109 protein-coding genes, 5 tRNA genes and 2 pseudogenes (2 of these 116 only partly in view) are annotated in these 115,343 nt (G+C 53.4%); 51 read left to right on the plus strand and 65 right to left on the minus strand.

What is annotated here, in order from left to right; genetic code table 11:
• The 4 genes from surE to rpoS form a co-directional block, all read left to right on the plus strand.
• Positions 1-590 carry the 3' portion of a 5'/3'-nucleotidase SurE gene (gene surE, locus GBC03_09810; protein QFS70485.1) on the plus strand. The gene continues 172 nt to the left of window position 1, outside the view, so the window shows 590 of its 762 coding nt (coding positions 173-762); the start codon falls outside the window, past its left edge; it ends in the stop codon at positions 588-590.
• Positions 584-1,210, plus strand: coding sequence for a protein-L-isoaspartate O-methyltransferase (gene pcm, locus GBC03_09815; GenBank protein ID QFS70486.1), 627 nt, complete (start codon positions 584-586; stop codon positions 1,208-1,210). Before surE ends, pcm begins: the two co-directional genes overlap by 7 nt.
• A gap of 138 nt (positions 1,211-1,348) precedes the next feature.
• Positions 1,349-2,476 carry a murein hydrolase activator NlpD gene (gene nlpD / locus GBC03_09820; protein QFS70487.1) on the plus strand — a complete coding sequence of 376 codons (1,128 nt, stop codon included), beginning with the start codon at positions 1,349-1,351 and terminating at the stop codon, positions 2,474-2,476.
• Positions 2,477-2,538: 62 nt separating this feature from the next.
• On the plus strand, positions 2,539-3,531 hold the full coding sequence (gene rpoS, locus GBC03_09825; protein QFS70488.1) for an RNA polymerase sigma factor RpoS: 993 nt from the start codon (positions 2,539-2,541) through the stop codon (positions 3,529-3,531).
• A gap of 118 nt (positions 3,532-3,649) precedes the next feature.
• On the opposite strand, the gene GBC03_09830 is transcribed toward rpoS, so the two are convergent.
• A complete protein-coding gene (locus GBC03_09830) occupies positions 3,650-4,057 on the minus strand; it encodes a MarR family transcriptional regulator (GenBank protein ID QFS70489.1) in 408 nt (135 codons plus the stop codon).
• A 171-nt stretch (positions 4,058-4,228) separates the two neighbouring features.
• Here GBC03_09830 and GBC03_09835 point away from each other — a divergent pair, with 171 nt between their 5' ends.
• From GBC03_09835 to GBC03_09845, 3 genes are read left to right on the plus strand one after another with little or no spacing between them, the layout of a single operon-like run.
• The gene (locus tag GBC03_09835; GenBank protein ID QFS70490.1) at positions 4,229-4,822 is read left to right on the plus strand and encodes a UbiX family flavin prenyltransferase; all 594 of its coding nucleotides are present in this window, start codon (positions 4,229-4,231) and stop codon (positions 4,820-4,822) included.
• Positions 4,822-6,249, plus strand: a complete 1,428-nt coding sequence (locus GBC03_09840; protein ID QFS70491.1) for a UbiD family decarboxylase — start codon at positions 4,822-4,824, stop codon at positions 6,247-6,249. The genes GBC03_09835 and GBC03_09840 overlap by 1 nt, the downstream gene beginning before the upstream one ends.
• A 10-nt stretch (positions 6,250-6,259) precedes the next feature.
• Complete coding sequence (locus GBC03_09845; protein ID QFS70492.1) at positions 6,260-6,496, plus strand: hypothetical protein; 237 nt, start codon at positions 6,260-6,262, stop codon at positions 6,494-6,496.
• 98 nt (positions 6,497-6,594) lie between these two features.
• Here GBC03_09845 and mutS read toward each other — a convergent pair whose 3' ends face one another.
• The gene (gene mutS / locus GBC03_09850) at positions 6,595-9,162 is read right to left on the minus strand and encodes a DNA mismatch repair protein MutS (GenBank protein QFS70493.1); all 2,568 of its coding nucleotides are present in this window, start codon (positions 9,160-9,162) and stop codon (positions 6,595-6,597) included.
• Between the two features lie 1,061 nt (positions 9,163-10,223).
• Here mutS and sinH point away from each other — a divergent pair.
• The 3 genes from sinH to GBC03_09865 all read left to right on the plus strand — a co-directional run bounded on the left by sinH (position 10,224) and on the right by GBC03_09865 (position 19,165).
• Entirely contained in the window at positions 10,224-12,422 is a 2,199-nt protein-coding gene (sinH, locus tag GBC03_09855; protein ID QFS70494.1) for an intimin-like inverse autotransporter SinH, read from the plus strand.
• A 63-nt stretch (positions 12,423-12,485) separates the two neighbouring features.
• On the plus strand, positions 12,486-13,463 hold the full coding sequence (locus tag GBC03_09860) for a hypothetical protein (GenBank protein QFS70495.1): 978 nt from the start codon (positions 12,486-12,488) through the stop codon (positions 13,461-13,463).
• Between the two features lie 107 nt (positions 13,464-13,570).
• On the plus strand, positions 13,571-19,165 hold the full coding sequence (locus GBC03_09865; protein ID QFS70496.1) for a hypothetical protein: 5,595 nt from the start codon (positions 13,571-13,573) through the stop codon (positions 19,163-19,165).
• A gap of 57 nt (positions 19,166-19,222) precedes the next feature.
• On the opposite strand, the gene sitD is transcribed toward GBC03_09865, so the two are convergent.
• The 4 genes from sitD to GBC03_09885 are packed head-to-tail and all read right to left on the minus strand — an operon-like array spanning position 19,223 to position 22,651.
• Positions 19,223-20,071, minus strand: a complete 849-nt coding sequence (gene sitD / locus GBC03_09870) for an iron/manganese ABC transporter permease subunit SitD (protein ID QFS70497.1) — start codon at positions 20,069-20,071, stop codon at positions 19,223-19,225.
• Complete coding sequence (gene sitC, locus GBC03_09875) at positions 20,062-20,919, minus strand: iron/manganese ABC transporter permease subunit SitC (protein ID QFS70498.1); 858 nt, start codon at positions 20,917-20,919, stop codon at positions 20,062-20,064. Before sitC ends, sitD begins: the two co-directional genes overlap by 10 nt.
• Positions 20,916-21,737, minus strand: coding sequence for an iron/manganese ABC transporter ATP-binding protein SitB (sitB, locus tag GBC03_09880; protein QFS70499.1), 822 nt, complete (start codon positions 21,735-21,737; stop codon positions 20,916-20,918). Before sitB ends, sitC begins: the two co-directional genes overlap by 4 nt.
• A complete protein-coding gene (locus GBC03_09885) occupies positions 21,734-22,651 on the minus strand; it encodes a metal ABC transporter substrate-binding protein (protein QFS70500.1) in 918 nt (305 codons plus the stop codon). Before GBC03_09885 ends, sitB begins: the two co-directional genes overlap by 4 nt.
• Before the next feature lie 199 nt (positions 22,652-22,850).
• On the opposite strand from GBC03_09885, the gene GBC03_09890 reads away from it, so the two are divergent.
• Positions 22,851-23,195: a nitrous oxide-stimulated promoter family protein gene (locus GBC03_09890; protein ID QFS70501.1), complete on the plus strand. Its 345-nt coding sequence runs from the start codon at positions 22,851-22,853 to the stop codon at positions 23,193-23,195.
• A gap of 43 nt (positions 23,196-23,238) precedes the next feature.
• On the opposite strand, the gene GBC03_09895 is transcribed toward GBC03_09890, so the two are convergent.
• From GBC03_09895 to hypA, 7 genes are all read right to left on the minus strand, one after another.
• Positions 23,239-23,667: a transporter gene (locus GBC03_09895; GenBank protein QFS70502.1), complete on the minus strand. Its 429-nt coding sequence runs from the start codon at positions 23,665-23,667 to the stop codon at positions 23,239-23,241.
• Positions 23,668-23,712: 45 nt separating this feature from the next.
• Positions 23,713-25,791 carry a formate hydrogenlyase transcriptional activator FlhA gene (gene flhA / locus GBC03_09900; protein ID QFS70503.1) on the minus strand — a complete coding sequence of 693 codons (2,079 nt, stop codon included), beginning with the start codon at positions 25,789-25,791 and terminating at the stop codon, positions 23,713-23,715.
• Positions 25,792-25,959: 168 nt separating this feature from the next.
• A complete protein-coding gene (gene hypE / locus GBC03_09905; protein ID QFS70504.1) occupies positions 25,960-26,970 on the minus strand; it encodes a hydrogenase maturation carbamoyl dehydratase HypE in 1,011 nt (336 codons plus the stop codon).
• A complete protein-coding gene (gene hypD, locus GBC03_09910; protein ID QFS70505.1) occupies positions 26,967-28,088 on the minus strand; it encodes a hydrogenase formation protein HypD in 1,122 nt (373 codons plus the stop codon). Before hypD ends, hypE begins: the two co-directional genes overlap by 4 nt.
• Positions 28,088-28,360: a HypC/HybG/HupF family hydrogenase formation chaperone gene (locus GBC03_09915; protein ID QFS73963.1), complete on the minus strand. Its 273-nt coding sequence runs from the start codon at positions 28,358-28,360 to the stop codon at positions 28,088-28,090. The genes hypD and GBC03_09915 overlap by 1 nt, the downstream gene beginning before the upstream one ends.
• Positions 28,351-29,223: a hydrogenase nickel incorporation protein HypB gene (hypB, locus tag GBC03_09920; GenBank protein QFS70506.1), complete on the minus strand. Its 873-nt coding sequence runs from the start codon at positions 29,221-29,223 to the stop codon at positions 28,351-28,353. Before hypB ends, GBC03_09915 begins: the two co-directional genes overlap by 10 nt.
• 3 nt (positions 29,224-29,226) lie before the next feature.
• Positions 29,227-29,577, minus strand: coding sequence for a hydrogenase maturation nickel metallochaperone HypA (gene hypA, locus GBC03_09925; GenBank protein QFS70507.1), 351 nt, complete (start codon positions 29,575-29,577; stop codon positions 29,227-29,229).
• Between the two features lie 210 nt (positions 29,578-29,787).
• Between hypA and hycA the strand changes: the two genes are divergently transcribed.
• The 9 genes from hycA to hycI all read left to right on the plus strand — a co-directional run bounded on the left by hycA (position 29,788) and on the right by hycI (position 37,656).
• Positions 29,788-30,249, plus strand: coding sequence for a formate hydrogenlyase regulator HycA (hycA, locus tag GBC03_09930; GenBank protein ID QFS70508.1), 462 nt, complete (start codon positions 29,788-29,790; stop codon positions 30,247-30,249).
• A 136-nt stretch (positions 30,250-30,385) separates the two neighbouring features.
• Complete coding sequence (locus GBC03_09935; protein QFS70509.1) at positions 30,386-30,997, plus strand: 4Fe-4S dicluster domain-containing protein; 612 nt, start codon at positions 30,386-30,388, stop codon at positions 30,995-30,997.
• Positions 30,994-32,820, plus strand: coding sequence for a formate hydrogenlyase subunit 3 (gene hycC, locus GBC03_09940; GenBank protein QFS70510.1), 1,827 nt, complete (start codon positions 30,994-30,996; stop codon positions 32,818-32,820). The genes GBC03_09935 and hycC overlap by 4 nt, the downstream gene beginning before the upstream one ends.
• 2 nt (positions 32,821-32,822) lie before the next feature.
• Positions 32,823-33,746, plus strand: a complete 924-nt coding sequence (locus tag GBC03_09945; protein QFS70511.1) for a hydrogenase 3 membrane subunit — start codon at positions 32,823-32,825, stop codon at positions 33,744-33,746.
• Between the two features lie 17 nt (positions 33,747-33,763).
• On the plus strand, positions 33,764-35,473 hold the full coding sequence (gene hycE / locus GBC03_09950; GenBank protein ID QFS70512.1) for a hydrogenase large subunit: 1,710 nt from the start codon (positions 33,764-33,766) through the stop codon (positions 35,471-35,473).
• Between the two features lie 9 nt (positions 35,474-35,482).
• Positions 35,483-36,025, plus strand: coding sequence for a 4Fe-4S dicluster domain-containing protein (locus GBC03_09955; protein ID QFS70513.1), 543 nt, complete (start codon positions 35,483-35,485; stop codon positions 36,023-36,025).
• Entirely contained in the window at positions 36,025-36,792 is a 768-nt protein-coding gene (hycG, locus tag GBC03_09960) for a formate hydrogenlyase subunit HycG (GenBank protein QFS70514.1), read from the plus strand. The genes GBC03_09955 and hycG overlap by 1 nt, the downstream gene beginning before the upstream one ends.
• Positions 36,789-37,199, plus strand: coding sequence for a formate hydrogenlyase maturation protein HycH (gene hycH, locus GBC03_09965; protein QFS70515.1), 411 nt, complete (start codon positions 36,789-36,791; stop codon positions 37,197-37,199). Before hycG ends, hycH begins: the two co-directional genes overlap by 4 nt.
• Positions 37,192-37,656: a hydrogenase maturation peptidase HycI gene (gene hycI, locus GBC03_09970; protein ID QFS70516.1), complete on the plus strand. Its 465-nt coding sequence runs from the start codon at positions 37,192-37,194 to the stop codon at positions 37,654-37,656. The genes hycH and hycI overlap by 8 nt, the downstream gene beginning before the upstream one ends.
• A gap of 26 nt (positions 37,657-37,682) precedes the next feature.
• Here hycI and GBC03_09975 read toward each other — a convergent pair whose 3' ends face one another.
• The 3 genes from GBC03_09975 to ascF all read right to left on the minus strand — a co-directional run bounded on the left by GBC03_09975 (position 37,683) and on the right by ascF (position 41,016).
• Positions 37,683-37,934: a type I addiction module toxin, SymE family gene (locus GBC03_09975; GenBank protein QFS70517.1), complete on the minus strand. Its 252-nt coding sequence runs from the start codon at positions 37,932-37,934 to the stop codon at positions 37,683-37,685.
• A gap of 180 nt (positions 37,935-38,114) precedes the next feature.
• Entirely contained in the window at positions 38,115-39,539 is a 1,425-nt protein-coding gene (gene ascB, locus GBC03_09980) for a 6-phospho-beta-glucosidase (protein ID QFS70518.1), read from the minus strand.
• A 22-nt stretch (positions 39,540-39,561) separates the two neighbouring features.
• Complete coding sequence (gene ascF, locus GBC03_09985; GenBank protein QFS70519.1) at positions 39,562-41,016, minus strand: PTS cellobiose/arbutin/salicin transporter subunit IIBC; 1,455 nt, start codon at positions 41,014-41,016, stop codon at positions 39,562-39,564.
• A gap of 264 nt (positions 41,017-41,280) precedes the next feature.
• Here ascF and GBC03_09990 point away from each other — a divergent pair, with 264 nt between their 5' ends.
• From GBC03_09990 to hypF, 3 genes are all read left to right on the plus strand, one after another.
• Positions 41,281-42,294 carry a LacI family DNA-binding transcriptional regulator gene (locus tag GBC03_09990; protein QFS70520.1) on the plus strand — a complete coding sequence of 338 codons (1,014 nt, stop codon included), beginning with the start codon at positions 41,281-41,283 and terminating at the stop codon, positions 42,292-42,294.
• 145 nt (positions 42,295-42,439) lie between these two features.
• A complete protein-coding gene (gene hydN, locus GBC03_09995) occupies positions 42,440-42,985 on the plus strand; it encodes an electron transport protein HydN (GenBank protein ID QFS70521.1) in 546 nt (181 codons plus the stop codon).
• A gap of 148 nt (positions 42,986-43,133) precedes the next feature.
• Positions 43,134-45,395: a carbamoyltransferase HypF gene (gene hypF, locus GBC03_10000; protein QFS70522.1), complete on the plus strand. Its 2,262-nt coding sequence runs from the start codon at positions 43,134-43,136 to the stop codon at positions 45,393-45,395.
• Positions 45,396-45,550: 155 nt separating this feature from the next.
• On the opposite strand, the gene norW is transcribed toward hypF, so the two are convergent.
• Entirely contained in the window at positions 45,551-46,684 is a 1,134-nt protein-coding gene (gene norW / locus GBC03_10005) for an NADH:flavorubredoxin reductase NorW (protein QFS70523.1), read from the minus strand.
• Entirely contained in the window at positions 46,681-48,129 is a 1,449-nt protein-coding gene (norV, locus tag GBC03_10010) for an anaerobic nitric oxide reductase flavorubredoxin (GenBank protein QFS70524.1), read from the minus strand. The genes norW and norV overlap by 4 nt, the downstream gene beginning before the upstream one ends.
• A 189-nt stretch (positions 48,130-48,318) precedes the next feature.
• On the opposite strand from norV, the gene norR reads away from it, so the two are divergent.
• Positions 48,319-49,836, plus strand: a complete 1,518-nt coding sequence (gene norR / locus GBC03_10015) for a nitric oxide reductase transcriptional regulator NorR (protein ID QFS70525.1) — start codon at positions 48,319-48,321, stop codon at positions 49,834-49,836.
• On the opposite strand, the gene gutQ is transcribed toward norR, so the two are convergent.
• The 7 genes from gutQ to srlA form a co-directional block, all read right to left on the minus strand.
• On the minus strand, positions 49,833-50,798 hold the full coding sequence (gene gutQ / locus GBC03_10020) for an arabinose-5-phosphate isomerase GutQ (GenBank protein ID QFS70526.1): 966 nt from the start codon (positions 50,796-50,798) through the stop codon (positions 49,833-49,835). The two genes, norR and gutQ, sit on opposite strands and share 4 nt — an antisense overlap.
• A complete protein-coding gene (locus GBC03_10025; GenBank protein QFS70527.1) occupies positions 50,791-51,564 on the minus strand; it encodes a DNA-binding transcriptional repressor in 774 nt (257 codons plus the stop codon). The genes gutQ and GBC03_10025 overlap by 8 nt, the downstream gene beginning before the upstream one ends.
• 68 nt (positions 51,565-51,632) lie before the next feature.
• Positions 51,633-51,992, minus strand: coding sequence for a transcriptional regulator GutM (gene gutM / locus GBC03_10030; protein QFS70528.1), 360 nt, complete (start codon positions 51,990-51,992; stop codon positions 51,633-51,635).
• A gap of 91 nt (positions 51,993-52,083) precedes the next feature.
• Entirely contained in the window at positions 52,084-52,863 is a 780-nt protein-coding gene (gene srlD, locus GBC03_10035) for a sorbitol-6-phosphate dehydrogenase (GenBank protein ID QFS70529.1), read from the minus strand.
• Positions 52,864-52,873: 10 nt separating this feature from the next.
• Positions 52,874-53,236 (minus strand): PTS glucitol/sorbitol transporter subunit IIA, encoded by a 363-nt coding sequence (gene srlB / locus GBC03_10040; GenBank protein QFS70530.1) that lies wholly within the window; start codon positions 53,234-53,236, stop codon positions 52,874-52,876.
• Between the two features lie 11 nt (positions 53,237-53,247).
• Positions 53,248-54,231 carry a PTS glucitol/sorbitol transporter subunit IIB gene (srlE, locus tag GBC03_10045; protein QFS70531.1) on the minus strand — a complete coding sequence of 328 codons (984 nt, stop codon included), beginning with the start codon at positions 54,229-54,231 and terminating at the stop codon, positions 53,248-53,250.
• Positions 54,228-54,791, minus strand: a complete 564-nt coding sequence (gene srlA / locus GBC03_10050; protein ID QFS70532.1) for a PTS glucitol/sorbitol transporter subunit IIC — start codon at positions 54,789-54,791, stop codon at positions 54,228-54,230. Before srlA ends, srlE begins: the two co-directional genes overlap by 4 nt.
• 270 nt (positions 54,792-55,061) lie before the next feature.
• Between srlA and mltB the strand changes: the two genes are divergently transcribed.
• On the plus strand, positions 55,062-56,141 hold the full coding sequence (gene mltB, locus GBC03_10055) for a lytic murein transglycosylase B (GenBank protein QFS70533.1): 1,080 nt from the start codon (positions 55,062-55,064) through the stop codon (positions 56,139-56,141).
• A gap of 45 nt (positions 56,142-56,186) precedes the next feature.
• Here mltB and GBC03_10060 read toward each other — a convergent pair whose 3' ends face one another.
• Positions 56,187-56,435 (minus strand): hypothetical protein, encoded by a 249-nt coding sequence (locus GBC03_10060; GenBank protein QFS73964.1) that lies wholly within the window; start codon positions 56,433-56,435, stop codon positions 56,187-56,189.
• Between the two features lie 184 nt (positions 56,436-56,619).
• Between GBC03_10060 and pncC the strand changes: the two genes are divergently transcribed.
• The 15 genes and pseudogenes from pncC (at position 56,620) to luxS (ending at position 66,637) form a co-directional block, all read left to right on the plus strand.
• Positions 56,620-57,117 carry a nicotinamide-nucleotide amidase gene (gene pncC, locus GBC03_10065; GenBank protein QFS70534.1) on the plus strand — a complete coding sequence of 166 codons (498 nt, stop codon included), beginning with the start codon at positions 56,620-56,622 and terminating at the stop codon, positions 57,115-57,117.
• 80 nt (positions 57,118-57,197) lie between these two features.
• Positions 57,198-58,259, plus strand: coding sequence for a recombinase RecA (recA, locus tag GBC03_10070; GenBank protein QFS70535.1), 1,062 nt, complete (start codon positions 57,198-57,200; stop codon positions 58,257-58,259).
• Positions 58,260-58,374: 115 nt separating this feature from the next.
• Positions 58,375-58,875, plus strand: coding sequence for a recombination regulator RecX (gene recX, locus GBC03_10075; GenBank protein ID QFS70536.1), 501 nt, complete (start codon positions 58,375-58,377; stop codon positions 58,873-58,875).
• A pseudogene (locus GBC03_10080) lies at positions 58,872-59,095 on the plus strand (hypothetical protein). The gene recX and the pseudogene GBC03_10080 overlap by 4 nt, the downstream one beginning before the upstream one ends.
• A gap of 32 nt (positions 59,096-59,127) precedes the next feature.
• On the plus strand, positions 59,128-61,755 hold the full coding sequence (alaS, locus tag GBC03_10085; protein ID QFS70537.1) for an alanine--tRNA ligase: 2,628 nt from the start codon (positions 59,128-59,130) through the stop codon (positions 61,753-61,755).
• Positions 61,756-62,118: 363 nt separating this feature from the next.
• Complete coding sequence (gene csrA, locus GBC03_10090; protein QFS70538.1) at positions 62,119-62,304, plus strand: carbon storage regulator CsrA; 186 nt, start codon at positions 62,119-62,121, stop codon at positions 62,302-62,304.
• Between the two features lie 334 nt (positions 62,305-62,638).
• Positions 62,639-62,731 (plus strand) — tRNA-Ser (locus tag GBC03_10095).
• Positions 62,732-62,734: 3 nt separating this feature from the next.
• A tRNA-Arg gene (locus tag GBC03_10100) sits at positions 62,735-62,811 on the plus strand.
• 62 nt (positions 62,812-62,873) lie between these two features.
• Positions 62,874-62,950: transfer RNA gene (locus GBC03_10105), tRNA-Arg, on the plus strand.
• Between the two features lie 61 nt (positions 62,951-63,011).
• A tRNA-Arg gene (locus GBC03_10110) sits at positions 63,012-63,088 on the plus strand.
• A gap of 63 nt (positions 63,089-63,151) precedes the next feature.
• Positions 63,152-63,228: transfer RNA gene (locus GBC03_10115), tRNA-Arg, on the plus strand.
• A 118-nt stretch (positions 63,229-63,346) separates the two neighbouring features.
• Entirely contained in the window at positions 63,347-63,913 is a 567-nt protein-coding gene (yqaB, locus tag GBC03_10120) for a fructose-1-phosphate/6-phosphogluconate phosphatase (GenBank protein QFS70539.1), read from the plus strand.
• On the plus strand, positions 63,910-64,338 hold the full coding sequence (locus GBC03_10125) for a DedA family protein (protein QFS70540.1): 429 nt from the start codon (positions 63,910-63,912) through the stop codon (positions 64,336-64,338). The genes yqaB and GBC03_10125 overlap by 4 nt, the downstream gene beginning before the upstream one ends.
• 78 nt (positions 64,339-64,416) lie before the next feature.
• Entirely contained in the window at positions 64,417-65,973 is a 1,557-nt protein-coding gene (gene gshA / locus GBC03_10130; GenBank protein ID QFS70541.1) for a glutamate--cysteine ligase, read from the plus strand.
• Positions 65,974-66,121: 148 nt separating this feature from the next.
• Entirely contained in the window at positions 66,122-66,637 is a 516-nt protein-coding gene (luxS, locus tag GBC03_10135) for an S-ribosylhomocysteine lyase (protein QFS70542.1), read from the plus strand.
• A gap of 60 nt (positions 66,638-66,697) precedes the next feature.
• Here luxS and emrB read toward each other — a convergent pair whose 3' ends face one another.
• The 14 genes from emrB to GBC03_10205 form a co-directional block, all read right to left on the minus strand.
• Positions 66,698-68,236 (minus strand): multidrug efflux MFS transporter permease subunit EmrB, encoded by a 1,539-nt coding sequence (gene emrB, locus GBC03_10140; protein QFS70543.1) that lies wholly within the window; start codon positions 68,234-68,236, stop codon positions 66,698-66,700.
• Positions 68,237-68,251: 15 nt separating this feature from the next.
• On the minus strand, positions 68,252-69,424 hold the full coding sequence (emrA, locus tag GBC03_10145) for a multidrug efflux MFS transporter periplasmic adaptor subunit EmrA (protein ID QFS70544.1): 1,173 nt from the start codon (positions 69,422-69,424) through the stop codon (positions 68,252-68,254).
• A gap of 124 nt (positions 69,425-69,548) precedes the next feature.
• The gene (gene mprA, locus GBC03_10150; protein ID QFS70545.1) at positions 69,549-70,079 is read right to left on the minus strand and encodes a transcriptional repressor MprA; all 531 of its coding nucleotides are present in this window, start codon (positions 70,077-70,079) and stop codon (positions 69,549-69,551) included.
• Positions 70,080-70,169: 90 nt separating this feature from the next.
• Entirely contained in the window at positions 70,170-70,505 is a 336-nt protein-coding gene (gene ygaH, locus GBC03_10155; GenBank protein ID QFS70546.1) for an L-valine transporter subunit YgaH, read from the minus strand.
• A complete protein-coding gene (locus tag GBC03_10160) occupies positions 70,495-71,232 on the minus strand; it encodes a branched-chain amino acid ABC transporter permease (protein ID QFS70547.1) in 738 nt (245 codons plus the stop codon). Before GBC03_10160 ends, ygaH begins: the two co-directional genes overlap by 11 nt.
• A 124-nt stretch (positions 71,233-71,356) precedes the next feature.
• Complete coding sequence (locus tag GBC03_10165; protein QFS70548.1) at positions 71,357-72,541, minus strand: MFS transporter; 1,185 nt, start codon at positions 72,539-72,541, stop codon at positions 71,357-71,359.
• Between the two features lie 197 nt (positions 72,542-72,738).
• Positions 72,739-73,734 (minus strand): glycine betaine/L-proline ABC transporter substrate-binding protein ProX, encoded by a 996-nt coding sequence (gene proX, locus GBC03_10170; GenBank protein ID QFS70549.1) that lies wholly within the window; start codon positions 73,732-73,734, stop codon positions 72,739-72,741.
• 188 nt (positions 73,735-73,922) lie between these two features.
• On the minus strand, positions 73,923-74,987 hold the full coding sequence (gene proW, locus GBC03_10175; GenBank protein ID QFS70550.1) for a glycine betaine/L-proline ABC transporter permease ProW: 1,065 nt from the start codon (positions 74,985-74,987) through the stop codon (positions 73,923-73,925).
• Positions 74,980-76,182, minus strand: a complete 1,203-nt coding sequence (proV, locus tag GBC03_10180) for a glycine betaine/L-proline ABC transporter ATP-binding protein ProV (GenBank protein ID QFS70551.1) — start codon at positions 76,180-76,182, stop codon at positions 74,980-74,982. Before proV ends, proW begins: the two co-directional genes overlap by 8 nt.
• 355 nt (positions 76,183-76,537) lie before the next feature.
• The gene (nrdF, locus tag GBC03_10185; GenBank protein QFS70552.1) at positions 76,538-77,497 is read right to left on the minus strand and encodes a class 1b ribonucleoside-diphosphate reductase subunit beta; all 960 of its coding nucleotides are present in this window, start codon (positions 77,495-77,497) and stop codon (positions 76,538-76,540) included.
• A gap of 10 nt (positions 77,498-77,507) precedes the next feature.
• Positions 77,508-79,652, minus strand: coding sequence for a class 1b ribonucleoside-diphosphate reductase subunit alpha (gene nrdE / locus GBC03_10190; protein ID QFS70553.1), 2,145 nt, complete (start codon positions 79,650-79,652; stop codon positions 77,508-77,510).
• Positions 79,625-80,035 carry a class Ib ribonucleoside-diphosphate reductase assembly flavoprotein NrdI gene (gene nrdI / locus GBC03_10195; GenBank protein QFS70554.1) on the minus strand — a complete coding sequence of 137 codons (411 nt, stop codon included), beginning with the start codon at positions 80,033-80,035 and terminating at the stop codon, positions 79,625-79,627. Before nrdI ends, nrdE begins: the two co-directional genes overlap by 28 nt.
• A complete protein-coding gene (gene nrdH / locus GBC03_10200) occupies positions 80,032-80,277 on the minus strand; it encodes a glutaredoxin-like protein NrdH (GenBank protein QFS70555.1) in 246 nt (81 codons plus the stop codon). The genes nrdI and nrdH overlap by 4 nt, the downstream gene beginning before the upstream one ends.
• 190 nt (positions 80,278-80,467) lie before the next feature.
• Positions 80,468-80,899, minus strand: coding sequence for a carboxymuconolactone decarboxylase family protein (locus GBC03_10205; GenBank protein QFS70556.1), 432 nt, complete (start codon positions 80,897-80,899; stop codon positions 80,468-80,470).
• A gap of 88 nt (positions 80,900-80,987) precedes the next feature.
• Here GBC03_10205 and GBC03_10210 point away from each other — a divergent pair, with 88 nt between their 5' ends.
• Positions 80,988-82,331, plus strand: coding sequence for an aminotransferase class I/II-fold pyridoxal phosphate-dependent enzyme (locus GBC03_10210; GenBank protein ID QFS73965.1), 1,344 nt, complete (start codon positions 80,988-80,990; stop codon positions 82,329-82,331).
• Between the two features lie 54 nt (positions 82,332-82,385).
• Here the strand turns inward: GBC03_10210 and GBC03_10215 are convergent, their stop codons facing one another.
• Positions 82,386-82,712: a DUF883 family protein gene (locus GBC03_10215; GenBank protein QFS70557.1), complete on the minus strand. Its 327-nt coding sequence runs from the start codon at positions 82,710-82,712 to the stop codon at positions 82,386-82,388.
• Between the two features lie 161 nt (positions 82,713-82,873).
• Here GBC03_10215 and GBC03_10220 point away from each other — a divergent pair, with 161 nt between their 5' ends.
• Positions 82,874-83,218, plus strand: a complete 345-nt coding sequence (locus GBC03_10220) for a DUF2002 family protein (GenBank protein QFS70558.1) — start codon at positions 82,874-82,876, stop codon at positions 83,216-83,218.
• A gap of 34 nt (positions 83,219-83,252) precedes the next feature.
• On the opposite strand, the gene alaE is transcribed toward GBC03_10220, so the two are convergent.
• A complete protein-coding gene (alaE, locus tag GBC03_10225; GenBank protein ID QFS70559.1) occupies positions 83,253-83,702 on the minus strand; it encodes an L-alanine exporter AlaE in 450 nt (149 codons plus the stop codon).
• Between the two features lie 488 nt (positions 83,703-84,190).
• On the opposite strand from alaE, the gene stpA reads away from it, so the two are divergent.
• On the plus strand, positions 84,191-84,592 hold the full coding sequence (stpA, locus tag GBC03_10230; protein ID QFS70560.1) for a DNA-binding protein StpA: 402 nt from the start codon (positions 84,191-84,193) through the stop codon (positions 84,590-84,592).
• Positions 84,593-84,646: 54 nt separating this feature from the next.
• On the opposite strand, the gene GBC03_10235 is transcribed toward stpA, so the two are convergent.
• Together GBC03_10235 and GBC03_10240 are read right to left on the minus strand one after the other, a co-directional pair.
• Positions 84,647-85,174: a DUF2892 domain-containing protein gene (locus tag GBC03_10235; protein QFS70561.1), complete on the minus strand. Its 528-nt coding sequence runs from the start codon at positions 85,172-85,174 to the stop codon at positions 84,647-84,649.
• A gap of 9 nt (positions 85,175-85,183) precedes the next feature.
• On the minus strand, positions 85,184-85,483 hold the full coding sequence (locus tag GBC03_10240; GenBank protein ID QFS70562.1) for a metalloregulator ArsR/SmtB family transcription factor: 300 nt from the start codon (positions 85,481-85,483) through the stop codon (positions 85,184-85,186).
• Between the two features lie 181 nt (positions 85,484-85,664).
• Between GBC03_10240 and GBC03_10245 the strand changes: the two genes are divergently transcribed.
• Entirely contained in the window at positions 85,665-85,835 is a 171-nt protein-coding gene (locus GBC03_10245; GenBank protein QFS70563.1) for a YqaE/Pmp3 family membrane protein, read from the plus strand.
• 123 nt (positions 85,836-85,958) lie between these two features.
• Complete coding sequence (lysM, locus tag GBC03_10250; GenBank protein ID QFS70564.1) at positions 85,959-86,408, plus strand: peptidoglycan-binding protein LysM; 450 nt, start codon at positions 85,959-85,961, stop codon at positions 86,406-86,408.
• 6 nt (positions 86,409-86,414) lie between these two features.
• Here the strand turns inward: lysM and csiR are convergent, their stop codons facing one another.
• The 6 genes from csiR to csiD all read right to left on the minus strand — a co-directional run bounded on the left by csiR (position 86,415) and on the right by csiD (position 94,192).
• Complete coding sequence (gene csiR / locus GBC03_10255; protein ID QFS70565.1) at positions 86,415-87,107, minus strand: DNA-binding transcriptional regulator CsiR; 693 nt, start codon at positions 87,105-87,107, stop codon at positions 86,415-86,417.
• A 45-nt stretch (positions 87,108-87,152) separates the two neighbouring features.
• Positions 87,153-88,553, minus strand: a complete 1,401-nt coding sequence (gene gabP, locus GBC03_10260) for a GABA permease (GenBank protein ID QFS70566.1) — start codon at positions 88,551-88,553, stop codon at positions 87,153-87,155.
• 593 nt (positions 88,554-89,146) lie between these two features.
• A complete protein-coding gene (gene gabT / locus GBC03_10265; GenBank protein ID QFS70567.1) occupies positions 89,147-90,430 on the minus strand; it encodes a 4-aminobutyrate--2-oxoglutarate transaminase in 1,284 nt (427 codons plus the stop codon).
• Between the two features lie 25 nt (positions 90,431-90,455).
• Positions 90,456-91,904, minus strand: coding sequence for an NADP-dependent succinate-semialdehyde dehydrogenase (gene gabD / locus GBC03_10270; GenBank protein ID QFS70568.1), 1,449 nt, complete (start codon positions 91,902-91,904; stop codon positions 90,456-90,458).
• Positions 91,905-91,918: 14 nt separating this feature from the next.
• Positions 91,919-93,196 (minus strand): L-2-hydroxyglutarate oxidase, encoded by a 1,278-nt coding sequence (gene lhgO / locus GBC03_10275; GenBank protein ID QFS70569.1) that lies wholly within the window; start codon positions 93,194-93,196, stop codon positions 91,919-91,921.
• A gap of 18 nt (positions 93,197-93,214) precedes the next feature.
• Positions 93,215-94,192: a carbon starvation induced protein CsiD gene (csiD, locus tag GBC03_10280; protein ID QFS70570.1), complete on the minus strand. Its 978-nt coding sequence runs from the start codon at positions 94,190-94,192 to the stop codon at positions 93,215-93,217.
• A 273-nt stretch (positions 94,193-94,465) separates the two neighbouring features.
• Between csiD and GBC03_10285 the strand changes: the two genes are divergently transcribed.
• Positions 94,466-95,959: an alpha/beta fold hydrolase gene (locus GBC03_10285; protein QFS70571.1), complete on the plus strand. Its 1,494-nt coding sequence runs from the start codon at positions 94,466-94,468 to the stop codon at positions 95,957-95,959.
• 110 nt (positions 95,960-96,069) lie between these two features.
• On the opposite strand, the gene GBC03_10290 is transcribed toward GBC03_10285, so the two are convergent.
• On the minus strand, positions 96,070-96,426 hold the full coding sequence (locus tag GBC03_10290) for a hypothetical protein (protein QFS70572.1): 357 nt from the start codon (positions 96,424-96,426) through the stop codon (positions 96,070-96,072).
• 271 nt (positions 96,427-96,697) lie between these two features.
• On the opposite strand from GBC03_10290, the gene GBC03_10295 reads away from it, so the two are divergent.
• The gene (locus GBC03_10295) at positions 96,698-98,221 is read left to right on the plus strand and encodes an EAL domain-containing protein (protein QFS70573.1); all 1,524 of its coding nucleotides are present in this window, start codon (positions 96,698-96,700) and stop codon (positions 98,219-98,221) included.
• A 10-nt stretch (positions 98,222-98,231) separates the two neighbouring features.
• On the opposite strand, the gene GBC03_10300 is transcribed toward GBC03_10295, so the two are convergent.
• The 8 genes from GBC03_10300 to GBC03_10335 form a co-directional block, all read right to left on the minus strand.
• Positions 98,232-98,423: a hypothetical protein gene (locus GBC03_10300; protein QFS70574.1), complete on the minus strand. Its 192-nt coding sequence runs from the start codon at positions 98,421-98,423 to the stop codon at positions 98,232-98,234.
• A gap of 181 nt (positions 98,424-98,604) precedes the next feature.
• On the minus strand, positions 98,605-98,784 hold the full coding sequence (locus GBC03_10305; GenBank protein ID QFS70575.1) for an AlpA family phage regulatory protein: 180 nt from the start codon (positions 98,782-98,784) through the stop codon (positions 98,605-98,607).
• Complete coding sequence (locus tag GBC03_10310; protein ID QFS70576.1) at positions 98,784-100,121, minus strand: hypothetical protein; 1,338 nt, start codon at positions 100,119-100,121, stop codon at positions 98,784-98,786. Before GBC03_10310 ends, GBC03_10305 begins: the two co-directional genes overlap by 1 nt.
• Positions 100,118-100,855 (minus strand): fimbria/pilus periplasmic chaperone, encoded by a 738-nt coding sequence (locus GBC03_10315; GenBank protein ID QFS70577.1) that lies wholly within the window; start codon positions 100,853-100,855, stop codon positions 100,118-100,120. Before GBC03_10315 ends, GBC03_10310 begins: the two co-directional genes overlap by 4 nt.
• A 53-nt stretch (positions 100,856-100,908) precedes the next feature.
• The gene (locus GBC03_10320) at positions 100,909-103,497 is read right to left on the minus strand and encodes a fimbria/pilus outer membrane usher protein (GenBank protein ID QFS70578.1); all 2,589 of its coding nucleotides are present in this window, start codon (positions 103,495-103,497) and stop codon (positions 100,909-100,911) included.
• Positions 103,498-103,590: 93 nt separating this feature from the next.
• On the minus strand, positions 103,591-104,157 hold the full coding sequence (locus GBC03_10325; protein ID QFS70579.1) for a fimbrial protein: 567 nt from the start codon (positions 104,155-104,157) through the stop codon (positions 103,591-103,593).
• Between the two features lie 573 nt (positions 104,158-104,730).
• Positions 104,731-105,204, minus strand: coding sequence for a hypothetical protein (locus tag GBC03_10330; GenBank protein QFS70580.1), 474 nt, complete (start codon positions 105,202-105,204; stop codon positions 104,731-104,733).
• The gene (locus GBC03_10335; protein ID QFS70581.1) at positions 105,201-105,998 is read right to left on the minus strand and encodes a hypothetical protein; all 798 of its coding nucleotides are present in this window, start codon (positions 105,996-105,998) and stop codon (positions 105,201-105,203) included. The genes GBC03_10330 and GBC03_10335 overlap by 4 nt, the downstream gene beginning before the upstream one ends.
• Before the next feature lie 668 nt (positions 105,999-106,666).
• Here GBC03_10335 and GBC03_10340 point away from each other — a divergent pair.
• Together GBC03_10340 and GBC03_10345 are read left to right on the plus strand one after the other, a co-directional pair.
• A complete protein-coding gene (locus GBC03_10340) occupies positions 106,667-107,101 on the plus strand; it encodes a hypothetical protein (GenBank protein ID QFS73966.1) in 435 nt (144 codons plus the stop codon).
• 36 nt (positions 107,102-107,137) lie between these two features.
• Positions 107,138-107,914, plus strand: a complete 777-nt coding sequence (locus tag GBC03_10345; GenBank protein QFS70582.1) for a hypothetical protein — start codon at positions 107,138-107,140, stop codon at positions 107,912-107,914.
• Positions 107,915-108,056: 142 nt separating this feature from the next.
• Here GBC03_10345 and nhaC read toward each other — a convergent pair whose 3' ends face one another.
• Both nhaC and GBC03_10355 read right to left on the minus strand, forming a co-directional pair.
• Positions 108,057-109,496, minus strand: coding sequence for a Na+/H+ antiporter NhaC (gene nhaC, locus GBC03_10350; protein QFS70583.1), 1,440 nt, complete (start codon positions 109,494-109,496; stop codon positions 108,057-108,059).
• Entirely contained in the window at positions 109,493-110,719 is a 1,227-nt protein-coding gene (locus GBC03_10355) for a PLP-dependent transferase (GenBank protein QFS70584.1), read from the minus strand. The genes nhaC and GBC03_10355 overlap by 4 nt, the downstream gene beginning before the upstream one ends.
• A 499-nt stretch (positions 110,720-111,218) precedes the next feature.
• On the opposite strand from GBC03_10355, the gene GBC03_10360 reads away from it, so the two are divergent.
• Positions 111,219-111,485, plus strand: coding sequence for a helix-turn-helix domain-containing protein (locus tag GBC03_10360; GenBank protein ID QFS70585.1), 267 nt, complete (start codon positions 111,219-111,221; stop codon positions 111,483-111,485).
• 341 nt (positions 111,486-111,826) lie between these two features.
• The gene (locus tag GBC03_10365; GenBank protein QFS70586.1) at positions 111,827-112,180 is read left to right on the plus strand and encodes a steroid delta-isomerase; all 354 of its coding nucleotides are present in this window, start codon (positions 111,827-111,829) and stop codon (positions 112,178-112,180) included.
• 91 nt (positions 112,181-112,271) lie between these two features.
• Here GBC03_10365 and GBC03_10370 read toward each other — a convergent pair whose 3' ends face one another.
• The 4 genes and pseudogenes from GBC03_10370 to GBC03_10385 form a co-directional block, all read right to left on the minus strand.
• A complete protein-coding gene (locus tag GBC03_10370) occupies positions 112,272-112,502 on the minus strand; it encodes a hypothetical protein (GenBank protein QFS70587.1) in 231 nt (76 codons plus the stop codon).
• Positions 112,503-112,934: 432 nt separating this feature from the next.
• Positions 112,935-113,090, minus strand: a pseudogene (locus GBC03_10375) (DUF4102 domain-containing protein).
• 350 nt (positions 113,091-113,440) lie between these two features.
• Complete coding sequence (locus tag GBC03_10380; GenBank protein QFS70588.1) at positions 113,441-114,424, minus strand: hypothetical protein; 984 nt, start codon at positions 114,422-114,424, stop codon at positions 113,441-113,443.
• A protein-coding gene (locus tag GBC03_10385) for a tyrosine-type recombinase/integrase (GenBank protein QFS70589.1) crosses the window boundary here: on the minus strand, positions 114,421-115,343 show its 3' portion. Its footprint extends 106 nt past the window's final position; only the last 923 of its 1,029 coding nucleotides appear in the window; its start codon lies off the right edge, out of view — the gene reads right to left on this strand; its stop codon occupies positions 114,421-114,423. The genes GBC03_10380 and GBC03_10385 overlap by 4 nt, the downstream gene beginning before the upstream one ends.

Raw genomic sequence — 115,343 nt, forward strand, 5'->3', positions numbered from 1 at the left:
ACGGCGACATCGCCGTGCAGATGGGGACGCCCACCGACTGTGTTTATCTGGGCGTCAATGCGCTCATGCGTCCGCGTCCAGATATTGTGGTGTCAGGAATTAACGCCGGCCCTAACCTGGGGGATGACGTTATTTATTCCGGCACCGTCGCGGCGGCGATGGAAGGGCGTCATCTTGGTTTTCCTGCGCTTGCCGTATCGTTAGACGGACATCAGCATTACGAGACTGCTGCGGCCATCACCTGTCGGATCTTACGCGCACTGCGTCGGGAACCGCTGCGTACCGGGCGGATCCTCAACATCAACGTGCCCGACTTACCGCTGGAGCAGATCAAAGGCATCCGCGTGACGCGCTGCGGTAGCCGTCATCCGGCAGACAAAGTGATCCCGCAGGAAGATCCGCGCGGTAACACGTTGTACTGGATTGGCCCACCGGGCGATAAATGCGACGCCGGGCCTGATACCGATTTTGCGGCCGTAGATGAAGGTTACGTGTCCATTACGCCGTTGCATGTGGATTTAACCGCGCACAGCGCGCATGATGTGGTTTCCGACTGGTTAGATAGCGTGGGAGTTGGCACGCAATGGTAAGCAGACGCGTACAGACGCTTCTTGAACAATTGCGCGCGCAGGGGATTCGCGATGAGCAGGTGCTTAATGCCCTGGCCGCGGTGCCGCGTGAGAAATTTATTGATGAAGCGTTTGAACATAAGGCCTGGGACAATATCGCGTTGCCGATAGGTCAGGGACAGACGATTTCGCAACCGTACATGGTGGCGCGAATGACCGAACTGCTCGAACTGACCCCGCAGTCGCGGGTGCTGGAAATTGGCACCGGTTCCGGGTATCAGACGGCGATACTGGCGCATCTGGTACAGCAGGTTTGTTCCGTCGAACGCATTAAAGGTCTGCAATGGCAGGCGCGTCGCCGTCTGAAGCAGCTCGATTTACACAATGTTTCAACTCGTCACGGTGATGGATGGCAAGGCTGGCAGGCACGCGCGCCATTTGACGCTATTATTGTGACGGCAGCTCCGCCGGAAATTCCGACCGCGTTGATGACGCAACTGGATGAAGGCGGCATTCTCGTCTTGCCCGTGGGGGATGAGCATCAGTTTCTGAAACGGGTGCGTCGTCGGGGCGGCGAATTTATTATCGACACCGTGGAGGCGGTACGTTTTGTTCCCTTAGTAAAAGGGGAACTCGCGTAAGACGCGGTTCCGAATACCTGGAGTTTTCCTGGAGTTTTTGGAACGGGTCAGCGTATCGTGGTCACATTTTCCAGTGCCCATTTGCTGTCTGCACGATTATACGTCACTGGTTGTTAACCAATTTTTCCTGGGGGATAAATGAGCGCGGGAAGCCCAAAATTCACCGTTAGCCGCATTGCGGCACTGTCACTGGTTTCGCTATGGCTGGCGGGTTGTTCAAATTCATCGAATCCGCCTGCGCCGGTAAGCTCAGTCAATGGTAATGCCCCGGCGAATACCAGTTCCGGTATGCTGATCACGCCGCCACCGAAGATGGGGACGTCGTCATCCGCCTCGCAGACACCACAAATTCAACCGGTGCAGCGCCCGACGACGCAACCGACGCACGTTCAGCCGGTAGCCGAGCAACCCGTGCAGATGGAAAACGGACGAATTGTCTACAACCGCCAGTATGGGAACATTCCGAAAGGTAGCTACAGCGGCGGCAGCACCTACACCGTTAAAAAAGGCGACACGCTTTTTTACATCGCCTGGATAACCGGGAACGATTTCCGTGACCTGGCGCAGCGCAACAATGTCCAGGCACCGTATGGCCTGAACGTCGGACAAACGCTACAGGTAGGTAACGCATCAGGTGCGCCAATTACCGGTGGTAATGCGATTACCCGGGCCGATGCAGCAGAGCAAGGAGTTGTGACCAGGCCTGCACAAAATTCCGCCGTTGCTGTTGCGTCTAAACCGACAATTACGTATTCTGAGGATTCAGGTGAACAAAGTGCTAACAAAATGTTGCCGAACAACAAGCCTGCTGGGACAGTCGTCACAGCGCCTGTAACGGCTCCAGCAGTTAGTGCAACCGAATCGACAGCAAGCAGTTCGTCTACCAGTTCGCCAATCTCCACATGGCGCTGGCCGACTGACGGCAAAGTGATCGAGAACTTTGGGGCTTCCGAGGGAGGCAATAAAGGGATCGACATTGCGGGCAGTAAGGGACAGGCTATTATCGCGACCGCCGATGGGCGCGTGGTCTATGCCGGTAACGCTCTGCGCGGTTACGGTAATCTTATTATCATCAAACACAACGATGATTACCTGAGTGCCTACGCTCATAACGATACAATGCTGGTCCGGGAACAACAAGAAGTGAAGGCAGGACAAAAAATAGCGACGATGGGTAGCACCGGAACCAGTTCTACACGTTTGCATTTTGAAATTCGTTACAAGGGGAAATCCGTAAACCCGCTGCGTTATTTACCGCAGCGATAAAGCGGCGGAACCAGGCTGACACTTGCTAGTTCCGTCAAGGGATCACGGGTAGGAGCCACCTTATGAGTCAGAATACGCTGAAAGTTCATGATTTAAATGAAGATGCGGAGTTTGATGAGAACGGAGTTGAGGTTTTTGACGAAAAAGCCTTAGTTGAAGAGGAACCCAGTGATAACGATTTGGCTGAAGAAGAGCTGTTATCGCAGGGGGCCACACAGCGTGTGTTGGACGCGACTCAGCTTTACCTTGGTGAGATTGGTTATTCGCCACTGTTAACGGCCGAAGAAGAAGTGTATTTTGCGCGTCGCGCACTGCGTGGAGATGTCGCCTCTCGCCGTCGGATGATTGAAAGTAACCTGCGTCTGGTGGTGAAAATTGCCCGCCGTTATGGCAATCGTGGTCTGGCGCTGCTGGATCTGATTGAAGAGGGCAATCTGGGGCTTATCCGTGCCGTCGAGAAGTTTGACCCGGAACGCGGGTTCCGCTTCTCAACATACGCAACCTGGTGGATTCGCCAGACGATTGAACGGGCTATTATGAACCAAACCCGTACTATTCGACTGCCGATTCATATTGTTAAAGAGCTGAACGTCTATCTGCGTACCGCGCGTGAGTTGTCCCATAAACTGGACCACGAACCCAGCGCGGAAGAAATTGCAGAGCAACTGGATAAGCCGGTTGATGACGTTAGCCGTATGCTTCGTCTTAACGAGCGCATTACCTCGGTAGACACCCCGTTGGGTGGCGATTCCGAAAAAGCGTTGCTGGATATCCTGGCCGATGAGAAAGAGAACGGTCCGGAAGACACCACGCAAGATGACGATATGAAACAGAGCATCGTCAAATGGCTGTTCGAACTGAACGCCAAACAGCGTGAAGTGCTGGCACGTCGTTTCGGTCTGCTGGGTTATGAAGCGGCGACACTGGAAGATGTAGGCCGTGAAATCGGTCTGACTCGTGAACGTGTTCGTCAGATTCAGGTTGAAGGCCTACGCCGTCTGCGTGAAATCCTGCAGACTCAGGGGCTGAATATCGAAGCGCTGTTCCGCGAGTAAGTACTGTTCTAACAAGAAAGGCCAGCCTCTTTGAGGCTGGCCTTTTTCTTTCTGGCTTTTTTGCTGTGGTTTCGCAGGTGAAAGCAGACGGGTGCATTTTCATGCATACTCAGGTTCGTCAATCGGGCATCATTTTCTTGATTAACAGGGCGAATTGCGCACGTTCCTTGTCATTCAACCGTCCCAGAAATTCCTCATCCACCTGGTTTCCCAGCGGCATGCATACTTTCAGCAAGGCTTCTCCCTCCGTGGTCAGATAAACGAAGCGGCGACGTTTATCCAGCGGATCGTTCTCACGCCTCACCAGCCCGCGTTTTTCCATCCGGCTCAGCATTTCAGCCAGCGTCGCTTTGGTACTGACGGCGGCCTCCATCAGATTAACCTGTTCAATGCCGGGACGTTCCGCAATGGCACGCATCACTGCGTATTGCGGTTTAGTGAGATCCGGCAACTCGTGCTGCCAACGCGCCGTATGTTGCTGAAAAAGCTGGCGTAACAGGTGAAACGCTTTATTCCGTAACTCCATGAAAACTCCAGGCTAAAAATCGTGTCTCCTATCATAACGGGTAACGTCGCGTTTTTTAACGAGGAAAGCTTAAGCTATACGTGCGAAAAAGAGTGGGCGATCTTGTCGCTGCGGTTGTATAGGGGTAATTTAGATAAAACGTTCGTATACGAACAATTTGTGGAGTGATGGATGAGATTGATTGTGGGGATGACGGGGGCAACGGGTGCGCCGCTGGGCGTGGCGCTGTTGCAGACATTGCAAAAAATGCCGGATGTGGAAACGCATCTGATGATGTCGAAGTGGGCCAAAACGACCATTGAACTGGAAACGCCATACTGCGCGCGCGATGTCGCTGGACTGGCGGATTATTGCCACAGCCCGGCGGATCAGGCGGCGACGATTTCGTCAGGTTCGTTTCGCACCGACGGCATGATCGTTATCCCCTGCAGTATGAAAACGTTGGCCGGAATTCGCGCCGGCTACGCCGAAGGTCTGGTGGGACGCGCCGCCGACGTAGTGCTGAAAGAAGGGCGCAAACTGGTGCTGGTGCCGCGTGAAATGCCGCTCAGCACGATTCATCTCGAAAACATGCTCGCGCTTTCTCGCATGGGTGTGGCAATGGTGCCGCCGATGCCCGCTTTCTACAACCATCCACAAACCGTTGATGATATTACACAACACATTGTGGCCCGCATCCTGGACCAGTTTGCGCTGGAGCATCCGCACGCACGTCGCTGGCAGGGGTTGTCACAGGCACAAAATTTTTCACAGGAGAATGAATAATGGCATTTGATGATTTGCGCAGCTTTTTGCAGGCGCTCGACGACCAGGGGCAACTGCTGAAAATCAGTGAAGAGGTGAATGCAGAACCGGATCTGGCGGCAGCCGCCAACGCCACTGGCCGTATTGGCGACGGTGCGCCGGCACTATGGTTCGACAATATTCGCGGCTTCACCGATGCGCGCGTGGCGATGAACACCATCGGATCCTGGCAAAATCATGCCATTTCGTTGGGCTTGCCACCGAATACGCCGGTGAAAAAGCAGATTGATGAGTTTATCCGTCGCTGGGATAAGTTCCCGGTAGCCCCGGAGCGTCGCGAGAATCCGCCTTGGGCGGAAAACAGCGTCGATGGCGAAGAGATTAATCTGTTCGACCTTCTGCCACTGTTTCGCCTGAACGATGGGGATGGTGGGTTTTACCTGGATAAAGCCTGTGTGGTCTCCCGCGATCCGCTTGACCCGGACAACTTCGGTAAACAGAACGTGGGTATCTATCGGATGGAAGTGAAGGGCAAGCGTAAGCTGGGCCTGCAGCCGGTACCGATGCACGATATCGCGCTGCATCTGCATAAGGCGGAAGAGCGCGGCGAGGACCTGCCGATCGCCATCACGCTGGGCAACGATCCTATCATCACACTGATGGGCGCAACGCCGCTGAAATACGATCAGTCCGAATATGAGATGGCGGGTGCGCTGCGTGAAAGCCCGTATCCCATCGCCACCGCGCCGTTGACCGGGTTTGATGTGCCGTGGGGATCGGAGGTGATCTTGGAAGGGGTGATTGAAAGCCGCAAACGCGAAATCGAAGGGCCGTTTGGCGAGTTCACCGGTCACTATTCCGGTGGTCGCAATATGACGGTGGTGCGTATCGATAAGGTTTCGTATCGCAGCAAACCGATTTTTGAATCGCTTTATCTGGGTATGCCGTGGACGGAAATCGACTATCTGATGGGGCCGGCTACCTGCGTGCCACTGTATCAGCAACTGAAAGCGGAATTTCCGGAAGTGCAGGCGGTTAACGCGATGTACACCCACGGCCTGCTGGCGATTATCTCCACCAAAAAACGTTACGGTGGCTTTGCCCGCGCAGTGGGCCTGCGTGCGATGACCACGCCGCATGGCCTGGGTTACGTGAAGATGGTCATCATGGTTGATGAAGATGTTGACCCGTTCAACCTGCCGCAGGTGATGTGGGCGCTCTCTTCGAAAGTGAACCCGGCGGGTGACCTGGTTCAGCTACCGAATATGTCGGTACTGGAACTGGATCCAGGTTCAAGTCCTGCGGGGATCACCGACAAACTGATTATCGATGCCACCACGCCAGTCGCACCAGACAACCGTGGTCACTATAGCCAGCCGGTGGTGGATTTACCGGAAACCAAAGCCTGGGCTGAAAAACTGACCTCGATGCTGGCCGCACGCAAATAAGGAGAAGAAGATGATTTGCCCACGTTGTGCTGATGAACATATTGAAGTGATGGCGACATCGCCGGTGAAAGATGTCTGGACGGTGTATCAGTGCCAGCACTGCCTTTATACCTGGCGTAATACGGAACCGCTGCGCCACACCAGCCGCGAACATTATCCGCAGGCGTTTCGCATGACGCAAAAAGATATTGATGACGCGCCGATGGTGCCGAATATTCCGCCGCTGCTGGCGGAAGATAAACGTTAACGGAGTGCCGGATGGCGACTGGCGCCTTATCCGGCCTACGAAAGTACAGTACCGTGAGTGTGTAGGCCCGATACGCAAAGCGTCATCGGGCATTTCTCTTACACCAGACTTTTCAGACGATAGATCCACTCCAGCGCCTGACGGGGCGACAGGGAATCCGGATCGAGATTTTCCAGGGCTTCAACAGCGGGAGAGGTCTCTTCAGGGACGGACAGCAGCGACATCTGCGTGCCATCCACCTGCGTTGCCGCCGCGTTTGGCGAAATGCTTTCCAGCTCGCGTAGTTTCTGCCGCGCTCGTTTGATCACCTCTTTCGGAACGCCCGCCAGCGCCGCGACCGCCAGGCCGTAACTCTTACTGGCCGCACCATCCTGAACGCTGTGCATAAAGGCGATGGTATCGCCGTGCTCCAGGGCATCCAGATGCACGTTGGCAACGCCTTCCATTTTCTCCGGCAGTTGTGTCAACTCGAAATAGTGCGTCGCGAACAGCGTCAGCGCTTTGATCTTATTCGCCAGATTTTCCGCGCACGCCCACGCCAGCGACAGGCCGTCGTAAGTCGACGTCCCGCGGCCAATCTCATCCATCAACACCAGACTGTTCTCGGTAGCGTTGTGCAGAATGTTGGCCGTTTCGGTCATCTCTACCATGAAGGTGGAGCGCCCGGAGGCCAGATCGTCCGCTGCGCCCACGCGGGTAAAGATGCGATCGATAGGACCAATCTCTACCTTCTGCGCCGGCACGTAGCTGCCGATATAGGCCAGCAGTGCAATCAGCGCGGTCTGGCGCATGTAGGTACTTTTACCGCCCATATTTGGCCCGGTAATGATCAGCATTCTGCGCTGCGGTGAGAGGTCCAGCGGATTGGCAATAAACGGCTCATTTAGCACCTGTTCCACTACCGGATGGCGACCTTCGGTAATCCGAATACCCGGTTTATCGCTAAAGGTCGGACAGGTGTAGTTCAGCGTATATGCGCGCTCGGCCAGGTTCACCAGTACGTCGAGTTCCGCCAGCGCACTGGCGCTCTGTTGCAGATCCGCCAGATGGGGCAGCAGCAGGTCGAACAGTTCATCATAGAGCTGTTTTTCCAGCGCCAGCGCTTTGCCCTTGGAGGTCAGGACTTTGTCTTCGTACTCTTTGAGTTCCGGGATAATGTAGCGCTCGGCGTTTTTCAGCGTCTGGCGACGAACGTAGTTGATTGGCGCGAGGTGGCTCTGCCCACGGCTGATCTGGATGTAATAACCGTGTACTGCGTTAAAGCCGACTTTCAGCGTGTCCAGTCCGGTACGCTCACGTTCGCGAATTTCCAGCCTGTCGAGATAGTCGGTCGCACCGTCTGCCAGCGCGCGCCACTCATCGAGTTCTTCGTTGTAGCCTGGTGCGATAACGCCGCCGTCACGGACCAGTACCGGTGGCGCGTCAACGACCGCACGTTCAAGCAGTTCCCGCAGTTCGGTGAATTCGCCCATTTTCTCGCGCAGCATCTGTACGGGGGCGCTGTCCACCGATTCCAGTTGCGCACGCAGTTCCGGCAACTGCTGGAAGGCGTGGCGCATGCGGGCGAGATCGCGAGGACGGGCGGTGCGCAGTGCCAGACGCGCAAGAATACGTTCCAGATCGCCTACCTGACGCAGCACCGGCTGTAGTTCGCTGGTCGCATCCTGTAGCGAGCCGATAGTCTGCTGGCGTTCAGTCAGGATTTTCGTGTCACGTACCGGCATGTGCAGCCAGCGTTTGAGCATACGGCTGCCCATCGGCGTTACGGTACAGTCGAGCACGGAGGCCAGCGTGTTCTCTACGCCGCCTGCCAGATTCTGGGTAATCTCCAGATTGCGGCGCGTCGCGGCATCCATGATGATGCTGTCCTGCTGGCGCTCCATGGTGATAGAACGAATATGTGGCAGGGAAGTGCGTTGCGTGTCCTTGACGTATTGCAACAGGCAGCCGGCAGCGCAAAGCCCGCGCGGCGCGTTTTCAACGCCAAAGCCAATGAGATCGCGGGTACCAAACTGCAAATTCAACTGCTGACGGGCAGTATCAATTTCAAATTCCCACAGCGGGCGACGTCGTAATCCACGACGGCCTTCAATCAGCGCCATCTCAGCGAAGTCTTCGGCATACAGCAGTTCCGCCGGATTGGTACGCTGCAGTTCGGCTGCCATCGTTTCCCGATCGGCCGGTTCGCTCACGCGAAAACGTCCGGAGCTGATATCCAGCGTGGCATAACCGTAGCCTTTGCTGTCCTGCCAGATGGCAGCCAGCAGGTTGTCCTGGCGCTCCTGTAACAGGGCTTCATCGCTGATGGTACCTGGAGTGACAATACGAACGACTTTACGCTCAACAGGCCCTTTGCTGGTGGCGGGATCGCCTATCTGCTCACAAATGGCGACGGATTCACCCTGATTCACCAGTTTGGCGAGGTAGTTTTCAACCGCGTGATGGGGAATGCCCGCCATCGGGATAGGTTCGCCTGCGGATGCGCCGCGCTTGGTCAGCGAAATGTCGAGCAGTTGCGACGCCCGTTTTGCATCGTCGTAAAAGAGTTCGTAAAAGTCGCCCATGCGATAGAAAAGCAGGATCTCCGGGTGCTGGGCTTTCAGCTTGAGATACTGCTGCATCATGGGCGTATGGGCGGTAAGGTCCTTGTTGATAGACTCTTGCATATTGATTTTACTCGTTTTTTAAGTCTTGTGAGTACTCGGGGGTGACATGTAGCACCGTTTAAACCCCTATAAATCGATAAATTTATATATCAAATGTTGTCGATACCATCGGACATACCTTTTGATTCGCAGGTATACATCAATGAAAATACCTGCCAATGAGTAGATTGTAATCAATCGGCTCTCAATTACGTGAAAACCGATTTTAACCCGCAAAGGAGAGTTGACTACTTAACCAATCCTGAACGAAAGTCTTATCTTATCACTGACAACCCTTGGGATTCACCCGTCGGTTTTGGCGCTAAATCTGAGCGAGTAATGTCATTATCAGAAACACGATCGGTCGCTCGTGGTAAAACATCGAAAGAGGTTATCAGATCTACGATTGGTAATGTCTCTGACTTTGTCAGTATTGATCAGGCTCGCGAGGCTGTTCGCAACTCAGTGATGCACAAATCGGAGTTTGGGGAGGGAAAGAGATTTTAATCAGAAATCTCCAACTGATTAGTTGGTTAGTTTGTATTTGTCATGTCAATGTGATGGGAAACGTAACTGCGGGGAAAAGTCAGAAAATCCTTTGCGAACAGTGTACGTATATCTCAGCTTTATTGCCTTAATGGTAAGCATTTCGTCTGTAAATCATGCTGGTTTAACGTCGCGCGAGTGGTGCCATTTTTCGCTGTGTTCAGAACTCAACCCGGTGGCTCATGACCACAAGTTCAGCCAGAACTTATCGATTTACCTGCATCATTGAAAATGGAAAAGATCTGATATCATACTTGCACTTTCGTCAGAATCTCTTTTCTCTTTTCCTCTTCGCGACGATGAACTGATTGATTACTGCAATCAAATTTATCTCTTGCAATAGCTCCAGTAATAAAAAACTAAATTATCCAATAATGGACAAATTAGTGCTGAAGAGCTGTGCTAGTACTAGATATAATCTTCTAAATGATGTTTGGATGAGTTGTTTATTTGTGTAAGTATTTTGTTTAATGATTGTATCTCTTTGAATAAATAGGTCCCATTTATATAGAATATTTCTATAGTGGTAGGTTTGAATGACTCGTGTTGTTATCTTTGTATTGATCATGGTTATAATACCTAGAGCGTTGTTAGCTGCAAATCAATATACTGAAAGTCAGACGCTTACCAAAGAACCCTCCCCACCCCTGGCAGCAATTGAGTTACCTGATTTAGGTAGTGAGGCTGCGAAGAAAATAGAAAAAGAAGATTTTAAAGAGCAATCAGAAAGTTATATAACGAATTCTGCTGCTCAGGGGTTTGAAAACCTGACACCAGAGGCGCTGGAATCACAGGCCAAAAGCTATTTACAAAATAAAATTACCTCTACAGCACAATCCTACATCGAAGGTCTGATGTCACCTTATGGCGTTGTGCGCACGAATTTATCGGTTGATCAGGAAGGGTCTCTGGAAGGCAGTTCTCTGAATTATTTCGTCCCCTTATATGAAGACCCGGATAATGTCCTGTTCAGCCAGCTTTCTACTCAACGTAAAGAAGATCGTACTATCAGTAATATAGGGGTAGGGCTGCGTCATAATATCGGGCGCTGGATGCTCGGTGGTAATACTTTTTATGATTACGATTTTTCTCGTGGGCATCGTCGGTTGGGGCTGGGAGCCGAGACCTGGACTGACTTTCTGCGATTCTCCGGAAACTATTATCACCCGCTCTCCAACTGGAAGAATTCTCCTGATTTAGACTTTTATGAAGAGCGTCCGGCACGTGGGTGGGATGTGCGCGTAGAGACATGGCTGCCATTTTATCCACAGGTAGGTGGTAAGTTGGTTTATGAACAATATTATGGTGATGAAGTGGCGCTATTTGGTGAGGATAACCTGGAGCGCAACCCGCAGGCCGTCACGTTTGAGTTGAATTATACCCCTGTACCGTTGCTCACGTTCAGTACGGATTATAAGTATGGTACAGGAGATAACACGGATGTAAACGTGACAGCCACGCTAAATTATCAGTTTGGCACACCGCTTAAAGCACTGCTCGATCCGGAAAATGTCAAAATCCAGCATTCATTGGAAGGCAGTCGCCATGATTTTGTCGACCGTAATAATTTTATCGTTCTCGAATATCGCGAAAAAGATCCGCTGGACGTTTCGCTGTTTCTGAAAGCCGATACAACCAATGAACATCCGGAATGTGTGATCAGCGATACGCCGGAAGCGGGCGTGGGCCTGGAAAAATGTAAGTGGACAATCAATGCACTGGTGAGTCATCACTACAAAATAGCGACGGCCTCATGGCAGGCAAAGAACAATGCTAACCGTACTCTGGTCATGCCCGTGGTTAAGGCGAACACGCTGACGGAGGGCAATAACAACAGCTGGAATCTGGTATTGCCTACATGGGAAGACGCTGCAACGGATGCTGAACGTCTTGCGTTGAATACATGGAAAGTCAGGATCTCGCTGGTGGATGAAGAAGGTAATCATCAGAACTCCAGCATCGTGGAGTTGACGGTACAGCAGCACCGCAAAATTGAATTGGTTGTCGATAACCTCGCGGGGGCAGATCTCAGCCAGCATCAACATGAGACCAGCGCACAGGCGGACGGCGTCGACGGCGTCGTGATGGCACTGCTGCTGACAGATGCTTATGGCGATGATAGCGACAGCAAAGGCGAGAAACTGGTGGATGACGCCATGATGCCTGAGTTGTACGACAGCAATGACAAAATGGTCACGCTCTCCACCAAACCCTGCACGAACGTAACACCCTGTGTGTTTATTGCCAACCGCGATAAACAGGCCGGAACCCTCACACTTTCCAGTACGCAGCCAGGCACTTTTCGCTGGAAGGCTAAAACGGATGCCTATGGTGACAGTAATTATGTGGATATCACTTTTCTGGGCCAAAACGTCAACGATGTTAATGCCGCTATTTACCAGACTCATGTCGGTAATCCGGTGAATTTAATTGGAAATAAGAATGGGCACCTGCCATTGAACAGCGCATACCGATTTATGTTATGGCGCGATAAAAACAAGGACGGAGTGTTCCAGATGTCGGAGCAGCTCAGCGCTGAGGAAATGGCGCAGTACGACTACAAATGGGAGTTTACTGGTGAAAGCATCAGCGGGGATTCGGGGGCGCAAACCAATACCGAGAACCAGGATTTGGTGCTTCCGGTGACGAACCGTGAAGCGAAGCAAAAATTTGGCGCCAGCGAAAAAAGCGGCGTTCAGGGGTATGGGATACGAGTCACGTATCACAAAAAGTAAAAGACTATTGGCGTGATGGTTAACAAGGGCCAGTCGCTGATATTCGAAACAAGAGGAATATTAATGAAACAAGTAACAATACAGCGTCTGACCAAAATTGCTATAGCGTTAGCCATTGCCGGATATTGCTCCGTACCTGTCGCACTTGCCGCGAATAAAGTGAGTAAAGTGGGCAATCTAAAAGAGGGGGCTGGCTGGTTGACGAGTGGTAACACGGGCAGCATTGTCGGTACGGTTCCTAAAATTAAAATCCCGAACGCGCCAGTGACCGATGACGGCCTGCACGTCAAGGTGGAAATTGATCGCTCGGGTCGTACGGGTGGTTCTACGGCGTCGACGGATGGCGAGAAGCAACTTCATGTCGGCGATAAGCTCACCGTCTCTTGGGATATCAACGATACCGAAGGTGATACTGACGCCACGGGGTTAACGAAAAAGAGCATCAAGTGGATGTGTTACAAAGATCAGAGCAAAAAGGATGGTCGGACCCTTCAGGGCAACGGCACGAATGGCTCAGACTCTTATACCATCGTAACCGCAGACGAGAACTGTTATATCGGGATGCAAATTACCCCGACGACGGAGACCGGCGATCCCCGCACGGGCGTGCTGGTTGATATGGCTGATTTGTCCACCGCGGCTGGCGGCGGTAGCGACAGTGATGATATTCCGGAAGGGCCGGTGGTGGATGACGATCTGCAGGTGACTATTTATGACACCACCGATACCTCGGTTAACCTGCTCAAGAACACCACGGTTCCACTGCATACCGGTCATACCTATAAGGTCAAACTGTGGCGAGATACCAACGGTAACGGCACCTACGATTCCGGTACAGATACCGATGTCACCAGCTACTATGACTATATGTGGGTGTTTACTGGAACGAGCGCAACGGCAAATACGTCCGGCGATTCCAGCGTACAGAACGAGGATCTGGTGCTCCCGGCAACCAATACTGCCGCAACCGGTGTTCTCTCCGGTGCAGGCGTGGATGGTGTTCAGGGAAATACGTTGGCCATCAAATACAAACGTAAATAGTTTTTTATCTCTGATGCCATTCCCCGCAGGGAATGGCATTTTTGCAGATGTAATTTTTGTTGAGTACACCACTGGGTAAAAAAAACGAAGCCAGTCAGGACTGATTAATGTGCGGATATCGGAAAATGAAGAAGATATTGAGTATCTTATTGCTGCTGGCGATGTCGTTCGGAATACCCCCATTTTCAGCCCAGGCAGCGTTCAAAGGAGGAACCTGGCAGACAACGCCTACTTCTACGGGTGAAATTAAGGGGACCAGTCCGCAGGCCGACAGTGCGGCGATCGCGGTTTATCAGGGCAGCATACAGCTAGATCCCACTAAAACGTACGCCGTACCGTTCAGCGCAACGCCCGGCGATTTCAGCGCTGATACTGCCGCCAGCCATCTTATCCTGACGAATCCCCATGATACTGAAGGCGACCTGTTCGCCGCGCCACCGGCCTTACAGTGGGAGAACCAACAGCCGCCCGGTGCGGACCTGGTTTGGGCCGATGCAGCCACACCGGAGACGCTGCTTGACCCACAGCCGGTAGACGACAAAAGTTTTTGTGCACAAAATCTGGCCGGGCGTCATCTGGTGACGTGGCCGCAGGTGAATTCAACCACGCCGCTGCCGCTGCTGTATCTCTCCACGCTCACCGGTTCTCCCGCCACTGGCACCGTGGCGCTGCAGGATAAGCGGGTGGCGATTGATATCGCACCCTCACCGAATGCGCCGTTGACGGTCAGCGCCAGTCACTATGACGATACGCTGAAAGCTGCGAAGGTGAAGGCCGGTGAGAGTATCACTCTGACCATTACCACCCACGACTGTACGGGAAATGTGCTAAATAACGTACCCTTTGTCATTACCCGCAGTGATGCGCGTGGTCGACAGGGCGATGTCAACAACAGCCTACCGGTACATATCGGCAATACTGAACTGATCTCCTCTGGCACCGAATATCAGGGTGTCACGGATGCTAACGGTACAGCGACCGTGACAGTGACGCAGGATGGTGGACCGGGGGTAAAAACCACGCTGAAGGTGAAACCATCAAAAAGCAGCGTGTTGGAAACCGATGTGGATGTGATATTTACCACGTTGACAAGCCCTAACAGCGATAAAGCCGCGATGTGGGGTCATATGGTGGAGAGTACCACGGTAGGTGATTTTACGTTTAGCCGCCCTAAGCTGTCGGGGGAGACCAGTGGAGCGAATGGCTCTGCGACCGACCATAACGAAGTCTGGGCACTGTTTGACTGGAACAACGCTAACAGCCACTGCAACTCCCTACTGCCGGATCTTCGGCGGTTAGTTGCGCTGGATGTTGCTCAGGGCACGCAAACTATTCAGGAGACGCTGGGGTGGCCGATACAGGGTAATAATTACTGGTCGGCTTCGCCCGGTGACTCTGGGCGGCACTTCGCGGTGGATATGAATGGTCAGGAAAGCGAATCCCGCAATGACAGTGAGCACTACCTTGTCAGTTGCGTGGATCATGCTATGCCGGTGGTTATACCCAAAATAACGCTGACGCCTGATCATTACGACACCACGCTGACTGCGGCGAAAGCAATGACCGGTGAATCCATCACCATGACGGTCACGATCACCGACAGCGTGACCGGGGAGCCGCTTCCTCACACCTATTACTCCCTGGCGCTGGACCCGGCGCATAACCGCGCCAATGAAACCAGTTCTGAGTGGGAAACGTCTCCCGTGGTGATCGCTGGCGAGCAGATTCAGGCCAGCGATCCACACCTTTATGAGGGGGTTACTGATGCCAGCGGTGCCGCAACCGTGGTATTGACCCAGCCTCATGGTGCCGGCGTGCGCACCACCATTACGGCCGAAATGCGCGAAGGGTATACCGCCACCGACAGTAAAGACGTGATTTTTACCGTCATCACCAGTCCGGACAGCGACAAGGCTCGCATGTGGGGCCATATGAAAGATGCGGCAACGGCAGACGGCAGTCTGTTCGTACGCCCGCTGCTGGCGGCGGAGTCCAGTTACGAAGCGGGTAATAATCGGGAGAATAATGAAGACTGGGCTACATTTACTCAGCTCAGCAAGGCGGAAAGCCAGTGCGGCGACGGACAGGTGCCGTCAGCCAATTCACTGGAAAAACTGTATGCCGGGCACAGCGCAAACCAGATAGTGACAGATCTGGGCTGGCCGACAGAAGGCTACAGCTATCTGTCGGCAGACACGGATGGCACTACTTACCACAATGTCAGCCTGAAAAACGGCGACCAGGGCAGCTTTACCGGTAGCACGTCGAACTATCTTTCCTGCGCTGCCACGGGGTTGGTATCGCAGCTTCAGGTCATTACCAACGGTGACGCCAGCCAGCGGCAGGCGAAAGCGAAAGCGGGTGAACCTATCACGCTGACAGTGCAGACAACCAACGCGGTAAACGACTTGCCTGCGCCGAATGTGGCGTTCACGGTGACGTCCGGGGAGTCCACTAACCGGCAGGGGAGTGCCACCGGGTTTACATCCGGCGGCCCGCTGATGGTGAACGGACAGTCATTTGGCACTAACAGCGGCATGACAGGCACTTACCAGGGGATTACGGATGCGCAGGGGCAGGCGCAATTGGTCATTGAGCAACCGAAAGGGCCTGGTGTAAAAACACCGCTGACCATCAAACTGGATGACTCGCGGGTCGCCGATGCGATTAACTATGAGGTGATTTTTACTGCCGTCACCAGCCCGGATACGGACAAAGCGCAGATGTGGGGGCACATGGATGACAGCGTGACGGTGGGTGATGATACATTTTATCGCCCCAAACTGACGAGTGAGTTTACTACCACCCCAAGTGGTTCAACGCGTGCACTGGATAACGAGGTGTGGGGAATACTGACCAGCGCTAGTGCACAGAGTAGCGCGGCAGGAGGATGTGAAACCAGCCACCTCCCCAGTACTAACCAGATGAAGGCGCTGTATAACGCGAACAAAGACAATAAACTTAATACTGAACACGGCTGGCAGACTGTCTATAGCTACTGGACGTCGACGCTGTCTTCAGGAGGACCCACCGTCGGTTGGGATGTTATCAGTATGACGTCCGGCGCCACGGGCTCCAGCGGCGCTGGCATGTTCGTGGTCTCCTGCCTGAAAGATGCCAACCCAGTAGCGACACAGATAACTCTGGAGACGACGGATAAAACTCAGTGGTCAGAGACGCTGAACGCCGCCAGAGTGAAAAAAGGCGATACACTGCGATTAAAACTGATGACAAAGGATAGTGCGGGTAATCCGGTACCCGATACGTCGGTTGTTATCTCGCGCGGTGACGATTATTCTCGCCAGGACGTCAAAGAGAGCTCCCCCGCATCAATGGTGATTAACGGGCTGTCATTGGCCAATCAATCCTCTTTGCTGTATGCCTCAACCGGCGCTGACGGAAGCCTGATTCTGGAGATCACGCGGGCAAACACCAAAGGTACAAAAGCGGTGATTACCGCAAAGCTATTTGATAACGACAGCGTCACGGCTGACATGGGTTCGATTTTTACCGTTGCCACCAGTCCGGACTCGGCGAAGGCGACTTACTGGGGGCATATGCCCGAAACGCTGACGGCAACCGATGGTACCGTCTTTAAACGCCCGATACTCTTTAATGAACTGGCTCAGACCAGCGGGTATAAATCTTCTTCAGAAAATTATGAGACGTGGGCTGTCTTAACGTATCCGCAGGCGCAGGATAACGCTTCCTCAGGATGCGATGAGGCGCATATTCCGACCCGGGATTCCTTAGATTCGCTCTACAACGCCTATCCAGGCGGCAAAATAGAATCAGAACAAGGGTGGCCTACATACACATATTACTGGAGCAATACGGCCGATAGTTCTGTTACCGCCAGCCGCAATTATTATACCGTTAGCCTGTATTCGGACAGCAGTTCAGGGATGGCGCAAAGTCAAACAAAGTATCTGACCTGCCTTGATAAGGCGAAAGCAAAGGGGAATGTCGCTCAAATTGAACTGACGTCTGCGCAATATGTACCCGAACTGAAAGCCGCCAAAGTGAAAAAAGGTGAGATAATTACGTGGCAGATAGAATTCAAAGACGCACAAGGGAATATATTGCCAAATGTCGCTTTTTCTATCCTCGGTGCCCAGAGTACAAAACGTAATGGCGAGCCGTACTCCGCTTACCTGTACGCAGGATATCCCGGAGGGTCTGCGACATATTTATCAGGGAGTACCCGTTTCTACGGTGTCACGGACAGTAATGGGCAGGCGCTGGTGGAGGTTTCCGGCGGCGCAGGGTTTGAGGGATTACTCTCTGTTTCACCAGATGAGAACAGTGCATTAGTTGAAAATATGGCATCCATTTTTACGATAGTAACCAGTCCGGACAGTGATAAAGCCGCGATGTGGGGACATATGCCAGATACCATCACCGTAGATGATATCGTTTTTGAGCGGCCAAAACTGGCGGCGGAGGCCCCATCAGCGAGTGGTCATACGACGATAAGCAACGAATCCTGGGCAACCGTGAGGGATCATAACGTGGCCTTCAACAACCCAGAAGCCGGAGGATGTGCGGCAAACCATTTACCGCAAATTGCTCAAATGAGTGCGTTATATGCTGCACACAGCGGCAACAAGATCAGTACCGAATTCGGCTGGCCGGTCACTTCAGGCTATAACTACTGGACTTCCACCTATTATTATCCAGACAGAGTCTCGGCCTGGTATTCAATCGAATTAAAAAGCGGGTATACATATTCTGCGAGTGGCTCATCGTGGATGATGATTACGTGCCTGAAAGACGCCAACCCTGTGCCATCGAAGATCGTTATTAAACCTGCCGATAGCACGCAATGGGATGCGTCACTGAATGTTGCGAAGGCAAAAAGCGGCGATACGCTTCATCTCAATGTAACCGTCGAAGATGCCAGCGGTAAACCAATACCCGCAACAATGCTGACCATTTCCCGCGGCAATGATTATAACCGTCAGGCAGTCCAGGAATCAGCACAAGCGATGACGGTTAACGGCTCCACATTGACTTCACCAGGATCAACAAGCAATTTGTCTACGGATGATGCCGGTAACCTGCTTCTGGACGTGACGCGTCCCTCCACAGTCAAAGGAACAAAAGCACCGATTACTCTCTCGATTACCGACATTCCCGGCGTAACGTCCAGTCTGGACACGGTGTTTACCGTACTGACGAGCCCTGACTCCAGTAAAGCTCAGTACTGGGGCCATATGCCGGAGACAGTTACCAGCAGTGCGGGGGTTGTTTTTCGTCGGCCAATGCTTCAGGCCGAGATCGGTGTGGGTTCCTACAGTTCGACTAATAACGAAAAATGGTCTGCGATAACTTACCCACAGGCTTCTTCGTTGAATATCGAGGGATGTTCCATCGACAAAATACCGCTGCTCAAGGAGTGGCAAACACTCTACGGCGATCATCCTGGTGGTGCGGTGGCAACGCTTTATGGATGGCCGACCAATTATGTCTATTGGGGTGCCGATCTGACGGCAGACAATAAGGCGCAATCTATCAACCTGGCTTCAGGAAGCACACAAGCGACAGCGTCTACGTCAACGGTAGATTATGCCATGCTGGTCTGCCTGGCTCAGACTCATAATACGTCTAAATCGACTGGCTTTATGCTGAATTCTGGATCTCAAATTCAGTCTTTCGTAGCGGAAAAAAAAAGTGACTCTACTGGCGGTATCCACAATTGAGTACGAGAGAGGATCTCTTTTATGACGCATTCTCGATCCTTCTTCCGTTTCAGAATTTTACACCGATTGTTGTTGTCGCAATTCCGAGCGCCGGTCGCGTAATGTGGCAAAAACAAACGCAGCGATAAAGATAAGGGTAAACAGCACCACGATCGTGGGAGCGGGGGCGCTGTCGAGGAAAAACGACAGATAAACGCCCAAAAATGAGGTGACTACCGACAGCCCGGTTGCCAACAGCAGTGCGTGGGCAAAGCGTCGGGTGAGGAGAACGGCAATCGCGCCAGGGGCTATCAGCAGGGAAATCGACAAAATGATCCCCACCGATTTCAGCGTCGCCACGATGGTCAGCGCAATCATGCAGAGTAATCCGTAGTGCAACAGCGTCGTGTTAAGACCGCAGGCCTTTGCCTGATGTGGATCGAAGGCGTGAAGCAGCAGATCTTTCCATTTGAAGAGGATGACTAGCGCAATTCCGAGCGCGATGAGCGCCGTTTGCCCAATATCGCTGAGCGAAATCCCCAGCATGTCGCCAAATAAAATATGGTCGAGATGGACCTCTGACTGGATAGAGATATACAGCACCAGTCCGGCCCCAAACATTCCGGAGAAGACGATCCCCATGATGGTGTCGCGTTTGATCCGGCTATTGTCGTCGAGATACCCGGTTGCCACGGCGCAGAACAGCCCGGCAATAAACGCGCCAATCGCCAGCGGAATGCCGACGATATACGCCAGTACAATTCCCGGAAAGACGGCATGGCTCATGGCATCGCCCATGAGTGCCCAGCCTTTCAGTACCAGAAATACCGACAGCAGCGCACAGGGAACGGCTACCAGGGCGGAAACGGAAAGCGCATTCACCATAAAGTCGAACTGAAAAGGTTCCAGCAGGATGCTCAGGAACATGACGGCTCCTTACGACGTGCACGACGACGGTTCGCCAGCAGGCCGTGTTTGGGGGCGAAAACGAACGCTAACAGGAACAGCAGCGTTTGCAGCACCACGATGATCCCGCCGGTAGCGCCGTCCAGCCAGTAACTGAGCCAGGCACCGAAGAAACTGGTCACACTGCCGATCGCAACGGCAATGATAAGAAGGCGCGGGAAGCGATCGGTCAGCAGCCAGGCCGTTGCGCCGGGCGTCACCACCAGGCAGATCACCAGAAAGGCGCCCACCGTTTGTAGCGCAGCCACGGTGGACACCGACAGCAGGGTGAAAAACAGCAGCTTCAGGCGATCCGGATTCAGGCCAATCGAGCGGGCGTGGTTTTCATCAAAAAAGGTGACCATCAGATCCTTCCACTTCAGCAGCAGGATAAGCAGGGAAACCGCGCCAATAATGGCCAGTTGCACAATATCTTCCGGCGCGATCGCCAACACGTTGCCGAGAATGATGGTCTGAATATTTACCGACATCGGGTTGAGCGACACCATAAACAGCCCAATGCCAAAGAATGACGAGAAGATCAGGCCAATAATGGCGTCCTCTTTCAGCCGCGAGCGCTGGTTCAGAAACAACATACTGCCTGCCGCCAGACCACCGGAGAGGAAGGCGCCGAGCGAAAAAGGTAAGCCGAGCATGTACGCCCCGGCAACGCCTGGCACGATGGAGTGCGAAAGCGCATCGCCAATCAGCGACCAGCCTTTGAGCATTAAATAGCAGGAGAGAAAGGCGCACAGGCCGCCAACCATCGCTGAAACCCACATCGCATTGAGCATGTACTGATAGCCAAAGGGTTCCGTCAGCCAGTTCATGATGATTCTCCGCTGCCTGCCGTACGCCGGGAAATAAACGGACGTTCGTCATCGGTAATGATGTGTTCTTCGCCGCCGCTGAGCGCGACGTGGCGTAAAACGCCGCTGAATGCCAGCTCAAGGTTTTCGGCGGTAAAGGTCGTATCGGTTGGGCCGCTTGCCAGTACGGTGCCTTTGATCATCACCGTATAATCGCAGAACTCGGTGACTGAACCGAGATTATGGGTGGAGACCAGCATGGTGCGCCCCTCATCGCGCAACTCGCGTAACAGCGCAATAATGCGGGCTTCGGTTTTGACGTCGACACCGGTAAAGGGCTCATCCAGCAGAATCACCTGGCCGTCCTGGGCAATGGCTCTGGCGAGAAAGACGCGTTTTTTCTGCCCGCCGGAAAGCTCACCAATCTGCCGGTGGCGGTATTCCAGCATGTCCACCCGCGCCAGCGCAGCGTCGACGCTGGCTCGATCCGCTGCCTTTGGGCGACGCAACCAGCCCATATGCCCGTAGCGACCCATCATTACCACGTCCTCCACCAGCACCGGAAATGACCAGTCGACCTCTTCTGACTGCGGCACGTAAGCAATAAGATTCTGTTTCAGCGCGTTATTCACCGGCAGTCGCAGGATAGATATCTCGCCGTCCGCCAGACGGACAAAGCCCATTAACGCCTTGAACAGCGTCGATTTTCCCGATCCGTTAACCCCTACCAGCGCGGCAATAGAGCCGCCGGGCACCTGAAAGGTGGCATCGCGTAGTGCGGTATGACCATTGCGATACGTCACCGTCACCTGATTCACGGTAATCGCCGATTGACTCATTTCTGGTTCCTCAGACCGTCGTTAATGCCGCTGACGATGGTCTCGGTAGTGACCCGCAACAGGTCGAGATAGGTGGGCACGGGGCCATCGGCGGCGCTCAGCGAATCGACATACAGCACGCCGCCGTAATGTGCACCGGACTCCCGGGCGACCTGGCGAGCCGGTTTATCCGAGACGGTGCTTTCGCTGAACACGGTGGGGATCTGATGTTGTCTTATCGCATCGATTACTTTACGCACCTGTCTTGGCGTTCCCTGCTGATCGGCGTTGATCGGCCAGAGGTACAGCTCTTTCAGATCGTTATCGCGGGCAAGATAAGAGAACGCCCCCTCACTGGTCACCAGCCAGCGTTTATCGGCAGGGATCTTTGCCAGCGCGGCATGGAGAGGGGCCAGCGTCTGGTGAATTTGCGCTTTATAACGTTCGGCATTTTTCTGGTAAACCGCGGCGTTATCCGGATCGTATTTCGCCAGCGCGTCGCGAATATTGTCGACGTAGATAATCGCATTTTCTGCAGACATCCAGGCGTGGGGGTTAGGTTTTCCGTTATACGGACCTTCGCTGATACCCATCGGTTTCACCCCGTCAGACACCGTCACGTCCGGTACGCCCGACAAATTCTGATAGAAGCGGGCAAACCACAGTTCCAGATTCAGGCCGTTAGAGAGGATCAGTTGCGCACCCTGTGCCCGCTTAATGTCACCCGGAGTGGGCTGATACTCATGAATTTCTGCGCCAGGTTTGGTGATCGAACTGACATTTGCCGCCTCGCCCGCCACGTTTTTCGCCATGTCGGCAATGATAGTGAAGGTGGTAACGACGTTGAGTTTCTCTCTGGCGTAAGCCGGTGACAGCGCAAAGATGACCAGTACGCCAGCCAGCAGAGACGACGTCAGACGGGAAATATGTGACATAGTATCCTCCTAAAAAAGTGGTTAATTATCCATCAAATATAGCCTTTGCTATGTTATATAGCACAAGGCATATATAAAGATAGTGTTAAATGAAAATAATTCTTATTTGAGTGGTGAAGGAGATGTCACCTTCGGGTGATAGTGTCGCGAGAATTTAAGTTGTAGAATAAATGCACCTTAATGTTGTGGAGGGCGCATCATGTCCGGCAAGCGTATCGCTCGCGAAAAACTGACGATTAAAAAGATGATCGCGCTGTACGAGAGCCAGTGTCCGCAGGCTTCCGACGAGTCGGGGCACTACGACGCGCTGTTCGCCTATGCGCAAAAGCGTCTGGATAAGTGCGTCTTTGGTGAGGAGAAACCCGCCTGTAAACAGTGTCCGGTACACTGCTATCAGCCTGCAAAACGTGAAGAGATGAAGCAGATCATGCGCTGGGCGGGGCCAAGAATGCTCTGGCGTCACCCGATTTTAACCGTTCGTCATCTTATCGACGATAAACGCCCCGTGCCGGCATTACCGGAAAAATATCAGCGCAAGAAGTAGGGCGTTGGTAAGCCCGACAGCATGACGTTATCGGGCACCAGAATTACGCTTTGGTGGCAATCAGAATCGCTGAGGCTTTAATCAGCGCGATCACGCGGCTGCCCTGGCTCAGTTTCATCTCTTGCTGACTTTCATTGGTGACGACTGCCACAATCTCAAATCCGGCGTCGGTTTTGATGTGGACAGTGGCATTGACCGCGCCTTCAGTGACCTGAGAAACGCTACCGACGAACTGGTTGCGGGCTGAAAATTTCAGACCACAATCTTCTGTTGCCAGAGTGACCCACGGCGCTTTGATCAACGCAATGGCGTCTTTGCCTTTCACCAGACCCAGCGCCTGCTGGCTGCTGTGGGTGACGATGGCGACCAGTTTTGCACCGCCAGCCAGGGTCAACTCAACTTCGTCATTCACTGCCCCTGTTGCGACTGCGCTAACCGTACCGGTCAATTGATTACGTGCTGATACCGCCATGTTGCCTCCTTTTGTTTATGTTTCACAGAGTATAGCCTGAACGACTTACACTAATGCATCCTTATCAATACCTAAGCGCTTCATGCGCGACAGCAGCGTTGTACGCTTGAGTCCGAGGCGCTGAGCCGCCCCTTTCGGACCCGCGACCACACCATTGGTCTCTTTCAGCACCCGCATGATGAGCTGATACTCGTCCTCGCCTTCCTGCGCGACTTCCGTTGCGACAGGGGGGACGTCCGGTGAGAGCATGCCAACATCCGGAAGTGAGAGTTGTAGTACGCTTCCCCGCGTCAGTAGAACGGCGCGCTCAACCACGTTTTCCAGTTCACGCACGTTGCCAGGCCACTCCATATTACTGAGGATGCGCAGCGTTTCCGCCGGGATACTGTCAATGTTACGTCCCAGGCGGCGAGCGATTTTAAAGGTGAACGCTTTCACCAACAGAGGAATATCCTCCGGGCGTTCGCGCAGCGGCGGAAGCTGGATCGGAAAAACGTTGAGGCGGTAGTAGAGATCGCTGCGAAACTCGCGATCGTCGACCATTTTTTTGAGATCGCGATTAGTGGCGGCGATCAGACGCACGTCGGTCTGGATCAGCTTATTGCTGCCCAGACGCTCAAATTCCTGTTCCTGTAAGACGCGCAGAAGCTTCGGCTGTAATTCCAGCGGCATGTCGCCGACTTCATCCAGGAATAGTGAACTTTTATCTGCCAGCTCAAAGCGGCCAATGCGCTGCGCGCTGGCACCGGTGAAAGCGCCGCGCTCGTGGCCGAACAGATCGCTTTCCAGCAGTCCGGCGGGCATGGCGGCACAGTTCATCTTCACCATCCGGCGCGCGTTACGCCCGCTCAGATTATGGATAGCACGGGCAATAAGCTCTTTCCCCGTGCCGGTTTCCCCAAGGATCAGCACGGTGCTGTCGCTCTGGGCCACCATCTCGACCTGCTTGAGCACGCTGTACATTGCTTCGCTGCGCCCGATGATTTCGCCAAATTCGCTGTCGACATTATTAAGCTGTTCGGTGAGCGCCAGGTTTTCATCCACCAGTCGCTCTTTCAGTCGATGAATTTCCTGATAGGCGAGGGCGTTATCCACGGCGATGGCCACGCGCTCGGCAATCTGGCGCAGCAGGTTCAGGTTGGCGGTGGTGAACACTTTTTCTTCACACTGCGCCAGCTTGAGCACGCCGAGCATGGTATTGCCCGACTTCAGCGGCAGCAGGCACAGCGTCTGGATCTGGTTGCCCCACGTATTGAATAGCATGCGTTCATAGGGGGCCAGCGCATCCCGTTCGTTCAGGTTAATCAGCAGCATCTCTTTGCTTTTAAACACCCGCTCCGTCAGGGTGCCCGCTTCATCCACTTCGCTCTGTTCGTGCGCCGGATGATTTTCATCGAGGTAGTGGGTGGAGTAAATGCTGAGCTTATTTTTGCGGTGGCTGCGAAGGACAATGCTGATGTCGTCGATATTGAAATAGTGGTGGATCTCTTTGGCGACTTCACTGACCAGTTCATCCATGTCGAGCCGGGAGAGCACGGCGTTGGTGATGGCGACCAGAATGCGAAAGTTGTCGCGTTCGCGGCACAAGAGATCGTAATCGACGTTGTTCGTGACCCGGCACTGAATTTGCTCCGCCACCACGCCAACTATCTGCGTGAAGGTTTGCAGCCGCTCGTACTCTTTTTCGCTCCAGGGGCGGTCTTCATTGCGGATGAATTCACAGCCGCCGAAAATGCGCCCATCCGCCGCCAGCGGCAGCAGGCAGTAGTGACCAAATGGTGTATAAAGTCCGCCGCAGGCCAGCTGCGGCCAGGTTTCCGTAAATTCGTGATAATTGCAGTGCAAGGCATCAGGTCGGGAAAGAATACGGCGGACCGGGCCGTGGGCCAATACGGTTTCGTCTTCGTAGACGACAGGATTGCCGTTATCGCGCGTGACGTAATACGACGCGCGCTGCGTTTGCGCTTGCCACAGTACAATTGCCGCGCTGTCGGCAAGCGCCGAGCGCTTTACCAGTTGCGAAAGCGCCTCACTTAGCGATTGAAGATCGGGCTGCTGTAACAATGTGCGAGTGATGTCGAACAATCCTTGCTGCCCGAGATCGCTCATCGGTGTATACGACATATTGCTTTTCCAGGAAAGTACCGCTGCGCGGTGCGAAAAAGAAACTAAATTATAGATAGATATACTCGACTTCCGCCGGATGGCGGCAAAATAGCCTTATCCGGCCTACGGTTCAAAAGCGTGTGTAGGCCGGATAAGGCGAAGCCGCCATCCGGCATAATTACAGAATTAACAAATACGCGGCAGAGGTTCGGCATGCGGTAAATCCAGTGTGCGCTTCACGCCGTAAAGACCGGCCAGACGCACACCTTTACGTTCGACGACGTCGCCAATCAGTGCCGCATCGCGCCCCAGCGGATGGGCATGCAAGGCAGCCAACACCTGCTCTGCCGCCTGACGTTTAACCGCAATCACCAGCTTGCCTTCGTTAGCGAAATTAAGCGCATCCAGACCCAACAGTTCACAGACTCCACGAACGGCGGGCTTCACGGGAATTGCGGATTCGGACAGCTCAATCCCGCAACCACTGGCAGCAGCAAACTCGTGGGCGACCGCGTTCACGCCGCCACGCGTCGCGTCGCGCAGAGCTTTCACGCCGGGAATATCGCGCAGCGACTGAATCAGCGGTGTCAATACCGCGCAATCGCTGACCAGTTCACCATCCAGCCCCAGTTGTTCACGCAGATTAAGAATGGTTGCCCCGTGATCGCCCAGCGTCCCGCTGACCAGCAGTACATCACCTGCACTCAGGGTTTGTGCGCCCCAGTGAATATTGGCCGGGATCGCCCCCATGCCCGCGGTGTTAATAAACAGTTTGTCCGCCGCGCCGCGCTGAACGACTTTGGTATCGCCGGTGACGATTGCAATGTTAGCCTCGCGCGCGGTGGCGGCCATGCTGCTCACCACGCTTTTCAGCGTCTCCATCGGCAGTCCTTCTTCGAGGATAAAACCGCAGGAGAGATAGCGAGGGATCGCGCCGCTGACGGCGACGTCGTTGGCGGTACCGCAGATCGCCAGCTTGCCGATATTACCGCCGGGGAAGAACAGCGGATCAATGACATAGCTGTCAGTGGAGAAGGCTAACCGATCGCCTTCAGCGACCAGTTGCGCCAGTTCAAGCCGCGCCTGATCTTCTTGTTCCGCCAGCCACGGGTTGGCAAAGGCTTCCATAAACAGGCTGTTAATCAGCTGCTGCATGGCCTGACCGCCACTGCCGTGGGCGAGTTGTACGCTGTTCATGCTTCACACTCCTGCTGACGATACTGATACCAGGCGGCGCATGCGCCTTCTGAAGAGACCATCAGCGCGCCGAAGGCGGTCTCTGGATTACAGGTCTTGCCAAACAGCGGGCACTGATGCGGTTTACATTTCCCGGTCAGCACTTCGCCGCAGCGGGCACGCGGATCGTCGTAAACCTGTTGGGGGGCCGGGCGGAAATGCGCTTCGGCATCAAAACGCTGGTAATCGGGCGTCAAATGCACACCGGACGATTCAATCACCCCCAGGCCGCGCCACTCACTGTCGCCAGTAACGCAAAATACCTCGGCAATAGCCTGTTGCGCCAACAGGTTACCGGCATCGGGCACCACGCGGCGGTACTGATTTTCGACCTGACTGTGGGCCGCTATTTTCTGCTCAACCAGCATCAGGACGCCTTGCAGTAGATCAAGGGGTTCGAATCCTGCGACCACCAGCGGACGATGAAATTCACTGGCAATAAAATGATAGGCTTCAGTGCCGATAACCATGCTGACATGGCCTGGCGCGAGGAACGCGTCGATGCCGTTGTCGGGCTGTTCCAGCAGACTGCGCAGGGTCGGAATGAGCGTGATGTGCTGGCAGAAGAAGTAAAAGTTCTGCACGTCGCGCAGTTTCGCCTGTTGCAGGGTAATGGCGGTCGTCGGCATGGTGGTTTCAAAGCCGAGACCGAAGAAAACGACTTTGCGCGTCGGGTTTTCCTGCGCCAGTTTGAGCGCATCCATCGGCGAGTAGACGATGCGAATGTCCGCGCCGCGTGCTTTCGCCTGCAACAGCGAACCCTGTTTCCCCGGCACGCGCATGGCGTCGCCAAAGGTACAGAAAATCACCTCCGGATGGCTGGCAATTTCCACGCAACTGTCGATACGCCCCATCGGCAGCACGCAGACCGGACAGCCCGGGCCGTGGATAAATTCCACGTTTTCAGGGAGCAACTGGTCAAGACCAAATTTAAAGATCGCGTGCGTGTGACCGCCGCAGACTTCCATGATGCGCAGCGGACGTTCGGCGGTGTATGGCAGATGCGCGGCGCGTTCACGCAGGTGCTCAATCAGTTGCATCACCTGTTCCGGCGCGCGGTATTCGTCAACAAAACGCATTATTTTTCCTCGCCATACAGCAGAGCGCCGACATCCGGCTCAACATCAAACATGTTCTGGAGCGCATCAAGCGTGTCGCGCGCTTCGGCTTCGTTAATCACGCTCATAGCAAAACCGACGTGGACCAGTACCCACTGGTTCAGACGGGGTTCACCGTGCTCATCGCAACTGCCGACCAGCGTCAGATCGACGTCGCGCTGAATACCGCAAACGTCGACTTTCGCCAGGTTACCTTCAATGGTGCGGATTTGGCCGGGAACGCCTATGCACATCGCTGTGCCTCCAGCCAGTTCAGCCACAGATCCATCCCTTCGCCGCTGGTGGCGGAAATCAGGATGATCTCGATGTCCGGGTTGACTTCCCGGGCGCTGGCAATGCACTTCTCAACGTCGAAATTCAGGTACGGCAGCAGGTCGACTTTGTTGAGCAGCATCAGCGAGGCGGCAGCGAACATATGCGGGTATTTCAGCGGCTTGTCTTCGCCTTCAGTGACAGAAAGCACTGCCACTTTATGGCGTTCGCCGAGATCAAAGCTCGCCGGGCAGACGAGATTGCCGACGTTTTCGATAAACAGAATACCGTGGTCTGCCAGCGGCAGACGCGGCGCGGCATCGGCAATCATCTGCGCGTCAAGGTGACAGCCTTTGCCGGTGTTGACCTGAATGGCCGGCGTGCCGGTGGCACGAATGCGCGCCGCATCGTTGACCGTCTGCTGGTCGCCTTCAATAACGGCACACGGCACGCTGTCTTTCAGCTTCATCAACGTTTCGGTGAGCAGGGTCGTTTTACCGGAGCCTGGACTGGAGACGAGGTTGAGCACCAACTGCTGTCGCGCGGCGAAGCGGGCGCGGTTGCGCTCAGCCAGCCGGTTGTTCTTATCCAGCACGTCGATTTCCACTTCCAGCATACGACGCTGGCTCATACCTGGCGCGTGGGTTCCGGCTTCACCGTGACCGTAGTGCAGATCGCCTTCTTCAGTCTGGCTCGGGGTGAATTCGGACGTTTTGATGCCAGTAATATTCAGCGCCGGGCGAGCTGCCGGGGCAAAAGGCGCGCTGCGAAACGCGGAATGAGGGTTATGCTCATCACCCTCTATATAAAGGTTGCCTTCAGCGCAACCACATGTTGTACACATCGCTCACTCCTGATCTATTTCTATTCGTCGAATCTGTAATCCGTCATCAGCCACGATCTGTAGCGTGTCGCTGTTGCATTGCGGACAACGGCGTACGCGCTGGGTGAGTAAGGTGACGTATTGCTGACAGGATTCACACCAGCATTCGGCTTCTTGTTCCTCGAGGTGCAGTTTACAACCTTCCGCAACGGTGCCACGGCATACCAGATCAAAACAAAAGGAGAGAGCGCTGGTTTCTACGCAAGAAAATGCGCCAATTTTGAGCCAGACCCCAGTTATCCGTTTTGCGCCGTGCGCGACGGCCTGTTGTTCGATCAATTCCAGCGCCCGCTGGCAAAGGGTAATTTCGTGCATGTCGCCTCCCGATGTGATGGGCAGGGTTAAGCAATAACTATGCCAGCCTGAAAATTGCGTGCGTTAGCCGATGACGATGATGACGAAATGACATGTCATCTGGACGTCGACATCCGTCATTTATTTTTAAATTCATGAAAAAACAATTAGTTAAAAACTGGCATGGAAAATGCTTATGGCAGGCTATCTCTGTTAAACGGGTAACCTGACATGACTATTTGGGAAATAAGCGAAAAAGCCGATTACATCGCGCAGCGGCATCGTCGCCTACAGGACCAGTGGCATATTTACTGTAACTCGCTGGTTCAGGGGATCACCCTGTCGAAAGCGCGTCTGCATCATGCGATGAGCTGCGCGCCGGATAAAGATCTCTGCTTCGTGCTGTTCGAACACTTTCGTATCACCGTCACGATGGCGGATGGCTTCAACAGCCACACCATCGAGTATTACGTCGAAACAAAAGATGGCGAAGATAAACAACGGATTGCACAGGCGCAATTGAGCATTGACGGCAAAGTGGACGAGCGGGTCAGCAACCGTGACCGCGAGCAGGTGCTGGAACACTATCTCGATAAAATCTCCAGCGTCTATGACCGACTGTATACCGCCGTTGAGAGCGGATCGCCGATCAATCTGAGCCAACTGGTGGCGGGACAAAACCCGGCGGCCTGAACGCGGCGCTTTGCGTTGTGACGTCGTGTCATCGGTTGTCACGACGATTTGAGGGACAGACGTGTCGATAAGTGTCGATACTGACATTTCATCGGCATGTTTTCGTCAAAAATGACTATCACCTGAGGAATGCCTGGTGAATCGTTTTGTAATTGCTGACTCCACGCTCTGTATCGGCTGCCACACCTGTGAGGCCGCCTGTTCAGAGACGCATCGCCAGCACGGCCTGCAGTCTATGCCGCGCCTGAAAGTGATGCTGAATGAAAAAGAATCTGCGCCGCAGCTTTGCCACCACTGTGAAGATGCCCCCTGCGCCACCGTATGTCCGGTCAACGCCATTAACCGGGTGGATGGCGCTGTGCAGCTCAATGAAAGCTTGTGCGTGAGCTGCAAACTGTGCGGCATCGCCTGTCCGTTTGGCGCGATCGAATTTTCCGGCAGCCGTCCGCTGCATATCCCGGCCAATGCCAATACTCCGAAAGCCCCGCCTGCACCACCGGCACCGGCTCGCGTCAGCACACTGCTGGACTGGGTTCCGGGCGTGCGCGCCATTGCGGTGAAATGCGACCTGTGCAGCTTTGATGAACAAGGCCCGGCTTGCGTGCGGATGTGTCCAACCAAAGCCTTGCATCTGGTGAACAACATGGATATCGCCCGCGCCAGCAAGCGCAAACGTGAGCTGACGTTTAATACCGACTTCGGCGATCTCTCCTTGTTTCAGCAGGCTCAGAGTGGGGATGCAAAATGAGCGCAATTTCACTGATCGTAAGCGGCGTGGCCTGGTTTGCCGCCGCCGCCGTCCTGGCATTTCTGTTTTCTTTTCATAAAGCGCTGAGCGGCTGGGTCGCTGGCGTGGGCGGCGCGGTTGGCAGTCTGTGCACCGCGGCGGCGGGTTTCACCGTACTGATCAACGCTGTCGCCGTGAGCGGCGTGATGCCGTTTATCGGTCACGGCGTGCAAATCACCCCGCTGAATGCCATCTGGCTGATTACGTTAGGGCTGTGCGGGCTGTTCGTCAGCCTGTACAACATCGACTGGCATCGCCATCCGCAGGTCAAAGCGAACGGCCTGCTGGTGAATTTGCTGATGGCGGCGGCGGTGTGCGCCGTTGCTGCCAGTAATCTCGGCACGCTGGTGGTGATGGCGGAAATTATGGCGCTGTGCGCCGTGTTCCTGACCGTTTGTAGCAAAGAAGGCAAGCTGTGGTTTGCGCTGGGACGTCTTGGTACGCTGCTGCTGGCGATTGCCTGCTATCTGGTGTGGCAGCGCTATGGCACCCTGGAGCTGCGTCTGCTCGATCTGCGCACGCAGGAACTGCCGCTGGGCTCCGACATCTGGCTGCTCGGCGTGGCGGGCTTTGGTCTGCTGGCGGGGATCATTCCACTGCACGGCTGGGTACCACAGGCACATGCGAATGCCAGCGCACCTGCTGCCGCCCTGTTCTCCACCGTGGTGATGAAGGTCGGTCTGCTGGGTATTCTCTCTTTATCGCTGATTGGCGGTAATGCGCCGCTGTGGTGGGGCGTGCTGCTGCTGATACTCGGCATGATCACCGCGTTTGTCGGCGGCCTGTATGCGCTGATGGAGCACAATATTCAGCGTCTGCTGGCGTATCACACCCTGGAGAACATCGGCATTATTCTGCTCGGTCTGGGCGCAGGTGTGACCGGGATTGCCCTCAATCAACCGGCGCTGATTGCCCTTGGCCTGACCGGCGGTCTCTACCACCTGGTGAACCACAGCCTGTTCAAAAGCGTACTGTTCCTCGGTGCGGGCAGCATCTGGTTTCGTACCGGACATCGCGATATCGAAAAGCTGGGCGGCATCGGCAAACGCATGCCGGTGATTTCTATCGCTATGTTGGTCGGGCTGATGGCGATGGCCGCACTGCCGCCGCTGAACGGCTTCGCCGGTGAGTGGGTTATCTATCAGTCTTTCTTCAAACTGGGCAACAGCGGCGCGTTTATTGGTCGTCTGCTGGGACCATTACTGGCGGTTGGACTGGCGATCACCGGTGCGCTGGCGGTGATGTGTATGGCGAAAGTGTATGGCGTCACCTTCCTCGGCGCGCCGCGCACGAAAGAGGCGGAAAACGCCTGCTGTGCGCCGATCCTGATGGGCATCAGCGTCGTGGCGCTGGCGATTTGCTGTGTGCTGGGTGGTGTTGCCGCGCCGTGGCTGCTGCCGCTGCTGGCGACCGCCGTCCCTCTGCCGCTGGAAACCGCCAATACCACCGTTTCGCAGCCGATGATCACACTGCTGCTGATAGCCTGTCCGCTGTTGCCGTTCATCCTCATGGCGATGTTCAAAGGCAACCGTCTGCCGTCGCGTTCACGCGGTACGGCATGGGTCTGCGGTTACGATCACGAGCAGTCAATGGTCATTACCGCGCACGGTTTCGCGATGCCGGTGAAGGAAGCTTTTGCTCCGGTCCTCAAACTGCGGAAGTGGCTTAACCCGGTAGCGTGGGTTCCGGGCTGGCAGAGCGCGGCTGTGCCGGTTCTGTTCCGTCGTCTGGCGCTGATTGAGCTGGCCGTGCTGGTGGTGATTGTGGTTTCACGAGGAGCCTGAGAATGAGTGTTTTATATCCGTTAGTTCAGGCGCTGGTGTTGTTTGCCGCCGCGCCGCTGCTATCCGGCGTGACCCGCGTGGCACGTGCCCGTCTGCACAATCGCCGCGGTCCGGGCGTATTGCAGGAATATCGTGACATTATCAAACTGCTGGGCCGCCAGAGCGTCGCGCCAGCGGACGCCGGGTGGGTCTTTCGCCTGACGCCGTTTGTGATGGTCGGCGTGATGCTGACTATCGCGACCGCGCTGCCGGTGGTGACCGTTGGCTCTCCGCTGCCGCAACTGGGCGATTTGATAACCCTGATTTACCTGTTCGCCATCGCCCGTTTCTTCTTTTCCATTGCCGGTCTGGATACCGGTAGCCCGTTCACCGCGATCGGTGCCAGCCGTGAAGCGATGCTCGGCGTGCTGGTTGAGCCGATCCTGCTGCTGGGTTTGTGGGTCGCCGCGCAGGTGGCCGGTTCCACCCATATCAGCAATATCACCGATACGATCTACCACTGGCCGACGGCCCGCAGTATTCCGCTGATTCTGGCGCTGTGCGCCTGCGCCTTCGCCACCTTTATCGAAATGGGCAAACTGCCGTTCGATCTGGCGGAAGCGGAACAGGAGTTGCAGGAAGGACCGTTGACCGAATACAGCGGCAGCGGTTTTGCGGTGCTGAAGTGGGGCATTAGCCTGAAACAGCTGGTGGTACTGCAAATGTTTGTCGGCGTGTTCCTGCCGTGGGGACAGATGGAAGCGTTCAGCATGGGTGGACTGCTGCTGGCGCTGGTGATTGCCGTCGTCAAGCTGCTCGTCGGCGTGCTGGTGATTGCCCTGTTCGAAAACAGCATGGCGCGTCTGCGTTTTTGCGCCACTTCACGCGTGACCTGGGCCGGTTTTGGGTTTGCGTTTTTAGCGTTCGTCTCCTTGCTGGTGGCGTGATTTAAGAGAGTTTGAGCATGTCTGAAGAAAAATTAGGTCAACAATACCTTGCTGCACTGCACCAGGCGTTTCCTGGCGTGGTGCTGGACGAAGCCTGTCAGACCCGGGATCAGCTGACGATCACCGTGAAGGTTAATTATCTGCCGGAAGTGGTCGAATTCCTGTACTACAAGCAGGGCGGGTGGCTCTCTGTGCTGTTCGGCAACGATGAACGCCAGTTGTGCGGTCACTACGCCGTGTACTACGTGCTGTCGATGGAGCAGGGTACCAAATGCTGGGTAACGGTGCGTGTTGAGGTCGACCCGAACAAGCCGGAATACCCGTCCGTTACGCCGCGCGTGCCTGCGGCGGTGTGGGGCGAGCGCGAAGTGCGCGATATGTACGGTCTGATCCCGGTCGGTTTGCCGGACGAACGCCGTCTGGTGTTACCGGATGACTGGCCGGATGAACTCTATCCGCTGCGTAAAGACAGCATGGATTACCGTCAGCGCCCGGCACCGACCACCGACGCTGAGACTTATCAGTTCATCAACGAACTGGGTGACAAGAAAAACAACGTGGTGCCGATTGGCCCGCTGCACGTCACTTCGGATGAGCCGGGACACTTCCGCCTGTTCGTTGACGGCGAAAATATTATCGACGCCGATTATCGCCTGTTCTATGTCCACCGCGGCATGGAGAAACTGGCGGAAACCCGGATGGGTTACAACGAAGTCACCTTCCTGTCGGATCGCGTCTGCGGTATCTGCGGCTTTGCCCACAGCACCGCGTACACCACTTCGGTTGAAAACGCGATGGGCATTGTGGTGCCGGAACGCGCGCAGATGATCCGCGCCATTCTGCTGGAGGTGGAGCGTCTGCACTCCCACCTGCTGAACCTCGGTCTGGCCTGTCATTTCACCGGCTTCGACTCCGGTTTTATGCAGTTCTTCCGCGTGCGTGAAACCTCCATGAAGATGGCGGAGATCCTGACCGGGGCGCGTAAAACCTACGGTCTGAACCTGATCGGCGGGATTCGTCGCGATCTGCTGAAAGAGGACATGATCCAGACCCGCCAACTGGCGCAGCAGATGCGTCGCGACGTGCAGGAACTGGTGGATATGTTACTCAGCACACCGAACATGGAACAGCGCACCGTGGGTATTGGTCGTCTGGATCCGGAAATCGCGCGTGATTTCAGTAACGTTGGGCCGATGGTTCGCGCCAGCGGTCACGCCCGTGACACCCGCGCCGATCACCCGTTTGTCGGTTACGGCCTGCTGCCGATGACGGTTCACAGCGAACAGGGTTGTGATGTTATCTCGCGCCTGAAGGTGCGTATCAACGAAGTGTATACCGCGCTGAATATGATCGACTTCGGTCTGGACAACCTGCCGGGCGGTCCGCTGATGGTAGAAGGCTTTACCTACATTCCGCATCGCTTTGCTCTGGGCTTCTCCGAAGCGCCGCGCGGTGATGATATCCACTGGAGTATGACCGGCGACAACCAGAAGCTGTACCGCTGGCGCTGTCGTGCGGCGACTTATGCCAACTGGCCAACTCTGCGCTATATGCTGCGCGGCAACACCGTTTCTGATGCACCGCTGATTATCGGTAGCCTTGACCCTTGCTACTCTTGTACCGACCGCATGACCGTGGTGGATGTGCGTAAGAAGAAGAGCAAAGTCGTGCCATATAAAGAACTTGAGCGCTACAGCATTGAGCGTAAAAACTCGCCGCTGAAATAAGGAATCGCCATGTTTACCTTTATCAAAAAAGTCATCAAAACCGGTGCGCCAACTTCGTCTTATCCGCTGGAGCCGATTGCGGTTGATAAAAATTTCCGCGGCAAGCCGGAGCATTATCCGCAGCAGTGTATTGGCTGCGCGGCCTGCGTGAATGCCTGTCCGTCGAATGCGCTGACGGTGGAAACCGATCTGGCCAGCGGCGAACTGGCCTGGCAGTTCAACCTTGGGCGCTGCATTTTCTGCGCCCGCTGCGAAGAAGTGTGCCCGACGGCGGCGATCAAGCTTTCGCAGGAGTACGAACTGGCGGTGTGGAAGAAAGAAGATTTCCTCCAGCAGTCTCGTTTTGCGCTGTGCAACTGTCGCGTGTGCCATCGTCCTTTCGCCGTCCAGAAAGAGATTGATTACGCCATTGCGCTGCTCAGGCACAACGGCGACAGCCGCGCGGAGCATCACCGCGAAAGCTTTGAGACCTGCCCGGACTGCAAGCGCCAGAAGTGCCTGGTGCCGTCCGACCGTATTGAACTGACTCGCCATATGAAAGAGGCCAGCTGATGAGCAATTTATTAGGCCCGCGTGACGCAAACGGTATTCCGGTACCGATGACGGTGGATGAGTCCATCGCCAGCATGAAGGCGTCATTGCTGAAAAACATCAAGCGTTCAGCGTATGTTTACCGCGTGGACTGCGGCGGCTGTAACGGTTGCGAAATTGAAATTTTTGCAACGTTGTCACCGCTGTTCGATGCCGAACGCTTCGGTATCAAAGTCGTACCGTCGCCGCGTCATGCGGACATTCTGCTGTTCACCGGCGCGGTCACCCGCGCGATGCGCTCTCCGGCGCTGCGTGCCTGGCAGTCAGCGCCCGATCCGAAAATCTGTATCTCTTACGGCGCTTGCGGTAACAGCGGTGGCATCTTCCACGACCTGTACTGCGTCTGGGGCGGCACCGACAAAATTGTGCCGGTGGATGTGTATATTCCAGGATGCCCGCCGACGCCTGCGGCTACGCTGTACGGTTTCGCGATGGCGCTGGGCCTGCTGGAGCAGAAAATTCATGCTCGCGCCCCAGGCGAGTTGGATGAACAGCCTGCGGAAATTCTGCACCCGGAAATGGTGCAACCACTGCGCGTGAAGATTGATCGCGAAGCACGTCGTCTGGCGGGCTATCGCTACGGGCGACAGATTGCTGATGACTACCTGCGACAGTTAGGTCAGGGTGAACATCAGGTGGCGCGCTGGCTGGAAGCGGAAAGCGACCCACGTCTCACTGAGATCGTTTCGCATCTGAATCAGGTTGTTGAAGAGGCGCGTATCCGATGAGTGAAACGGTGGTGTTCAGTCAACTGAGCCGTAAGTTTATTGATGAGAACAATGCGGCACCCGCAGAGGCGCAGCAGGTTGTCTATTACAGCCTGGCGATTGGCCATCATCTTGGGATCATCGACTGTCTTGAAGCGGCGTTGACCTGCCCGTGGGACGCCTATCTGACGTGGATTGCCACGCTGGAAGAGGGGAGCGAGGCCCGTCGAAAGATGGAAGGGGTGCCGAAGTACGGGGAGATCGTCATCGATTTTAACCATGTGCAAATGCTGGCGCACGCGTTCGATCGGGCGCTTGTCGTACAAACTCCGGAGCAGCAGGCATGGAGTAAACAGATGCTCGGCATGCTGCACGATATTCACCAGGAGAGCGCCATCTACCTGATGGTGAGGAGACATCGTGACTGACGTTTTACTGTGTGTTGGCAACAGCATGATGGGGGATGACGGCGCGGGTCCGCTGCTGGCAGAAAAATGTACGGCGCAGGCGAAGGGCAACTGGGTGGTCATCGACGGAGGCAGTGCGCCGGAAAATGATATCGTGGCCATTCGTGAACTGCGCCCGGATCGTCTGCTGATCGTGGATGCTACCGATATGGGGCTGAATCCCGGCGAAATCCGCATCATTGATCCTGACGATATCGCCGAAATGTTCATGATGACGACCCATAATATGCCGCTGAACTATCTGGTCGATCAGCTCAAAGAAGACGTCGGTGAGGTGATCTTCCTCGGTATTCAGCCGGATATTGTCGGATTTTATTATCCCATGACCCAGTCGATTAAGGATGCCGTCGACACCGTTTACCTGCGTCTCGACGGTTGGGAAGGCCACGGCGGTTTCGCGGAACTGGACGCGTCGTGATGTTCATGCCGGATGACGGTTTGGCCTCATCCGGCCCGTTCTTCTTTCACCTGTTCAATCACTAATTTCCCCTGCATCACCGCCACATTGACGATGGTGCCGGTAGGAAAACCGGCCTGTTCCAGCCAGTCGCCGTTAATGGTTAACGATGCATGCCGGCTATAGCGGCGCGTGTTGCCGGTTTTTGGATCTTCATGGCGCTTTCTGACATAGCTCACCTTTAAACGACGAAAGGGCCTGCTGATAGCGACTTCAGGACTGTCAGTCTCAATAGTCATAAACGATTCCTTGTTGCCCACGGGTAGAAGAATATACCTGTATAAAATGCCAGTAAAAGAGGGGAAGGGCAAACCGGAAACTGGAAGGGAGATAGCGGAAACAGAATGCAAATGATGTAACGGGAAAGGGAGGGAAGACCGGTAGAGGCCGGACAGCGAGAGCGCCATCCGGCATCTTGTTTACGCCAGATCCTGTCCGTTGCTGGCGATCACTTTTTTATACCACCAGAATGATTTTTTACGGGTTCGTGCAAGCGTACCGTTTCCGGCATCATCGCGGTCGACATAGACGAATCCATATCGTTTGCTCATTTCCCCCGTTGACGCGGCCACCAGATCAATACAGCCCCAGGTGGTGTAACCCATCAGCGGCACGCCATCCTCAATGGCGTCAGCCATGGCCCGGATATGTTCGCGCAGATAGCTGATGCGATAATCGTCATTAATGTTGCCGTCGGCATCGATTTCATCTTTTGCCCCAAGACCGTTTTCCACCAGAAACAGCGGTTTCTGATAGCGGTCGTACATCATGTTCATTGTGATGCGCAGGCCAAGCGGGTCTATTCCCCAACCCCAGTCGCTTACCTGAAGGTACGGGTTGCGAAGTGACTTCACCACGTTTGCGGCACTGGTGTTCTTTGTATTCATCTCAGCCGACGCGCAGCGCGACGCGTAATAGCTGAAGGAGACAAAATCGACGGTATTTTTCAGGATGGCATCATCTTCCGGGGTTTTCTCTATCACCACGCCTTTCTCGCGGAACACGCGGGTAGAGTAAGCCGGATACGCCCCGCGCGCCTGCACGTCAATGAAGAACAGGTTTTCACGATCTTTTTCCAGCGCCGTCCAGACATCTTCCGGTTTACAGGAGTATGGATAAAAATTTCCCCCTGCCAGCATACAACCCACCTGGTTCTGCGGGTTTACCTCATGGGCGATTTTCGTCGCCAGCGCGCTGGCAATCAGCTCGTGGTGCGCGGCCTGATATTTCACCTGATCCTGATTTTCCCCCTCTTCAAACACCAGCCCCGCGCCGGAGAACGGGCTGTGCAGCATGATGTTGATTTCATTGAAGGTCAGCCAGTATTTCACCAGACCATCGAAGGCTTCAAAACAGGTGCGTGCATAGCGAGTGAAAAAATCCACCATCTTGCGGTTACGCCAGGAGCCGTATTCGGTGACCAGATGCATCGGCACATCGAAGTGGCACAACGTCACCAGCGGTTCAATACCGTACTTTTTGCACTCGGCAAACACCGCGCGATAGAACGCAATGCCTTCCTCGTTTGGCGTCAGTTCGTCGCCGTTGGGATAGAGGCGGCTCCAGGCAATCGAGGTACGAAAGACGGTGAAGCCCATTTCCGCCATCAGGGCGATATCGTCTTTATAGCGATGGTAAAAATCGATCGCCTGATGGCTTGGATAGAATTCGTCATTCCGCAGTTGGAAACGTTTCTCCAGTCCCAGTTTGACCGGCATGCGATGCTCGCCGTGCGGGATCATATCGACGGTGGTCAGCCCTTTGCCGCCTTCCCGGTATGCCCCTTCAGACTGGTTGGCGGCCAGTGCGCCGCCCCATAAAAATCCTTGCGGAAATACAGCCATAGTAAACCTCAGTGAATAACAGTCAGACGCTGGCGCTTTTTACCGCGGACGGTTGCGCCGCCTGGTTTTTTCGTGCCTGTGCGGCCGCATCCTCGACGGGGATATCCTCAAAGCCCAGCAGCAGCGTCAGGACAAACGACAACACGACCGCCAGCGCCATGACGCCGAACACCCAGACGATGGTCATTGGGTTGGCCGGATCGAAAAACTGAACGCTGGTAAACAGGCCCGGTGCCGCCATTGAGTGGCTGGCGAGCCCGGCCATACCAGCGACGGCGCCACAGATGAAGCCGCTGATAAGACTCGCAATCAGCGGACGTTTCAGGCGTACCGCCACACCGTAGAGGGCGGGTTCTGAAATCCCCGCCATGATGGCCGAGGCCGCCGCTGCCAGTGCGGTCTGGCGCAGTTCCGGGTTTTTCGTTTTCCAGGCAACCGCCAGCGAGGAGCCGCCGAGCGACAGGTTGGCACCAATTTCGGACGGCATTACCATCCCTTCTTTACCCGTTTCGGCGATGGTCTGGATGATGGTCGGCGTAAAGACGCGGTGCATCCCGGTCATCACCAGCAGCGGCCACAGTGCGCCCATAATGGCGACAGACAGCCAGCCGAGATAGCCGTGAATGGTATAGACCAGCGCGGAAATTGCGCTACCGATCCAGATGCCAATTGGCCCAATCAGGACGATGGCAAGCGGTGCGGCGATCAGTACGATCAGCATGGGTTTCAGGAAGTTTTTGGTGACCGCGGGCGTAATGTGATCCACCCAGCGTTCGATATACGACAAACACCATGTCATGACCAGCGCCGGAATAACCGTATAGGTATATTTCACCGCGGTGACCGGGATCAGCGCGAATTCAACGTGCTCGCCCTGTGCCGCTTTCGCCATCAGATCGATAAAGCTCGGATGCACCAGCACCCCGGCAATGGCGATTGCCAGCGACATGTTGGTTTTGAATTTAATCGCCGCCGAGGCAGCTACCATTAACGGCAGGAAGAAGAAGGCGCCATCGCCGATCACGGTCAGGATCGTTAAGGTGGAAGAGCCTTTTTCCAGCACGCCGGTCATTTCAAGGATCATCGCCAACAGTTTGAGCATCGATCCGCCGATAATCGCCGGGATCAGCGGTGACATGGTGCCGATCAGCGCATCAAGGATCCCCGCGCCAATGCGTCTGAGCGTCAGCTTCGGTTTGCCGACGGGTTCTGCTGGTTGCATATCGCCCGGCAGCAGGCTAACGACTTCCCGATACGCCTGGGAGACGGTATTGCCGATGATGACCTGACACTGGTTGTCGCTGCGAACCACGCCGAGTACACCGCTGAGAGTTTTGAGCGTGGCGCTGTCGACCCGCGCGTCATCTTTCACGACGAAACGCAGACGCGTCATGCAGTGTGTCACTGCGGTGATGTTGTCGACGCCGCCCAGAGCCGTCACCACGGCGCGCGCCAGCGCTGCATAATTCTTGGACATAGGATTTTTATCCTGTTTTATCAGTAGGGTACGTTTTATTTTGCCGCTCGCTCGCCTGAACGATCGTCAGTGATGAAACGTCGATGAGAAACCGGTTACACAAAATCATGAATAGATTGTGTTATTCAGGCAATATTTAATTTTATCTATTTTCGTGAATTGTGATTTGAGTCACTTGTGGTTTTTTGGCGTGATTTAGCATCAAGGACAACCGCGCAGCGGTGAAGTACACTGCATCTCATTGCGAGAAAAGGAAGAAAAATTATGACGACGATGCTGGAGGTAGCGCAGCGGGCCGGAGTGTCGAAGGCGACGGTCTCCAGGGTGCTTTCAGGGAATGGCTACGTCAGCCAGGAGACGAAGGATCGCGTATTTCAGGCGATTGAAGAGAGCGGCTATCGGCCTAATCTGCTGGCGCGTAGCCTTGCGGCGAAAACCAGTCAGACGCTGGGACTGGTGGTGACTAACACCCTCTACCACGGCGTCTATTTCAGCGAATTACTGTTTCACACCGCGCGGATGGCGGAAGACAAAGGTCGTCAGTTGCTGCTTGCCGATGGTAAGCACAGCGCCGAAGAAGAGCGCCAGGCGATCCAGTATCTGCTGGACTTGCGCTGCGACGCCATCATGATCTACCCGCGTTTTCTCAGTGTGGATGAGATCGATAAAATTATCGACAGCCACTCGCAGCCGATTATGGTGCTTAACCGCCGGTTACGAAAAAACAGCAGCCACTGCGTCTGGTGCGATCAAAAACAAACCAGTTTTAACGCCGTGGCGGAACTGATTGCCGCAGGCCATCAGCAGATTGCCTTTATTACCGGCTCAATGGACTCCCCTACCGGGGTTGAACGTCTGTCGGGGTACAAAGAGGCGCTGACCCGACACGGCATCGCCGTCAATGACGAGCTGATCGTCAAAGGCAAATGGACGCCTGCCTGCGGTGCGGCGGGAGTGGACACGCTGCTTTCACGTAACGCGACGTTCAGCGCGCTGGTGGCCAGCAATGACGACATGGCGATTGGGGCCATCAAACAGTTGCATGACAAAGGACTGGTCGTGCCGTCGCAGGTGTCGGTGATCGGTTTTGACGATATTGCAATGGCCCCCTACACCATACCGGCGCTCTCCAGCGTCAAAATTCCAGTGACGGAGATGATTCAGGAGACCATTGGTCGACTCATCTTCATGCTGGACGGCGGGGCGTTTACGCCACCGAAAAGCTTCACCGGCACGCTGATCCGCCGCGATTCTGTTGCGCCTGTCACGGCGCAGTAAAAATTGTCACCCGTCATCGTCATTCGTGACGATGACACCGCAATGGTCGCCCCCTGTTTTTAAATATCGTTAAATTACAGCAAGATAAAAACTGGCATGATTTGTGAATGTTTCGGCACATTATCTGTCATTGCTGGAGAGTTTGATGAACCGTTTCATCATTGCAGACGCCAATAAGTGCATTGGTTGCCGTACCTGTGAAGTGGCCTGCGTGGTCTCCCATCAGGAAAACCAGGACTGCGCGTCACTGACCCCTGAAACCTTTTTACCTCGTATCCATGTGATAAAAGGCGTCAATGTCTCGACGGCGACGCTGTGCCGCCAGTGTGAGGACGCGCCGTGTGCGAACGTTTGTCCGAACGGTGCCATCAGCCGTGATAAAGGCTTTGTCCACGTCATGCAGGAACGTTGCATTGGCTGTAAAACCTGCGTGGTGGCCTGCCCGTATGGGGCAATGGAAGTGGTGGTGCGTCCGGTCGTGCGTAATAGCGGCGCAGGCCTGAACGTGCGGGCGGAAAAAGCAGAAGCTAACAAGTGCGATCTCTGCCATCACCGTGACGCCGGTCCGGCCTGTATGGAAGCCTGCCCGACGCACGCCCTGATTTGTGTTGATCGCAATAAGCTCGAGCAACTCAGCGCAGAAAAACGTCGTCGCGCGGCGCTGGAGTCTTCTGCATCGCTGCTTTTCTAATCCCTGAAAATCCGCGTAAAATACGGTAGTACTTATGCCGGATGGCGATGCTCTCGCATCTTATCCGGCCTACTGTTCGCATCCCCGTAGGCCTGATAAGCGTAGCGCCATCAGGTAAACCGGGATAGATGACTGCGGAAACGACTTAATGGCACTAAACAATCACTCCGGCGTACAGCTACGTATTCGCGGCAAAGTGCAGGGCGTCGGCTTTCGCCCCTTTGTCTGGCAACTGGCGCAGCAACTGCAATTGCACGGCGATGTCTGTAATGACGGTGATGGCGTCGTCGTTCGCCTGCTGGAAGAACCCTCCACGTTTATCGCTGAACTGCATCAACACTGTCCGCCGCTGGCGCGTATCGACAGCGTGGAGAGTGAGCCATTTCACTGGGGACAGCAGCCCACCGAGTTCAGCATCCGCCAGAGCGCGGGCGGCACGATGAACACCCAGATTGTGCCCGATGCCGCCACCTGCCCGGAATGTCTTGCTGAAATGAACACGCCCGGTGAGCGGCGTTATCGCTATCCGTTTATCAACTGTACCCACTGCGGCCCGCGTTTTACCATTATCCGGGCGATGCCCTACGACCGTCCGTTTACGGTGATGGCGTCATTTCCGCTCTGTCCGCAATGCGATAAGGAGTACCGCGACCCGTATGACCGTCGTTTTCACGCCCAGCCGGTGGCTTGCCCGGCGTGTGGTCCGCATCTGAGCTGGTTGAGCGGCGGACGACAGGCGGAAAAGGATGCGGCATTGCAGGCTGCGGTTGAGATGCTGAAGGCGGGGGGCATTATCGCGGTTAAGGGCATCGGCGGGTTTCATCTGGCCTGCGATGCGCGAAACGGCGATGCGGTAGCAACTCTTCGCGCGCGTAAGCGCCGTCCAGCAAAACCGCTGGCGGTGATGCTGCCCGATGACAGCGGCTTGCCAGATGCGGCAAGTCGGCTGCTGAAAACACCCGCCGCGCCGATTGTGCTGGTGGATAAACAGCATATTTCCTCGCTGTGTGACGGTATTGCCCCTGGGCTTGCAGAAGTTGGTGTGATGCTGCCCGCCAATCCGCTGCAGCATCTCCTGCTCCAGGAACTGAAGGGGCCGCTGGTGATGACCTCCGGTAATCTCAGTGGCAAACCTCCGGCCATCAGCAACGAACAGGCGCTTGAGGATTTACAGGATATTGCCGGGGGTTTCCTGTTGCACAATCGCGACATCGTGCAGCGCATGGACGATTCCGTGGTACGTGAAAGCGGCGAAATGCTGCGTCGCTCGCGGGGATATGTCCCGGACGCGCTGGCGCTGCCGCCGGGTTTTCGCGACGTGCCGCCGATGCTTTGTCTGGGGGCGGATTTGAAAAACACCTTCTGCCTGGTGCGCGGTGAGCAGGCGGTGATCAGCCAGCATCTTGGCGATCTCAGCGACGACGGGATCCAGCATCAGTGGCGTGACGCGCTGCGGTTGATCCAGAATATCTATGACTTCACGCCGCAGCGCCTTGTTTGCGATGCCCATCCAGGATACGTCTCCAGCCAGTGGGCCAGTGAGATGAGCCTGCCGACAGAAAGTGTGTTGCATCATCATGCCCATGCTGCGGCCTGTCTGGCTGAACACGGCTGGCCGCTGGACGGTGGCGATGTCATCGCCCTGACGCTGGACGGCATCGGAATGGGTGAAGCGGGCGCGCTGTGGGGCGCAGAGTGTCTGCGGGTGAACTACCGTGAGTGCGAGCACCTTGGAGGGCTGCCCGCCGTGGCGCTTGCCGGTGGCGATCTCGCTGCAAAGCAGCCCTGGCGTAACCTGTTAGCGCAGTGTCTGCGTTTTGTGCCGGACTGGCAGCGCTATCCGGAAACCGTCGGCGTGCAGCGGCAGAACTGGAGCGTGCTGGCGCGCGCGATTGAGCGCGGGATTAACGCACCGCTGGCCTCGTCCTGTGGGCGTCTGTTTGATGCGGTTGCCGCAGCGCTGAACTGCGCGCCAGAATCGCTCAGCTATGAAGGTGAGGCCGCCTGCACGCTGGAGGCGCAGGCGTCGCAATGCGCGGGCGTTAAACACCCGGTGACGTTGCCGCTGTCGGGTAATCAACTGGATCTGGCGACCTTCTGGTCGCAGTGGCTGAACTGGCAGGCAACGCCGGCCGAACGCGCATGGGCCTTCCACGATGCGCTGGCGCAAGGGTTTGCGGCGATGATGCGTGAACAGGCCACCGCGCGTGGTATCGACACGCTGGTGTTCGGCGGTGGGGTGATGCACAACCGGTTACTGTCGGCGCGGCTGGCTTATTATCTGGCGGATTTCACGCTGCTGTTCCCGCAGCAGTTACCGGCGGGTGATGGCGGACTGTCGCTGGGGCAGGGAGTGATTGCTGCGGCGCGCTGGCTGAGCCATCGTGATATGCCGGATGGCGACGCGTAGCGTCTTATCCGGCCTACAATGCGGCACATGCCGTAGGCCGGACACCACGTCACTTATACGCTGACAGTGGCAGGACGGATGGCGACGAATAGCGTTACAACGCGTAACATCCAGTAGGCCGGATAAGGCGTAGCCGCCATCCGGCGCCACGTCATTTACACGAGCAGCGTTTTCAACAGGGCGAAAGCCTCCTTCATCCTGTCTTCGCTCACCACGAAGGCGCAGAGTTGTCCTTCAGCGTTCACCCCTTTGGCTACCATCCCGTCAGGTTCTGCGGCAATGTGCCAGTTCAGATCGCGACGCTGGGTTTCCCCTGCCAGGTGCAGCGGCAGTTCCGGCGTTTTAATTTTGACTAACATGGCGGGCAACTTCAGCGGCGCGTTGCCGCCGAGCAGGTTTTTCGCCAGGTACATGGCGCTGAGCTGAATCGGCTGCAGGAAAGGCAGTACCTGGCCGTTAATCTCCGCGCAGTCGCCGAGAGCATAAATATCCGGGTTGCTGGTTTGCAGGTAGCTGTCGACACAAACGCCGCGATTGAGCGTTAAACCGGCGCGACGCGCCAGCGCCGTTTCCGGACGCAGGCCGGTGGCGGCAATCACCGCATCGACGTCAATGCTGCGCTGACTATCGAACGTTGCGCGAATACCGGATGCGGTTTTCTCCAGCCCCTGCAACGATGATTTCAGCAGCAGATGCACGCCCATATCGGTAAGGCGATGCTGTAAGCGACTGCTCACTTCTGGTGGCATCAGCGAGGCGAGAAGGCTGGCGGCATTATCAATCAACGTGACCGCTTTACCCGCGCGACAGAAATCCATCGCCAGCTCTGTACCAATCAATCCGCCACCGACAATGAGCACCCGTTGGGCGTCGCGCAACTGTGTTTCACCGGCGCGGAACTCCTGCTGACTGTTCAATGTGAGCATTAACTCACGTCCTGCTATCGGGGGAACAACGGCCGCAGCGCCCGTGGCCAGCACCAGTTTGTCATATTGCCACTGCTTATCCTGGCTTTTCACCACGTGGGCATCGGCATCAACGTCGGTGACCCAGGTGTGGGGAAAGAGACGCAGACTGAATTGTTCGGCAAATTCTCCCGCCGACTGGCGGGTGAGATCGTCGGCGTGCTGCGCCTGGCTTATCACATGGCTGAGATCGGGTTTGTTGTACTCATCCATGCTGTCAGCCGCAATCAGGGTTAACGGGACATCCGCGTCCTGCTTGCGAATGTTTTTAACTAACTGGCGGGCGGCGAAGCCCGAACCAATGATGACGATTCCCCGGCTCATTTTGCCTCCGTTGCCAGCACGTCGAAGACGTCTTTGCCTAATGAACATTCCGGGCACAGGAAGTTGTCTGGTACGTCGCTCCACGGCGTACCCGGCGCAACGTCCTGCAACGGTTCACCTTTTGCCGGATCGTAAATCCACTGGCACACGCTGCACTGCATGCACGGACCGAGGTCGGCTGCCGCTGCGGCGGCGCAGGCGCACGCTTCGTCTTTCGCCGTCGCTTTCACTGTCACTTCCGGCAGCGGCGCGAGCGCCCACTGACGCGCGATGTCGCGACCGTGCTGACGGCACAGCTCCAGCGCATCCAGATCCGGGCGCCATTTAGCCTTCAGGCTCAGGGACATTTCAAAACCGGCATCCTGTAAACGGGTGGATAAGCGGTCAACCGCACCGCCGCTCCAGCCGTGGGATCCAAAGGCGCTGGCGCGTTTGTTACGAAAACGCAGTCCGGTCATCTCTTCCACCAGACCGGCGATTTTCGGCATCATCACGTTGTTCATCGTGGAGGTGCCGACCAGCACGCCTTTCGAGCGGAAGACGTTGGTCAGGATTTCATTTTTATCGCTGCGGGCGACATTAAAAATTTTCACCGCCACGTTCGGGTCGACTTCGTTAATCCCCTGGGCAATCGCATCCGCCATCATGCGGGTGTTATTGGACATGGTGTCGTAGAAAATAGTGATCCTGTCTTCCTGATAGTCCGCCGCCCATTTCAGATATAACTCAACAATCTGGGTGGGATTATCGCGCCAGACCACACCGTGAGAGGTGGCAATCATATCCACCGGCAGGTTGAAGCCGAGGATTTCGCTAATTTTTGGCGTCACTAGTCGGCTGAACGGGGTCAGGATGTTGGCGTAATAGCGCTGGCACTGCTCGAACAGTTCGGTTTGATCCACTTCATCGTTAAACAGACGTTCGTCACAGTAGTGCTGACCGAAAGCGTCGTTACTGAACAGGACGGCATCGCCGGTCATGTAGGTCATCATGCTGTCCGGCCAGTGCAGCATCGGGGTTTCCACGAAGATCAGCTGCTTGCCGTTGCCGATATCCAGCGTGTCGCCGGTTTTCACGACGTTAAAGTTCCACTCCGGATGGTGGTGGTGACCGGTAATCGAGTCAATGGCGTTGGCGGTGCAGTAGATGGGCGTATCCGGGATCTGCATCATCAGTTCGGTCAGCGCCCCGGCGTGATCTTCTTCCGCATGGTTGATAATGATGTAATCGATATCTGCGAGGTCAATTTCATTACGCAGGTTCTGCACAAATTCGCGGCTGAATTTATGATCGACGGTATCGATCAGAACATTTTTTTCTTCACGGATGAGATAGCTGTTGTAGCTGCTGCCGCGCAGCGTTTTGTATTCAGTTCCGTGGAAATCACGCACTTCCCAGTCACGTTGGCCAACCCAATGAATGTTATTTTTAACCAGAATAGACATAGCAACCTCAATTAATTCAGCGTTGTTCAAAGTAAGTTGCTTTGCATATTGCAGGCTACGTGCCAACTTTTTAATTTGTTGATTTACAATAAAATATTGTTTCTATACTCATTAAATGGTAGTCAAAAAGACTATCCATGACACAGTCAATATGACACCATGAATTGTCAAAATGACAGTGAGGACACCATGAGTTTTTCCGTTGATGTGCTGGCGGGTATCGCCATTGAATTACAGCGCGGAGTGGGTCATCAGGACCGGTTTCAACGTCTGATTACCACGCTGCGTCAGGTGCTGGAATGCGACGCCTCAGCGCTACTGCGCTATGAGGCGCGCCAGTTTATCCCGCTGGCGATTGACGGTCTTGCTCGTGATGTGCTCGGCAGGCGCTTTACGCTGGAAGGGCATCCCCGACTGGAGGCCATCGCCCGCGCTGGCGACGTGGTGCGCTTTCCAGCGGACAGTTCCCTGCCCGATCCGTATGACGGGCTGATCCCGGGGCAGGAGAGCCTGAAAGTGCACGCCTGCATTGGGCTGCCGCTTTTTGCCGGGCAGAACCTGATTGGCGCGCTGACCCTCGACGGTATGGCGCCAGACCAGTTTGATGTTTTCAGTGATGAAGAGTTACGACTGATCGCCGCGCTGGCCGCCGGTGCGCTCAACAATGCGCTGCTGATTGAACAACTGGAACGCCAGAATATGCTGCCAGGTTCGGGTATCGATTTCGAACAGGTAAAAGAGACGCAGCTGATTGGCCTCTCGCCGAACATGATGCAGTTGAAAAAAGAGATCGAGATTGTGGCAGGCTCCGATCTCAACGTGCTAATCAGCGGCGAAACCGGCACCGGGAAAGAGCTGGTGGCGAAGGCGATTCACGAAGGTTCACCTCGTGCGGTCAATCCGCTGGTCTATCTGAACTGTGCCGCGCTGCCGGAAAGTGTGGCGGAGAGTGAACTGTTTGGTCATGTGAAAGGGGCGTTTACCGGGGCCATCAGCAACCGCAGCGGCAAGTTTGAAATGGCCGATAACGGCACGCTGTTTCTTGACGAAATTGGGGAGCTGTCGCTGGCGCTGCAAGCGAAATTGCTTCGCGTGTTGCAGTACGGCGATATTCAGCGTGTCGGCGACGACCGCAGTCTGCGCGTAGATGTGCGCGTGCTGGCGGCGACCAACCGCAGTCTGCGCGAAGAGGTGCTGGCGGGACGTTTTCGTGCCGATCTGTTTCATCGCCTGAGCGTGTTCCCGCTTTCCGTTCCTCCGCTACGAGAACGCGGTGAGGATGTGGTGCTGCTGGCGGGCTATTTTTGCGAGCAGTGCCGACTACGGCTGGGGCTTTCCCGCGTAGTGCTCAGTTCGGGCGCGCGCAGCCATCTGTTGAATTACGGCTGGCCGGGTAATGTGCGTGAGCTGGAACATGCCATTCATCGGGCGGTGGTGCTGGCGCGGGCGACCCGGGCCAGAGACGACATCGTACTGGAAGTGCCGCATTTCGCGTTACAGGAGGAGGCGATGACGTCGCAGCCGGAAGTGGCGGCGGATATCCCGCGCAATCACAATTTGCGTGACGCGACGGAGGCTTTCCAGCGGGAAATGATTCGCCAGGCGCTGGCGCAAAATAATCACAACTGGGCGGCCAGCGCGCGGGCGCTTGAAACAGACGTCGCCAACCTGCACCGGCTGGCGAAGCGTCTTGGGCTGAAGGATTAGATAATTCCGGCCTGGTAGAAATCCTGTAGGTTGATGGCGCCGGTGAGTTTACCGGTTTCATCCACCACCGGTGCGGCGGTGATTTTGCGCTTCATCAGAATCTCTTTAGCATCAATCGCCCGGCTTTCTGACTGTAAGGTGATGCCGTTGTGGGTCATGGCTTCACTGACCGGCGTGGTGAGCGCGCCGCCGCCAACCAGCCAGCGACGCAGGTCACCGTCGGTAAAGACGCCTTTCACCTGCATCTGCTCGTCGCAAACGGCGACCAGACCCAGACCGGTACGGCTTAACTCCAGCATCGCGTCCATCACGCTGGTGGCGAGTTGAACCTGCGGGACGGCATCGTCGCGGCGCATCAGGTGATGCACTTTATTGAGTAAACGCGCGCCCAGCGCACCGGCCGGATGCGAGCGGGCAAAATCTTCTTCATTGAAACCGCGAGCCTGCATGACCGCCATCGCCAGCGCGTCGCCCATCATCAGGGTATTGACGGTGCTGGACGTCGGTGCCAGGTGCATCGGGCAGGCTTCGCGCTCGACGGAAATATCCAGCACGGCCTTCGCCGCCAGACCCAGCGGTGAATTGGGTTTGCCGGTCATGGCCAGCAGGGCGATGGACTTGTCTTCCAGGCGAGGGATGATGAGATCCAGCTCTTTTGCGCCACCGGAATAGGAGATGAACAACATCACGTCGCGGCTTTCGATCATCCCCAGATCGCCATGCAGCGCTTCGGCAGGATGAACAAAAAAGGCCGGAGTGCCGGTACTGGCGAGCGTCGCGGCGATTTTCTTACCAATATGACCCGACTTGCCGATACCCGAGACAATCACTTTGCCTTCGCAATGGATAATGATATTGGCGGCACGGATAAAATCATCGCCCAGACGTTCCGGCAAACGGCTTGCTTCCTGTAATTCTAGCATTAACGTCTGACGGCCCGCGTTCAGTAGTGCATCACTCATTGGTTTCTCCGGTTATGATCACTTCAATTCCTTTCTCTTCCAGCGCCTGACGAAATGCGGGATCAATACCCGCGTCGGTAATCAGTTTGTCGACGCTTTCCAGACTGCACACAACATTCGGACTCTTGCGACCAAACTTGGATGAGTCCGCCATCAGGATCACTTCGCGAGCGGCGTTGCACATCGCTTTACTGACGGTGTAGACCTCATTAAAAGTGGTCACGCCAGCACTGAGATCAATGCCGTCGGTGCCCATGAAGAGTTTATCAAAACTGAACTGCTCAAAGGCGTTTTCCGCGAGCTGTCCGTGAAATGAGGCCGATTTTTTACGGAACGTGCCGCCGGGCATCAGGATGGTTTGTTCGTTGTCTAACTCGGACAGCGCGTTGACAATATGCAGGCTGTTGGTCATGACGGTGATATTACTAAAGCGGGTAAGCATCGGCACCATTTGTAGTACGGTGCTCCCGGCATCCAGAATGATGGAGTCGCCATCGTGGATAAAGCGGACGGCTGCTTCAGCAATACGTTCTTTCTTGAGCGTATTGATCAGCGTTTTGTGATCGATAGGCGGATCGGACTCCTCTTTATTTAACATCACGCCGCCATAGGTACGAATGACGGTTTCGGCATTTTCCAGGACGACAAGGTCTTTGCGAATGGTTGTGCCCGTGGTGTCAAAGTACTGGGCCAGTTCTTCTACTGAGCATTTCCCCTGCTTTTGCAGATGCTCAAGAATAGCGGCCTGACGCTGACGAGGTTTCATTGGTGTAATTACCCTGAATTAAATTTGCGAAATGATAATTTCGCAAGCTATAAGCATTCACAACGAAATTACCCATGTTTCAAACTAAGCGCCAATGATAGTGCATTCTGCGACAACGGATCATGGGGAAAGATCACATCAGGCTGTAATTCATTAAGATGTTTGCCCTGAATGGCGTCGATTTTGCCAGGTCTGGCGAATACGGTGAGACCTTTCATAAACAACGTATCGGTGACCCGCCGATCGTCATCGAGTGCGACGGCGACAACGACGCGCGGTTTAAAACGTCCTCCCGAACGCCCCACGCCGACATGTCCTTGTAGGCAAAGTTGGTCAAACGCTTTGTTAAAGCGCGATATTTGCCAGTACCCCAGCGCCAGTTGCGCGCACCAGGCAATGACGGCGACGGTAACGAGTGCGGATACCATGTTGTGCTCCTTTTATTTTGCCGGATGGCGGTTTCACCTTATCCGGCCTACGGGTAAGCCCGGCAAGCATAGCGTCACCGGGCGACACCCATTAGAACATCACCTGACCGCCAGTCACATTGATTGACTGTCCGGTGCAGTACGACGCTTTCTGGCTGGCATAGAATAACAACATGTTCAGCACATCCTGATAGTCGCAGCCACGCTTCAGCGGAACCTTATCAATGTAATACTGCTCCACTTCGTCAGGTTCAATACCCAACTTGGTGGCGTACTGCGGCAGCAGCGACTGGAACATCGGTGATTTCAGCAGGTTGCCAAGCATCAGCGAATGCACGGTGATGCCATATTCCGCCAGATCCAACGCCAGCGACTGCGTTAACCCCACGCCGCCAAACTTCGCTGCGCTGTAGCCGGAGTTGTGTTTGCTGCCCACTTTACCGGATTTGGAGTTGATCTGAATAATGCGTCCCTGAATACCATCGCGGATCATCAGACGGGAGAATTCACGCGCGCAGAGGAAGTAGCCCACCAGATTCACCTGCAGCGAGCGGTCAAAATCGCCGAGCTGGAAGTCACTGATAAATGCCGCTTTGGCGATACCCGCGCTGTAAACCAGCAGATCCACGCGGCCAAAAATTTCATCTACGCCGCGAGAGAGTGCGAGTACGCTCTGTTCGCTGGTGGCGTCGGCACCAAAACCGTAGGCCATGCCTTCGCCAAATTCTGCGTTAATCTCCTGTGCGACGTTCGCGGCTTTATCGCTCTGAATATCTACAACCGCAACGCGATACCCTTCTGCTGCAAGCCCACGGCAAAGGAACGCCCCCAGGGTCTGTCCTCCACCAATGACAATGGCAACCTGATTCATTTTTCTCTCCTTAAGCGACAAACTTCAAAATACAGCCCGGCGCGATGTCGTCCGGTACAGGCCCCGCAACGTGCACGGTGCCGGGAAATTCCGCTTCGCTCTGTCCATCGAAGCGCAGGGTGATATGCCCCAGTTCACGTAAATTCTGTTCGGCCACGCTGCCGACGGCGGTGACCGGATAATGATGCTGACCCAGTTCGAACTGCGCACCGGGTTGCAACGGGCCGTTCAGTTCGCCATGACAATGGATAAAGCAAAACTCCTCGATATCCGCAGGCGCGCCTTCACGAAAGGTAATCAGCATCTGGTCACAGAGGGCATCCGGTGCGCTCTGTCCGATACGGGTGATGGTGGTCTGATAAATAACGGTCATGTCTGAACCTCTTATTGATAAATAAAGCCGGAAACAAACCAGGCGATGAGAACGGTAGGCGCACCGGTCAGGAAACGGCTCACCAGTACTGACGGTACGCCGACGCGAACCGTGTCCTGACGCGCTTCTGCCAGTGAAAGACCGACCGGGATAAAGTCACAGGCCGCCTGGGCGTTGATGGCAAACAGCGCGGGCAGCGCCAGGTGTGGCGGGATGTTGCCCAGACCAATTTGCACGCCGATCAGGACGCCGATAACCTGCGCAATGACCGCGCCAGGGCCGAGGAACGGCGACAGCAGCGGGAACGAACAAATCAGCGCCAGCGTCACCAGGCCCAGCGGATGGCTGGCAAGCGGCGCCAGGCCGTGGGCGATCCAGTCGCCAAGACCCGAGGCCATGATGATGCCGATAAGCGCCGAGACGAATGCCATGAAGGGGAGAATGGTTTTCAGTACTGTATCAATGGTGTCGCGACCCGACTGGAACAGCACGGCCACCGCCGACCCCATTCCCATTCCGACTTTCGCCAGCAGGCCATCGCTTTGTTCCGTGATCTTTTTGCTGGCATCGTAATCGCGTCCGGCGGTGGTACTTGCCGGTTGCTGTTGCGGCTGTGCTGTGGCAGACGCGTCGCCCACCACGGTAATGTTGTCTTCCCTGACGCCAGAGACATAGATGTCTTCGACGATGTACTGGGCAAGCGGTCCGGATTTCCCGGTTGAGTGAATGTTCACAGTCGGGATACGGCGTTTGGGATAGATCCCGCAGCGCAGCGTCCCGCCACAGTCGATGATGGCGACGCCAATTTCGTCTTCCGGCGGTTCGCCCTCTTTAAAGCCGTCGACAGCCTGCCAGCCGGTTAACTGCGCCAGTTTGTCGACAATCGCCGGGCGCGTGCCTGCGGTGATATAGACAATTTTCTTGCCGGCGACCACGTCCAGCTCCAACGGGCCACCCCAGCCGCCAGTCCCTTTTTCAATACGAATACGCGTCATGATGCTGCTCCTGCAAGGTGGACTTTCTGCTCAAGTTGGATACCCATCTTTTTCTCAAAGATGGAGGTCGTGAGGTCCGTGACCCAGCCACGAAAGAAGTTGGTGACCAGACCGACCAGCAGGTAGCTCACTGCCAGCGGGCCGAGTGGGAGACCTAACGTGGTCAGGCCGCTGGCAATACCGAGATAAACGAACAGTTCGCCGGGGTTGATATGTGGGAACAGGCCGTTCATCGAGTGACAGCTGTAAGAGGCTGCCGCGTAGTAGCTGGGCTTATATTTCTCTGGCATAAAGCGGCCCAGACTCAGGGTCATGGGGTTACAAAACACAAACGTGCCAATAAAGGGCAGAATCAGGTAACGGGATAATGGGTTCCCGGCACAGCGCTGGGCGAAGCGTTCGATCCGCTGTTGGCCGATAAAGTTGATTAGCGCATTCATGATGACCAGCAGGCTGATCAGCAGTGGAAGAATACCGGTGACCATCCCGGTAAACACCTCTCCACCTTTCTGGAACAGCCCGATGAACCACTCTGCTCCATGTGTAATGGTTTCGATCATTGTTCTCTCCTGTAGGGATTTTTAGTTATCTTGCGAATGGGTGACTTATTTTAATCAGATTGAAAGCAATAAAAGTGTTATTTTGATCTCAAAATGAAAGTAAAATATTTTAAATTGAAAGTTTTTTGCGGGAAGGAAAGAATGTGCTGACGATCAAGTCATGGAGAGCGATACGTAAATTGTGTGACGGAGCGCGTCTGGCGCTTCCTTGTATGGCGGGGGATGCTTTACCATACTTCTCTCTGGCTGAATCTGTTTAATGGATGTCTCATGTTCAAGCGTCGTTATGTAGCATTACTTCCCCTGTTTGTGTTACTTGCTGCCTGTAGTAGCAAACCGAAACCTCAAGAACCTCAAACGACAACGGGGACGCCTTCCGGCGGTTTCCTGCTTGAGCCCCAGCACAACGTTATGCAGATGGGCGGTGATTTTGCCAACAACCCAAATGCGCAGCAGTTCATCGATAAGATGGTGAACAAGCACGGTTTTAATCGTCAGCAGTTGCAGGAGATTTTGTCGCAGGCGAAGCGTCTGGATTACGTTTTACGTCTGATGGACAGGCAGGCGCCCACCACGCAGCCGCCAGCGGGGCCTAACGGCGCATGGCTGCGCTACCGCAAACAGTTCATCACGCCAGATAACGTGCAAAACGGCGTGGCGTTCTGGAATCAATATGAAGACGCGCTGAACCGCGCCTGGCAGGTTTATGGCGTTCCGCCGGAGATCGTCGTGGGCATTATCGGCGTGGAAACTCGCTGGGGTCGTGTGATGGGAAAAACGCGCATTCTGGATGCGCTGGCGACGCTGTCGTTTAACTATCCACGTCGTGCGGAGTACTTCTCTGGCGAACTGGAGACGTTCCTGCTGATGGCGCGTAACGAACAGGACGATCCGTTAGATCTGAAAGGTTCCTTCGCTGGCGCGATGGGGTACGGACAGTTCATGCCGTCGTCCTATAAAGAGTACGCGGTGGATTTCAATGGCGACGGCCACATCAACCTGTGGGATCCGGTCGATGCCATCGGCAGCGTGGCGAATTACTTCAAAGCACACGGTTGGGTGAAGGGCGACACGGTGGCGGTGATGGCGAACGGTCAGGCACCGGGACTGGCGAATGGTTTTAAAACACAGTACAGTCCTTCTCAACTGGCGGCAGCCGGATTAACGCCGCAACAACCGCTGGGCAACCATCAGCAGGTGAGCCTGTTGCGCCTGGATATCGGCACCGGTTACCAGTACTGGTACGGCCTGCCGAACTTCTATGCCATTACCCGCTACAACCACAGCACCCATTATGCGATGGCGGTGTGGCAGTTGGGTCAGGCGGTGGCGCTGGCGCGCGTGCAGTAATCTACGCTTACAGAGGGGAGCACGGGCTTCCCTCTGCTGGTACTATCACTGTTTTTTCGACCGATTCTCTGCACGCAGCAGGGATATCTTCTTTGATATTGTCAGGCTGTAGCCAAGGCATCCCAGGCCTAAGATAATTTGGCCGCCATCATAAGGTTCAATATATCCGGCCGATATAATGTTCAGCGCCCCCATCACTAAAGAACATACGCCGCCAATGATGAGCCATAACCGTAGTTGATGGTGTTGTTTCAACTGTTGCTGAAGGGGAACTTCCTTTTTGCCTAATGACATCATGTACTCTCTTCATCCATGCAAAATTGAACTTCACTCTATCGTTTTTAAGCACGGGTTTACCTGCATAAGTGAGAGGCTGGAGTTTTTTCGGAATACGACTCGTAAAATGGTTACTCCATCCCCATCTCTGTCGGGAAAGTGCTATCTTGTCCGGCATATTTTTTAACTGACAGAGGCTGATATGACTGACAGTGAACTGATGCAGTTAAGTGAACAGGTTGGGCTGGCGCTGAAAGCGCGCGGTGCGACCGTGACCACCGCAGAGTCCTGCACCGGCGGTTGGGTGGCGAAAGCCATTACCGACATTGCCGGCAGCTCCGCCTGGTTCGAGCGCGGTTTTGTCACGTACAGTAACGAAGCGAAATCGCAGATGATAGGCGTGCGTGAAGAGACGCTGGCACAGCATGGCGCGGTCAGTGAGCCGGTGGTGGTTGAGATGGCGATTGGCGCACTGAAAGCGGCACGCGCTGATTTTGCTGTTTCCATCAGCGGGATTGCCGGGCCGGATGGCGGCAGCGAAGAGAAACCGGTCGGCACGGTCTGGTTCGCCTTCGCGAGCGTGCGCGGAGAAGGGATTACCCGTCGGGAATGCTTTAGCGGCGACCGTGATGCGGTGCGTCGACAAGCCACGGTTTATGCGTTGCAAACCCTGTGGCAACAATTTCTACAAAACACTTGATACTGTATGACCATACAGTATAATTGCGACAACAGTACAGAATCACTATCCGGCTTCAGCTGGCATGACAGGAGTAATTAATGGCTATCGACGAAAACAAACAGAAAGCGTTGGCGGCAGCGCTGGGCCAGATCGAAAAGCAATTCGGTAAAGGCTCCATCATGCGCCTGGGTGAAGACCGTTCTATGGACGTGGAAACCATCTCCACCGGTTCGCTTTCACTGGATATTGCGCTGGGCGCAGGCGGTCTGCCGATGGGCCGTATCGTCGAAATCTACGGGCCGGAGTCTTCCGGTAAAACTACGCTGACGCTGCAGGTGATTGCCGCTGCGCAGCGCGAAGGTAAAACCTGTGCGTTTATCGATGCAGAACATGCGCTGGATCCTATCTATGCGCGTAAGCTGGGTGTTGATATCGACAATCTGCTCTGTTCTCAGCCGGACACCGGTGAACAGGCGCTGGAAATCTGTGACGCGCTGGCACGTTCTGGTGCCGTTGACGTTATCGTTGTCGACTCTGTAGCGGCGTTGACGCCGAAAGCGGAAATCGAAGGCGAAATCGGTGACTCTCATATGGGTCTCGCAGCACGTATGATGAGCCAGGCGATGCGTAAACTGGCCGGTAACCTGAAGCAGTCCAACACGCTGCTGATCTTCATCAACCAAATCCGTATGAAAATTGGTGTGATGTTCGGTAACCCGGAAACCACTACCGGTGGTAACGCACTGAAATTCTACGCGTCTGTTCGTCTGGACATCCGCCGTATCGGCGCGGTGAAAGAGGGCGATAACGTGGTGGGCAGCGAAACCCGCGTGAAGGTGGTGAAAAACAAAATCGCAGCACCGTTTAAACAGGCTGAATTCCAGATCCTTTACGGTGAAGGTATCAACTTCTATGGCGAACTGGTTGACCTGGGCGTGAAAGAGAAGCTGATCGAGAAAGCGGGTGCATGGTACAGCTACAACGGTGAGAAAATTGGTCAGGGTAAAGCGAATGCAACTGCCTGGCTGAAAGACAACCCGGCTACCGCGAAGGAAATTGAGAAGAAAGTTCGTGAAATGCTGCTCAATAACCAGGATGACAAACCCGCTTTCACCGTTGATGATGGTGAAGGCGTTGCGGAAACTAACGAAGATTTTTAATCGTCAGGTGTCCCCCGTGCGGATAACGCAAAACTGCCATCCGGCAAAAAGTTGAATTACACTCAAGGGCTGCATTGATGCGGCCCTTTTTGCATTTCTGATTTCGAAGGTTGTTATGAGTGAACCCACACCGCGCCGACCTGCGTATTCCCGGCTGTTAGATCGCGCAGTACGTATCCTCGCGGTTCGCGATCACAGCGAACAAGAGTTACGACGTAAGCTTGCCGCCCCGGTGATGGGGAAAAACGGGCCGGAAGAGATTGATGCCACGGCAGAAGATTATGACCGGGTGATCGCCTGGTGCTACGAACATCATTATCTTGATGATGACAGATTTATCTCCCGTTTTATCGCCAGTCGCAGCCGTAAGGGGTATGGTCCGGCGCGCATCCGACAGGAGTTGAATCAAAAGGGGATTGCCCGTGAATCGGCTGAAAAAGCGATGCGGGAATGTGACGTTGACTGGTGCGCCCTCGCGCGTGACCAGGCGACTCGCAAATACGGTGAACCGCTGTCAGGCGCATTTTCGGAAAAGGTTAAGATACAGCGGTTTTTGCTTTATCGCGGGTATCTGATGGAGGATATTCAGGAAATATGGCGAAATTTTGACGATTGAGCGCATACGGGATTTTACTTCCCCGTAAAGAAAACTTATCTTATTCCCACTTTTTCCGTTCGGGTGATGGTTGTCATATGACGACCTGCGTCTGTAACGAATATTCCTTAAATACACAAAATCATTCAAGCTGCATCAAGGCGGTAAGTGAGTGAATCCCCTGGCGCTTACTGGAGTCAGTGACTGGGGAACGATCGCAGCCAACGCAGAGGCGGTTTGAAAGATGAAGTGTAGCTTGATTTCAGGATAATTATGAGCAAGAGCACCGCTGAGATCCGTCAGGCGTTTCTCGACTTTTTCCATAGTAAGGGACATCAGGTAGTTGCCAGCAGTTCCCTGGTTCCGAACAATGACCCCACTTTGTTGTTTACCAACGCCGGGATGAACCAGTTCAAGGACGTTTTCCTTGGGCTCGACAAGCGTAATTATTCCCGCGCAACCACGTCACAGCGTTGCGTGCGCGCGGGTGGTAAGCACAACGATCTGGAAAATGTTGGTTACACTGCACGTCACCATACCTTCTTCGAAATGCTGGGCAACTTCAGCTTCGGCGACTATTTCAAACATGACGCCATTCAATACGCGTGGGAACTGCTGACCGGTGAGAACTGGTTTGCCCTGCCGAAAGAGCGTCTGTGGGTGACCGTCTATGAAACAGACGATGAAGCCTATGAAATCTGGGAAAAAGAAGTAGGTATCCCTCGCGAGCGCATTATCCGCATCGGCGATAACAAAGGTGCGGCCTATGCGTCGGACAACTTCTGGCAGATGGGCGATACCGGTCCATGCGGTCCGTGCACCGAGATTTTCTACGATCATGGCGATCACATCTGGGGTGGTCCTCCGGGAAGCCCGGAAGAAGACGGCGATCGCTACATTGAGATCTGGAACATCGTCTTTATGCAGTTCAACCGTCAGGCTGACGGTACGATGGAGCCGCTGCCGAAGCCTTCCGTCGATACCGGTATGGGGCTGGAGCGTATTGCGGCTGTGCTGCAACACGTCAACTCCAACTACGAAATTGACCTGTTCCGTACGCTGATTGAAGCGGTAGCGAAAGTGACCGGTGCGACCGATCTGAGCAACAAGTCGCTGCGTGTGATTGCGGACCACATTCGTTCCTGTGCGTTCCTGATTGCCGATGGCGTGGTTCCGTCGAACGAAAACCGGGGCTATGTCCTGCGTCGCATCATTCGTCGCGCGGTACGTCATGGCAACATGCTGGGCGCGAAAGAGACCTTCTTCTACAAACTGGTGGGGCCACTGGTTGACGTCATGGGAGCGGCGGGCGAAGAACTGAAGCGTCAGCAGGCTCAGGTTGAGCAAGTACTGAAAACTGAAGAAGAGCAGTTTGCCCGTACGCTGGAGCGTGGCCTGGCACTGCTGGATGAAGAACTGGCGAAACTGTCAGGTGATACGCTGGATGGCGAAACGGCATTCCGTCTGTACGATACCTACGGTTTCCCGGTTGACCTGACGGCGGACGTTTGCCGCGAGCGCAACATCAAAGTGGATGAAGCCGGCTTTGAAGCCGCCATGGAAGAGCAGCGCCGTCGCGCCCGTGAAGCCAGCGGTTTTGGCGCGGACTATAACGCGATGATCCGCGTTGATAGCGCCTCTGAATTTAAAGGTTACGACCATCTGGAACTGAATGGCAAAGTGACTGCGCTGTTCGTCGATGGTAAAGCGGTGGATGCCATTAGTGCCGGTCAGGAAGCCGTTGTCGTACTGGATCAGACCCCATTCTATGCGGAATCCGGTGGTCAGGTTGGCGATAAAGGTGAACTGAAAGGCGCGGGCTTTACCTTTGCCGTAAGCGATACGCAAAAATATGGCCAGGCGATTGGTCATCTCGGCAAACTGTCTGCGGGCTCTCTGAAAGTGGGCGACGCGGTTCAGGCTGACGTAGATGAAGCGCGTCGTGCGCGTATTCGTCTGAACCACTCCGCCACGCACCTGATGCATGCGGCGCTGCGCCAGATTCTGGGCACGCACGTGGCGCAGAAAGGCTCGCTGGTCAACGACAAAGTACTGCGTTTCGACTTCTCACATAATGAAGCGATGAAACCTGCGGAAATCCGTGCGGTTGAAGACCTGGTAAATGCGCAAATTCGTCGCAACCTGCCGGTTGAAACCAACGTGATGGATCTGGAAGCGGCGAAAGCAAAAGGCGCAATGGCGCTGTTCGGCGAGAAATATGACGAACGCGTTCGTGTACTGAGCATGGGTGATTTCTCTACCGAACTGTGTGGCGGGACTCACGCCAGCCGTACGGGGGATATCGGTCTGTTCCGTATCATCTCCGAGTCCGGGACGGCGGCAGGGGTTCGTCGTATTGAAGCGGTAACGGGTGAGGGCGCTATTGCGACTGTGCATGCAGAAAGCGATCGCTTAACCGATATCGCACAGCTGTTGAAGGGCGATAGCCAGAACCTGGGCGACAAAGTACGTTCAGTACTGGAACGTACTCGTCAGCTCGAGAAAGAGCTTCAGCAGTTGAAAGAACAGGCTGCCGCGCAGGAAAGTGCAAATCTTTCCAGCAAAGCGGTTGATATCAATGGCGTTAAGCTGTTGGTGAGTGAGCTTGCAGGTGTTGAGCCGAAAATGTTACGTACCATGGTTGATGATCTGAAAAATCAACTGGGGTCGACAATTATCGTGCTGGCAACGGCAGCTGAAGGTAAGGTTTCTCTGATTGCGGGCGTGTCTAAGGACGTGACCGATCGTGTCAAAGCAGGGGAACTGGTCGGTATGGTCGCTCAGCAGGTGGGCGGTAAGGGTGGTGGTCGTCCGGACATGGCGCAAGCCGGTGGTACGGATGCGTCTGCTCTGCCTGCGGCGTTAGCCAGTGTGCAAGCCTGGGTCAGCGCAAAACTATAAAATATATACACAAAATCATTCAAGCTGCGTCAGGGCGGAAAGCGAATAAACCCCCGGAAGTGAACAGGTAGTTCGTGACCGGGGGAATGTGCGTAGCCAATGCTGAGACAGCCTGAAGGATGAAGTGTGTAAGCGTTAGCCGATGCCGTGGATAAGCATTCCGCGGCGTTTGCATCAACGTTGTCGACAACGATAAAGTCAGGTTGAAGTTGTGTATATCGGCTAAACTTAGGTTTAACAGAATGTGATGCCGTGACTGCTTACATGTAATGTGTTTGTCATCGCTTACTTTTTGGCGTTATATGATGGATAATGCCGGGATACAGAGAGACCCGACTCTTTTAATCTTTCAAGGAGCAAAGAATGCTGATTCTGACTCGTCGAGTTGGTGAGACCCTCATGATTGGAGATGAGGTCACCGTGACAGTTTTAGGGGTGAAGGGCAACCAGGTACGCATCGGCGTAAACGCCCCGAAAGAAGTTTCTGTCCATCGTGAAGAGATCTACCAGCGTATCCAGGCTGAAAAATCCCAGCAGTCCAGTTACTAAGGTTTCCGCGTCTCACCTGACCGGGTGAGGCGCAACCTGACGTCTTCGTAAATCCCTCTCTTTTTCGTTATGTTGTGACTCTTTTTCCCGTTCCGCGTCACTCTCCTGCAGTCGTAGGGCTTTTTCATTGTGGTAGTCAGTAGCCCCAGAGACCAATTTATCTGTTGATAAAACACTCTTTTTGCCGTTTTTGCAGACTAATTGAACGTGAAGTGTGCAAACGATAAAAGCTCAGGAAAAATTGTTTGACTTATAAGTCCCAGAAAGTAATATGTGCGCCACGCAGCGACGATGAGCAGAAACAAGTTCTTCGAAGCACTCGTAAGAGGCGTGTGGTGAGGTGGCCGAGAGGCTGAAGGCGCTCCCCTGCTAAGGGAGTATGCGGTCAAAAGCTGCATCCGGGGTTCGAATCCCCGCCTCACCGCCATTTGCATCCGTAGCTCAGCTGGATAGAGTACTCGGCTACGAACCGAGCGGTCGGAGGTTCGAATCCTCCCGGATGCACCATCTCTTACTTGATACGGCTTTAGTCGCGGTATCAAAATCTGCAGTAAAGTAAGTTTCCCGATGCATCCGTAGCTCAGCTGGATAGAGTACTCGGCTACGAACCGAGCGGTCGGAGGTTCGAATCCTCCCGGATGCACCATCTCTTACTTGATACCGCTTTTATGCAGTATCAATATCGGCAGTAAAATACGTTTTCCGATGCATCCGTAGCTCAGCTGGATAGAGTACTCGGCTACGAACCGAGCGGTCGGAGGTTCGAATCCTCCCGGATGCACCATCTATTACTCAGTATGGCGTTAACGCGATACTTGATATCAGCAGTAAATCAGCAAGTCCCGATGCATCCGTAGCTCAGCTGGATAGAGTACTCGGCTACGAACCGAGCGGTCGGAGGTTCGAATCCTCCCGGATGCACCATCTTCTCTCTTTATCCCCTCTGCATTAACACCCTGAACAATCCTCAGCATCGTCGTCAGCGACAAAATCCAGCAATTACGATAAAGTAACGTCTGTTTATTTGCCGGGTGAGAGTGCTATGTACGAACGTTATGCGGGTCTGATTTTCGATATGGATGGTACCCTTCTGGATACTGAACCGACGCACCGTAAGGCGTGGGTTGAAGTATTAGGTCGTTACGGTATGCACTTTGATCTTCAGGCGATGATTGCCCTTAACGGCTCAGCCACATGGCGGATTGCGCAGTCCATCATTGAGCTGAATCATGCGGATCTCGATCCCCACGCGTTAGCCCGTGAAAAAACCGACGCGGTAAAAATCATGCTCCTCGACAGCGTCGAGCCGCTGCCGCTGATTGAGGTGGTGAAAGCGTGGCATGGTCGTCGCCCGATGTCCGTCGGAACCGGCAGCGAAAGCGCGATCGCAGAGGCGCTGCTGGCCCATCTGGGGCTACGTCGCTATTTTGATGCCGTCGTTGCCGCCGATCATGTTCAGCACCATAAACCTGCGCCAGATACTTTCCTGCTCTGTGCAGAACGTATGGGTGTGCCCCCGGCGCAGTGCGTGGTATTCGAAGATGCTGATTTTGGTATCCAGGCCGCACGCGCCGCCGGAATGGATGCGGTGGACGTTCGACACTTGTGAGTGACGGACTGTCGCTCCTTTCATTGTTCGCCAGCAGTTTTCTCAGCGCTACGCTGTTGCCCGGCAACTCGGAAATCGTTTTGGTTGCCATGTTACTGGCCGGGCTCAGCCATCCCTGGGTCTTAGTCTTAACAGCAACAATGGGTAATAGCCTTGGAGGGTTAACTAACGTTATCCTTGGGCGTTTCTTTCCGCTGCGCAAGACATCGCGCTGGCAGGAGAAAGCCGCAGGCTGGCTTAAACGCTATGGTGCGGTCACACTATTATTAAGCTGGATGCCGGTTGTGGGTGATTTACTGTGCCTGTTAGCGGGATGGATGCGCCTCTCGTGGGGGCCGGTACTCTTTTTTTTATGCCTTGGTAAAGCGCTGCGCTATATTGTTGTCGCGGCGGCTACCGTTCAGGGCATTACCTGGTGGCACTAATTGTGCCTGGGGATTAGCCTTTAGGGTAACCACTACAATTATGCTAATTAATACGATTTTGACAGGCGGGAGGTCGATTTGATCCCGGACGTATCACAGGCACTGGCCTGGCTGGAAAAGCATCCTCAGGCATTACAGGGGATTCAGCGCGGGCTGGAGCGCGAAACATTGCGCGTGAATGCGGATGGCACGTTGGCGACAACGGGGCATCCTGAAGCGTTAGGCTCAGCGCTGACGCATAAATGGATAACCACGGATTTCGCTGAAGCGCTGCTGGAGTTTATTACGCCAGTAGACGGCGATATCCAGCATATGTTGACCTTCATGCGTGACCTGCATCGTTATACTGCCAGAAATATGGGCGATGAACGTATGTGGCCGCTGAGTATGCCTTGCTATATTGCTGAAGGTCAGGACATTGAACTGGCGCAATACGGCACCTCGAATATTGGTCGCATGAAAACGCTGTACCGTGAAGGGTTGAAAAACCGTTACGGTGCGCTGATGCAAACCATCTCCGGCGTACACTATAACTTCTCTCTGCCGATGGCATTCTGGCAGGCGAAGTGCGGCATTGTGGAAGGCGAAGAGGCAAAAGAGAAAATCTCTGCCGGCTATTTCCGCCTGATCCGCAACTATTACCGCTTCGGTTGGGTCATTCCTTATTTGTTTGGCGCGTCCCCGGCGATTTGCTCTTCCTTCCTGCAGGGTAAACCGACCACGCTGCCATTTGAGAAAACCGACTGTGGGATGTACTACCTGCCGTACGCGACCTCGTTGCGTCTGAGCGATCTGGGTTATACCAATAAGTCGCAAAGCAATCTCGGTATTACGTTTAACGATCTCTACGAATATGTGGCAGGATTGAAGCGGGCGATTAAAACGCCTTCTGAAGAGTATGCGGCGGTCGGGCTGGAAAAAGACGGTAAGCGTTTGCAAATCAACAGCAACGTGCTGCAGATTGAAAATGAGCTGTACGCGCCAATTCGTCCGAAACGTGTTACGCGTAGCGGTGAGTCGCCTTCAGATGCGCTTCTGCGCGGCGGTATCGAGTACATCGAAGTCCGCTCGCTGGATATCAACCCGTTCTCGCCAATCGGCGTGGACGAGCAGCAGGTGCGCTTCCTTGACCTGTTTATGGTCTGGTGCGTGCTGGCCGATGCGCCGGAAATGAGCAGCAGCGAGCTATTGTGTACGCGTACCAACTGGAATCGAGTGATTCTGGAAGGGCGTAAGCCGGGTCTGACGTTAGGCATCGGTTGTGAAACCGCGCAGTTCCCGTTGCCTGAAGTGGGCAAAGATTTGTTCCGCGATCTGAAACGCGTGGCGCAAACGCTGGACAGTATCCACGGGGGAGAGGATTATCAGAAAGTCTGCGACGAACTGGTCGCCTGTTTTGATAATCCGGAATTGACGTTCTCTGCACGTATTCTGCGGTCTATGCTTGATACAGGCATTGGCGGTACGGGCAAGGCGCTGGGCGAAGCTTATCGCAATCTGTTGCGTGAAGAGCCGCTGGAAATATTGCAGGAAGAAGACTTTGTGGCTGAATGTGACGCTTCAAAACGTCGCCAGCGTGAGGTTGAAGCAGCGGACACCGAGCCGTTTGACCGCTGGCTGGAAAAACAGGCCTGACAGAAAAGAAAAAGGCCACTCGTGAGTGGCCAAAATTTCATCTCTGAAAACAGGGATGATGATAACAAATGCGCGTCTTTCATATACTCAGACTCGCACCGGAACGAAGAGTTCAGTTTATTTTAAAAAAATTATCGGAGGTGGCTAAATGCCGTTGTTAGATAGCTTCACTGTCGATCATACCCGGATGGAAGCACCTGCAGTGCGCGTGGCGAAAACGATGAACACCCCGCATGGCGACGCCATTACCGTGTTTGATCTGCGTTTCTGCATTCCAAACAAAGAAGTGATGCCGGAAAAAGGGATTCACACGCTGGAGCATCTGTTCGCAGGCTTTATGCGTAATCACCTCAACGGCAATGGTGTCGAGATTATCGATATCTCCCCAATGGGTTGCCGTACCGGTTTCTATATGAGCCTGATTGGGACGCCTGACGAGCAGCGTGTAGCCGATGCCTGGAAAGCGGCGATGGCTGACGTGCTAAAAGTTCAGGACCAGAATCAGATCCCGGAACTGAACGTCTACCAGTGCGGCACTTATCAGATGCACTCACTGAGCGAAGCACAGGACATTGCGCGTCATATCCTGGAACACGACGTTCGCGTCAACAGCAATGAAGAGCTGGCGCTGCCGAAAGAGAAGTTGCAGGAACTGCACATTTAGTTGTGTGATGACTGACAAAAAAAGCCCGTTCAGTTGAACGGGCTTTTTTATCACTATTACCTAGTGCGCGCCACCGCCGCCGCCACCCGCACCAAACGGGGGTTTAGCGAACCAGACCAGACCGAGCAGTACGAGGAAGATCCCCGCCGACATCCAGAAGATCTCGTTAGCCGAAATAATCAGCCCCTGATTGGTGATCTGCTGGGCTATCCAGCCTGACGCCTGCTGCTGCGTCATGCCCAGTCCCTGTAGCTGATCGTACATTGCCTGCGCGTTCGGGTTATACGGATTCACCGACTCGGTTAACTGCGCGTGGTGCATCGACTCCCGGTTGGTCCACATGGTGGTCGTAATCGATGTCCCGATTGACCCCGCCAGCGTTCGTGTAAAGTTAGACAAGCTCGATGCTGCCGCCAGGCGTTCAGGCGGTAAGCCAGACAGCGTGATGGTCGTCAGCGGCATAAAGAAGCACGCCACCGCAAAGCCCTGAATAAACTGCGGCCAGGCAGACGCGCCGAAGTCCATTCCCGGTTCAAACGTCCACGCACGCCAGTAAAAGCAGACGGCGTACATAATAAAGCTGAACGTCACCAGCCTGCGCATATCCAGCTTATGGGCAAAGCGGCCAATAATCGGCGACAGGATCACCGGAATGATCCCCACCGGTGCGGACGCCAGACCTGCCCACGTCGCGGTATAGCCGTAGACCTCCTGCAAGAGCTGCGGCAGCAGAACAATCGCCCCGAAGTACAGCATATAGGCCAGACTGATACACAAACAGCCGATGGTAAAGTTTCGCGACTTAAAGAGCGAGAGATCGACAATGGGGTTGTCGTCGGTGAGCTCCCAGACAATCAGGAAGCTAATGGCGACCACCGCCACCACGGTCAGAATGACGATTTCCTGCGAGGCGAACCAGTCCAGCTCTTTCCCCCGGTCGAGCATAATCTGCAAGCTACCAATACCAATCACCAGCAGCGCCAGCCCGATGGCATCAATCCGTCGCTGTTCGGTACGCGTTTCGCGACCGCGCAGGGTTTGCAGCGTCATCAAAACCACCACAATACCGATCGGCACGTTGATAAAGAAGATCCAGCCCCAGTGATAGTTATCGCTGATATAGCCGCCCAGAATCGGGCCGCAAATCGGCGCGACGATCACCGTCATTGACCACAGCGCCAGCGCAATGGAGCGCTTCGCGGGCGGGTAGTTATTGAGCAGCAGACTTTGCGAAAGCGGGATCAGCGGCCCGGCGACCACCCCCTGAACGACACGGAAGAAGATCAGCATGTTCAGGCTGTTGGAGACGCCGCACGCCCATGAGGCAATGGCAAACGCCACCGTTGACCACATGAACAGCTTCACTTCCCCGACGCGCTTTGCCAGCCAACCGGTGATGGGAATCGAGATGGCGTTCGCCACCCCGAAAGAGGTGATCACCCACGTCCCCTGGCTCAGCGATGAGCCGAGGTTCCCGGCGATAGTGGGGATCGCCACGTTAGCAATGGTGGAGTCCAGCACCTGCATGAATGTCGCCAGCGACAGCGCAATCGTCATAATGACGAGCTGCGCGCCCTCCAGCGGTTTTTGCTGTTGCATCACACGCACCTCAGATTAGCCTGCGTTGGCCTGCACAATCTCTTCGATCAGCTTGTTGACCGGGGCAAGGCTGATTTCACGGGCGTTACTCTCAGACACCGGCGTGGTGCGAACCTGGCTGGCCAGCACCTGACCGTCGCGATTCGCAGTATCGACGGTGACGAGCGTCGATAAACCAATCCGCAGCGGATGCTGCGCCAACTGCTGGGCGTCCAGTTCGATACGCACGGGCAGTCGCTGAACCACTTTGATCCAGTTACCGGTCGCGTTCTGTGCGGGCAGCAGGGAGAAGGCGCTGCCGGTCCCCATATCAAGACCCACCACTTTACCGGTGTATTTAACGTCATCGCCGTAGATATCACTGATGACCGTGGCCGGTTGGCCGATACGCATATGGGCAAGCTGCGTCTCTTTGAAGTTGGCATCAACCCACAGATTGGTGGCCGGAACCACGGCCATCAGCGGCGTCGTGGGGCTGATCTGTGCGCCAGGCTGCACGGCGCGACGAGAAACGTAGCCGGTCATCGGACTGACGATTTTGGTTCGTTCCAGCGCCAGCCAGGCGTTACGCACTTCGGTGGCGGCCTGTTGGACGGCAGGCTGATCTTCGAGTTTGCTGTCCAGAATCATCGCCTGATTCGCGTTGTATTGCTGAATGGCAACATCAAGCTGTGCCTGCGCGCTGGCCACGGCATCACGCGCGTGTTGCAGTTCTTCGCGGCCGATCAGGTTAGCGTTGCCGAGCGGTACGCGACGGTTAAAATCGCTTTGCGCCTGGGCGAGGGCAGTTTTCTGCACCTCAATGTTCGCCTGCAACTGTTTGCTGTTGATCATTAACTGATGCGTCTGACGAACGCTGGAGGCCAGCGCGGTCTTCGCTTTTTCAAATGCCTGTCTGGCATCCGTCTGATCGAGCGTGACGAGAACGTCACCCTGTTTAACAAAGTCAGTGTTATCCGCCCAGACTTTCGTCACGCTGCCGGATACCTGTGCCATGATTTGAACCTGGTTCCCTGCCACGTACGCATCATCGGTCTCTTCGACATGACGCAGTACCAAAAACCAATAGATCCCATATGCCACGGCAATAATGATAAAGAGCAAGGTCAGGAGGAGTAGCGTACTTTTACGTTTGCTTTTCTTCTTAACCGGTTGCTGCGGGGTTTGAGTCTCCGCATTTGCGCTCATGTTGTTCTCCACGATCTTATTTTTTCGTCGGCTGGGCCGAGCTGTTTACCAGAAAGGCCAGCACGTTCAGGTGCTGGCCAGTCAGTTTTCTTTCTTAATCTGGATTATTGAGCGAGTCGACGCGTTAGCTCAGCGCCTCAAGGATAGCACCATCCTGGTCCATCTGATCGAGACGCGTCAGAAGCTTACGGGTGATGTGCTCAAGCTGTTCTTTTTCTGCAGTGCTAAGAGAGGACCACAGTTGATGCAGGCAGTTATGCTGCGGCGGTAATACCTCGCGCAAAAAAGCATGGCCTTTATCGGTTAACTGCAGATGCAGGCAACGACGATCGTTGTCGCTTTCACGGCGCTCGATCCAACCGCGCTTTTCCAGCTCATCAGCGATACGTGTCGCGTTAGTACGCGATGACCCCAGGGCACAGCTCAGTTCAGAAGGCTGAATGCTGTGGTTTTCCTGAGACTCCAGCGTAATCAACGCCATAAACAACGTCTCGTTAATCCCTTGAGCTTTCAGCATTTTATTGCGATTATCCAGCAGCTTTCCTTGCATATGCATGCAAAGACGAGTCAGCAGAATTTCCTGATAAGGAAAATCCTCGTGGCGGCTGGCGCGAAATTTTAGCATTTGTTCAATGGGCGTAAACGAACTATCCATTTGGGCATGACCTCATTAATTTCAGCCGATATAGTAACGACAGTGACAAATAAAGTAAATGTATTATTAAATTAAAATGATTCTTGTATCCTATAAAACCGCCAACATTTTCCACGCTAATCCATAGGCCAGAGCACTTAATAGCGTGGGAACAATGATGCTGCGCGTTTTATAAAAACTTGCACCCAGTACAGCAAAACCCGCGAGCGTCGGCACGAAGCGACTGGCGTCGTGCATTACCTCAGGGGCGGTTGACACAACCAGCAGGGCGCAAATTGATGCTATGCCGATGGTGTCGAGTAGTACGCCGGTTGCGCCTCGCTTGCCCGGACGAGTATTTCCCATCTTCAGACGCAGCGGTAAATAGCGAAACCCATAATTCACACAGCCGACCAGCAACCCGAGTAGCAGTACCTCATAGCGCATCGGGAACCCCTTGCCAGAAAGCCTGGATCAGCGCGGTCAGACAGCCGCACACAATCCCCGCAAGAATCGCGGCGGGGATGGAAAATAGCGTCACGCCCGCCAGTGCGCCAGCGAGTGCGGCGGTCACGCACAGGGACTGTTTGCGCTGGAATGACGCCAGCAGAAAACTCATAAACAGCGCGGGCAGCATAAACCCGAGCGCCGCTTCGACCGCCGGGAATCCTTTCAATAAACCGCTGCCGGAAAAGGCACCGATTACTGTTCCCAGCACCCATGAAGCCCAGGAGCAAAATGCAATGCCGATCATCCAGTTTTCGCTCCAGCGACGGTTATCCCGTACCAGCTTTGCGGTGGCCGCGGCAAAGACTTCGTCAGTGAGGCCAAAAGCCCATAAGGCGGTTTTCGGTTTACTGAGTTTTTGGGCGATACGACTGCGCAGGGAAGGGCCGTATAAGACATGGCGTACATCCATCGCCATGACGGTCAGGGCGGCAACCCATAATGTGCTGCCTGCGGCGAGCATGGTTGTGATAACGAACTGACTGGCACCAGCATAAATAATGCAGGAAAAAAATACGCTTTCAAGCGGGCTAAACCCGAGACGGGTGGCATTGAGACCAAATGCAAAGGCAACAGGAATATAACTGATGACGATGGGTAAACTGTCTTTGAATCCTTCCGCACAGGTCGCCGGAGGGGTATTGGGCAGAGAAGCGGGCCTTTCCATAGAATTTTGCGCGTTATCACCAATGTTAAAATTATCAGGGCTAATAATCCCTATCACCTTAACAGACTGGGGGGCTCCTTAACACCCTCAGGAGCCCAAACGAGCGCAAACGCTTGCTGAGCGTTTAAATTGCGGCTTCTTGTCGGTGAAATCCTCGCCACCAGACCAGCAGGTTCAGTACGGCAACGGTCGACCCTGCCAGACAAACGCCCAGCCATCCGGCATGCTGCCAGGCCGAGGCGGAGATTAACGACCCTGCGGCCCCGCCGATAAAGTAACTGGTCATATACCCTGCGGTCAGGCGGTTTCGCGCCTGCGGATAAAGACGATAAATCACCGTCTGGTTAGTGATGTGAACCCCCTGAACGGTAAGGTCCAGTACCAGGATCCCGACAATCAGCGCCAGTACCGAGGCGTGTCCCAACCAGATAGCTAACCAGGAGAGCAGTAGCAGCAGCAGGCCCCAGGTCGTGGTGAGATGAGAATGCCCTTTATCCGCAAGACCGCCAGCCGGACGTGCGCCGAGCGCGCCAGCGGCACCCGCCAGCCCAAACAGGCCAATCATCCCTTCGGAATAGTTAAACGGCGGGGCGGCGAGTAAAAAGGCCATTGAGGTCCAGAGAATGCTGAAGTTGGCGAAGGTCAGGCAGCCCAGTAGCGCACGTGTGCGCAGCAGTTTATCGCGGGTAAACAGACTGAATACGGAACCCAGCAGTTGCGGGTAGTTCAGATGGGTGTCGGACTTCACCTTTGGCAAGCCGCGCCACAGGGCGATAGCCATCAGCGCCATCAATATGGAGGCGACCCAAAAGACGGTACGCCAGCCGCCGAGATTCGCCAGCAGGCCCGCCACGGTACGCGCCAGTAGAATGCCCAGCAGCAGTCCGCTCATGATGGTTCCGACCACTTTGCCGCGTTTATCGGGTGTGGCAAGCGTCGCCGCCAGCGGCACCAGTATCTGTGCTACCACGGAAAAGAGCCCGGTCAGCGCCGTGCCGAGGAGCATCATCGCCAGCGACTGACTGCTGGCGGTAATGAGCATCCCGCCCGCCGCCAGCAGCGTCATGGAGACGATCAGCGTCCGGCGTTCAAACATATCGCCAAGTGGAACCAGCAACAGCAAACCGGCGGCGTAGCCCAGTTGCGCTGCGGTGACGATAAACCCGGCCGAGCTGGCGGAAAGCGAGAAGTTGCGTGCGATGGTATCGAGCAGCGGTTGTGCATAGTAGTTGCTGGCGACGGCCAGACCGGTTGCCACAGACATAAGAACGATCAGTGCTGGGCTCAGCCCGTGAGAGGTTTTTGTCATTATGTTCGCAATCGTGAGTCAGGTGATGATTTCTTAGGGAATCAATCATAGCGGACATTTATGAATGCGGGGGATTTGTTGCGTGCCGGATTGTGCGGTCAAGTGGGAGTAGGGAGTAGGGAGTAGGGAGTAGGGAGTAGGGAGTAGGGAGTAGGCCGGATAAGCGCATCGCGCGCCATCCGGCATTCAGGAGGGGATTACTTCTGCGCAGCCAGCGCGTCGTTCACCCAACCGTCGAACTGCTGCTGGTGGGCTTTGATCCAGCCGTCAACGTGACCCTGTACGTCAGCTTCCGACGCTTTACCGTCATGCATCATCGCGTTCTGCGCGTTGATATCCGCCAGCGGCAGTTTCATGATGGCAAACAGTTTCGCCGCCGCCGGGTTTTTCTCAGCCCAGGCTTTGTTGGCAACGATGTGCATGGTGTTTACCGGGAAGCCATAGTTCGCGCCATTCGGCAGTTTGGTATCGATATCTTTCTGTTCGCCCGGCAGCGAGGAGAACGGCACCTGCAACCAGACCACATCTTTGCCCGGCTTCATCACGTCGCTCACCCAGTAAGGCGTCCAGGTGTAATAGAGGATTGGTTTGCCTTCTTTAAAGCGGGTGATGGTATCGGCCATCATCGCTGCATAGTTACCGTGGCTGACGTCGACGGTTTTTTCCAGATCAAACGCTTTGTTCTGGTGGTTAATCACCGCTTCACAACCCCATCCCGGCGAGCAGCCCATCATATCCGCTTTACCGTCGCCATTGGTGTCGAAGATTTTGGCGATTTTGGGGTCTTTCAACTGGGCGATATTGGTGATTTTGTACTGCTCAGCGGTTTTCTTATCGATCAGATAACCTTGCGCGGCGCCGGTGACAAACGTGCCTTCGCGCCAGAACTTTTTGTCCCCGCCTGCCGCAGAATACATATCATCGTGCAGCGGCTGCCAGTTCACGGCGGTAAAGGTGGCATCGCCGGAAGCAATAGAGGTGTAGCCCACGTTATAATCGACTTCGCTCGGTTTGTTTACGGTATAACCCAGTTTCTCCAGTGCGCGGCTCACCAGCAGCGTCTGGAAGGTTTCTTCGGTGATGGTGCTCTGTACCGGTTGGACGGTAATGCCTTTGCCTGGCAGGTCGGCAGCGAAAGCGCTGGTAGAGACAAGGGTGGCAAACGCTGTGGCAATAATCATCTTCTGTCGCATCGTTGTTCCTTATTACACTTCATCCTTCAGGTTGCTTCTTTGTTGGCTGCACTCATGCACCCCAGTCACGTACTGCGTGTACGTTCCTGGGGATACCTTCGTTTGCCGCCTCGATGCAACATGAATGATTTTGTGTAAGTTCATGAGTGTAGGCCCGGTAAGCGCAGCGCCACCGGGCAACAGGTGAATTATTTAGTGAAAGGGCGCGTGATGAGCCCAATGGGGCCGGTGGTGTACCAGCGACGATTACCCCGACTACGGGAGTCGCGACCCACGGCCTGAGTCAGACGGTCCAGAATGATAGCGAGGATCACAATGCCGACCCCACCAACGGTAGCCAGTCCCATGTCGAGACGACCGATACCGCGCAATACCATCTGGCCCAGGCCACCGACGGCAATCATGGAGGCGATCACGACCATCGAGAGGGCAAGCATGAGTGTCTGGTTGACCCCTGCCATAATGGTTGGCATCGCCAGCGGTAGCTGAACTTTGAACAGCATTTGACGCGGGCTGGCCCCGAACGAACGTGACGCTTCGATCAGATCGGCTGGAACCTGGTTAATCCCGAGGATCGTCAGACGCACAATCGGCGGTAGCGCAAAGATGATCGTCACGACTACTCCCGGCACGTTACCGATGCCGAACAGCATCACAATCGGTACCAGATAGACGAACGCTGGCGTCGTCTGCATGGCGTCGAGCAGCGGACGAACGATCTTCGCCGCCCGTGGACTGCGTGCCAGCCAGATCCCCATCGGCAAACCGATCACCACGCAAAACAGCAGGGCGGTCAACACCAGTGCCAGCGTAATCATCGCCTGCGACCAGGCACCGATAGCGCCGATTGCAATCAGGGAAATCAGCGTCGCTACGCCCATTCCGACGCCGGAAATCTGCCAGGCGATCAGCGCGAAAATGAGAATCGCCACCGGAGCCGGCATTCCCAGCAGCAGTTGCTGGAAACCGTTAAGGATGTAATCCACCGGCACACGAATGCCCTGGAAGAGGGGACGAAAATGGGTGACTACCCAGTCAATTCCTTCGGTAACCCAACTGTCGAGCGGGATCAGCGTTTTATGGAACGGATCCATAATATTGAAATGCTCTGGTGCAGGCGCTGGCGCGCTGGTCAGCCAGTCTGCGCTGCCGCTATCGGCAGGCGTCCCTGACGGCGTGCCCCAGGCGTCAGCGGATTGTGCGGCGCTATCGGCCGCCGGTGCGGTATCCCACGGATTGGATTGATCAGCCATTGTTTGTCCCCTCGCGATCTAAAGCCTGTAGCAGCATGCGTTTTGAAATAATGCCGACATACTGTTGTTCCTCATCGACAACCGGCACCGCGCACGGCGCCTGTCCGACATGAGAGAGCAACTCGCTAAGCGGGGTTTGCGCATCCACGGCCAATGGCTCGTCGATCAGCGCCCCTTCCATGCCCTGGGCCTGGGCTAATGCCGCCTTTAATGAGTCGATGGAGACCACACCAACAAACTTATTGCCGCGTTCGATGACGTAACCGTATTCCCGGTCTTCATCCTGCAATAATTTCAGGGCAGAACGGGGGCCAAAGCCCGGCGTTTTACGAATCAGTCCGACCGGGCTACGGCGGGCAATATCTTTCGCGCTAAAGACCTGGCTAATATCGACGCCACGGAAGAAGGTGCGGACATAATCGTTCGCCGGATTATTCAAAATTTCATCCGGTGTACCGACCTGAACCACTTCACCATTCTGCATAATGGCAATTCGGTCGCCAATACGCATCGCTTCATCGAGATCGTGGGAAATAAAGACCACGGTTCGCTGATGTTTTGCCTGCAGTTTTACCAGTTCATCCTGCATCTCGGTACGAATTAAGGGATCAAGCGCGGAGAAGGCTTCATCCATTAATAAGATGTCAGGGTTAATGGCTAATGCACGGGCGAGCCCGACACGCTGACGCATCCCGCCGGAAAGTTCATCCGGATAGCCGTGGGCGTAATTCTCAAGTCCCACCTGACGCAGGGCGTCCAGCGCTTTTTCGCGACGTTCCTCAGCGCTTACGCCGGCTAATTCCATGCCGAATGCCGTATTGTCCAGAACGGTCATGTGCGGCATGAGCGCAAATGACTGGAAAACCATCGCAATCTTTTTTCTGCGCACCTCGCGGAGTTCGGCATCCGATATTTTTGCGATATCAACGCCGTCGATCAGTACCTGTCCACGGGTGGGTTCAATCAGGCGATTGAGAAGGCGTACCATTGTGGATTTACCCGAACCGGATAATCCCATGATGACAAATATCTCGCCTTCTTCAATGGCCAGACTGGCGTCTTTAACGCCAAGCGATAGCCCTGTTTTTTCCAGAATTTGTTCTTTTGAAAGTCCTTTTTCAATATATTTGAAGGCGCGCTGCGGATGCTCTCCAAATACTTTATATAGATTCTTAACTTCTAATTTAATTGCCATGCAATAGAAAGATTCCTGTTATTTATATATGTCGATATGTTACCTGATAGAAATAGTCACCTTTTTCTACCCTAACATACTGAGAATCTGAGACAACCCTGAATGTGAAATGAGGCTAAATAGGGTAGAAGGCAAATTGCCGGGACTTCCCATGATATAAGGGCTGAGAGCAAACCACGGCCGGTGAATATTTTTTGTAAGGACCACTGGAAAGGCGCCTGAATTTAGAAAATTCAGGCGAATATGGCAACAGCTATTGAGTGTAGATCACCCTGAAATAGTTGGGTGATAAAAACGTGATCTGCTTAAAATATTAACTTCATTATTGTAGTGATATTCCCCATATTAATTTGCGTTAAAAATTCCAGTCTTCGTCTTCCGTTTCGACGGCTTTACCCATCACGTATGACGACCCCGAGCCAGAGAAAAAGTCGTGGTTTTCGTCGGCATTGGGCGAAAGCGCAGCCAGGATCGCCGGGTTCACCTCCGCCATTTCCGCCGGGAACAGCGCCTCGTAGCCCAGGTTCATTAACGCCTTGTTGGCGTTGTAACAGAGGAACGCGTTAACATCCTCAGCCCAACCGGTGTTGGCATACAGTTCTTCGGTATAACGGACTTCGTTATCGTACAGCTCCATCAGCAGTTCGAGAGTAAAATCCTTCAGCTCATCACGCCTGGATTGAGACAATTTTTCCAGTCCTTTCTGGTACTTATAACCAATGTAATAACCATGAACCGCTTCATCACGAATGATCAACCGGATCAGATCGGCGGTGTTGGTGAGCTTGCCACGGCTGGAGAAATACATCGGCAGCCAGAAACCGGAATAAAACAGGAAGGATTCCAGAAACACGCTGGCAATCTTTTTCTTTAAGGGGTCGTCGCTGGCGTAATGTGCGAGGATAATTTGTGCCTTCTGCTGTAACGGCGCATTTTCCTCACTCCAGGCGTAGGCGGCGTCGACATCTTTAGTCTGGCACAGCGTAGAGAAGATGGAACTGTAGGAACGGGCGTGCACCGCTTCCATAAAACAGATGTTCGACAGCACCGCCTCCTCGTGCGGCGTCAGCGAATCCGCCATCAGCGACGGAGCGCCGGCGATGTTCTGGATGGTGTCGAGCAGCGTCAACCCGGTAAAGACGCGGATGGTAAGCTGCTGCTCGGCGGTGCTCAGGCCTTGCCACGCCGGAATATCGTTAGACAACGGCACTTTTTCCGGCAGCCAGAAGTTGCTGGTCAGGCGGTTCCATACTTCCAGATCCTTGTCATCCTGAATCTTATTCCAGTTGATGGCGCTCACGCGTGATAATGTCATACCGCTCTCCTTACAGTGCGCACGAGACGCAGCCTTCAATTTCAGTGCCTTCCAGCGCCAGTTGGCGCAACCGAATGTAATACAGCGACTTAATGCCTTTTCGCCAGGCGTAGATCTGCGCCTTGTTGATATCGCGGGTGGTGGCGGTATCGGGGAAAAACAGCGTCAGCGACAGGCCCTGATCGACGTGTTTAGTGGCTTCAGCGTAGGTATCAATGATTTTCTCCGCGCCGATTTCGTAGGCGTCCTGGTATATGTCCAGATTCTCATTGGTCATGAACGGGGCAGGATAATAGACGCGCCCGGTCTTGCCCTCTTTGCGAATCTCCACTTTCGAGACAATCGGGTGAATGCTCGATGTCGCATGATTGATATAAGAGATTGAACCCGTCGGCGGCACCGCCTGTAAATTCTGGTTGTAGATGCCATAGCGCATCACCTCATCGCGCAGGTACAGCCACATTTCGCGCGTCGGCAGCGTGATGCCGCTACGGGCAAATAGCGCACGGACTTTCTCGGTTTTCGGCGTCCAGCTCTGTTCCAGATACTGCGTGAAAAACTCGCCGCTGGCGTAGCGAGACTGCGCAAATCCGTCAAAGGTCTGCCCACGCTCACGCGCCAGCCGCATCGACGTATGCAGTGCATGCCAGGTAATGGTGTAAAAGTAGAGATTGGTGAAATCCAGTCCTTCTGGCGAACCATAAGCGATGCCTTCACGCGCCAGATAGCCGTGCAGGTTCATTTGTCCCAGCCCGATGGCGTGAGAGGCGGCATTGCCGGCGGCAATCGACGGGACGCTGCGAATGTGGCTCATGTCCGACACCGCCGTCAGCCCACGAATCGCCGTTTCCACCGTCCGACCAAAGTCCGGGGAATCCATGGTGTGGGCAATATTCAGCGAGCCGAGATTGCAGGAGATATCCTGTCCGGTCTGCGCGTAGTCAAGGTTCTCATCGTAGGTGGAGGCGCTGTTGACCTGCAAAATTTCCGAACACAGGTTGCTCATATTGATGCGGCCTGCAATGGGGTTGGCGCGATTCACCGTATCCTCATACATGATATAGGGATAGCCGGATTCGAACTGAATTTCTGCCAGCGTCTGGAAAAAGTCGCGGGCGTTAATGTATTTTTTGCGCACCCGCTCGTCGGCAACCAGTTCGTCGTACCGTTCGCTTATCGCGATATCGCCAAAGGGTTTACCGTAAAGACGCTCGACGTCATAGGGCGAAAACAGCGCCATCTGCGCATTCTCTTTGGCCAGACGGAAAGTGACGTCCGGGATCACCACGCCCAGGGAGAGCGTCTTGATGCGGATCTTTTCGTCGGCGTTTTCGCGTTTGGTATCGAGAAAGCGCAGAATATCCGGATGGTGCGCGTGCAAATAAACCGCCCCCGCTCCCTGACGCGCGCCAAGTTGGTTAGCATAGGAAAAGGCATCTTCCAGCATCTTCATCACCGGGATCACCCCGGAGGACTGGTTTTCGATGCGCTTGATAGGCGCGCCCGCTTCGCGCAGGTTAGAGAGTAAAAACGCCACGCCGCCGCCGCGTTTAGAAAGCTGAAGCGCGGAGTTCACCGCCCGGCCAATCGACTCCATGTTGTCTTCAATACGCAGCAGAAAACAGGAAACAAGTTCGCCGCGCTGCTGTTTTCCGCAGTTTAAGAAGGTGGGCGTGGCGGGCTGGAAACGCCCCGAGAGCATCTCATCGGTCAACTGTGACGCCAACACTTCATCGCCCTGCGCGAGCGTCAGCGCCACCATCACCACCCGGTCTTCAAAGTGTTCCAGGTAGCGTTTACCGTCAAAGGTTTTCAGCGTGTAGCTGGTGTAAAACTTCCAGGCACCGAGGAAGGTCTGGAAACGAAAACCGCTGGCGTGGGCGCGGGCAAACAGCGTCACCACGAAAGCGCGATCGTAGCGAGTCAGAACGCTTTCGTCGTAATACCCTTCGCGCATCAGCGTTTGCAGGCGTTCCTCCTGACTGCTAAACGTGACGGAGTGAGGGTGAACGTGAGCGGTAAAAAAGGCGTCAACTGCCTGCCTGTCTTTATCAAACTGAATACGACCTGCTTTATCGTACAGATTCAGCATGGCGTTCAGCGCATGGTAATCCAGCGATTCCTGCATTACGCGTTCTGCGGTTGTCGTTGCCAAAATTCGCTTACTCCTTTTCGAACGTTGTCGATGTCGGCGGGTGTTCCCATCAGCTCAAAACGATAGAGCCAGGGCACGGCGCATTTTTGGGCGATCACTTCTCCTGCGCGACCGTACGCCTCGCCGAAGTTACGATTGCCAGAGGCAATAACGCCGCGAATTAACGCCCGGTTGTGGGCATCATTTAAAAAGCGAATCACCTGTCGCGGGACCGCGCCAGCCGTGCCCCCGCCCCCGTAAGAGGGCACCACCAGAATGTAAGGTTCGTCTACCCGGATCCGTTCGCGTTCATTCAGCGGAATGCGAACGGCGGGCAGCCCCAGACGCTGCATAAAACGGTGCGTATTTTCGGAGCTGCTGGAGAAGTAGACGAGCGGGTTCATGCGCTGGCCACCCGGGATTCAGGATGCAGGCGGTTGATCATATCCGGCCGAAACCCAGACCAACTGGTCTCACCGGCAATGACGACCGGCAATTGACGAAAACCTTGTGCACGCAGGATATCCGCCGCGTCGGGCACCAGATCGACGTTCACCATCTCAAATTCAAATCCACGGCTTTCCATCGCCCGTTTGGTGGCGTGGCATTGAACACAATCATTTCGAGTGTAAATAGTAATGCGCATGATTCGTATTTCCATTTAAAATGAGAGAACGGCGCGATAAGTCGCGTCGGGTTGGGTGTGTACTGATAGAGAGAATACTAGATGTAGTTGAAAAAAGTTTCAACCATACAAGATATGGGAATTATAGATTGATTACTCCCCACCGATGAGCCCGGCGGGGAGCGGGAATTTATGGTGATAAATCGTCAGATTACATCCGCATTCCAACGGCCAGGCGGTTAAAGCAGTTCATCAGGCCGACAGCAAAGGTCAGGTCGCTAATTTCGCGAGCGCTAAAATGCGCGAGCAGCGGCAGATAAACATCATCTTCGGCATGGGTTCTGGCGATGTCGGTCACCGATTCCGCCCATGCCAGCGCCGCGTGCTCCTGCTCGCTGAAATGATGGCTGACCCGCCAACCGGCCAGCGCGTCCAGTTTACTTTGCGCGACGCCCGATTTACGCAGCGCCTTGCTGTGCATCTCCAGACAAAACGCGCAGCCGTTGATCTGCGAAATACGCAGGTAAATCAACTCCATTAGCGTGGTATCCAGCGCGCTGTTTTCCAGTGCCGTTTTCGCCTGTACCAGGGCGTTATAGACTTCAGGGCTGAGTTCATAGTAGGGCTGGCGTAACGTCGTCATTGTGCATCTCCTCGTGTTGATGGCCGGCAATGTAGCACTATAATGGACTGCATAAGAGAGCCATATTTTTATGAAAAAAGCAGACCATATGCCGCGCTATAAGCAAATTGCCCGCCAGTTAAAAATCGCCATTGAACGTGGGGAACTCAAGCCCGGTGCCAGACTGCCATCCAGCCGTACCTGGTCGCAGGAGCTGGGCATTTCGCGTTCGACGGTGGAAAACGCCTATACGGAGCTGGTGGCGCAGGGCTGGCTCGAGCGGAGAGGGCAGGCGGGAACGTTTGTCAGCGCACAGCTGCAGCCAGAACAGGCGCTTAGTGAACCGGTGGTATTTGCCGGGGAAAGTACGGTCCCTCAACCTTTTCAGATGGGGCTTCCCGCGCTGGATCTCTTTCCGCGAGACGTCTGGGCGCGGGTGATGGGGCGACGATTGCGCACACAGACGCGTTTTGATCTGGCGCTCGGTGACGTGTGCGGTGAAGCCGCGTTGCGCCAGGCGATCGTGGACTATCTGCGCGTGTCGCGCAGTATTGAATGTCTGCCTGAGCAGATTTTCATCACTTCCGGCTATGCGGCTTCAATGACCCTCATCCTGCGTTCGCTGGCTACACCGGGCGATGGCATGTGGATTGAAGATCCCGGCTTCCCGCTGATCCGTCCGGTCATTGAGCAGGAAAATGTCGCGCTGCTGCCGGTTCCGGTCGATGACGACGGGCTGAATGTGGCGGTTGGGATCCGCGACTATCCGGATGCGCGTTTTGCGCTGCTCACTCCGGCTCATCAAAGTCCGCTTGGCGTCGCGCTGTCGCTATCCCGGCGTCATCAACTCCTTGAGTGGGCATCACAGTCTCAGGCGTGGATCGTTGAGGATGATTACGACAGTGAGTTTCGTTACCACGGCAAACCGCTGCCGCCGCTGAAAAGTCTTGATGCGCCACAGCGGGTGATTTACGCCGGTACGTTCAGCAAGTCGTTGTTCCCCGCATTGCGCTGTGCGTGGCTGGTGGTGCCGATAAACCAGGTGGGATGCTTTCGTCAGCAGGCGATACGGATGGCCTGTAGCGTGCCGCTACTCTGGCAGCAAACGCTGGGGGATTTTATCCGCGATGGTCATTTCTGGCGGCACCTGAAAAAAATGCGTCAGCACTATGCGCAGCGAAGACAATGGATTGAACAGGCGCTCGGCGAACAGGGGTTTCAGGTTGTGCCCCAACAGGGCGGGATACAACTGGTGATTGCGGTTGACGGTGATGATACTGCGCCGGTGCGCAAAGCCAACGAGGCGGGTCTGGCGGTTCAGGCCTTAAGCCGCTGGCGGGTGAAATCAGCCGGGCAGGGAGGGATGCTGCTGTCGTTCACAAATATCGCTTCTGCAGAAATGGCGAGTCAGGTAGCAACGCGGTTACGGCGGGCAATTCAGGCCGATCTTTAGACGGGCATTGGTGTGCCGGATAAGCATGAGCGCCATCCGGCACGCGCTTCACAATTAGCGACGAAGGCTCAGCAGCGCGCCGACGAAGATCCCCACCGCCGCCGCCGTACCGATGCTACACCAGGGCTTGTCGCGTACAAACGTATCGGCGCAGCCTACGGCATCCCGGGCGGCTTGCTGCACGCGCGTGCGGCCATGCATTTTTGCCCGCGTCTCTTTCAGCAGCGCCTGCGCTTTACGCCGTGCGGCATCCGCTTCATCCTTCGCATCGCTGCCCCATGACTTCAGGACGGCTTCCAGACTATCGGCCAATTGATTGACGTCATTGTGAATATCCTGCACGCCATCATCTACATCGTTTCGGTTCGGTCTGTTAAACATATGATCCTCCAGTGATTTCGATGTGACTTTCAGTTTAGTCGATATTTTTAACTTCTGAGGCAGTTCACGGCGTTATTGCGCGTTTATGGACTTTTCTGAAAGCGTTGCTAATGCTGAATCAGGTAAGGTAAGCCCGCAGTAAAAGATAACGAGGAAAAAATATGTATTTACGACCTGACGAGGTAGCGCGCGTACTTGAAAAAGTGGGGTTTACCGTCGATGTGGTGACACAGAAAACGTACGGTTATCGACGTGGAGAGAATTACGTCTATGTTAATCGTGAAGCGCGTATGGGACGCACTGCGCTGGTGATCCATCCGACATTAAAAGAGCGCAGTTCATCGCTGGCAGAACCGGCAACTGATATTAAAACCTGCGACCATTATCAGCATTTTCCGCTTTATTTAGCCGGGGAAACGCACGAACACTATGGTATTCCCCACGGCTTTAGTTCGCGTATTGCGCTTGAGCGCTATTTGAATGGACTGTTTGGCGAAGCGAATTAATTAAGCGACTGGCATCGCCAGTCGCGGAGTGATTTCAGACTTTGACCTGCTGGTAGCGGCTCACTCTGAACAGGCGGCGGCAGTAATCCAGGAAATAGCCATATACCGCCCCCATTAGCATTGATATCACAATATTAGAACTGACTGCGGCGGTAATTTGATGCCAGTCAGCGCCTACCGTTAGCAGAATTGCGACATAAACCGGGGACTGGAAGGTGACATAAGCCAGCACGTCCGCCAGGTTTTTCACCCATCCCGCAGAACCCACTTTACGCGACGCCTTCATAAAGAGATCGCGATACATTCCGTAGGGCCAGGCGATCAGAATGTTGACCGGAATGGCGACCAGTCTGGAAGAAAGCGATTGCTCAAAGCTCATTCCGGAGAGGAATATCTCGATCAACATGTTCACGACAGAACAATAAACAACCATCGCGAACGTGTCTGCTACAGCATGACGCAAGCGTGACTGTGGTGAGAACATGCTAATGCTCCTTGTGAAAAGGGATAAAGTCGCCGTTAAATGAGTTTAACTTAGTGATTTAGCGTGGTGTTTTTGCTTGATGATAGAGTATATTGCTGCATTGTTACTATCAACTAGTGAAATGTTTTTATTTTTACGCTTTTTGTCGATAAAATACTCTGTAACCGCCTGATTTTTGTGCTGCATAGAGTTTTTGTTGCTGATGTAATTTAAGTGATTAAAAATCAATGTGTTATGTTTACTCGCTGGTTGGAGAACTTCCCGGTGTGGTAAGAACCTCCACTCAATGCTCAACGAACCGACATGAAGGTTATTTAGAGGGGAATGAAAAATGAGTCTGGATATTATTCAGGATTAAGTAAACTATATTCTTGCCGCAGGATGTCGGTATTCTCCTGGTTATATCACAGGGTCTGGAAAACGCTCTAATAATAGAATACACTACCCGGTGTAATACTTTTTTTTAGCGTTAAAGGGTTTTAATTACTATGAATTTGATGTTACAGAACTTAAATAATATCCGTTCACTACGCGCCATGGCTCGCGAATTCTCCATTGACGTTCTTGAAGAAATGCTGGAGAAATTCAGGGTCGTCACTAAAGAAAGACGTGAAGAAGAAGAACGGTTACAGCGTCAGCGCGCTGAACAGCAGGAGAAAATTAATACCTTGCTGGAGATGATGAAGGCTGACGGAATTAGTCCGGAAGAGTTATTCGGTGGTGAAGTCGCGACCACGCGGACGGGTAAAAAACGCCAACCGCGTCCGGCAAAATATCGTTATACCGATCTTAATGGGGAAAGCAAAACCTGGACCGGTCAGGGGCGTACACCTAAAGCGATTGCTCAGGCACTGGCGGCTGGTAAATCTCTGGACGATTTTCTGATCTAATTATCCGGGCGGTGAGGTTGCCCTCACCGCTTATTTCCCATGGTGTTTCCCGCTTTATTGAGGACGACGGTTCCACGGCATTTTGTCGAGCAGTCGCGCCATTCCACAAAAACCTGTCAGTCCGGCAAACAGGAGTCCCGCACCCACGAACCCACTGAGCAGAAAGAAACCACTGCTAACGCTGTACCCCAGTACTACGCCCAGTAACGCCAGTCCGCCTGCCGCAATTTGTACCTGACGCATCAGTGGAAGCGGCTGTGATTTATCTTCCGCAGTGGGCAAGCCCGCCGCTTTCCAGCCGTCAATGCCCCCTTCCAGCAGCAAAGCTTCTGCTGGCGCGACAAGCACCTGTAATTTAGCCGCGTTGTTTTGCGTCCGTTTCCCGGACTGACAATGGAAGATAACGAGCTCACCCCGCAGTCTGGCAGGAAAGCCGCCTTGTTCCAGAGCAGACAGCGGCGCGAGGTGAGCCTGCGGAATATGCTCACGCAGGTATTCGTCGGCATCGCGAATATCAATCAGTCTGGCGCCTTGCTCGATACGGGCCTTTGCGTCGCGCGGGGAAATCGTCCCAATAGTCATGTTCACTCCTTATGGACAATAGACGTTTTTCAATGTGGCAATGAGTGAATTCACCGCTGCATTTTTAATGGAATAGAGGATGCGCTGGGCATCGCGCTGGCTGTCAATCAGACCTTCTTCGCGCATTTTCGCCAGATGCTGTGAGGTGGCCGACGGGCTTAGTCCGGTGGCGCGAGCCAGATCGCCCGCGCTGGTACCCGGTGAGCCGCAAAGCATACACAGGATCAGCAATCGCTTAGGATTGCTCATTGCTTTCAGCAGGGCCGCCGCCTGTTCAGCGCTGGCCTGAAGTTGTTCAAGTTCGCTCATATGTATTTTAGGTTTTGCTAAATTAAGTAAATTCTAAAATAAAAACGAAACGCATGCCAGCGTAAAGAGCGTAAAAGAGGGTAAAAGCGCGAGAGGAGACTGGCGATCTCCGCTAAGCTCACTACGCTTAGAGATAAAATCTCTTTTTAAACAATAAGTAATTTTTCTTTTTGGAGTGTGTATGGGTTTCTGGAGAATTGTTTTTACGATCGTTCTGCCCCCGCTGGGCGTCCTGTTGGGTAAAGGGTTCGGTTGGGCGTTCATCCTTAATATCATTTTGACCCTGCTGGGGTATATCCCGGGTCTGATTCACGCGTTCTGGGTGCAAACCCGTCCTTCAACGCTTTCTTAACCATCATCCGACAGCCCGATAGCGCGACGTTATCGGGCCACGCCTGTCGCCGCGCAGTCAGAATTTTAAGCGAAACTTTCTGCTACACTTCGTGAGTGTTTATTGTCAATGATCGAGGTGGTTATGGGACTTTTCAACTTTGTAAAAGACGCCGGGGAAAAACTGTGGGATGCCGTAACTGGCAATCACGATAAAGACGATTTAGCAAAAAAGGTGCAGGACCACCTGAATAAAACCGGTATTCCGGATGCCGACAAGGTCAATGTACAAATTGCTGATGGCAAGGCAACGGTGACAGGCGACGGATTAAGCCAGGAAGCAAAAGAAAAGATCCTGATTGCGGTCGGGAATATTTCCGGAATTGCCAGCGTGGAGGATCAGGTTAAAACCGACGTGCCTGCCGCCGAGAGTCAGTTTTATACGGTGAAATCCGGCGATACGCTGAGCGCTATTTCGAAACAGGTTTACGGTAATGCCAACCTGTATAATAAAATCTTTGAGGCGAATAAGCCGATGCTTAAAAGTCCGGATAAAATTTATCCCGGGCAGGTTCTGCGTATTCCGGAAGAATAAGCGTCGTCAGGATTTCTCTGCCAGCAGTTTACCGGTCATGGCCTGCTGGATAATAGGAATCGGCGTCAGCAAATGTTGACGCATCAGTTCACTGGCGCGTGCCGCATCGCGCGCCAGAATTGCCTCTGTTAGCGTCTGATGCTGAACGTGTTTATCCTCCAGCATTTCAACCGACAAGACCGTTTTTCGCAGCCAGATAAACCGATAGCGTGCCGCGAGATCGAACAGCCGTTCGCGCATTTGCAGTAGATACTGCGAACCGCATCCGGCAACGATAGCGGTGTGGTATGCCTGATGGCGTAAATCCCACTCATCCAGCAGATGTTCACTGGCGTCGCTGGCCTCAAGCTTGCTGAGCATATGGGCGCGGGCGAGGATCTCGGCTTCCCATTCGTCACCGCCGCGTTCAATCGCCAGACTCACCAGCATCGCTTCCATGTTGGCGCGGGCGTCGAAAATATCGAGCAGTTCCTGCTCTGACATAGACGCCACCCGATACCCTTTCTGATTCACGACCGTGACCAGCCGTTCCGCCACCAGATGAGAAAGCGCCTCTCTGAGCGGTCCAACGCCAAGAGAATAGCGTGAGGTTAATAAGCTCATGCGCAGTTTTTCATCAGGCTGATAAACACCGCGGATAATATCGTTCTTCAGCCAGCGGTATCCATCTATGGCCGTCGGATGGGAAATGGCGGTCATGGTCTTACTCCTGAATCCTGTTCCCGGCCTGCGCCGGGAAATCATTTAACGGGTATTTTGCAGCGGTGCCTTTTGCCACAATACCAGTTTTTTCCAGCGCGACATAATCGGCACGGTACAAATAATTCCCAGTCCCAGCAGCCCTGTGGAAATGACTTCCAGCTGTTGCGCCGGGCGAAAGAGCATCACAATCAGCACAAAACTGATAAAGCCAATGACCAGCCAGGTCAGCCACGGATAGAGCCACATTTTCAGTTTGAGCTCGCCGCCTTCCGCCAGCAGGATTTTGCGCATCCGCAACTGGGAAATGGCGATCACCAGATACACCAGCAGGGCGATGGCGCCGGAGCTGTCGATCAGGAACTTAAACACTTTTGCCGGGGCGTAATAGTTCACGACCACGGTTAAAAATGCCGCGCCGGTCGAGAGCAACACCGCCACGTAAGGCGTTTTGCTGCGATTGATTTTGCCCATAATAGCCGGCGCGTCACCACGGCGGCTCAGAGAGTAGAGCATCCGCGACGCGGTATACAGCGCGGAGTTCAGGCAGCTGGTTACCGACAGCAGGATCACACAGTCCATGATCAGTTTGGCATGCGGAATATGCAGCAGTTCCAGCACCGATTGATAGGAGCCGACCTCTTTTAGTCCCGGCATGTTCCACGGGATCAGGGCGACGACAACAAAGATCGAGCACAGATAGAAGATTGAAATACGCCAGATCACCGAGTTGGTGGCGCGGACGATATGCTTATCCGGCGTGTCGGATTCGGCGGCGGCAATGGTGACAATCTCAGCCCCCATAAATGAAAACATGGTGATAAGCATCGCGCTCAGCACGGCACCAAAACCGTTTGGCATAAAGCCGCCGTGATCCCACAAGCGCGAGATACCGCTGACTTCAGTGTAAGGGTAAACGCCGCCGATCGCCGCTGCACCGAGGGCGATAAAGGCGAGGATGGCAATCACTTTGCACAGCGCCAGCCAGAACTCAAACTCACCGTAGTTTTTGACGCTCAGCAAATTACTGCCGGTTAACGCCAGCGTGATAACCAGCGAGAACAGCCAGATCGGGACGCCGGGAAACCAGGAGTTGAGGATGATTGCGGCGATATTCGCTTCAAGCGGGATCACCAACACCCAGAACCACCAGTACAACCAGCCGATGGTGTAGCCCGCCCATCGCCCGATCGCTTTATCGGCGTAGGTGGAAAAGGAACCGGTGTCCGGCGTGGCGACGGCCATTTCGGCCAGCATCCGCATGATCATCACCACCAGTAGCCCGGCGAACAGATAGGCCAGCAGGACCGCGGGTCCGGCCTGGGCTATCGCCACGCTGGAACCCACAAACAGACTTGCGCCGATAACCCCGGCAATAGACAGCATGGTGACGTGGCGTGATTTCAGCCCGCCCCCTAAATCATGTGATTGTGACAGTTGCCCCATCTTATGACCTCTTTATTGTTATTGAGCCGTTTGCCGGATGGCGGCTGCGCCTTATCCGGTCTACAAACCACGCCGACTCTGTAGGTCGGATGGCGGCTGCGCCTTATCCGGCCCACAAATCACGCCGACTCTGTAAGCCGGATGGTGACTGCGCCTTATCCGGCCCACAAACCACGCCGACTCTGTAAGCCGGATGGCGGCTGCGCCTTATCCGGCCCACAAACCACGCCGACTCTGTAAGCCGGATGGCGGCTGCGCCTTATCCGGCCTACAAACCATGCCGACTCTGTAGGCCGGATGACGGCTGCGCCTTATCCGGCCCACAAACCACGTCGACTCTGTAGGCCGGATGACGGCTGCGCCTTATCCGGCCTACAAACCACGCCGACTCTGTAAGCCGGATGGCGGCTGCGCCTTATCCGGCCTACAAACCACGCCGACTTTGTAAGCCGGATGGCGGCTGCGCCTTATCCGGCCCACAAACCATGCCGACTCTGTAAGCTGGATGGCGGTTGCGCCTTATCCGGCCTACAAACCATGCCTACAGAGTAGGCCGGATAAGCGAAGCGCCATCCGGCAATTGGCTGCAAGGGTTAACGTTGCTTAGCCTCGTCAAAGCACTGGGCGATGATCTCCAGACCCTGACGGATTTGCGCATCTTCAATGGTGAGTGGAACAAGGATGCGCAGCACGTTGTAGTACGGCCCGCAGGAGAGCAGGATCAGCCCTTTGTCGCGGGCGCGAGCGACGATCTCTGCCGTCAGTTTCGCGTCCGGCTTGTTGTGGTCGCCGTCTTCAAACAGCTCAATAGCGATCATCGCCCCCAGCCCACGGACATCGCCGATTTCACGATGCGTTTCGGCAATCGCCAACAGGCCGTTGCGCAGGGTTTCGCCGAGCTCGTTGGCTTTTTGCAGCAGATTTTCCTGCTCGAAAATATTCAGCACCGCCAGCGCGGCGGCGCAGGCAATCGGGTTGCCGGCATAGGTGCCGCCCAGCCCACCCGGCGGGATGGCGTCCATCACCTCCGCGCGTCCGGTCACGCCCGCCAGCGGGAAGCCCCCGGCGATAGACTTGGCGAAAGTCGTGATGTCCGGCGCCACGCCCATCTGCTCCATCGCGAACAGCGTACCGGTACGACCCGCGCCGCTCTGCACTTCATCGGCAATCAGCATGATCCCGTGTTCGTCGCAAATTGCGCGCAGGCGCTGCATAAAGGCTGGCGAGGCGGCGTAAAAGCCGCCTTCGCCCTGTACCGGTTCAATCACGATGGCGGCGATATCTTCCGGCGCGGCATCATTTTTGAAGATGCGGTGAATGCTGGCGATAGCGTCGTCTTCACTAATGCCGTGCAGGGCGCAGGGGTAGAGGGCGCGATAGACGTGGCCGGGCATCAGCCCCATGCCGGCTGAGTACGGGTTCACTTTTCCGGTCAGCGACAGGGTGTAGTGGGTGCGACCGTGGTACGCGCCGCTAAAGGCGATGGTTCCCGACCGTTTGGTGGCGGCGCGGGCTATCTTCACCGCGTTTTCCACGGCTTCAGAACCGGTGGTGACCAGCAGGGTTTTCTTGGCGAAGTCGCCCGGCACCTTCTGGTTCATGATTTCGCACAGCTGTAGATACGGCTCATAGGCCAGCACCTGGAAGCAGGTATGAGACAGCTTTTTCAGCTGTTCTTCGACCGCCGAGACGATCTGCGGATGCAGGTGTCCGGTGTTCAGCACCGCGATACCGCCGGCAAAATCCAGGAACTCACGGCCTTCCACGTCCCAGACCCGACAGTTTTCCGCACGCTCGGCAAAGATAGGGTGGATCTGTCCTACGCCACGCGGAACGGCGTTGCTGCGACGCTGCATTAATTCGTTATTGGTGCTCATCAGGTGTTCTCCAGTAGGTTTTTTATTAAAGGCCGATGCACAGATATTTGATTTCTAAGTAATCTTCGATGCCGTATTTGGAACCTTCGCGGCCAAGACCGGAGGCTTTGATCCCGCCAAACGGCGCGACTTCGTTCGAGATAATGCCGGTGTTAATGCCGACGATGCCGTACTCCAGCGCCTCGCCAACGCGAAAGACGCGGCTTAAATCACGGGCATAGAAATAGGCTGCCAGACCAAATTCGGTGTCGTTGGCCTGCCTGATGACGTCGGCTTCATCACTAAAGCGAAACAGTGGCGCCAGCGGGCCGAAGGTCTCTTCTTTGGCGACCTTCGCGTTGTCAGGTACGTCCACCAGGATGGTTGGCTGGAAGAAATTGCCGCCCAGCGCGTGTGGCTTCCCACCGCTAATCACCCGGGCACCTTTTTCCAGCGCGTCGGCGATGTGCTCCTGCACTTTGGCGACTGCTTTCTCATCAATCAGCGGGCCGGTGGTCACCTCAGGAGCCAGACCGTCGCCGAGGCGCAGTTTGTTCACTGCCTGTTGCAGTTTCTCAGCGAAGCGCTCGTAAACGCCGTCCTGCACATACAGACGGTTGGCGCAGACGCAGGTCTGCCCGGCGTTGCGAAACTTTGAAGCCAGCGCGCCTTCTACTGCTTTATCCAGGTCAGCATCGTCAAAGACGATAAACGGCGCGTTACCCCCCAGCTCCAGGGAGACCTTTTTGATGTCTTTGGCGCACTGTTCCATCAACTGGCGGCCAATCTCCGTCGAGCCGGTGAACGACAGTTTGCGCACCAGTGGGTTGCCGGTCAGTTCGTTGCCAACTGCGCCCGCCGAACCGGTGACGACGCTGAATACGCCCGCCGGGATCCCGGCGCGATTTGCCAGTTCCGCCAGCGCCAGCGCGGAGAACGGCGTCTGGCTGGCGGGTTTAAGCACCATCGTGCAGCCTGCCGCCAGTGCCGGACCCGCTTTGCGGGTGATCATCGCCGAAGGAAAGTTCCACGGCGTAATGGCGGCAGTAACGCCAATGGGTTGCTTAATGACGATCAGGCGTTTGTCGGCCTGGTGTCCGGGAATGGTGTCGCCATAAATACGTTTGCCCTCTTCGGCAAACCACTCAATAAAAGAGGCGGCATAGGTGATTTCCCCTTTGGCTTCCGCCAGTGGCTTACCCTGTTCAAGGGTCATCAGGCGGGCAAGATCGTCCTGATGTTCCATCATCAGATTGAACCAGCGGCGCAGAATGTTTGCCCGTTCTTTGGCGGTGATGTCGCGCCAGGCGGGTAGCGCGCGGTTAGCGGCCTCAATGGCTTTGCGGGTCTCCGCGCTGCCCATTTTCGGTACGCTGCCCAGCGTCTCGCCGTTGGCCGGGTTGGTTACCGTAATGACGTCGCCGCTATCGGCATCGCGCCACTGGCCGTCGATCAAGGCCTGCTGACGGAACAACGTCGGATCGTTAAGTTGCATGATGGCTTCCTGTCTTAAAAAGGTGAACGGGTGAAGGCGGCGTGTAAGGTGTCCACGCTACGTGCCGCACGCAGCGTGCGTCCGGGATTGCTCTGGCTTGCCAGCAGCGTCTGTACCTGGCTGACGATGTGTGCGCCGATGGGGATCGCCGACGTCGCCGCCGGGGAGGGGGCATTGCAGGTGTGGATCGATCGCGGGGTGGTGACAAACAAAAAATCATCGATCAGCTTGCCGTCCGGCGAGACCGCCTGCGCGCGGACGCCTGCGGGCCACGGTTGCAGATCGCTTAGCGTCAGGCTCGGGCAGTACTTTTGCACCAGCCGCAGATAGCCACTTTTGCACAGCGAGTTTTTCATTTCGCTAAGGCCTGCGCACAGGTTGTTTTGCAGAACCCGACGAATGCCGGCAGAACCGAGGATCTCCAGCGTGTCGCTGAGCGAAAAGTCCTGCTTGCGATAACCTTCGCGCTTAAACGCCAGTACGGCGTTCGGCCCGACCGTGACGCTGCCATCGATCATGCGGGTAAGATGAACGCCAAGAAACGGCATTGCCGGATCGGGGATCGGGTAGATCAGATGGTTGACTATCTGGTTGTGTTCTGCGGCCAGACGGAAGTATTCGCCACGGAACGGGCAGATGATAAAACCCGGTTCGATGCCGAGCATTTTCACCAGCCGGTCGGCCATCAGCCCGGAGCAGGTAATCAGCGTTGCGCCACTAAATTCCTGCCCTTGGCGGGTATGCACCACCACGCCCGAGGCGTGTTCTTTCAGGGCGCTGACGTTGGCGTTGTAGATAATCTCGCCGCCTCTGGCCTGGAAGATTTTCGCCATTGCTTCCGTCACGTCGCGGTAGCTGACAATCCCGCTGGACGGCACAAAAATGCCGCCGAGTCCGGTAATGTTTGGTTCGCGCTCGCGCAGTTCCTGCGCATTCAGCCACTCGCGCTCCAGGCCGTTGGCCGCGGTGCGATCCCACAGGGCGCGCATCCGGCCCATTTCCTGCTCAGAGGTGGCGACCAGCATCTTGCCGCAGGTGTCGTAGCGGATGCCGTTTTGATCGCAAAAGGCTTTGGTTGCACGGTTGCCGGCGAGACAAAACTGCGCCTTCAGACTGCCGGGGGTGTAATAGACCCCGGCGTGGATCACGCCGCTGTTGTGGCCCGTCTGGTGACAGGCCGGGCCGGACTCTTTTTCCAGCAGCGCTACCCGGGCATCCGGATAAACGTCAATTAACTGCATGGCGGTCGACATGCCAATAATGCCGCCGCCAATAATCACAAAATCATACATCCGCTTGTTCCTTCACGCTTACTGGTGAGTCTGGTAGTGGTGGGTGGAATAAGCGAAGTAGCCGCGCTGGCGCATCAGTTCGCGGCGCAGGTCCGGGTGCGAGGTAAAGCGATCGCGACCGTGCAGCCAGAACAGGTTGTTAATCAGCAGGAATTTGCCCACCGATACCGGAACGGACAGGATGCTTTTGCTGGTTTCCAGCGCATCGGACAGGTCGCTCAGCCAGACGCCTTCCTCAAAATCTTTTGGTTGCACGAACTGGTCGATGTAGCGCATGACCGGGCGGCCCTGTTGGTCTACGTCAAACACCGGGTGGAACACATCATGGCTGACGTTCTTGCTGGGCGGCGCGGCGAAGCGCATTGGACGACGAGCCAGGGGATGGCTGAAGTACTTGTCGAGATGCTCCCAGTCGTCGAGATGCAGCAGCAGCGAGTTGCCGCCGGTCATGTTCTGCTCGTCGATCTTCATCATCAGCACATAATCGGTGATTTCTTCGACGTAAGTACCGTCGTTATGCAACTCCATGACGCGGTGCGGCTGGCGCAGATAGCTGTCTGAGTTATCGACATTTTTCACCACGAAGCGCGCATAGTACTGACCACTCATGGCGTCAAAGTTGGAGCGCCCAACCAGATGTGCCACTGCGGTTGCCAGTTTGACCATCTCGTCAGCCTGCGCCACGTCATCGATGCCTTCCGCGTTGATCAACAACGCGCCTTCTGCACGATCGAGCAGCGTTTTCAGCAGCAGCGGTTGCAACTGGTTGTCGCACAGACTGTCGAGGATCTGGCCCACTTTGAAGCGCAGGAACGACTTATATTCCAGCGCCTGCACCGGCCACTGCGCGACCTGCTGGAGAAAGTGTTCCGTCGTTCGGGCAGAAAAGGTCAGCTCCAGCAGACGCGGAGACTGGGCCGACGGTTTCAGCGTAAATCTGCTGTCGTGCTGGCCTGGATCTTCAGCGTTCGGTTTAACGGCAGTCAGTGCATTCATCAGAATCGATCCTCTCAGTAGATGGTCAGGGAAACATGGCGAAGCTCATTTCGTAGCCATAAATTAAAAATATCTACATTTTTAATAAACGCGCACAAAATGAACTTTTTGTTTCTTTTTTGTGATCAAAAGCAACAAATATTTAACATTGTTAAGTGCAGGGATATCGGGATGATTACCGTGAGAAAAGGGAAGAAAAGGTTGAGGAAACCGCCGCTTAGCCTACACTAACGCGGGTTGTGGTGCGTCTGATGAGCGGGGCTTGGGATAAACATGTTGATTAAAAACCTCTTTCGTCGGGTGAAGTGGGTGAGTTCCGGCCTGTTGGCGCTGGTCAAACACGTGGTGCTGACGCTGCTGGTGGTACTGATTGTTTTCCTGGGCGTGCGGGTGTATCAGACAGAGAGCGGACCGGACCTTCATCTCTGGCACACCTGGCACGGGAATGAGATGAGCGCGGCGGCGCTGGACAATGCCACGTTTGCACAGTATCAGGCGCAGGAAGAGATGCTGTTTGCCGATCTGCAAAAACAGGTGGGCGATAAGCTGAGTGCGGATGAGCAGACGCCGATCAACCGTTTCTGGTCGGGCAGCCGGGTTTATCCGGCGCAATTTACCCCCAACGGGAACCGCTCATTCGTGCTGATGCCGCAAGGTAAACCGCGCGGCGTTGCCGTGATGCTGCACGGCCTGACCGATTCGCCCTATAGCCTGAAATATTTAGCGCAGATCTACCAGCGGCAGGGATTCATCGCCGTGGTGCCGCGCCTGCCCGGACACGGTACTGCGCCTGGTGCATTAACGGCGGTCGACTGGGAAGCGTGGCTGGCCGCGACGCGGCTGGCGGTTCGTGAGGCGACGCGACTGGCGGGTACCGAAGTGCCGCTGCATCTGGTGGGGTACTCTAACGGTGGCGCGCTGGCGCTGAAATACACGCTGGACAGTCTGGACGACGACGCGCTGCGACGCCCGCGTCAGCTGGTGCTGCTATCGCCGATGATTGGCGTCACGTCATTTGCCCGTTTTGCCGGGCTGGCGGGACTGCCGGCGCTGTTCCCCGCCTTTGCCAAAGCCGCGTGGCTTAACGTCACGCCAGAATATAACCCCTTCAAATACAATTCGTTTCCGGTTAATGCGGCGCGGCAGTCTTATTTGCTGACCAAAGCGTTACAGCAGCAAATCGTACAGGATGCGCAGAATACGCGACTTCACGATCTTCCTCCGGTGCTGACCTTCCAGTCGGTGATGGATTCTACCGTCAGCACCCAGGCGGTAGTGGATTCGCTGTATCGCTATCTGGGGCCAAACGGCAGCGAACTGGTGCTGTTTGATATCAATCAGGCTGCTAACCTGCGACCACTGCTGCGTAGTGCGTCTTATACCGCCGCGGCGACGCTGTTGCCGTCTGTACCGCGTGCTTACCGCACGACGGTGGTGACCAACGCCACGGCGGAAACCGTGGCCGTGGTGGCGCGTGACACGCTCGCCGGAACGCGTGAAGTGCAGATTCAGCCGTTACGGGAAGCCTGGCCACAGGAGATGTATTCGCTGTCGCATGTGGCGGTGCCGTTTCCACTGACCGATTCTTTGTACGGGTTGAAGCCGGATGCGTTGAATCGTTATGGGGTGAGCATCGGTACGATTGCGCTGCGCGGAGAGACCGCCACGCTGCTGGTGGGGCTGGATACGTTAATGCGTGTCACCTCGAATCCGTTCTTTCCCTATCTACAGGAACGGGTTGAGGCGGTGGTCGGGGGGCAACGTTAACGCGTTTTATCGCCCCTCCGGGGATGAACGACAGCGGGTAAGTTCAGCCCGGTAAATGGGTAACAAGCAAAAAGCCGCTTACGCGGCTTTTTGCCTGATGAACGTCAGGATTATTCGCTGATTTTTTTCTCAACGGCGGCGGCGCCTTCTTTGGTCTTATTCCAGCCCTTTTCAGTCCCTTCTTTCGTGGCATTCCAGCCTTTCTCGGTGCCTTCTTTGGTTTTATTCCAGGTTTTCTGCGAACCTTCACTGACTTTACTGCGTAGACTATCGCTTTTACCTTCAGCGGTATGTTTTGCTTTCAGTCGTTGCTCTTCACCCTGATTCTGTGCCTGGTGCAGTTTTTCTTTTGCGGTATTCGCATTTTCATGCGCGGCAGCCACATCATTATCCGTTGCGTGTGTGGTTGCAGCAAAAACAGGTGAAGCCAGCAGAAGTGCAGATAATGCGATCATGGTCTTTTTCATAATATCCTCGCTTAACATTATTCGTTATTAGCGTGATTAAGCATGACAGCTGAACGAGGCGCTGGCTTTAGGAAAAAACTGTAAGCAGGAAATATCATTTTTTTTCCATGCGTTATGCTGGGAACGCATCACGCAGAATTATCCTGGCGGTGAGAAATAAATATCGTCGCGACTATGGTCAATTCTCGTTCTTTCTACCATGCTTTTTAGACTCGTGACGTTAAGCGGGTAAATGGCATTGTAATAACTTATCTCTCGTCCGGGGCTGACAATGCGTAACATTCTTCCCCCCATTATCGTTACCGTGTTGCTCTTTGTTTTTGGCGTTTTAATTCTTAACGCGCAGCTCTGGTATTCAGCCAGAGCTGACAGCCTTGCGGGTGCGCGGTATGTGGTGAGTGATGTCAATGTCATTCTTGATGAAGCGAGTCTTGCCACCCGTACGGCCAGCAATGTCGCCCTGAAAGGCTGCGACCAGGAAAGTCAGTATCTGCTTGGCATGGAGGCGGCGTTACAGCCCCATCTCAGGACTATCTTTATCTTTCGCCAGGGAGAGATATGGTGTTCGTCGCTACCGGGTAATCGCATGTTGCTTACGCATCTTCCGCAGGTTCCCGACAGCACACTGTTGCTCGCGTCGGCAAAAAATACCGTCAACAAACAACCTGTTCTGTTGTACCAGACGCCGCTCGCCGAAAAGCGAATTGTAGTCACCATCAGCGATCAACATATTCGTGACACATTGCGTACGCCGCTGAAAGGGGTGAGCTACGCGCTTAGGGTCGGCAGCGTGGTGCTGGGATTGTCGGGGGATGTGGTTAAGGTAAGTGAGTCAGAGCGGAATTTTGGCTACGTAAAGTCTGGCCATTATCCCTTCGCGGTAAGATATAACCAACCTTCGCTATTTAGTTTGCACAGACTCATCAGCCAGGGAATGGGCATTATCGTTTTTATTGCGCTGATATCGTGTCTCGCAGGGTATGCTCTCGAACGGTATTTAAACAGAAGCACCACCCCGGAAGAAACGCTGCGCAGGGCCATAAATAAAGGGGAAATTGTTCCTTTTTACCAGCCGGTGGTGAATGGCAGAGAAGGAACGCTGCGAGGGGTAGAAGTACTGGCAAGATGGAAACATCCCACTGCGGGATATATTTCCCCGGCATCCTTTATCCCGGTGGCAGAAAAATCGGGGCTGATTATTCCGCTCACCCAGGGGTTGATGAGCCAGGTTGCCGCGAATATGAACGCGATTGCCAGTAAACTGCCGGAAGGTTTTCATGTCGGAATTAACGTGAGTGCTTCCCATATTTCTTCTCCGTCATTTGTAGCAGAATGCCTGAAATACAAGGAAAGTTTCAGGCGAAAAGATCTGAACCTGGTCATTGAGGTGACGGAGCGCGAACCTTTGCATGTTGATGAACACCTGGTACAAACGCTTAATGTTCTTCATGAAAATGGTTTTGTTATCGCACTGGATGATTTTGGTACCGGGTATTCGGGGCTTTCATATCTTCACGATTTGCACATTGATTATATCAAGATCGATCAAAGCTTTGTTGCACGGGTTAACACAGAAGAAGATTCAACCCGGATCCTGGATTGTGTGCTGGATCTGGCGCGAAAACTGTCGTTAAGTATTGTTGCCGAGGGGGTGGAAACGAAAGAGCAGGTTGACTACCTGAACCGCAACAATATTACCTTCCAGCAGGGGTACTATTTCTTTAAACCGGTCAACTTCACTGAACTGATAAAAATTATCTTATCAAAACCTAAAGTAAAGGTAATCGTTGAGTAGGTGGAATATTTCAATTTGAATGACGTGTATCGGAAGCATTCACCTCCTGCATCCCTTTTTGCGGGTCAAGAAAATAGCATTTTGTTTTTGATGAATAGGCCTGCGAAGCCGCTTCGCATTCCGAGTAATGGGTAAAGGCGCCAATGACTTCGCTTTTTGTATTGTTGCCGGTAAGCGCAAAAACCAATGCCAGAACGTACATGTTTCATCCTTAAAATAACGACGGGTTGCTATTATGGGTTGATTTGTAAATAAAGAGTTTTGTGCTTTTATTGATAATAAAAGGTAAAAATAGAATGCCTTTAATCCTTCTAATAATACGGCTGGCATCACTGAATACAAGTCAAAAACTCTGGAAAGTCCGTTTTCGGATAACTTATCTTTTATTTATGATGTAAATAAATAGCGAACCTGATTCGTATCATAGGGATACGATCAGGGAGTGAGAATGCGTCGTATCCCCGCCAGGGCCAAAGCGGAATCGGGCGTGGAAAGCCCGTCGCGTTGATACAGCGGTAAACTGACGATTTGCTCATTGCCAGAAACTGGGGCCTGGACGACATTATTCATAGGTGACTGTCATATTAACTTGTCCCGTCACCGGTCCGGTATAGCTGGCACCATTACGTTTAATGGCACCGCGCTGGACAAACCGCGCACCAAACTGCGCCGTGTCCTGACTGCTATAGCTGAGATCTTGCGTATTTGTTTTAACTTGTCCTTTGCTACCCGTACTGACAGGAAAACTAGGATAAGGTGCGATGGTAGTATTGACATCAATTCGGCTACCGTTATAAGACATCTCGATTTCTAACCCTTCAATAAACTGACCGCCACTGTCATACACGGTGATATTTCGGTTCAGTAATCCGTCTGAGCCAGCATCCTGAAAACTAAATTTCACGTTATTCACTTTTCCAGAACATTCAATATTAAGATCGATCGGCTTTATGGCGCCGTAAGCAGGTAAAACCCCTGTATTTCTGCCTGCCACATCGGTCCAGGTTCCCAGGTTTACCTGATAATTAGTTGCTCCTCGCAATCGGCAGGTAGGTTTTATCACTGTGATACCTCCGGATCCTATGATGGAGGTCGGTACTCCAGAATTTGTAGTAATGTAATTCACACCCCATACACCATATTTTGTAAAAAAATCAAATCCTGAGCTAAGTGATAAGTTAGGTGACGCCTGCACATCATTGATTTTTATTAATTCCCCTCGTACTGCGTAGGTTGCAAAATGATCGCTGCCACTAAAAGTAAATTGTTTGCTTGCAGCGTTATATATTGGTTCGAAAAAAGTAGTAATAGCGTTTTCGCCGAGAACTGAGGTGACGGGATACTCTACCCCTGTTGATGCAGGAGCAGTTGTTGTTACCACATAGTTGAATGCAGAAGATGAACTGTAACCGGTCGAAGCGGGAGTATATCCAATTGGAGTACTGCCTGAACTTACCAGCTTAACATAAAGTTTCATGCCAATGCCTGGATTGGTTGTAGAGAATGTTTGCGTTGTACTATTGAATGTGCCATACCGAAAACCAAATCCACCAGAAATACTATTTGTGAAGCCGAATGATGATATTTGATATGGTTGACCATCCAGGTAATATGGACCGCCTGCGCCACTATTGCAGCGGAAAGTAATATTTGGAATAAAATCGCCGTAATCCCAACTGTAAAGCGTTGCACCATTGGCAATATTATCGTCCACTATCAGGGTTCTGGATTGAGATAATGGTTGTTGTCCGGAAAATGAAACGCTGCAATTCGCTCTTTGCAGCGTTGTATTATTGTTCCAGTAGAAAGGTTGGGCAGGAACGATATCAGCGCTTGCCTGTTGACTTATTCCGCTAAGAACCAATATTGGCATTATATATTTGCAGATTCGTTTAGTCATAACCGTACCTCAGTCGTCAGCACGCCCGTCTCACCGCCAAAATCATTGACTGCGCTGTAGGTGAGGGTGGCAGACTTACCGATTAACCCCTTCGGTACGCTATAGCGCTGGCTGCTCATTGGCGCGGGCATTTCGGTTTTGTCTTCCAGTCGGGTTTCGTTTACGCCCCCTGCCTTCAGGGACAGTTGACCGAAGCTAATGTAATAAGGAGTGGGGTTCGTTGCTTTCAGCCAGACCGCACCGCCCTCGCGTTCAACGCTCCAGGTCAGCGACTTCACCGCCTCCGCAGCCTTACCGCTGTCCAGTCCTTTCGGGCGGACGAATATTTTTAATCGACTGCGAATCGCCAGGACCAGTTTGTTATTCTCGCTGTCTTTGGCTTTCGGTGGGATTTCCTGGATTGATAACCAGTATACCGACTCCCGGTTTTGTGGAATTTCACCCGGTAAAACGACCAGGCGCAATTTCCCTTCCTGTTTTCCGGTGAGTTTCATCACGGGCGGCGTTAACACTAAAGGCAGGTTATTATCATTGCCTTTTATATCTTCCAGCCACGACTGAACCAGATACGGTTCCTGGCTTTCATTAACGATCTCAATTGGCGTTTCTTTATCGTCGGCATAAGCCACAATACGCGTCAGTTGTGGACGAACGGCGCTCCAGCTGTGTACCGGAATTAAAAAGCTCAATGCAGCGCTGATTAACAGTGAATGTTTAATGGTCTTTAACAACATAATTCTACTCTCTTGAATAATTCATTGAACAGGTGCTGACAACGCCCTGCTTATTACTGGCAATTCACCGTGATTTTTTGGTACCACTGCGATTCAGAATTATTGGTATTTAATTTTGGTAACGTAAACTGACACTGCTTATCACGCCCCCAGTTAACAATCAGCTTTTCATCTCTGCGTGCATCCAGCCCCGTCAGATAAGCCAGTCCGTTATTACCCACAATGCCGGCTTCTTCACCTTGACCTTCAACGGTGACCACTGCGCCAACCGGAATCGTGTGCGGACTCTTAATCACCACCATTGCACGACGCCCGTTGCGTGTAGCAAAACGCAGCAGCACCACCGCACCCTCGGTCGGTACCACTTTTTTCGTTGATTCCTTAAGTTCCACGTTCGGCGCATTTTGGGTGTCTAAACTGACGGTGTTATAGCGATAAGGGCTGAGATACGTCACGACGGCACGCCCCCAGCGGTCGGTTCTGACATTGTTATTACCAGAGACGCTGATATCAGGCGCATCATCGGTTTCCACAATGCCGATAGTGTCACCCATTCTTTGGGCAAGCAGCAGACCGCCTCGGTACACCACCACACCACCGGCAATACCGGCTGAGAACTGGTCAGCATAATTACTGTGGCTGACCGACGAGTTCAGGGTGGCAAAACTGGCGTTATGGGATAATGACGCTGATTCGCTGAGGTTATTATCGGTATCCCGTTGCACATTAATGCTATAAGACAGGGGGCTGTCCTGTTGTCCGCCGGAAATCCCGACTGACTGACTGTAGCGATTATCTCTATTGCGCGTCAGGTTATAACTCACCGAGTTATAGTTCCTCTCGCGTTCGCCCCAGCGTAAGGGGATGCTGACGCCGAGATTGAGCGAGTTGTCATTGTCGCCGTTGCCATTTTTGCTGTAGGTGTATGCCAGGTTGACGCTGGCGGAACCCAGCATAAAACCATAACCGGCGGACGCTGAAGTGCTCTTTTCAGACGTGCCATAATAGCGATCCTGACTCAGCGAAAGATAAAGACTGCCATGTTCTTGCAGACCCTGGTTGATATTGACCTCAAGTCGGCTGCGACGGCGTTTATTCCACAGGCTATCTCCTCTTTCATAATCACTGTCATCGTCATACCCCGAGTGATTATTTCGGCTAGTAAACTCTGAGAAGGACAGGAAATGTTCTGAACGATATTGATAGCCTAAAATACGCAGGCCGGTATCGGTCTGGTCAAACTGTTTTGCATATAACAAACGAACCGCGCTACCGTTTTTCGTGCTGGTATCATGGGTGCTGGTGGCGTAATCATAGCGATAACGCGCCTGGGCGAGATCTAACGAAAACGCGCCGATATTACCGATATTCCACGCCGCCCCCATCGCCAGAGACTGATACTGCTCTGACCCGAGGCTTGAGACATTCAGCGTAAGCGCTTCAAATCCACGCTCAATGCTCAGCGCTGCCATTAATGGCTTATCAGACTGGCTGTCAGGATATTCCCCCATCGACAGGCTATAACGAAAGGCGCCGGGGCGGATCATATTTGGCAGTGCGGTATACGGTACGGTGAATTTCTGCTCTGTACCGTCGGTTTCTTCAACCGTGACGTCCAGATCGGCACCGATCTGTCCGGTATACAGGTCGTCAATGGCAAAAGCACCGGGCGTCAGGGTTTTACTGTAAATAATATTGCCACGCTGGCGCACCACGAGACGTGCGTTAGTGCGGGCTACGCCTCTGATAACCGGCGCATAGCTGAACTGTGATTCCAGCAGCATTCTTTCATTGGTTCCAAGGGTGAAACCCCGCAGCGGAATAACGCCCATAATACTGCTGGGCGTATAGGTATAGATATCCCCGGCAGAGATTTTTGATTGCAATGCGATGATATTGCGTTCGGCATACAGTCTGTCGTGGTTAGTTTTCCAGCCCTCGCGGCTATTCTTATTAAATGTATCAAAACTATAAAGTCTCCAGGCTCCTGCACTGGCAATACTACTCAGACTGACAAAAGAATTATTATTATTAGAACGGCTGTCATTCCCTTCGTTATTGGTGCTTTTCTGGCGGGTATTATAAAAATAGCCATTGTAAGCGGTGCGTAATGCCGGGGTGCCATCATCCCACTCCGTCGGAGAGATCATTTGAAAGCGTGAGCGGTTTACGGCTTCCTGCGGCAGAGTCAGTCTGAGCTGCTGGTGTGCATCATCGTAAAATACAGTAGCGGCAGGAATGCGCTGCGCTAAATCTTCACAGCTCCCGTCCGATGGCGGCTCTTTTTCTGGCGTTTGCCAGTCATCATAAAGCTCTGTTTTCACGCCTAATTCGTTTAACAGATGACGACTCAGGCAGGGAACAACCAGCTTGTCTTTCGCCTGAGGGATAAAGTTGATCTCGTAAATATCCGTTACGCGATCGTTCACGACCACCTCAACCTTTTTTTTCCCGGGTGCCAGCGTATTTTTATAAAGAAATATATCGGGGGTCGCGCCATTTTTATCCTGGCGCAAAAATTCACTCTCAAATTCACTGTCGTTTTCCTCTGCATTGATACATGAGGAAAACGACAACAAAATCGAAACTGCCAGCACAGATAAAACACGATAAGCGGGGATAGAGAAATAGTAAGCTGGCATAGTCGTTTTCTTTTGTTACTTAGGTGTAATAACCACCACGGCAAATTTTGCGGTGGTGGTTTAGATAATCCAGGTCAGGCCTTATCTGACTTATCAGAAGTAAGAGATGACAAAGTCGGCAACGCCAGTGACGTTACCTGACGTCACTCCAGTGCTCAGGGATTTGTAGGCTGCGTTGTAATTCAGTGTCAGCGAGCGAGGTGAACCTGTTGGAGGCAATGCCACACCTGGATCACTTGCCGCGCCGCCGTTTACGTCGATTTGCGTCGTGCCGTTTTGTTGCAAAATGGCGATAGCCACGTTCGCTGCTGGAGTTACCAGTGCGGTGTTTTCAATAGCCCCTCCGACTGCGCTGGTTGTTGTGAACAGTGTGCGCACGTTACGCAGTGCCGCAGTTGCCTCGCATCCGGTAAGCTGGATGGAGAATGGCTTTATACCGGCGTAAGTCCCGGCTGCGGCGTTCAGGGTCGATCCAGTGACGTTATCCAGCGTCAGAACAGCGGTGCCTGGAGTCCCCGTAGCGTCGGCAGTGACGGACGCAATCGCGGTACATGCCGAACTGGTGACAAGACCGTTGAACGTAATTGTGCCGTCAGCAGCCTGGGCAATCCCGCTGCTTACACACAATGCAATAACGGATGCCAGAAGATATTTATTCATAGTAACTCCATGTTGATTTATATTTCATTCATTCCATGTTTGCCTTGTAATAGAGAATGTTGCATTTGATTATCGTCTGATGCGCGTGTGAGCACTCATCAAATGATGACCATCAAACGTAAACTCTATAAACAAGTGTCCATGTCATTTTTAAAACGATATTGGTAAAACCTTAATCCTTAATGGATTGAACTTCCCCTTATTAAATATTAATTAAGTGAAAGGTTGAGATTTCCAATACCAGAATGCTAGCGAAATTGATTTTTTTATACAAATGAGTTGCTGAAATTCATTATCCTCAGCATGAAATATTGTGTTTTCACTTTTTACAGGGATTGATGTAGGTTATGTCGGGCGGGAAGCATATCTGTTGACGTGTTTGTCTGAAAGGGCCATTTTGTGGCATGAGATATCATGTTACTGGATAACTCAGCATTTTATATTTTTTTAATTATGAATTAAGGATGAAAATATAACGATTACTTTTAACTGATATTTTACAATAAATAAACAATGCGAGCGACAGGTCATGCGCTGGCTGCTTTTATCCGTTTTCGCAATACCAGCGTGCGACTATTTAGCACAGTACAAATAGATATACTGATTGTTTCCAATCAGATATCCACCATCACCTGCCGGATAAACGGTAATGGTGTTTTTTGAGTTGTGGTAAAAGAAATAACCAGGGAGTAGATCTTTGAGTATAGGGTCAAGTTCTGAACGATTTCCAATTTCAGCATTTGAGTTGTTGTTGATATAGACTCTGGAGCCTCGCTGTTCAGCTTCATAAGAGGCCACTTTCTGTACATAGCCCAAACTCTCACCGTTTCTTTTCTTCAGTTCCCCTTCGATAGCCGTTTGGCCAGATTTACCATCAATAGAGTGGAATGCTCTCATGCTAAAGATATAGTTTTCATTTTTTACTGTGGTGTATCCCTGGCATTCGAAATGCGTCAGAACCCGGTGTTGATGATAAAGGTAGATATTGACTATCACCAGAAGGCCAATGATGAGACTCATCGCGACATTAAATACTTTCTGATTCATTGTGCCGCATCTCCCAGTATATTGTAGGTCGTACAGTCAAACGGTAAGTCACTTTCCAGTGGGTGTTTGCACAACAGCAATGATGAATGAATATTAAATTGCATGCTGGCCGTGTATAAATACACGTAGGGGGTTTGTTTACAATCAATATTGTTATCGATGATTTGTTTACTGACTTCCGTTGCCGTAAATTTATAATTGGTATGAACAGAACAACCCGATATGTTCATTTTCTGCGTGTAAATGTCGCTTAACACGGTGGGGATACCCCATAGAAATAACTGAAGTCCAGCGGCAATGGATAACGTCAGGACGCTTACCAGAAAGAAAAACCTGAGGATGGATTGATTCTTAAAGGCGCTTTTTTTCGCGATAGTGCTGGTTTGTTGAGCCGTAGAGTGGGGGATCTCAGGCAATGCAGGTTCTACATCGTCAACATCGTCGGTTAACGCTATCTCCTGAACGTTGACGTCTTTCGCAAGTAAGAACCCTTTTTTGGGAACCGTCTGGATTATCTTATCCCCATCCTCAGAAAAGGTCTTAAGCGCCTTTCGTAATAAAGAAATGTTCTGATAAAGCGTGCTCACGGGAACTGATGCGCCTTCATCTCCCCAGACATAAGGGTAAAAATCATTTTGAGGAACCAGCTCGTAGCGCCGCTCAAGTAAAAGCTGGAGGCAACGACTTGCCGGGACATTGAGGGTAACGGCGAGGTTCGAACTATGGCGGGATACTAACTGATACTTGTCTGGGTAGAACTCAATCAGATCGTCAAGAATGTACCGGTTTGGCATGGAGAGACTCTATGTATATGAAAATTATAACTTTATAAAAAATAAAAATGTAATTTAGATTTTGTTATCAATAGTATAGCCTTCCTTGAATAAGATGAAGCTGTCAATGTGGTGAAAGCCTTTCTATAGATGCTTTATGACATTAACTGAATGAAATGTATAGAAAAATTAATACTGTTCTTATCCGCAGTCAGAATGCAAACCTCTCTTACACTCTACTTTAACTCTACTTTTATCTAATTCATTTTTTTGCCTGGCAATTGACCGTTAATATAGGTCTCGCCAATAGATTGGTGGCCCGCTGTGAGAGCCTATCCTCAGGATGAAAAGTCTTAGTAGTTATAGGGTTAAAATGAAAGAAGTGAGTCTGACTAGTTGATAATGCTAAAAATACTGGCAAATAGATCAATTTTGGTTGAGTGTTTTTTTAAATGGTAAATACCTCATGGTGAGTCTCTTTGGGATTATTAACCGATCTGATCGAAATACTATTGGCCGGTTATAGCATAAAGATCTGTTATTGGGTTCTCTGGCAGCGTTTTAGCATTATGGTTTGATAAATGTCTCATTTATTTGCCAACCTAATTATTTTTAATGAGAATGCGCATAAAAAGTAAGGACATATGCTTGTCAATACATCGCTATGCGTTAATCAGTACTTAATAGAGATAGATGATATGGATAAAACTATTTTTGGCTATTATATTGAACCAGATGTCTATTTTGACATTAATAAAAGAATGCTGGTCAATGTGGATAAGAACATTCGTTCCCACAGTTATTCCCCTGTCATTCTCAGGGAAACAATGTTTCATCTGTTAGTCTACCTACTGGAAAATGCAAAAGGGAATATCATTAGCAATTCTGACATTCTGTTAAATGTCTGGGATAACCACGGATTAAGTTCATCCAATCAACGCTTGTGGCAGGTGATGAACGCATTAAAAATTAAGTTAAACGCTGTAGGCATAACCGAAGACTTCATTATGCGGGTTGAGTCTAAAGGTTATTATGTCAGGGAAAATTTAGTTAATGTTTTATACACAAACAAAAAAAATGGATTTATTGGGAAACCCAGTAATGCTGAGCAAGTCATTTCTTAATTATTTATTGTCTGCTTGGTAACAATATCAGGATAATTGACCATATCATATATCGAGGTTGAAATGTGTTATTTTTTGTTTACTGAGAATGTTTATTTACACTTTGCTTTACGTTCGTTGGGCGATTGCAAAAGGTTGATAGTATCCCCTGATGCTGGCGATTTAAACGACCTCTTTAAGGAAGAATTACCAATGACGGTTTTGTTAGACTTCAGTACGCCAGCGGTGGCTAAAACTAATATGAACACACTGTACCTGTTGAGCCATCAATACCCTGATATACCCGTGGTCGTATTAAAAGGTAATCATAAAATCCTAAGTTGCCTATCCAGGTATCCATCCTGCAATATAACCTATTCAGCAAAATATGTTATCGACTATTTGATCTCGATTTTAAAGATTGTGCAGACTGATAACGTGCGCTACGCGTTTTCTGTGCCAAAGTTAACTGACAGGCAAGCCAGCATAATGTATCTGGTCTGTCTTGGATTCAGCTTTAAACTAATCGCTACTATATTAGGTATGAAAACGAAAACGGTCTATCTGCATTACTATAATTCCTTAACTAAATTAAATGTCAGCAAGGTTTTCGAATTTGCACATTATCAGCGTTTTTTAATAAAATTCATACAGGATGAATATCCTGAATCTATGCACATGCTATCTTACTATCTGGCGCGTTCAGAAATGAATATTCCTCTCTCTCCCCAGGTGAATACCTTCGCCCAAACGAACGCTAACGCATTTGATAAACGGTTTCTGCCTGAATTAGCCGGTATGCACTGTTCCGATGACGTCCTTCTGGTGGTGTAAAATCCGCAATCAGTGTTGCCGTTACCTGAGTTTCGTTGTTTACAGGATTGTCGCAGTCAACCAAAACGGGGCGAGTGAGACGGCAGGTTTTTGCTTTGTCAGAGGTCGATGGCAACGGCCTGATGTACAGGCCGTGTGTTAGTTATACCGGTGTCACCACATACCGGGTGCCAAAACTCGTCCAGCGAGGAATGATGGCAAATATGATGGCTATCATCAGGCATGACAGGTTAAACAGCACATACGGCGCGTAATCTATCGTCGCCACGCCGAGAGTTTTCGCCATAAACATCCCCGATATCGTCCACGGAAACAGCCCTTCCAGCAGCGTGGCTCCGGACTCCATGGCGCGTGACATGTTAACCATATGGAGGTTTTTCTCCTTATAGCAGGGGTCATACATGCTCTTGACGATAAAGAAGCTGATCACCGCATTGCCGGTGCAGGCTACCAGGATAGAACTGGTCAGCATGGTCGCGAGGAGGGTGCGGGTGATGGTATTAAGCTTTTTCACCAGGCTTCTGAGAATGACCGCCAGCGCCCCCGACACGTCCAGTGCCGAGGCGAACATAAACGCGCACAGCATCACCACTATCGGACCGGTCATCGAGTACATGCCGCCCCGGTTGAGCAGTACGTTGATGTTGCGCCCCGTCGCCTCATCCAGCGCCATCCCGTGCAGGCCGGGCAGCATGTCCGATTTAAAACCGTTGATGGCGGCAGCGATAATGTCGGTGAGCGCGATCTCCTGAAACAGCACCGCCAGCACGATGCCGGACAGCGCCGAGGCAACCAGCACAATCACCGAGTCCCATTTTTTGATAGCCCCGACAAACACCAGCAACGCAGGACAAAGCAGCAGCGGGTTCAGCCAGAACAACTGCGACAACGCTGATTTCATTACCGCAATTGCCGCCATCTGTTCGCCGGTGCCGCCGTGAAGGTGACTGCCCAGGGCGTAAAATCCGCAGCAGGCAACCGCAAAAGCCGGCAGCGCGGTATAGAGCATATTGCGGATGCTCTGGTACAGGTCGGCCCCGGCAGCAATGGCGGCCATGTTGGTGGTGTCGGAGAGCGGCGAGAGTTTGTCACCGAAATAGGCCCCTGATATCACCGCTCCAGCGGTCACCGGCAGTGATACATCCATCGCCGAGGCGACTGCCATTAGCGCCACGCCGATGGTGCCCGCCGTCCCCCATGAGGTGCCGGTAAACGTGGAGATGCAGACGGTAACCAGAAATGCTGTCAGGTACAGGTATGCCGGATTGATGGCAGCCAGCCCGTAGTAAACCATCAGTGGAATGGTGCCGGAGACCATCCAGCAACCAATCAGCATTCCGATGGACAACAAGATCAGGATCGCAGGCACCGCATCCTTGATTTTCCCGACCAGCGATTTCATCACGTCTGCCCAGCTTCCGCCGTAGTAACGGGCGTAGAAACAGGTAACGATAGTGATGCAAAGTAACGTGAATTCGACCGGATAATTCAGCAGGCCGATACCGGCGGCAAAGATAAAAAATATCACCGCCAACAGGCAGAGAGCGGAGCTGAATGACGGTACTTTCCTGGCATCCATCATTCCTCTCCTTTAGGCATATCCGCGATGGCGGCGAAGGCGGCGTCCAGGTCGGCAATCAGTAGTGCCGGGCTTTCCTGGCCTATGGACAGACGTATCAGGCCAGAGGCGATATTGTCGGCAGCGAGCGCTGGCTCGTTGTAGCCCCGGTTGGGGGAGATAATCAAACTTTCGTACCCACCCCAGCTACAGCCGACCTTAAACATCCGGCAGGCGTCGATAAACCATTTCACCGTTTCGAAATTCCCGCCGCGAATTTCAAAGGCGAAGAGACCGGAGAAACCGTACATCTGCTGGCGGATAATGAACTGCTGCTCCGGGGTTGCCATGCTGGGGTGGCGGATATTTTCCACTTCGGGGCGGGTTTTCAGGTACTCAATCACCTGTAGCGTATTGTCCTGGTGGCGAGGCATCCGCACCGGCAGCGTGCGCAGTCCACGTAACAACAACCAGGCGGCGAACGGCGACAGTACCGCGCCCAGCAACTGGTGGGAGAAGTCACGGATCGCGGTCATACGTTCGTGGGAGGTAATCACCGCGCCGGCAATTAAATCGCTGTGACCGCCGAGATATTTGGTGCAGGAGTGAATGACGATATCGAAGCCGAGCGTCAATGGCTTCTGGAACAGTGGCGTGGCCCAGGTGTTATCGATAACGGTGGTGATATTATGCGCCCTGGCAAGCGCGGCGATGGCCTTCAGGTCGACAATGTTCATCGTCATGGTGCCGGGCGATTCGGTGTAAATCATCCGGGTGGCGGGGGTGATTTTGCGGGCGATACTCTCCAGCGTACCATCCAGCACAATATCGTATTTCACGCCGAATTTTTCCGCCATCTGCCGGACTAATGCCTGAGCCGGACCGTAGACGTTGTTGACCAGAATGATGTGATCAGCGCTGTTGAGGTTCGCCATCAACACCGCGCTGATGGCGCCCATTCCCGAAGCAAAGCAGCGGCAGGTCTCGCCGCGTTCGAGCTTTGCCAGCTTATCCTCCACCATCTGTACCGTCGGATTTAACCCGCGCGAATAAATATAGCGCTCGGCTTCATGCTGCATATCATCGCAGTAGGCCTGGTAGTTTTTCTGTACAAACAGGCTGGTCTGGATAATTGGCGCACTGACTGCACCAAAATAGCGTTCATGCGGCTCATCGAGCCCGGAACAGGCCAGATTATCGTCAGTGATAACATCATCGTTTTTGAGAAACATTTTACTGATTTCCATCGTTAATTCCCTTATGTGTGATGTATGGCAGGCTGGACGACGCGAAGGAGGGGCCGCAGGCATCGTTGAACCTGTTAATTTTTGGAGCGTAATGAAACGGTGAAACGCTTAAACCGTTATTGGCTTTTGCGCGCGGGGCGTGGCGGCCCGGTTTTTACGGTGAGGGTGAAATGTATAAGACTGGTAGCAGGCGCGATTTTCAGCGGATGCCCCCCTGCTGCCGTCTGAGTGATAGACAAATGTAATTCAACAGGCATAAACAACTCTCCATGTCGGGGGGCGCGGTAATGCGTTCTGTCACGCACGGCGCGGGGCGTAATGCCCCGGCGTTACGATGCCGGTTTGGCCGCATCATGATGGGGTGTCTGGTTCTTAAAAACTGTTACTGAGTTCATATAAATTCAAGTATCCATTGAATTAGTATGGTTAAACTTGAAGATTGACCCGACAGGGAGAGCGATAATTCTGGTTTCTGAACAGAGGCTGGGTCAACGCTGTGATGGGTAAGCGATTAAAAATTGCCAGAATTAATGCAGGCCTGAAACAAGCAGAGCTCGGCGTGCGCGCCGGGCTGGATGAAGAGTCGGCAAGTGCTCGTATAAGTTCATATGAGAACGAAGTTCATGCACCCGATTTTCGGCTGGTGCGCAAGATAGCGGCGGTGCTCGATGTGCCGGAGGCCTATTTTTATGCGGTGGAAGATGACCTGGCTGAGTTGATTTTACGGCACCATCGGTACAAGAAGATACACCGAACAGTGGAGTAGGTGATTGCAGGGGCAGCGTAGTGTCGACGGGTTTGCCCTGCGTCGCTTTTCTGATTGCAGGCACGAAGTGCGACAGGACCTGATAAATACTTTCCAGAGCGACTTGCCTGGTTTTTGGCTTTGTCAGGGTCGCTGGTAACATCCTTTTTTTTCCTGTAATGAGTCATCTCTATGCGATTCAGTTAAAAAAATCAAGACAGCTTAAAAAAAGGGAATTCGTATGGGTTCCCTTTACCGATCACTAATTGGTTAGGCTCTGTTTTAAATTAATGTTAAACTTGACAAGTTTTTGATGCCATGTTACAGCAAAGGGAATGTTTACAGGTTTGGAGGAAAATTACATGAAGCCAAAGGAAATAGTTTGCCAATGGGTTGACGCATTTAATAATGCAGATATAGAAATTATTTCAGAACTATATGATGATAATGCAATAAACCATCAGGTTGCCAATGAGCCCGTTATTGGGAAAGAGGCTATAAAGAAAATGTTTGAACAAGATTTTTCTTTCCCGGACATGGTTTGTATCGTTGAAAATATTTTCGAAGATGGACAATGGGCAATTTTAGAGTGGCGTGACCCATTAGGTTTGAGAGGTTGCGGTTTTTTTCACATAGTAAACAATAAAATTTTATTTCAAAGAGGCTACTGGGATAAGCTAACTTTCCTAAAACAGCACAATTTGCCTATTGAGTAAAATGAATATGTATCTTATATGAATAGCTTGCAAATTTCTTAAAATGTGCATCAAGGGAAGTATAATAACTTCCCTTAAAATGGTTATAATATCAACATGGTATTAAAACATAGCCATTGGTTAAAGTACTGATCATATCATTAACACGCTTTGGTGTTTGTCTGTCCCAGTTAGAGTCACGTACCTGAACGATTGCTTCTTTCCAGTTATTCTTTTTCAATGCCGCAATCACTTTCTTGAACTGCTTTGCTTTGGTGATACCTAATTGAAATATCATGAGGATCATAAAATCAGTCCAGTCAGTGGGAAGGGCAATATTCATCTTATAGAAATCTAGCAAGGGAATTCAGAAAGAGCGGGTACAAGGATGAATGTAGTTATTTCATGGGGTATTCATTCATCAATAAGCCAACATTTGAATATAAAGAAATCGTTCAATGGGAACTGGATGGTGATGTACTGGATTTGGTACATCTACATGCTGAATACAAGTTCATTAAAGGCAAATCAGTATGGTTATGTCATGGAAGTATATTAAACAACGAAGTAAGGAAACGATATGAATAGATATGATTATCCTGGATTACTACTGAAATTTATCAGTACTATATTCAGGAGAAACAACAAATGATTAAGCTAATGATCACGATTGTGAATGCACTATTGGGTATTGCACCAAAGTGAGAAGCTGCCACATTAAACAGGCACCTGGTTGACAGATTAATGCTGGTAGTTCGCATCGTCTGCATCAGTTGCGGTAACGGAACTGCCAGAGCTTACTGCCGCTGGACTTGATTAACAGAGTAAGCCCGTCACCATCATATAGCTGGTAATCGGCATCTTTAGGTTTGGCGGCTTTGATTTCTGTATCGGTTAACGGCTTGGTTTTCTTGCCATGGGGAGTCTCCATGCGTTTAGGCCCAACGAAAACAATAGTTCTTTTCGTTGGGCCTATCAATGGGCCTAAAAGGTTCGGATTTAATTAGTTCTCTTCGGACTTCGCGGGACAAATTCAAGGCACAAAAAAGCCCGCAGGGCTTGCGCCGTGCGGGCTTTTAGGACTTCATCGGATGACTCTGGTAATCACCGATGGAGAATTTTGGTGGGCTGGCGGGAGTTGAACCCGCGTCCGAAATTCCTACATACCATTTTTGCAATAGTAAAAACAGTTATTTGCGTTTTAAAACAGTGTGTTAGTATTTTCTGGTGTTTGGCGGTTTTATGCGTTTTCAATGCTCTGCCGCCAAACTGCCGCCATTGTCAACCGTAGGAATGTGGAAGCACAAGAGGGAATATTTTTGCACTGCCATAGCCGTAATCAGGTATGACATCCCATAATCCTTTAGGTGTTTGGAAGAACTCTGGATTTAGCCCGATGAGTGTATATACGTGAACTAGTAGATCTCTCAATCCGGTAACCATCTGTTTTATTTGCTTTTCGTCAGAAAAAGATATGCTCGTCCCTTCATTCATAATTGGATTGAAAATGATGAATTCATGTTTTTCATACCTATAGTCTATACCTAACTCTCGACATAGTTGGATGATATTTATTTCCAGTTTTTTTAGATATATTATTTGATTGTCATGTGAAACTTCCTTTTCATAACAATTTTTTATCGAGAGGCTTATTTCTTTATAGTAATTTTGAACGCGACCTATAAAATTCTGGCTTATCGTTTTATTATAACCATCTTCAACAGAAGATTTAGTGAAGATATTCATGTACAGAATATATGGATGTGAGATCGATAATTCTACATATTTTTTTGAGACGTCTGTTTCAGTGAAATCTCGACTTACTATAAATGACGGAACGGTTTTAAAAATATCAGCATAGCTTTTCTGATGCGCATAAAATGAATCAGATTTGTTTTTTTCTTTAACAAGTTCAATCTGATTCTCCGTTCTTTCGAGTTGCTTTTCAGTCTGAATAGTTCGATGCACATTGTTGACGATTGCACCAAGTGGAACAGCGCTCGCCAGCAGCATTAAAGGGAATTTACTAATTTCATAAAATCGAGCATATCCATGAGCGCTTAGTACCGGTGTTTTCCCCCACCATGCGAAAATTCCAAAGTAAAAGAAAGAAATAACAGGGAAGATTATAGTCACCCAAAATAATTTTTGTTTGAGGAGACTGTTTTCATTCAATTTGTACCATTTACGAGTGTAAATAGCATGTAATACTAATAAAAATATTACTACGTAAAAACTGATTCCAAGTCCTGAGATGAAAGTCATGATTGTTTCCATGCAAGAGAATATAGAGGGTTTTTGGTTACAGCATCTTCCAAATGATCAGGGGCAAAGTGGGCATAAATCATCGTCATTTTTATATCGGCATGTCCCAAAATATCTCGTAGCACTAAGATGTTTCCGCCGTTCATCATAAAATGGCTGGCGAATGTATGACGCAGTACGTGGGTGCACTGGCCTTCAGGCAGGTCGATACCAGCGCGTTTCACTGCTCGTTCAAAAGCTTTTCTGCATGGCGTGAATAATTTCCCTCTGTTTTTGGGAAGTTCGTCATACAGATCCTGAGATATGGGTACGGTCCGGTTTTTCTTGCCTTTGGTTTTGGTGTAAGTGATTCGGTATTTTGATAACTGATGGCCCTGCAGGTTTTCGGCTTCACTCCAGCGCGCGCCAGTGGCAAGGCATATTTTTGCTATCATCAGCAGGCTGGGGCTTTGAGAATCAGCGCAAGCATCTAGCAGGCGCTTAATTTCTTCAGGTGCCAGGAACGCCAGTTCACCTTCTGCGATTTTAAATGTTGGCAAACCGGCGAGTGGGTTGGGAGCTGACCAGTGGCCCAATTTTTTCAGTGTGCCAAAAACTGATGATAGGTTACGTTGTTCAAGGTTTACCGTGCGAGGCTTAACTGGCGACATAAGCGCACCATCTTCATTTCGCACTTCACCTTTTAGCCGTGCTTCGCGGTATTTCGTAAAGTCTCCAGCTGTCAGCTCTGAGGCGATGGGATCACCTAGGCCGTTACAAATAATGTTGAGTTTCGCCATCAAGCGCTTGGGGTCTGCAAGAGTCTGCCCATAGAGTGAGTGCCATTGCTCAATTACTTCTGACAAGCGCCGCCGATCTTCCTTCTCACCAAGCCATGGCTTTTTGTTCACTTCATCCATGGTGAAGTTTTCGAATGCTA

Origin of the sequence: Citrobacter telavivensis (assembly GCA_009363175.1) — a bacterium.
Taxonomy (GTDB): domain Bacteria; phylum Pseudomonadota; class Gammaproteobacteria; order Enterobacterales; family Enterobacteriaceae; genus Citrobacter_A; species Citrobacter_A telavivensis.

Bases quoted from the DNA above. Each gene is read 5' to 3' on its own strand.
- mltB (QFS70533.1), top strand. From the start codon at position 55,062: ATGTTCAAGCGTCGTTATGTAGCATTACTTCCCCTGTTTGTGTTACTT.
- hypD (QFS70505.1), bottom strand. From the start codon at position 28,088: ATGCGTTTTGTTGACGAATACCGCGCGCCGGAACAGGTGATGCAACTG.
- GBC03_09915 (QFS73963.1), bottom strand. From the start codon at position 28,360: ATGTGCATAGGCGTTCCCGGCCAAATCCGCACCATTGAAGGTAACCTG.
- emrB (QFS70543.1), bottom strand. From the start codon at position 68,236: ATGCAACAGCAAAAACCGCTGGAGGGCGCGCAGCTCGTCATTATGACG.
- GBC03_09865 (QFS70496.1), top strand. From the start codon at position 13,571: ATGTGCGGATATCGGAAAATGAAGAAGATATTGAGTATCTTATTGCTG.
- norV (QFS70524.1), bottom strand. From the start codon at position 48,129: ATGTCTATTCTGGTTAAAAATAACATTCATTGGGTTGGCCAACGTGAC.
- GBC03_10285 (QFS70571.1), top strand. From the start codon at position 94,466: ATGTTGATTAAAAACCTCTTTCGTCGGGTGAAGTGGGTGAGTTCCGGC.
- GBC03_10300 (QFS70574.1), bottom strand. From the start codon at position 98,423: ATGTACGTTCTGGCATTGGTTTTTGCGCTTACCGGCAACAATACAAAA.
- proW (QFS70550.1), bottom strand. From the start codon at position 74,987: ATGGCTGATCAATCCAATCCGTGGGATACCGCACCGGCGGCCGATAGC.
- GBC03_10320 (QFS70578.1), bottom strand. From the start codon at position 103,497: ATGCCAGCTTACTATTTCTCTATCCCCGCTTATCGTGTTTTATCTGTG.
- GBC03_09840 (QFS70491.1), top strand. From the start codon at position 4,822: ATGGCATTTGATGATTTGCGCAGCTTTTTGCAGGCGCTCGACGACCAG.
- hycE (QFS70512.1), top strand. From the start codon at position 33,764: ATGTCTGAAGAAAAATTAGGTCAACAATACCTTGCTGCACTGCACCAG.
- GBC03_10240 (QFS70562.1), bottom strand. From the start codon at position 85,483: ATGAGCGAACTTGAACAACTTCAGGCCAGCGCTGAACAGGCGGCGGCC.
- sinH (QFS70494.1), top strand. From the start codon at position 10,224: ATGACTCGTGTTGTTATCTTTGTATTGATCATGGTTATAATACCTAGA.
- sitD (QFS70497.1), bottom strand. From the start codon at position 20,071: ATGTTCCTGAGCATCCTGCTGGAACCTTTTCAGTTCGACTTTATGGTG.
- pcm (QFS70486.1), top strand. From the start codon at position 584: ATGGTAAGCAGACGCGTACAGACGCTTCTTGAACAATTGCGCGCGCAG.
- csrA (QFS70538.1), top strand. From the start codon at position 62,119: ATGCTGATTCTGACTCGTCGAGTTGGTGAGACCCTCATGATTGGAGAT.
- GBC03_09845 (QFS70492.1), top strand. From the start codon at position 6,260: ATGATTTGCCCACGTTGTGCTGATGAACATATTGAAGTGATGGCGACA.
- norR (QFS70525.1), top strand. From the start codon at position 48,319: ATGAGTTTTTCCGTTGATGTGCTGGCGGGTATCGCCATTGAATTACAG.
- flhA (QFS70503.1), bottom strand. From the start codon at position 25,791: ATGTCGTATACACCGATGAGCGATCTCGGGCAGCAAGGATTGTTCGAC.
- GBC03_10360 (QFS70585.1), top strand. From the start codon at position 111,219: ATGGGTAAGCGATTAAAAATTGCCAGAATTAATGCAGGCCTGAAACAA.
- recA (QFS70535.1), top strand. From the start codon at position 57,198: ATGGCTATCGACGAAAACAAACAGAAAGCGTTGGCGGCAGCGCTGGGC.
- sitB (QFS70499.1), bottom strand. From the start codon at position 21,737: ATGAGTCAATCGGCGATTACCGTGAATCAGGTGACGGTGACGTATCGC.
- GBC03_10380 (QFS70588.1), bottom strand. From the start codon at position 114,424: ATGACTTTCATCTCAGGACTTGGAATCAGTTTTTACGTAGTAATATTT.
- GBC03_10315 (QFS70577.1), bottom strand. From the start codon at position 100,855: ATGTTGTTAAAGACCATTAAACATTCACTGTTAATCAGCGCTGCATTG.
- csiD (QFS70570.1), bottom strand. From the start codon at position 94,192: ATGAATGCACTGACTGCCGTTAAACCGAACGCTGAAGATCCAGGCCAG.
- csiR (QFS70565.1), bottom strand. From the start codon at position 87,107: ATGACCGCCATTTCCCATCCGACGGCCATAGATGGATACCGCTGGCTG.
- GBC03_09835 (QFS70490.1), top strand. From the start codon at position 4,229: ATGAGATTGATTGTGGGGATGACGGGGGCAACGGGTGCGCCGCTGGGC.
- pncC (QFS70534.1), top strand. From the start codon at position 56,620: ATGACTGACAGTGAACTGATGCAGTTAAGTGAACAGGTTGGGCTGGCG.
- rpoS (QFS70488.1), top strand. From the start codon at position 2,539: ATGAGTCAGAATACGCTGAAAGTTCATGATTTAAATGAAGATGCGGAG.
- hypF (QFS70522.1), top strand. From the start codon at position 43,134: ATGGCACTAAACAATCACTCCGGCGTACAGCTACGTATTCGCGGCAAA.
- srlD (QFS70529.1), bottom strand. From the start codon at position 52,863: ATGAATCAGGTTGCCATTGTCATTGGTGGAGGACAGACCCTGGGGGCG.
- mprA (QFS70545.1), bottom strand. From the start codon at position 70,079: ATGGATAGTTCGTTTACGCCCATTGAACAAATGCTAAAATTTCGCGCC.
- gabD (QFS70568.1), bottom strand. From the start codon at position 91,904: ATGCAACTTAACGATCCGACGTTGTTCCGTCAGCAGGCCTTGATCGAC.
- GBC03_09955 (QFS70513.1), top strand. From the start codon at position 35,483: ATGTTTACCTTTATCAAAAAAGTCATCAAAACCGGTGCGCCAACTTCG.
- srlA (QFS70532.1), bottom strand. From the start codon at position 54,791: ATGATCGAAACCATTACACATGGAGCAGAGTGGTTCATCGGGCTGTTC.
- GBC03_10355 (QFS70584.1), bottom strand. From the start codon at position 110,719: ATGGAAATCAGTAAAATGTTTCTCAAAAACGATGATGTTATCACTGAC.
- ygaH (QFS70546.1), bottom strand. From the start codon at position 70,505: ATGCGCTATGAGGTACTGCTACTCGGGTTGCTGGTCGGCTGTGTGAAT.
- GBC03_10365 (QFS70586.1), top strand. From the start codon at position 111,827: ATGAAGCCAAAGGAAATAGTTTGCCAATGGGTTGACGCATTTAATAAT.
- GBC03_10295 (QFS70573.1), top strand. From the start codon at position 96,698: ATGCGTAACATTCTTCCCCCCATTATCGTTACCGTGTTGCTCTTTGTT.
- GBC03_09885 (QFS70500.1), bottom strand. From the start codon at position 22,651: ATGTCACATATTTCCCGTCTGACGTCGTCTCTGCTGGCTGGCGTACTG.
- GBC03_09890 (QFS70501.1), top strand. From the start codon at position 22,851: ATGTCCGGCAAGCGTATCGCTCGCGAAAAACTGACGATTAAAAAGATG.
- nlpD (QFS70487.1), top strand. From the start codon at position 1,349: ATGAGCGCGGGAAGCCCAAAATTCACCGTTAGCCGCATTGCGGCACTG.
- alaS (QFS70537.1), top strand. From the start codon at position 59,128: ATGAGCAAGAGCACCGCTGAGATCCGTCAGGCGTTTCTCGACTTTTTC.
- hycH (QFS70515.1), top strand. From the start codon at position 36,789: ATGAGTGAAACGGTGGTGTTCAGTCAACTGAGCCGTAAGTTTATTGAT.
- nrdI (QFS70554.1), bottom strand. From the start codon at position 80,035: ATGAACCCGCTCGTCTACTTCTCCAGCAGCTCCGAAAATACGCACCGT.
- lysM (QFS70564.1), top strand. From the start codon at position 85,959: ATGGGACTTTTCAACTTTGTAAAAGACGCCGGGGAAAAACTGTGGGAT.
- alaE (QFS70559.1), bottom strand. From the start codon at position 83,702: ATGTTCTCACCACAGTCACGCTTGCGTCATGCTGTAGCAGACACGTTC.
- GBC03_10220 (QFS70558.1), top strand. From the start codon at position 82,874: ATGTATTTACGACCTGACGAGGTAGCGCGCGTACTTGAAAAAGTGGGG.
- ascF (QFS70519.1), bottom strand. From the start codon at position 41,016: ATGTCCAAGAATTATGCAGCGCTGGCGCGCGCCGTGGTGACGGCTCTG.
- gabT (QFS70567.1), bottom strand. From the start codon at position 90,430: ATGAGCACCAATAACGAATTAATGCAGCGTCGCAGCAACGCCGTTCCG.
- GBC03_09945 (QFS70511.1), top strand. From the start codon at position 32,823: ATGAGTGTTTTATATCCGTTAGTTCAGGCGCTGGTGTTGTTTGCCGCC.
- GBC03_10305 (QFS70575.1), bottom strand. From the start codon at position 98,784: ATGTCGTCCAGGCCCCAGTTTCTGGCAATGAGCAAATCGTCAGTTTAC.
- nrdH (QFS70555.1), bottom strand. From the start codon at position 80,277: ATGCGCATTACTATTTACACTCGAAATGATTGTGTTCAATGCCACGCC.
- GBC03_09990 (QFS70520.1), top strand. From the start codon at position 41,281: ATGACGACGATGCTGGAGGTAGCGCAGCGGGCCGGAGTGTCGAAGGCG.
- sitC (QFS70498.1), bottom strand. From the start codon at position 20,919: ATGAACTGGCTGACGGAACCCTTTGGCTATCAGTACATGCTCAATGCG.
- nhaC (QFS70583.1), bottom strand. From the start codon at position 109,496: ATGATGGATGCCAGGAAAGTACCGTCATTCAGCTCCGCTCTCTGCCTG.
- hydN (QFS70521.1), top strand. From the start codon at position 42,440: ATGAACCGTTTCATCATTGCAGACGCCAATAAGTGCATTGGTTGCCGT.
- ascB (QFS70518.1), bottom strand. From the start codon at position 39,539: ATGGCTGTATTTCCGCAAGGATTTTTATGGGGCGGCGCACTGGCCGCC.
- GBC03_10215 (QFS70557.1), bottom strand. From the start codon at position 82,712: ATGTTTAACAGACCGAACCGAAACGATGTAGATGATGGCGTGCAGGAT.
- proX (QFS70549.1), bottom strand. From the start codon at position 73,734: ATGCGACAGAAGATGATTATTGCCACAGCGTTTGCCACCCTTGTCTCT.
- GBC03_10335 (QFS70581.1), bottom strand. From the start codon at position 105,998: ATGCCAAACCGGTACATTCTTGACGATCTGATTGAGTTCTACCCAGAC.
- yqaB (QFS70539.1), top strand. From the start codon at position 63,347: ATGTACGAACGTTATGCGGGTCTGATTTTCGATATGGATGGTACCCTT.
- emrA (QFS70544.1), bottom strand. From the start codon at position 69,424: ATGAGCGCAAATGCGGAGACTCAAACCCCGCAGCAACCGGTTAAGAAG.
- GBC03_10060 (QFS73964.1), bottom strand. From the start codon at position 56,435: ATGTCATTAGGCAAAAAGGAAGTTCCCCTTCAGCAACAGTTGAAACAA.
- GBC03_10210 (QFS73965.1), top strand. From the start codon at position 80,988: ATGCCGCGCTATAAGCAAATTGCCCGCCAGTTAAAAATCGCCATTGAA.
- GBC03_10025 (QFS70527.1), bottom strand. From the start codon at position 51,564: ATGAAACCTCGTCAGCGTCAGGCCGCTATTCTTGAGCATCTGCAAAAG.
- GBC03_10205 (QFS70556.1), bottom strand. From the start codon at position 80,899: ATGACGACGTTACGCCAGCCCTACTATGAACTCAGCCCTGAAGTCTAT.
- gabP (QFS70566.1), bottom strand. From the start codon at position 88,553: ATGGGGCAACTGTCACAATCACATGATTTAGGGGGCGGGCTGAAATCA.
- luxS (QFS70542.1), top strand. From the start codon at position 66,122: ATGCCGTTGTTAGATAGCTTCACTGTCGATCATACCCGGATGGAAGCA.
- hypA (QFS70507.1), bottom strand. From the start codon at position 29,577: ATGCACGAAATTACCCTTTGCCAGCGGGCGCTGGAATTGATCGAACAA.
- mutS (QFS70493.1), bottom strand. From the start codon at position 9,162: ATGCAAGAGTCTATCAACAAGGACCTTACCGCCCATACGCCCATGATG.
- stpA (QFS70560.1), top strand. From the start codon at position 84,191: ATGAATTTGATGTTACAGAACTTAAATAATATCCGTTCACTACGCGCC.
- GBC03_10330 (QFS70580.1), bottom strand. From the start codon at position 105,204: ATGAATCAGAAAGTATTTAATGTCGCGATGAGTCTCATCATTGGCCTT.
- lhgO (QFS70569.1), bottom strand. From the start codon at position 93,196: ATGTATGATTTTGTGATTATTGGCGGCGGCATTATTGGCATGTCGACC.
- srlB (QFS70530.1), bottom strand. From the start codon at position 53,236: ATGACCGTTATTTATCAGACCACCATCACCCGTATCGGACAGAGCGCA.
- nrdF (QFS70552.1), bottom strand. From the start codon at position 77,497: ATGACATTATCACGCGTGAGCGCCATCAACTGGAATAAGATTCAGGAT.
- GBC03_09830 (QFS70489.1), bottom strand. From the start codon at position 4,057: ATGGAGTTACGGAATAAAGCGTTTCACCTGTTACGCCAGCTTTTTCAG.
- GBC03_10160 (QFS70547.1), bottom strand. From the start codon at position 71,232: ATGGAAAGGCCCGCTTCTCTGCCCAATACCCCTCCGGCGACCTGTGCG.
- norW (QFS70523.1), bottom strand. From the start codon at position 46,684: ATGAGCCGGGGAATCGTCATCATTGGTTCGGGCTTCGCCGCCCGCCAG.
- hypB (QFS70506.1), bottom strand. From the start codon at position 29,223: ATGTGTACAACATGTGGTTGCGCTGAAGGCAACCTTTATATAGAGGGT.
- GBC03_09860 (QFS70495.1), top strand. From the start codon at position 12,486: ATGAAACAAGTAACAATACAGCGTCTGACCAAAATTGCTATAGCGTTA.
- hypE (QFS70504.1), bottom strand. From the start codon at position 26,970: ATGAACAGCGTACAACTCGCCCACGGCAGTGGCGGTCAGGCCATGCAG.
- GBC03_10370 (QFS70587.1), bottom strand. From the start codon at position 112,502: ATGAATATTGCCCTTCCCACTGACTGGACTGATTTTATGATCCTCATG.
- GBC03_09895 (QFS70502.1), bottom strand. From the start codon at position 23,667: ATGGCGGTATCAGCACGTAATCAATTGACCGGTACGGTTAGCGCAGTC.
- proV (QFS70551.1), bottom strand. From the start codon at position 76,182: ATGGCAATTAAATTAGAAGTTAAGAATCTATATAAAGTATTTGGAGAG.
- GBC03_10165 (QFS70548.1), bottom strand. From the start codon at position 72,541: ATGACAAAAACCTCTCACGGGCTGAGCCCAGCACTGATCGTTCTTATG.
- GBC03_10245 (QFS70563.1), top strand. From the start codon at position 85,665: ATGGGTTTCTGGAGAATTGTTTTTACGATCGTTCTGCCCCCGCTGGGC.
- GBC03_10290 (QFS70572.1), bottom strand. From the start codon at position 96,426: ATGAAAAAGACCATGATCGCATTATCTGCACTTCTGCTGGCTTCACCT.
- GBC03_10325 (QFS70579.1), bottom strand. From the start codon at position 104,157: ATGAATAAATATCTTCTGGCATCCGTTATTGCATTGTGTGTAAGCAGC.
- GBC03_09975 (QFS70517.1), bottom strand. From the start codon at position 37,934: ATGACTATTGAGACTGACAGTCCTGAAGTCGCTATCAGCAGGCCCTTT.
- gutM (QFS70528.1), bottom strand. From the start codon at position 51,992: ATGGTATCCGCACTCGTTACCGTCGCCGTCATTGCCTGGTGCGCGCAA.
- srlE (QFS70531.1), bottom strand. From the start codon at position 54,231: ATGACGCGTATTCGTATTGAAAAAGGGACTGGCGGCTGGGGTGGCCCG.
- GBC03_10310 (QFS70576.1), bottom strand. From the start codon at position 100,121: ATGACTAAACGAATCTGCAAATATATAATGCCAATATTGGTTCTTAGC.
- hycG (QFS70514.1), top strand. From the start codon at position 36,025: ATGAGCAATTTATTAGGCCCGCGTGACGCAAACGGTATTCCGGTACCG.
- GBC03_10235 (QFS70561.1), bottom strand. From the start codon at position 85,174: ATGACTATTGGGACGATTTCCCCGCGCGACGCAAAGGCCCGTATCGAG.
- recX (QFS70536.1), top strand. From the start codon at position 58,375: ATGAGTGAACCCACACCGCGCCGACCTGCGTATTCCCGGCTGTTAGAT.
- hycC (QFS70510.1), top strand. From the start codon at position 30,994: ATGAGCGCAATTTCACTGATCGTAAGCGGCGTGGCCTGGTTTGCCGCC.
- gutQ (QFS70526.1), bottom strand. From the start codon at position 50,798: ATGAGTGATGCACTACTGAACGCGGGCCGTCAGACGTTAATGCTAGAA.
- hycA (QFS70508.1), top strand. From the start codon at position 29,788: ATGACTATTTGGGAAATAAGCGAAAAAGCCGATTACATCGCGCAGCGG.